The organism is Ruegeria marina (genome assembly GCF_900101475.1).
In the GTDB taxonomy this organism is placed as follows: domain Bacteria; phylum Pseudomonadota; class Alphaproteobacteria; order Rhodobacterales; family Rhodobacteraceae; genus Ruegeria_B; species Ruegeria_B marina.
The window spans coordinates 340,075-451,742 of sequence record NZ_FMZV01000001.1 but is presented as its reverse complement, the minus strand read 5'-3'; the positions used below and the strand labels follow the sequence as shown (position 1 = coordinate 451,742).

The window sequence follows — 111,668 nt, the reverse complement described above, 5'->3', positions numbered from 1 at the left end:
AAGAAGGGCTGGACCGGATAGACCCCGACGCCTTCCTTTTGCAATTCTTCAATGACGATCCGGAAAACATGACAGCCATGGCGGAAAAGGTGCTGGCCGAGGCCAATCGTCTGTCCGGTGAAACCTGGACCATGCGCAGCCTGATGAAGAAGGCGCGGCTGCCACGGCTCGGCAAGGCACTGGAACGGTAGGTTTCAGAAATCGCGAAGAATGCCCGCTGCAATCTCGAAGGAGCGCATCCGCGCCCGGTGGTCGTGGATCTGTCCGGTCAGGATGACTTCGTCTGGCTGATACCGCGCGATGATTTCGGCCAGGCGGGCGCGTACGGTGTCCGGCCCGCCAACGGCCGAGACATGCAGCGCCGCATTCACGTTTTCCAGCGTTACGGGGTCCAGATGTGCGGTGATATCGTCGACCGGTGCCGGCAGCTTGCCCGGCATGCCGCGCCGGAGACGGGCAAAGGCCAGTTGCATGGTGGTTCGCAGCCGCACGCCTTCGGTATCGCTATTGGCGGCAAAGACGTTGATTGCCATCATGGCATGGGGTTTGGAGAGAAAAACCGAGGGTTTGAAGCTCCGGCGATAGACGTCCAGCGCGTCGGCCAGCGCTGAGGGCGCGAAATGCGAGGCGAAGGCATAGGGCAAACCCAGATGCGCAGCCAGTTGCGCGCCGTAGAGGCTGGAACCCAGGATCCAGACCGGCACATTGGTGCCCTGTCCCGGAAAGGCGCGCACCCGTGCCTCGGGGTCTTCGGGTGACAGAAAACCGATCAGGTCGATCACGTCCTGTGGGAAACTGTCCTGCTGTGACAGACCCCTGCGCAAGGCGCGAGCGGTGGCCATGTCGGTCCCCGGAGCACGTCCCAGGCCAAGGTCGATGCGGTCGCCGTAAAGCGAAGCCAGCGTGCCGAACGCCTCGGCCACCATATAGGGGGCGTGGTTGGGCAGCATGATGCCGCCGGCGCCGACCCGTATCGTGCTGGTCTGACTGGCGATATGGCCGATCAGCACGGCGGTCGCCGCGCTGGCGATGCCGGGCATGTTGTGATGCTCGGCCAGCCAGTAACGGTGATACCCCAGTCTCTCGGCATGGCGGGCCAGTTCGGCGCTGTTTTTCAGAGCATGAGGGATATCGGTGCCTTCGGGAACCGGGGCAAGATCGAGGAGAGAGTATCGCATGGTCATGTTGCCCTGGTCATGGACCGGTCAACCCCGGTTCCAGCGGTTTTCCAGCGCTTCCAGCGCTGCGATTCGCTCGTTGGTTTTCGGATGGCTCAACAGCCAGGCAGGCGCCACGCCCGCACGGCTTTGGGTGAGCGCCTCCAGCTTGCGGAACAGCGATTTCTGCGGCTCTGTCCCGATGCCCGCCTTGGTCAGCAGCGCGGCGGCATATTCATCCGCCTCGTATTCGTCGGCCCGGCTCAGCCGCGCGGCCAGCAGGGTCGTCAGACCGTTGGCGATCCAGACGCCGACAAAGGGAATGAACCGGCCCAGCAGCATCGCCAGCGCTGTGCGCATGGCGTTCTGGCCGGAAAAGTCGATCATCCGCCGGCGCGCATGGCCCAGCGCCACATGGCCCAGCTCGTGCGCGATGACCGAGGCCATCTCTTCGCCCGTGACCTCGCCATTGCGGAATTTGCGGTAGAAGCCGCGGGTGATGAAGATACGCCCATCCGGAGCTGCCAGACCGTTCACCGGATCGATCTCGTAAATGTAGACCGGCACCCGCGCCAGATCGAGCGCCGCGGCCAGCCGATCGGTCAGCCGTTTCAGCTCGGGGTCGGCCAGCTCGGTCGAGCGCTGGTCCAACTCGCGATGCGTGCGCCATACCGAGAACCGGTAGAACACCAGGGCGTAAAGAACCGCCAGCAGGATCGGGGTAAGGCGTAACATACGCTAAACATGGTACGCGCGGCCGGACAGGGCAAGCCCTGCCCGGAGCAATGTTGCTACCCTTGCGGGGTGTACCAAATCGGCGAGGTATAGGCGCGCTCCTGACCGACCAACGTGGCCTCGGGCGGGATCTCGGCGCCCAGACGCAGCTTGTCATAGAGCACCCAGCGCGGGGTGGGGATTTCGAGAACGCGGGCATAGTAGAATGCCTTTTGCGCCGGGTCGAACGCAGGGTCGGTCCAGACCGTGGCCAGTTCCGACGCGCCGATGGTGTTGGTCCAGTTGGCCGCCTCGATATCAACCGTGTTGCCCACGGGCGGCAGCTTGCCGTCTGCTCCCTTCTCGCGATTGTCGGACCAGGCGACGTCATGCACCTGTTCGTGTAGGGTTCCGTCCCCATCCATCCAGCCCTTGACGATCTGGATCCGGTCAAGATTGGCGCCAATGGGATCGCGCAGCGCATAGACCATGAAGGTCGGCGCATCCGAAGTGGCCGCGCGCAGGTCGCCGCCCATCGGTACGCCTTTTTCATAGCCGCGGAAAGCGGGCTGGCGCGAGCGCAGGTCATTCTCGTCGAACTCCCACCCTCCAAAGAAGCGCACGGTGATGCGGGGCCCGGTGGTGGCATAGGTTTCCTTGCGTTTCATCGCATCCCAGATTGCCGCACGGGTGTTCTCGGTCGCCCAGACCCCGGCATAGCCCGAGGCGGACAGCGACCAGCCCGGATAGATGCCCTTGTCGGTTTCGGCAAAGGGATGGGTCGCCCGGTGAATGGACGGTTCGGCCGAGGTGGCCTTGCCGAAATAATTGTCCTCTTCTGCGGTGGACAGCGACGTATGGCTGTCGGTCGATCCGACCATGCCGAACTTGTAGGGGTTGGTGCCCAGTTTCTGTTCCAGCATCAGCCCGGTCTTGAGAGCCTCGCGTGCATATTCGCGGGCCAGCATGTCGTCGGTCTTGGCCTCGGACAGATCGAGGTTGCCGGCGTCCCAGGTCTCGTAATCGGCGAATTCGTCCTCGGGGCTGAGCTTGGGATGGGTCTCGCCGTCGCCCTTGATCTGGGTGACCTCGTAAAGCGGCTCCCACCTGTTGCGGGCCATCACATAGGTTTCGTCGATCTCGCGCCCGGTATATTGGGCATCGACCGGGAACATCAGCCCGTTCGACAGGTTGCCGTTATGCGCAATGGCAAGCGCATTGCCGCCGGTTTTAACCTCGTAATTTTCCAGCCAGGTGTAGAGGTCGAGCGGGTCGGTCGAGCCGATCGGCGGCTGGGTCACCATCGGCACCACCTGTTCGGCCCGCCGCGCCCCATCGCGCAGGATGACGTTGCGGTGCAGGTTGTTGCCCTTGTACAGCGAGGTCCATTCATAGGCGATGAAGGCCGTGAACCGGCCCGGCTCGTTATAGCGTTCGGCGGCGTCGATCACCTGTTGCCAGACCGCGTTATAGGCCGCGGAACCGGGCGAATAGGCTGCGACCAGTTTGGGATCCAGCGTGCCTTGGGCGAAATTGGTGATCAGGTCCAGCGCGGCATTGGCGGACACCTCGCCACCTTGTTGCATGGCCTCGTACCAGCCACGCCCCTGTTCGGTCTCGACGATTGCGGGGGCTCCGGCAAACAGGTCGGTTGCAAAACCCATCATGTCGGAATGATCGGTGAGCGCCATGAAGTCGAGCGGCCGGCTCAGCCTGACCGGCTGACCCGTGGTTGAGGTGATCTCTTCGCCGCGGGCGAAGCGCCAGGCCTCGTCCAGGCCGAGCTTGTTCCCGAAAAGGCCGGCATCGGGCGAAAGTGCGGTGTGCAGATGGGTTTCGCCCCAGTAGACATGACTGGGAAAGCTGCGCTGCGCATAGGGTGAATAGGCTTTGCCCGGATACAGCCCCTGAAGCGACTGCGCCGAAGGTTTGATCTGTGCCGTGGCGGGCAGGGCAGTCAGGGCCAAACAGGCGGATAGCAAGGTGAATTTATGCATGGCCAACACCTTTTTGCTGAAGCTCTTTAAGAATTGTTTCTCAATCCATTCTGGCATCCGAATGTAAAATGGCAAAGAATTTTAAGTCTCTTGTATGCGCGTCCTCGTGCGCGCAACTGCTGCACCATCGGCAAGATGACGGCGGCCGGGATAACCGCAAAAGGTGGACAGGCCAGAAAAATTACCGATTTTCGGTGAAACTGTTATCATCGTGGAACGGGGGAGGCCTGCCAAACGGTCAGCTACCTCTCCTCTACCCCAATTCGTGGGGATTGTGCGTCACCCTGGTGTCGGTGTTTTCGGGTGTCTGATCCGGCCGGACAAACCCACATTTTGGGGCTATGTCGATCAACTTCAGAAAGGGAATTTGGGAAATGAGGTTTACATCAATTGCCATGACCGCCGTCGTTCTGACGCTTGCCGCCTGTGCACAGCCCGAGCCTGAACCGGTCTACGTGCAGCCGACCTACGACAAGCTGGGCAACCCGAGTTGCTATTCCGGGTACCAGTTGGCGACGACGCCAGAAGGCCAGATGGTGTGCGCGCCGGTCAGCTGACGTCGATCTCTCGCCCGCCTGCCCGAGAACTGACACCGGTTTGCCGGAAAATGCTTGGATGACCCGCCTTCGGCTCAGGGTCATCTGGTGAGGCTTCGCATGCCTTTTTCCAGCCCGGCAAGCGTCATCGGCACCATGCGGTCGTCGAAAATCTCGCGGATCATGCCGATGGAATGGGTGTATCCCCAGTATTTCTCGGGCACGGGGTTGATCCAGAGGTTGCTGGGCCATTGTTCGCGCGCCCGCGCCAGCCAGACCTGGCCGGCCTCCTGGTTCCAATGCTCGTTGGCGCCGCCCGGATAGGCGATTTCATAAGGCGACATCGAGGCATCGCCAACGAAGATGCACTTGTAATCAGGTCCATAGGTGCGCAGCACCTCATGCGTCGGAATCTGCGCATCCCAGCGGCGGCGGTTGTCGCGCCAGACGCCTTCGTACAGGCAATTGTGAAAGTAGTAATATTCCAGGTGCTTGAACTCGGCCCGCGCGGCGGAAAACAGTTCTTCGACCACCTTCACATGCGGGTCCATCGAACCGCCCACATCGAGGAACAGCACCACCTTGACCGCGTTGTGACGTTCCGGGCGTTCCTTGACGTCTAGGTAACCATGTTCGGCGGTGGCGCGTATGGTGCCGTCAAGGTCCAGTTCCATCGCCGCGCCTTCGCGCGCCCAGCGGCGCAGGCGTTTCAGCGCCACCTTGATGTTGCGGGTGCCCAGTTCGATCGTATCGTCGAGATTCTTGAACTCGCGCTTGTCCCAGACCTTGACCGCGCGCTGGTGGCGGCTTTCCTTCTGACCGATGCGGACACCTTCGGGATTGTAGCCATAGGCGCCAAAGGGCGAGGTGCCGGCGGTGCCGATCCACTTGTTGCCGCCCTGGTGGCGGCCCTGCTGTTCCCTGAGCCGCTCGCGCAGCGTTTCCATCAGCTTGTCGAATCCGCCCAAGGCCTCGATCTCTGCCTTCTCGGCATCGGTCAGGTGCTTTTCAGCCATTTTCTCCAGCCAGTCGGCCGGAATGTCCACCGCTTCCATCACCTGCTCGAATGTGATCTCCTCCAGACCCTTGAAGCTGGCGGCAAAGGCGCGGTCGAACTTGTCGATGTTGCGCTCGTCCTTCACCATCGAGACACGGGCCAGATAATAGAAGGCCTCGACATCGTAGGTGGCCAGCCCCTTCTTCATGCCTTCGAGAAAGGTCAGGTATTCGCGCAGCGATACCGGAATCCCGGCTTTGCGCAGATTCTCGAAGAAGGGCAGGAACATCGGCTCAGACCATCAGTCGGTGGATCACCAATGTTGCTATCATCCCAAGAAGCGCAAAGGCAATCGCATAGCCTGCTGCGTATTGCGCGATATCGGCTGTCGTGCCGTTACGTCGCCTGGCGGTCAGCCCGCCAAGAAGGGCGCCCACCAGCGCCGCCGCGATGACAATCATGCGTGTTTACCCGCCCAGTCTGTTGCGGGGGTTCAGCGCCGCGATCTCCTGCATCTTGGCGCGAACCGCCCAATCCGAGCCGAACCCGTAGCGTGCCCAGCCGACGCTGTCCAGACGCACGTCGCGGGCCTTGTCGGATTGACCGATGAGGTCCAGTGCCTCGGCTTCGAGCAGCATCAACGTGGCCAGAAGCGCCGCATTCTCGGCCCGCTGGGCGATTGGCAGCATCGGTCGGATCTGGGACAACGCACCCGCCGCATCGCCAACGGTGATGGAATGAGCCGCAATCTGGGTCATCACATAGGCGCGGTGGAGTTCGGTTTCGGGCGATGAGTTCAGCATTTGCATGGAGGTCAGGAAGTGGCGCTGTGCCAGTTCGGAATCTCCGGACTGGAGCATCCGGCCCAGCATGTAATGGCCAAAGGCGCGGCGGTGATCCGTCCAGCCCCAGGACTGTGCCAGGCGCGCGCTGCGGTTGGCGGCCTCTACGCGTGACTGATAGGCGGTGCCGGGTCCAAGCGCGGTCTGAACGGCCTCGATCCATTCGCGGGGGGTCGCAACCACCGGCTGCGCGGGATAGGTGACGCCGCGTGGATTGAGGCGACCCAGAATATCGGGCAAAACCGCCGCCACCTCGGCGCGCGTCATGCCGCTGCGCAGTTCGGGGGCATAGGTGGCCCGCAGCACGAGCATGTCGAAGCCGGTAAGTACTGTGTGGATATTGTCGTCGTTGAATACCGAATCCGGCAGGCGATAAAGGTCGTTGAGCGGGCCTATCGCCTGCGCCAGTTCCTCGTGCAGGCAGTCGCGCAATTCCTGCGGGCTGCTGTCATAGGGGACGAACACACCCAGCCGCTCGCGATTGCGCAGACTGCCCCAGTTGGTCTTTTCCTTGCGGCGGTCGCGGCGGAACTCGCTCAGGCTCGATACGTTCGGGACTACGAAACAGGCCGCTTGCGGCAGCGCCTGGCCGATTTCCTCGCGGCTCACGGCCTCGATGGTGATGTTGGCGGCGCCCGCCGTGATCTGGCGTATGTCTATTCCGGCCTCGTTTCGCATCCGGCCCAGCAGGCGGGTCAGGTCAGGCTGCAGGCTGGGGGGCGGAGAGCCGGTCACCCGCACCGTAATCGGGGTTTCGAACCGGGTGAAGACCGGCAGTTCACGGCCGCTTTCCAATTGAAAATGCAATGACAGGAAATCCGCGGCGATGTTCCCGTTTGATCGCTGCACGGGCTGCGGGCGGGTGGCGCCAAAGCTTTTCATCGGCTGGACCGCGAAATCCGGAGTCCTGGCTCGTGTCGGGGTATCTTCGAGCGGGACGGAGGAACAGGCCGCGACGCCAAGCAGGGAAACAAGCGACAGAACCCGCATCCAGCTCCGGTCGGAGCGGATACGGGAGGAAGTCTTGGCGAGGATATCTGCGCTTGAAATCTGCATCGGGGTCACTGCTCGTTGCTACCAAAATACCTGTTGCCGTTTCTGTTCCGGAATTGGCCGGACCCTTGTCACGGTTTCATGGTCGCATCGGCCGCCGGTGCAAAGCAAGCGCAACAACCCCGTTTAGAGCCTTGTTTACCGTAATTTTGGAAACAAAAGGGGCGGCTCGCATCGAACCGCCCCGGTTTTGACGCCAATGGGCCTATTTAACGCTTGTGCCGTGCCATGAAGGCAAGACGCTCGAACAGGTGCACATCCTGCTCGTTCTTGAGAAGCGCGCCATGCAGTTTCGGCAAGGCGTTCGCGCCGTCACGGCGCAGATCCTCGGCCGTCAGATCCTCGGCAAGCAGCAGTTTCAGCCAGTCGAGTACTTCCGAGGTGGAGGGTTTTTTCTTCAACCCCGACGTCTCACGTATTTCGTAGAACTGCGTCAAGGCGGTGCTCAGCAGCGCTTCCTTGATGCCGGGGTGATGTACTTCCACGATCCGGCGCATCGTGGCCTCGTCGGGAAAGCGGATGTAGTGGAAGAAGCAACGACGCAGGAAAGCGTCCGGCAGTTCCTTTTCGTTGTTCGAGGTGATGATGACGATCGGGCGATGCCTTGCGCGGATCGTCTCGCCGGTCTCGTAGACATGGAACTCCATCTTGTCGAGTTCCTGCAAGAGGTCATTGGGAAACTCGATGTCCGCCTTGTCGATTTCGTCAATCAGCAGAACCACCTTTTCGCCGGCTTCGAACGCCTGCCAAAGCTTTCCCTTCTTGATGTAGTTCGATACGTCATGCACGCGTTCCTCGCCCAGCTGGCTGTCACGCAGCCGGCTTACCGCGTCATATTCGTAAAGACCCTGCTGCGCTCGGGTGGTCGACTTGATGTTCCATTCGATCATCCGCAGCCCGAGTGCACCGGCAACCTGGCGGGCCAGTTCGGTTTTCCCCGTACCGGGTTCCCCCTTGACCAGCAGCGGTCTTTCCAGCGTGACCGCAGCGTTCACCGCGATTGTCAGATCCTCGGTTGCCACATATTCGGCAGTTCCTTGAAAACGAGCTGTCATGGCGGTCCCCTTGTGCGTCGCGTCGCAAGTTGAGGTAACGGGACGCCCCCCGTTTGGCAAGGCGCGCCGCAGCGTCCGATGATCTTTGACGGGTCGCGGCGATCCCCCGACTTCGGGTCATTGAGCTTTGTTGCCGTCGCGTCACCAGTCTGACCGGGGCAGCCCGAATTGATGAATTTACCGGAAAACAAGGGTTTGCACCTAAGACTGCATAAATAAAACGCTTCTTCCGACCGGTGCCGAGTTTGATCGGTTCGACACGTCTTTGAGTAGTGACAATCCCCGGTGCGTCAGATAAAGGCAGCGGCAGAAGGGGGTGCCGAATGTCTGAACACAAGATCGAAGCGGACGTTGCTGGCCAGACCAAGGGAGCTAATATGAAGCCGGAATCCTTTCTGCCGGAAGATTACCGCCCGGCCGAAGACGAACCGTTCATGAACGACAGGCAGCTTGAGTATTTCCGCCGCAAGCTGCTCAACTGGAAAACGGAACTGCTGGCGGGCAGCCGGGACACGATCGAGGGTCTCCAGGACAGCACGCGCAATATTCCCGATGTGGCCGACCGGGCCAGTGAGGAAACGGACCGGGCACTGGAATTGCGGACCCGCGACAGGCAGCGCAAGCTGGTCGCCAAGATCGACGCCGCTCTGCGTCGCATCGATGAGGGCGAATTCGGTTACTGCCAGGTGACGGGTGACCCCATTTCGCTCAAGCGTCTGGATGCACGCCCGATCGCCACCATGACGCTGGAGGCGCAGGAACGGCATGAGCGTCGTGAAAAGGTTCATCGCGACGATTGAGTCGCGCGCAGTATGTACGTATGGGAACGCCGGGGCTAGCAGCCTCGGCGTTTTCCTTTGAGGAAATCACGGTGCAGTTGAACGAGATCAGGATCGTCATCGTCGGGGCCGGCATCGGCGGGCTGGCTGCGGCATTGGCGCTGCGCTTGCAGGGGGCCGATGTCACTGTTCTGGAACAGGCCGAAGCAATCGCCGAGGTGGGGGCCGGCATACAGGTCAGCCCGAATGGCGCATCGGTCCTCGGCGCGCTGGGGCTGGGCGACGCGTTCGAGGCGGCAACGATCCGATGCCGGGCGGTCGTTCTGTCCGATTATCGCCGCCCGGCCGAGGTTCTCCGGCTCGATCTGACAAAACACGCGGCCGACCAGCGTTTCGCATTCGTGCATCGCGCCGACCTCATCGAACTGTTGGCCAAGGCGGTTCGGCAGGCCGGAGTGAACATTCGTCTCTTGCAAAAGGTCGAGCGCGTGGAGCCCGGCTCCCCACCTGTCTTGCAGATGTGCAGTGGCGCCCGGATAACGGCAGATCTGATCGTGGGTGCGGATGGTCTGCACAGCCGCGCCCGGCAGGCGCTGAACGGGACCGCCAGGCCATTTTTCACCGGGCAGGTGGCATGGAGGGCAGTGGTGCCCAACGATCAGAGGCTTCCTGACGAAGCGCGGGTTTTCATGGGGCCGGGCCGCCATCTGGTCTGTTATCCGCTCCGCGACGGGGCCATGGTCAATCTGGTCGCCGTGCAGGAGCGACAGGAATGGGCAGCGGAAAGCTGGAGCCACACCGATGACGCGGGAAACCTCCGGTCTGCATTCGCCGGGTTCGAGGGGCTGCCCAAAGCCTTGTTGAATCAGGTCGACAGCCCGGCTCTGTGGGGGCTTTTCCGCCATCCCGTTGCCCGCTGCTGGCACAAGGGACGGGTCACGATTCTTGGCGATGCCGCGCATCCGACCCTGCCGTTCATGGCCCAGGGGGCCAATATGGCTTTGGAGGATGCCTGGGTGCTGGCCGAGGAATTGTCCCGCGCGCCGGGTATCGAAGTTGCGCTCGACACCTATCAGAACCGGCGTAGACCAAGAGTCGAACGGGTGATCGCCGCCGCCAATGGCAATGCATGGAAGTATCACCTGCGTTCGGGACCGGTCCGGAGTGCCGCGCATCTCGCATTGCATCTGGGCGGGCTTGTCGCACCGGCCCGCATGGTTCGGCAGTTCGACTGGATCTACCGTCACGACGTGACCCGGGGCGATTGATCCTTTACAGATCGAGATCGATCCAGACCGGAACATGGTCCGAAGGTTTGTCGCCGCCGCGGACAGCCTTGTCGATACCGCAATCGCGCATCAGGTCGGCGGCCTGCGGGCTGAGCAGCAGGTGATCGATCCGGATGCCGTCGTTGCGATTCCAGGCGCCTGCCTGATAGTCCCAGAATGAATAATGCCCGGGCTCCCGGACCCGGGCGCGGAACGCCTCGGTATACCCCAGGTTCAGGATCCGGCGAAAGGCGGCGCGGCTTTCGAGGCGGAACAGGGCATCCTCGCGCCAGGCTTCGGGACGTTTGGCATCCTCGGCCTGCGGGATGATGTTGTAGTCTCCGGCCATCACGACAGGCTCTTCCGAGGCAAGCAGCTCTGCGGCGCGTTGCTGCATGCGTTCCATCCAGCGCAGTTTGTAGTCGTATTTCCCGCCCTTGACCGGCTGTCCCGCGCTGTCCAGTTCCACCGGGTTGCCGTTGGGCAGGTACAATCCGCAGAGCCGGACCGCCTGCTTGCCGATGATCGTTGCCTCGATCCATCTGGCCTGTTCGTCCGAACCGTCGCCCGGCAGGCCGCGGTCCACGTCTTCGAGCGGCAGTTTCGACAGGATCGCCACCCCGTTGAAGCTTTTCTGTCCATGGGTTTCGACGCAATAGCCGCGATCTTCGAACAATTCGCGCGGAAAGGCTTCGTCCACCGACTTGATTTCCTGCAGCAGGACGACATCGGGCTGGGCCTGGTCCAGCCACTCGGGCAGCGCCGCCAGGCGGGCCTTGATCCCGTTGATGTTGAATGTGGCAATCTTCATGCGGCGTCTCCCGATCCTGTCTGCCAGAAGATCTATCCCCGAATGGACCACGGGAGCAAGGCAATGCCCATCCCAAGGCCGAGCATGGGCGGGCTCGAAGGGATGATTCGCGTAATGGTTGCGGGAAATTCAGGTGAAATTGTGTCTTTTTGGGCCTGTGGATAAAAAAATTTCAATATTTGCAAGGTGATGCAAACTTATTGATTGCCATATTTTTGCCTAATTTTGTTAATGCGGATAGGTTATTATTTTACAATTTATGATTGAAAAATATCTTTTCCAGACGAGTGAGTCCTGCAAACCTGAAGCTGTTATCAACACCAGCCCAGGGGGACTTGAGGCATGACTGCCAAGCTCAAAATCGACTACAGCGCAACCTTCGCTACCGACAGTTTCAGCATGATGGACGGCGATGTGACGGGGTTGTATTCTTCCGGTTCCGCCCCGAGGGCGCAAGCCGGTGTTCTTTCCGGCGAGGGTGTCGAGATGTTTTCGACCAGCTGCCAGCCGGTGATCCGTGAAACCGTTCATGCCGGCGAAGGAACGCATCTCTTCTCGACCAGTTGCCAGCCTGCGACCCGGGCGGATGCGATCCAGGGCGATGGCGTGCACCTGTTCTCGACCAGCTGCCAGATGTCGGGCACGAATTCGATGACAGGTGAGGGGACCCAGATGTTCTCGACCAGCTGCCAGAAGACCGACGCAGTGGCGGTCAAAATGGGCGAAGGCACCCAGATGTTCTCGTCGGGCAGCTGAGGCGCGGATCCGACTATCGGGCCGGGCGTTCACCGGGCATCAGGAAACAGGAGACCAATCTCATGTCGAACGTAATCCAGTTGAACGCCCGCCGTACCAGTGGCCGGGCCTTGCCGGGGCCTGCCGCTATGGTCGCGTCGTTTGCAGGTCAGCGCCGGTTTGGCGATGACGTGTTCTGGCTCAAGGAAAATGCCGAACTGCTGAACATCCTCGAATGCACCGGCGAATCTCTGGACACGGAGGCCCTGGCCCCGCATCTCGGGTTTTATGAACAGATCGAGCAGCGGCTTGAATTCTTTCCACAATACTACCGGTTCCTGCTGTCGCTCTGTCTCGATCTCGAAGATCTGGGAATGGAAGGCGCAAAGGGCGAGGCGCTTGCCCACTGGATAGCGCGACAAGGACTGCCCGAAGCCGAACTTTCGGATCTGCAAAGGGCCGAAGCCCGCCGGTTGCTGCGGCGGCGCGGTGCTGTGCCTATGTCCGGCGATGACGACCTGACAGAGCGCCTCCATCGCTTCGTGTCCCGTTCCGAAACCTTCGCCTTGCCCAACAAGAAGGCTGCCTATGAACTGACGCATATCGTGTTCTACCTGTCGGAATATGGGCGCAAGAACCCGGAGCTTCCGGAACAGGCGCTGATCAGCCTCGAATATTCGGGCATTCTTGCCTATCTCGAACAGAACGCGGATCTTCTGGCCGAAATCTGTGTTGCGCTTCGCTATGCTGGCGCGACGCCCTCCCCGATATGGGAAAACTGGATCTTGCGGATGGCGCGTTCGTTTTCCGCCGGGAATTTCCAGGGGGCCCATCTGCAGGACGACTATCACGAATACCTTGTCTGCGGATGGGCGGCGCGTGCCGCGGGCGCGCAGGCGTTCCACGATCCTGTCGGCGCGGGCGCGGTGTCGTTCCTTGCCCATCCCGCACCGGGCGGCCCGTTGCGCGAAATATCCGAGTGCATTTTTCTGATGGGGAACCGGCGCAGCAACGATTGGGGGGTCATGTCCGCGCATGTCCGATCCGCCCTTGGTCAATCGGGACATGACATCCTGAGCGCGGCGGAAGCCAGCAGTCCACATTTCGAAAGCTTCTTTGCGGGGTTCGCGCGCGCGGTCTGTATGCAGGTGGCGGTGTGAGGGCGGCATTCCTGGGCGGCGGGCTGGTGCTGGCCTATACGGCCCTGATTTCTTCTGCCGATGCGATCACCAAGTTCATCGCCCAGAGCTATGCCGCACCGCAGCTTTTTGCCCTTTCCGGAATGATCGTGGCCGCGCTGAGCCTGGCGGCGGCGCGCGGGCAGGCCGGTCGGGCGCTGCGCACGGGTTGCCCGCGCACCATGGCGACGCGCGCGGCCGCGACGGTTGCGGCGTCTCTGTGCTTTTTTCATGCCTTCCGGTTGCTGCCCTTCGCCGATGTCTTCGTGTTCGTGGGCCTGATGCCGATCGTTGCGGCCGTGATGTCGAGCGTGATGCTGCGTGAACACCCGCGCCCGGCGGCCTGGGCGGCGTTGCTGGCAGGGTTCGTCGGCTTGCTTTGTCTGATGCCCGGCGGCGTCGGGACCGCTTCGTCGGGCCATCTTTGGGCCGTGGGCGGCGTTCTGACCGGAACGTTTTCACTGGTGCTGTCCCGGTATATCGGCCGGTTCGAAACAAACGCGCTGGCGCAGGTATTCTATCCCAACCTGGCACTGGGGCTGAGCATGTCGGTGGCCCTGCCGTTCGTATGGGTGCCGATGCCGGTGGCCGATCTGGCGTGGGTTCTGGCCTATGCCGGGTTGCTGTTCGCCGCGCGATGGCTGCTGGTGGTGGCGCTGCGTCTTCTGGCGGCCTATGTGGTGACGCCGCTTCTGAACCTGCAATTCGTCTGGATGGTGGGGCTGGGGGCGTGGGCCTTTGGGGAATGGCCCGAGCCAATGACGTGGCTCGGAGTGGCCATCGTGATGGGATCGGGGCTGTTTCTGCTTTGGGATCAGGTCACGCCGCAACGCGCCGCCATCTGGCGCGCCCGCACTGATCCCTGAGTGCCGGTCAGATCGAGAAAGACGTGCCGCAGCCGCAGGACGAGGTTGCGTTGGGGTTGTCGATCACAAAGCGCGCGCCGATCAGTTCTTCGGTAAAGTCGATAGTGGCATTTTCCAGAAACGGCAGCGATACCGCATCGACCACCACCCGTTCGCCCTGTCCTTCGAGAACCAGATCGTCCTCCTTGGGCGCATCCAGCGCGATTTCGTACTGAAAGCCCGAGCAACCGCCGCCTTCGACGGCGACCCGCAGCGCCTGTCCCTGATCCGCCGCGCCGATCTCGGCCAGCCGGGCAAAGGCGCGGTCGGTAACTTTTGGGGGCAAGAGCATGGCCGTCTCCACGGTTTCAATCTGCGGTATCGTGCAATATAGAAAGCCGAGGGACAGGCGACAAGGACTTGAAGGTGTGACAAGAGCGGGGTTCGCGTCGGATCCGGCCCGGGCGCGGGGGCGTCTGGTGCCCGAGGAGGAAAGTGCGTTCCGGTCGTGTTTCCAGCGCGACCGCGACAGGATCATTCATGCCAGCGCCTTTCGGCGTCTGAAGCACAAGACGCAAGTATTCGTCGAACATGAGGGCGACAATTACCGCACCCGCCTGACCCATTCGATAGAGGTGGCGCAGGTCGCCCGCACCATTGCCGGCGCGTTGAACCTGAACGCGGAACTGACCGAGGCGGTGGCGCTGGCGCATGACCTGGGGCACACCCCCTTCGGCCACACGGGCGAGGACGCTTTGCACGCGCTGATGGCGCCATATGGCGGGTTCGACCACAATGCACAGGCCATCCGCATCGTGACCAGGCTGGAACGGCATTATGCCGCCTTTGACGGGTTGAACCTGACGTGGGAAACACTGGAGGCGATTGCCAAGCACAACGGTCCGGTTCTGGGCGAACTGCCCTGGGCACTGGCCGAGTGCAACGCGGCATTCGATCTGGAACTTCACACCCATGCCAGCGCCGAGGCGCAGGTCGCCGCGCTGTCGGACGATATCGCCTACAACAATCACGACCTGCATGACGGGCTGCGCGCCTGCCTGTTTACCGATGACGAGATCGCCAGCCTGCCGATCGTCTGCGATTGCTATGCCGAGGTCGACCGGCTCTACCCCGCGACCGATGCGCTGCGCCGGCGGCACGAGGCGCTGCGGCGTGTGTTCGGCGTAATGGTATCGGACGTCATCGACACCTCGCGCGCGGCGCTGGCCGCATCCGGGGCGCGATCGGTCGAAGAGCTGCGCGCGTTGGGGTATCCTGTGATCCGGTTCTCGGACGCCCTATGGCGCGATCTGAAGGAAATCCGTGCCTTCCTGTTTGCGCGCATGTACCGGGCGCCGTCGGTGATGGAAAAACGGATCCAGGTCGCCCGAGTGGTCGAGGACCTGTTCCCGATTTACCTGCACAATCCCCACCAGATGCCCGGGCGCTGGCATTCCGACATAGATGCTGCCGCGGATGAAACCGCGCTCGCCCGGATCGTGTCTGATTACATCGCCGGGATGACCGACCGGTTCGCCCTGTTGGATCATGCCCGCCTGACCGGGTCCGATCCGGCCCGTATTTGAGCGGAAACTCACGGTTCCATTGACCTTGCCGCTTTGCGTGGTAAACCGCCTGCCAAGCAAAAGGATGCAGAGATGAACCTCTTTACCGAGATCCGCGCCCTGGTCGTGGCGGCGCTGGAACAGATGCAGGCCGAGGGCGCGCTGCCCCAGGGGCTGGATTTCGCCAATGTTGCGGTCGAGCCGCCCCGCGATGCGCTGCATGGCGACATGGCCACCAATGCCGCGATGGTCCTGGCCAAGCCGGCCGGGCAGAAACCGCGCGACATCGCCGAGGGGCTTGCGGCCAAGCTGGCCGCCGATCCGCGCATCGTCAGCGCCGAAGTCGCCGGTCCGGGTTTTCTCAACCTGACCCTGACGCCTTCGGTCTGGCAGGGGGTCGTCGCCGCGGTGCTGGGGCAGGGCACTGATTTCGGCAAGTCCGACATGGGCGCGGGCAAGACCGCCAATGTCGAATACGTGTCCGCCAACCCCACCGGTCCGCTTCACGTGGGGCATTGCCGGGGCGCGGTGTTCGGGGACGCGCTGGCCGGGCTGCTGGAATACGCGGGCTATGACGTCACGCGAGAGTACTGGATCAACGACGGCGGTGCGCAGGTCGATGTTCTTGCGCGCTCGGCCTATGAACGCTACCGCGAAGCCAACGGGCTCGATTTCGAGGTCAAGGAGGGGCTCTATCCCGGCGATTACCTGGTGCCGGTCGGCGAGGCGCTGAAAGAGAAATTCGGCGACAGTTTGATCGACAAGCCCGAAAGCGAATGGCTTGATGCGATCCGCGAATTCACCATGGCCGCGATGATGCAGCAGATCCGCGAGGATCTGGCTGCGCTTGGCGTGAAAATGGATGTCTGGTCGTCGGAACGGTCCTATTACGAAAGCGGCAAGATCGAACGGACGCTGGAAGAGCTCAAGGAAAAGGGGCTGATCTATCGCGGCACTTTGGAGCCGCCGAAAGGCAAGGCTCCGCCCGAGGATTGGGAGCCGCGCGAACAGATGCTGTTCAAGGCGACCGAATATGGCGACGACGTCGACCGCCCGGTGCAGAAATCCGATGGCGGCTGGACCTATTTTGCCCCCGATCTCGCTTATCACTACGACAAGGTCAAACGCGGCTTCGACGTGATCATCGACGTGTTCGGCGCCGACCATGGCGGCTATGTCAAGCGAATGAAGGCCATCGTCGCCGCGCTGGATGCGGAAAAGCGTGTGTCCTTCGACATCAAGCTGTGCCAGTTGGTCAAGCTGTTCAAGAACGGCGAGCCGTTCAAGATGTCCAAGCGGGCAGGAACCTTCATCACCCTGCGTGACGTGATCGACCAGGTCGGCCCGGACGTGACCCGCTTCGTGATGCTGACCCGGCGCAACGACGCGCCGCTGGATTTCGATTTCGACAAGGTGCTGGAGCAGAGCCGCGAGAACCCGGTGTTCTACGTGCAATACGCTCATGCACGGGTGTCTTCGGTGTTGCGCCGGGCCGCCGAGGCAGGGATTGCAACTGATGATGCGATACTGGCAAGCGCCGATCTGTCGCTGCTGGATCACGAGGCCGAGATTGCCGTGACCCGCAAGCTGGCCGAATGGCCGCGTCTTGTCGAGATCGCCGCGCGCACCAACGAACCGCACAGGATCGCCTTCTATCTATATGAACTGGCAGGGGAATTCCATTCTCTCTGGAACCGCGGAAACGAACATCCCGAGTTGCGGTTCATTCAGGATGGCGATGCCGCCACAAGCCAGGCAAAAATCGCACTTGCCCGTTCCGTGGCGGTTGTGATTTCGGCAGGGCTTGCTATTCTCGGCGTCACTCCGGCGGAGGAGATGCGGTAACTCGAAACAACACCGCCCGAACCGCTGGCTGAGGCAGTTGCAAGAAGAACCTGCGCGCGAACAATGATTTGCGCGGATGGGCAGTGAGGCGGATCATGGCGAGTTTCGATTACACGGGTCACGTGAACCCGAACCAGGTGCATTATTCCTACAACATGCCCGAGTTCGAGGTGCCTGAGGATTCTTTGGCAGAGGATCAGCAAGGGGAATTCGAGAAGCAGGCGCCGCGACCCGGGCTCGGTCGGATCGTCAGCCTCATGGGTGCGGTCGGCTCTCTGGCCCTTGTGGTGGGTATCGGTATCTGGGGCTACAAGCTGGTGATGCGCGATGTCAGTGGCGTGCCGGTCGTGCGCGCGCTCGAGGGGCCGATGCGGATACAGCCGGACAATCCCGGCGGACTGCCAGCCGATCACCAGGGTCTTGCGGTGAACACGGTTGCCGCGCAGGGCACCGCCGCTCCGCCGGCTGATCGCTTGCTGCTCGCGCCTCAGCCCGTGTCGCTGAGCGACGAGGACGTGCCGATGAACGAGGTGACACCAACCACGGTTTCGCTCTCGGTTTCCGCCGAGGTGCCTTCGGAGGCGGTCGAAGCGTTCCGCAACGGTCAGATCGATCAACTGGTTGCCGAACTTACAGGGGGCGCCGGTCAACTTGCTGACAAGGAAAACGCGCTTCTGGAGGAGGAATCCACCGAGCTTGCCTCGATCGAACAGCCCACGCCCCTGACCGCGATCGATCCTGCCGACCTTGCACAGGCCAATGCGGGTAATGTCCTTGCCGGAGAACCGGGTGTGCGGCGCTCGTTGCGTCCGCTGGCGCGTCCCGGTCGCTCGGTGCCGAGCGATGGCGCGGCAGAGACCGCAACCAAGGCGGCAATCAACACCGCGCTGGGAACGGCGATGGCCGTCGATCTGGACCCGGATAGCTTGCCGGTCGGCACACGTCTGGCGCAACTTGGCGCCTATGACACGCCGGAAATCGCGCAGGCCGAATGGGATCGTCTTTATGGCCGTTTCAGCGAATACATGGACGGCAAGCAACGTGTCATCGAGGGGGCGTCCAGCGGTGGGCGCACGTTCTACCGTTTGCGGGTGGCAGGGTTCGACGACCTGAGTGAAGCGCGGCATTTCTGCTCTGTTCTCGTGGCGGAACGTGCCGATTGCATTCCGGTGACCACGAAGTGAGTTTTGGCGCAACCATCCTCGATGCCGAGGGGCTGCGCCTGACAGCTGAAGAAAAGGTGCTTTTCCGCGAGGTTGACCCGTTCGGGTTCATCCTGTTTGCCCGTAACATCGAAACGGCCGATCAGGTGCGCGCGCTGTGCTGCGATTTCCGCGAGGCCGTCGGGCGTGATTGCGTGATCACCATCGACCAGGAAGGGGGCCGTGTCCAGCGGTTGCGCCCGCCGCTCGCGCGTGCTTGGTTGCCGCCGCTCGACCACGCCGCACGCGCGGGAGAGAATGCGGAACGGGCCATGTACCTGCGCTATCGGCTGATCGCGTCCGAGTTGCATGAGCTGGGCATCGACAGCAATTGCGCCCCGATGCTTGACCTCGCGCGTGATGAAACCCATGACTTCTTGCGTAACCGCTGTTATGGAGACGACCCGCAGACAGTTACGCGGCTTGGCCGGGCGGTCGCAGACGGGCTGCTGGATGGCGGCGTTCTGCCGGTGGTCAAGCACATGCCCGGACATGGGCGCGCCACGCTCGACAGTCATCATGACCTGCCGCATGTTGCGCTGACGCCCGAGGCACTAGACAGCACCGATTTCGCGCCGTTCCGCGCGCTGCATGATCTTCCGATGGGGATGACCGCGCATCTGGTCTATGACCGGATCGACCCGCGCCCGGCAACGGTCTCGCCGGTCATGATGGAACTGATCCGTCAGCGGATCGGATTCCAGGGCCTGATCATGACGGATGATATTTCGATGAAGGCTCTGGCGGGCTCCATTGCCGAAAAGACTGCACAGGCCATTGCTGCAGGCTGCGACGTGGCGCTGGTCTGCAATCAGAGCCTGGCCGACCGTGCCGCCGCTGCCCAGGCAGCCGGCCGCATGGGCGAGGCCGCACAGGCCCGCGCGATGCGGGCGCTGGAACGGCGGCAAGCACCGGTAGAGCTTGACATAGCTGCCGCCGAGGCTGAACTATCTCGCCTCATGGGCGGGCAGGTCTATGACGGATAACCTTTTCTCCGAAGACGAAATGTCGGTCGCCGACCGGCTGGCGGCTGAGGCGTTGATCGTCGATGTCGATGGGTTCGAAGGCCCTCTCGATGTGCTGCTCACCCTGTCGCGTACACAAAAGGTCGATCTGCGGAAAATCTCGGTTCTGGAACTTGCCCGTCAATACCTGGCCTTTGTCGAACGCGCCAAGGCCCTGCGTATCGAGCTTGCAGCCGATTACCTGGTCATGGCGGCCTGGCTGGCGTTTCTGAAATCCCGTCTGCTGCTGCCGCCCGATCCCGAGGAAGACGGCCCCTCTGGCGAGGAACTGGCCGCGCATCTTGCGTTCCAGCTGGAGCGTTTGCAAGCGATGCGTGACGCCGCCGCGCGCCTGATGGGCCGGGATCAACTGGGGCGGGATTTCTTTCGCCGGGGGCAGGGCGAGGACATAGCGCGCATCCGCACGGTCACCTATTCCGCCTCGCTGCTTGATCTGATGCAGGCATATGCCCGCATCCGCACGCGCGACGAGTTCCGCCCCTTCGTGATGGACCGCGACAAGGTCTATACGATGGAGCAGGCGCTGGAGCGGATGCGCGGGCTGATCGGCTTTGCCGGCAGCTGGACCGACATGGCCAGCTACCTGCCCGACGGCTGGGGTCTTGATCCCGTGCGTCGCCGCTCGGCCACGGCCGCGACATTCGCCGCCTCGCTGCAACTGGTCAAGGAAGGCCATCTGGAAATCCGCCAGGCCGACAGTTTCGCGCCCATTCACCTGCGCAGAAAGGACCCGGAGACGTGAGCGAACCGTCTGACGACCGCACCGACAGCCTGTTCGAGGCACCGCCGCTGGCGGAACAGGAACGCATGGTCGAAGCCGTGCTGTTCGCCAGCCCCGAGCCGGTAAGCCTGACCGACCTGGCCGCGCGCATGCCGCACGGAAGCGACCCGGCGCAGGCGGTCCAGATGCTGCGCAAACGCTACGAAGGGCGTGGCGTGAGGGTGGTGCAGGTGGGCGAGGCCTGGGCGATCCGAACTGCCCCCGATCTTGGGTTCCTGATGCAGAAGGAAACGGTCGAAACCCGGAAACTGTCGCGCGCCGCGATCGAGACACTGGCGATCATTGCCTATCACCAGCCGGTAACCCGTGCCGAGATCGAGGAAATCCGGGGTGTGTCGGTGTCGCGCGGGACAATCGACCAGTTGCTGGAAATGGACTGGATCAGGCTGGGCCGACGCCGGATGACGCCGGGGAGACCGGTGACATTTGTCGTCACGCCGCATTTCCTGGATCATTTCGGGCTGGAGAGCGCGCGCGATCTTCCGGGGCTCAAGGAGTTGCGGGCAGCCGGACTGCTGGAGAACAGACCGCCGCCAGGCATGCTGCCGACTGCCGCAGCAAGTGACGAGGAAGATGCCGAAGCCGGACAACCCGAACTATTTGACGGCGATTGATGCGGCAGCCCTAAAAATTTCCCATTTGAATGCTAAATCGCAAGCGGGCAGCAAAAGGAACAAGACAATGAACATGAACCAGTTGATCGACATGATCGTGCGCACAGTCGTGCGGCGGGCGGTCAATTCGGGTGTGAACGCAGGCTTCGATGCGATGTCGAACCTGGGCCGGAAGACGAGCGACAAGCCGCAGGTCACGGAGCAGACGACGCGGGAAAGCGATCCGGAACGCGAGAAACTGCGCGCCATGCGGCAGGCGCGCCGCGCGGCGCGAAGCGCGCAAAATATCACAAATTCATAATATCTTACACGACTTGCTTGAAGTGCTTGGATAGCTTCAGGCCCTGACCCTGGTAGTTCGAAGCGATCCCGGCACCATAGAGCTGTGTCGGGCGTTCGGACATTTTTTCGTACACCAGTCGCCCAACGATCTGCCCGTGCTCCAGCACGAATGGCGCCTCGTGGCACCGGACTTCGAGAACGCCGCGCGATCCTGCGCCGCCGGCGTCGGCATGGCCGAAACCGGGGTCGAAAAATCCGGCGTAGTGCACCCGGAATTCACCGACCATGGCAAGATATGGCGCCATTTCAGCTGCATAGAGGGGGGGAATATGCACCGCCTCGCGGCTTACGAGAATATAAAAGGCGCCGGGGTCCAGAATGATGCGGCCATCGCGTGTGCGCACTTCTTCCCAGTATTCCGAGGCGTCATAAACGCCGATCCGGTCGAGGTCGATGACCCCGGTATGGGGTTTGGCCCGGTAGCCGACCAGATCCGTGCCTGCCAGTCGCAGGTCGACGGAGAAGCCAAGCCCGTCGTGGATCACCGCAGGGCCGTCGACCAATGGCGTCGCGGCATGCAAGGCGCGGAGATCATCATCGCTCAGGCTGGCCTGGCCGCGGCGGAACCTGATCTGGTTCAGCCGCATGCCTGGGCGCACCAGCACCGAAAAGGAGCGGGGACAGATCTCGGCGTAGAGCGGCCCGGTGTAACCTGCCGGAATTCGGTCGAATTCCGTTCCACCATCCGTGATCGTCCGGGTGAGGAGGTCAAGCCGGCCGGTGGAACTCTTGGCGTTTGCAACCGCGCTGACGTCAGAAGACAACGCGAGTGATTCCATCAACGGCACCAGATAGACGCAGCCTTTTTCCAGAACCGCGCCCTGGCTCAGGTCGATGCGGTGCATCTCGAACTCGTCCAGGCGGCTGGCGACGCTGTTGCCGGCCCCGGCCAGGAATGACGCGCGGACCCGGTAGGCAACCGTGCCCAGGCGCAGGTCAAGACTTGCCGGCTGGATTTGTGCCGCGATCACGGGGGGCAAAGCGCGGATTTCTCCCGCTTCGATCATCGCTTCGATCTGCTGGTTCGGACAAACGCCTGTCATCCCATTTCCCCCGTCTTCCAGAGGCCCTGGTTTGCCATTTTTTCTTTTCGTCGGTATGATTTGGTCGGGCTAGCAGGACTCGAACCTGCGACCTTCCGTCCCCCAGACGGACGCGCTACCAGGCTGCGCCATAGCCCGACGATGGAGTGTTCATACCGGTTTTCTCGGCAGGGGCAAGGGGAAATCATGACCTTTTTCAACTGGCCTGCCGCGACAGCCAATCTTTCAATTGCGTGGCAAGGGGCGCGATTTCCATGGCCATTTTCGCGGGCAAGGCGGTAGTCTGTGCAACCGCGCTCAGGATTCCGGGTGCCGTATCCATATCCTCGTCCGTATTCTCGCCCTTGGATTCTTCGCTGACCGCGGGAACCGTTGCTTCGGTTTCTGCCGAAAACTCTTTTCCTGCTGCGGAAGGGGGCGAGAGATTCACGATTTCTATGGCGTCATCGTCGTCGTCATCACCATCGTCGCCGGTCGAACCGGACAAATCATCCTCGCCGGTCGCGGCTCTGTCCGAAACCAGATCGGGAAACAGATCGTTCAGGACGTTGCGATCGCCGAGATCCATGGAAAACTGCGCCGGGCTCGAATCCGCGAGCTTGGCTGCGTTGAACCTCACGACATTGCCGCCGTCTTCAAGATTGGAAACGGCGGTGTCCTCCAGACCTTGCGAAAACTCGGAAACATGAAGCACGCCCTGTTCCCGCAGAAGTTTCTGAACGCCCTTGATCGTCATTCCGTCGTCATGCAGCAGCTTCTTGATGCCGCCCAGCAACAACATGTCGGCCGGCCGGTAATATCTCCGTCCACCCGCACGTTTGACCGGCTTTACCTGGCTGAACTTGCTTTCCCAGAAGCGCAGCACATGAGCCTGAACACCCAACCATTCCGCGACTTCGGAGATGGTGCGAAAGGCGTCCGGCGACTTGCTCATGAAATGTGCCCTTGATTTTACTTGCGATTTCCGGCGGCAACCCGTTCTTTCATCAGGTGCGATGGACGGAATGTCAGGACGCGGCGCGGCTGGATGGGCACTTCTTCCCCGGTCTTGGGGTTGCGGCCGACACGCGCCGTTTTCTCGCGCACGCTGAACGTGCCGAAGGACGAGATCTTGACCTGTTCGCCGTTGACCAGCGCGTCGGACATATGGTTCAGCATACTTTCGACCAACTGCGCGCTTTCATTGCGGGAAAGGCCGACTTCGCGGAATACGGCTTCGCTCAAATCCATTCGTGTCAGAGTTTTGTCGCTCATGCGGACCCCCATGCTGATGATGAAGCATAGGGGTAGGGGAAATTCCCTGTCAATATCAATGAATTGCAAAGCGTGGGTTAGGCCGTTACCAGCGCAGGACCACCGCGCCCCATGCCAGGCCGCCGCCGATCGCCTCAGTGACCACCAGATCGCCTTTCTTGATCTGGCCGCGCTGCTTGCCAACGGAAAGGGCCAGAGGGATCGATGCGGCCGATGTATTTCCGTGATCCTGAACCGTTATGACAACCTTCTCCATCGGCAGTCCCATCTTCTTGGCGGTGCCCTGAATGATGCGGATGTTGGCCTGATGCGGTACGATCCAGTCGACGTCCGAACTGCTGAGGCCGGCTTTTTCCAAAGCGTTTTCAGCAGTTTGCGCCAGTTTTTCGACAGCGTGTCGGAACACCTGATTTCCCTGCATCCGAAGATAGCCGGTCGTCTGAGTCGACACGCCACCATCAACATAAAGCAGGTCACGATAGCGGCCGTCCGAGTTCAGATCGACGGCCAGGATACCCCGATCCTCCGGGGTACCGGTGCCTTCCTCGGCTTCCAGAACCACTGCTCCGGCGCCATCACCGAACAGCACGCAGGTGGAACGGTCGGTCCAGTCCATGATTCGGCTGAAGGTTTCCGCGCCGATTACCAGCACCCGCCTGGCCTGACCCGATACGATCAGGGCATTGGCATTGCTCAGCGCATAGACAAACCCGGCGCAAACCGCCTGTACGTCGAAGGCAAAGCCGCCGGTCATTCCAAGACGCGCCTGGACCATCGTCGCCGCCGACGGAAATGTAAGATCCGCCGTCGACGTCGCCAGGATGATGGCGTCAATCTGGTCGGCGCTCATGCCGGCGTCGTCCAGCGCGGCCTTGGCGGCATTTGTGGCCAGGTCCGAAGTGGTCTCTCCCTCGGCCGAGAAATGGCGTCTTTCGATCCCCGATCGGCTGCGAATCCATTCGTCCGAAGTGTCCAAGGTCTTTTCGAATTCGGAGTTGGGAACGACTCGTGCGGGAAGATAGTGCCCGACACCTTTTACGACTGCTCGGCCTGTCATCGGATCAGTTGCTTTCTTTTTCTTTGTTCAAAGCCGCATCTGCGGATTGCGCGACATCCTGCGTCAGTTCGGCGACAGAGGCAACGCGCGCTGCCAGCCTTTCGGCAAAACCCGACCGCGCCAGCGTGAACGCCAGCTTGATGGCCGCCGAAACTCCGGTTGCATCGGCGCTGCCATGCGATTTGATTACCGTGCCATTCAGGCCGAGAAAGACGCCGCCGTTGACCTGGCGCGGGTCAATCCTCTTGCTGAGGCGCCGCAGCGATGTAACCGCCAGCACAGATGCGAGACGCGACAAAGGGGAATACTTGAATGCCTCACGCAGAAGCGAGGCGATCATCCGCGCGGTGCCTTCGCCCGTCTTGATCGCGACATTTCCGGTGAATCCGTCCGTGACAATCACATCGCAGCGCGTTCCGGGTATGTCGCTGCCTTCGACGAATCCCACGAATTCGAATTTGGCGGGCTCAGCGTATTGGGCAATGAGGGCTTGCGCCTCTTTCAACTCGGCACGGCCCTTGTGCTCTTCGGTGCCGACATTCAGAAGGCCGACGCGCGGTCGCGACAGGTGCATCCCGTTGCGGGCATAGGATGCGCCCATCAGCGCATATTGCAGCAAGTCGGGTGCGTCGGCGCGAATATCGGCGCCGGCGTCCAGAAGCACGTTGAAGCCTTGCGGATTTCGCGACGGGAACAGAATCGCGATCGCGGGTCGGGTCACACCGGGCAGGCGACGCAGGCGCAGCATGCTGAGCGCCATGAGCGCGCCGGTATTGCCACAACTCACCGCGCCCGTGGCTTCGCCAGTCCGGACCGATTCGAGTGTCGACCACATCGACGTGTTCTTGCCGTTGCGTACGACCTGGCTCGGCTTGTCCTCCATCGTGACGACATCCGGGCAATCACGAAAAACGACGCGTCCTTCGAGAACGCGCCGCTTGGAAACCAGCTTGCGCAGCGTTTCTTCGGGGCCGTGAAGAATGAACCCCAGTTCGGGGTTCTTCTTTGCCGATTTTGCAATCCCTGCCACCACGACCGAAGGACCCGCGTCCCCGCCCATAGCGTCAACCGAGATGATGATCTTTCCGGTCGCCATGCCGGTCTGATCGGGCTGAGCTGTCATGCCGTGGCCTGCTCGGGGACGGGCTTAGGCCGCGTCTTCGTCCAGCTCGATCTCGTCGGCCTTGGCGACGACTTCACGGTCGTCATAATGGCCGCAGGCACCGCAAACGTGGTGCGGGCGCTTCAGCTCGCCGCAGTTCGGGCACTCGTTCGGGTTGGCAGCAACCAGGGCGTCATGCGCACGGCGCATGTTGCGACGCGATTTGGATACTTTGTTCTGTTGGACAGCCATTGTCTCAACCTTTGTCTTAACTGTGGGCCCCGATCAGAACCGTGGGCCGGTTTCGTACTACGTTTCCCAGAAGGTGTGACGAGCGTTTAGGCTTCTGCCCGCGCGTTGTCCAACCCTAAATCCGATTGAGCGCGCGAAAATACTGCGATTCTCGCCACGTTCAAGGGGTTTTTCTGACCGCCCCGTATGGCAGGTTTCCACACCCTTGTCATTGATCTTTTTTCAGCTTGTCGCGCAACGCCGCCAGTCCGGCGAAAGGGCGGGTGTCTTCGTCGGTCATTGCCGTTTTGCCGGGTTCGGCGAACACGGCTTCACCCAATTCGACGCCCTCCTTGCGCGGATAGGCGGGCAGCGCCAGCGCCAGCGCTTCGGTCATGACCGCGTTCAGGTCGATCACCGGGCCAAGCGGCTCCGCCTCGTCGTTTTCGGGCATTTCGGCTTCTTCCTCGTCCGGCTCGGCCCAGTCCTTGACGAAAAGCCTGCGCACTTCGGTGTCGATCCGCGTCGTCACCGGTTCCAGCGTCACGACACAAGGCTGCACGACAGTTGCCCCCAGTATGGCCGTCAGTCGCCAGTCGCTTTTTCCTTCGGCCCGTAACTCGCCCCCGAAAGAGAGCTTTCGCACCCCGTCGATTCCAAGTTCCCGCGCCAGTTCGCCGAGTCGGGCGGAATCCGGCCTCAACGTAAAGGTCGTGGCCCTGTTTTGCGGCAGATCAGCGACCCGCAGCACGGTTTCGTCAGTCATCGCGTGGCTTTCGTCTGTTGAACCGAAGCAAAGGTTTCTGTAATCGGGATAAAAGGCGCGCAAGGCCAAGGCAAGGGGGCAGGAATGTCAAAGACCGCAGGGCTGATGAAACCGGTATGTCGCGTGCTGGCGATCGGACTCACTGTTGGCGTTGTGACCGCTTGTACGGCCATCTACCGCAATCACGGCTATATTCCCACCGAAGAAGAGCTTGCCGCGATCACCGTGGGCGTGGACACGCGCGACAGCGTCCTCGAAGCAGTCGGTGCTCCCAGTTCATCGGGTTTGCTGAATGACAGCGGATATTACTATGTTTCCAGCCGCATGCGCCATTACGGGGCCCGCGCGCCCGAGGTCGTGTCCCGCCAACTGGTTGCCATCAGTTTCGACCAGCGCGGGGTCGTGCGGAATATCGAACGCTATGGTCTGGAAGATGGCCAGATCATTGCGCTCGAGCGCCGGGTGACGAGTTCGAGCATCGACGACAAGACCTTCCTGCGCCAGCTGATTGGCAACATCGGCTCGTTCAATCCAGCCAACGTCATCAACTGATCCGCATCGGTTTTTGCGGATACGTCACCCGCCCGTCACATCTTGTGTGCTAGGGTCCGGAGGAATACCATCGGGCGATCTCGTGGAGGACCGGGTCATGGGAGACGCTGTTCTGTTGAGCAAGGGCCGCTACCGCGCACGGCTGGCTTCGACGCCGGAGGACGTGTTGGCGGCGCAGGCCCTGCGGACAGTGGCGTTCCAGACCGCGGATCCCGACCGGGACCGGTTCGACCTCATCTGTGATCATGTTCTGATCGAGGACATATGCGCGGAAGGTGCGCTCGTTTGCTGTTTCCGCATGCTCACGACGCAGGGCGGGTGCGAAATCGGCAACAGCTACTCGGCACAGTTCTACGATCTTTCCGCGCTCGAAGTGTTCGACGGGCCCATGGTTGAAATGGGCCGGTTCTGCCTGCACCCCGACTGCCACGACCCGGATATCCTGCGTGTGGCCTGGGGGGCGATGACCGCATTTGTCGATCGCAACGGGATCGAGATGCTGTTTGGCTGTTCGTCCTTCGCAGGAACCGAGACCGAAGATTACCTGGACGCATTTGCGATGCTGAAACATCGCCATCTGGCGCCGAAACGCTGGTTGCCTCGGGTCAAGGCACCGCATGTCTTCCGGTTCGCGGCCCGGCTTCGGCGCAAGCCCGATGTGAAAAAGGCGATGCTCAGGATGCCACCCTTGCTGAAAACCTATCTGATGATGGGCGGTTGGGTCAGCGACCATGCGGTGGTGGACCGGCAGATGAACACGCTGCATGTCTTCACCGGGGTCGAGATCGGTGCGATTCCGCCGGCGCGCAAGCGTCTGCTGCGCGCGGTCGCCGGATAGCAGGCCCAGATGGGGCGTTGACGTCCCGCAAGCCGCGGTTTAGCTGGCGCTCATGGCACGTATTCCTCTTTTGCAGATGACCGGCATCTCGCTGACCTTCGGCGGCGATCCGGTGTTTTCCGGGCTCGACCTTGTGGTTCAGCCCAGTGACCGCGTCGCGCTTGTCGGGCGCAACGGTTCGGGCAAATCCACCCTGATGAAGGTGATGGCTGGCCTGGTCGAGCCGGACGCCGGAGAGATCGTGATACCTCCCGGAAAGTCAGTGGGTTACATGGAGCAGGATCCGGTGATGACCGGGTTTGCGACGCTCGGTGACTATGCCTCCAGCGGGCTGGAACCGGGCGAACTCTACAGGGTTGAACGCGCCGGAGAGGGTCTTAAATTCGATCCGGCCCGCGCGGTCGAGACCGCCTCGGGCGGCGAACGGCGGCGCGCGGCGCTGGCCAAGCTGATGGCCGAGGCGCCGGACCTGATGTTGCTGGACGAGCCGACCAACCACCTGGATATCGAGGCGATCGGCTGGTTGGAGCGCGAGCTGTCCTCGACCCGTGCGGCCTTTGTGCTGATCTCGCACGACCGTGCATTCTTGCGTGAGCTTACCCGCGCAACTCTCTGGATAGACAGGGGAATGGTCCGCAGGCAAGAGCGGGGTTTCGAGGATTTCGAAGCCTGGCGCGACAAGGTATGGGAGGAAGAGGACTCCGCCCGTCACAAACTGGACCGGCTGATCAAGTCCGAAGGCCGCTGGGCGGTCGAGGGCATCAGCGCGCGGCGCAAACGCAACCAGGGCCGTGTTCGCGCCTTGCAGGCGCTGCGCACCGAACGCGCGGCCCAGATAAAGCGCCAGGGTACGGCGGCCATGTCTTTGGATTCAGGTCCAAAATCCGGGCGCAAAGTGATCGAGGCCAAGGGGGTGACCAAGACCTATGACGGCAAGACCATCGTCAGGGGTTTCGATCTGACCGTCTTGCGTGGCGACCGGGTTGCCTTTGTGGGGCCGAACGGCGTCGGTAAGACCACGGTTCTCAAGATGTTGTTGCAACAGGTGGAACCGGATGCAGGTGTTGTGCAATTGGGCACCAATCTGGAGATCGCGGTCTTTGATCAGACCCGCGCGCAACTTGACCCCGAGATGTCCCTGTGGGACAGCCTGACCGGAGATCCTGAGATGCGCGTTTCGGGCAAGGCCGATCAGGTTATGGTGCGTGGCCAACCGCGCCATGTCGTCGCCTACCTGAAGGATTTCCTGTTCGACGAAAGGCAGGCAAGAGCGGCCGTCAAGTCCTTGTCAGGTGGGGAAAAAGCCCGGCTTCTGGTGGCGCGGTTGATGGCGAGACCGTCGAACCTGCTGGTGCTGGACGAACCGACCAACGATCTGGATGTCGAGACGCTGGACCTGCTTCAGGAGTTGCTGGACGACTATGATGGCACCGTCCTGCTGGTCAGCCACGACCGGGATTTTCTGGACCGTGTTGCCACCACCACGGTGGCGATGGAGGGGGATGGCAAGGCCACCGTCTATCCCGGCGGCTGGTCGGATTATCGTGCGCAGCGGGGTGAAAACCCAACGGAACCAGTAGAAAAAACAAAAGCTTCGACGCCGAAGGTGAAGTCCGAGGTAAAACCGAAAGCGGGACTGACCTTTTCCGAGAAACATCGGCTGGAGGCCCTGCCGGCCGAGATCGCGCGTCTGGAAGCAGAGATCGGCAAGCTGAACGAATTGATGGCGGACCCCGAGCTTTACACGCGCGAGCCGGTCAAGTTCCAGAAGGCGACCGAGGCGCTGGTGCAGCGGCAGGAGAAACTGTCCGCGGCCGAGGAGGAATGGCTGCTGCTGGCCGAAAAGGCCGAGGCCGAATAGGCGCGAATTGGCCGTTTTGTACCGGCCCAGAGGCCGGTACTGACCGTTTTGTAAAGCGTGGTATCGGGCGGATCAGCGCATCCGCAGCGCGCCGTCGAGGCGGATGACCTCGCCGTTCAGGTAACTCATCTGCACGATGAAGGCGGCCATGCGGCCGAACTCTTCGGGGCGGCCCAGGCGGGCGGGACAGGTGACCTCGGCGGCGAGCGAATCCTGTGCCTCTTGCGGCAGGCCCAGCAGCATGGGCGTCAGGAAGATGCCCGGCGCAATGGCCATGACCCGGATGTTGTCACGGGCAAGATCGCGGGCCATCGGCAGTGTCATGCCGACGATGCCGCCCTTGGAGGCCGAATAGGAGACCTGGCCTTTTTGCCCGTCAAAGGCGGCGATGGAGGCGGTGTTGATGATCACGCCGCGCTCGCCATCGGCGTCGGGTTCGTTCCGGGCCATCTCGGCGGCGGCCAGGCGGGCGACGTTGAAGCTGCCCAGCAGGTTGACGTCGATCGTCATCTCGAAAGTCCTGAGCGGCAGTGGGCCATCCTTGCCCAGCGTCTTGCCGACGGTGCCGATGCCGGCGCAGTTCACCGCGACGGTGATCTTGCCCATGCTGGCCTTGGCATGGGCGATGGCGGCGGCGACCGACTCTTCGCTGGTCACGTCGGTCTGGGCAAAGTGGCCGCCGATCTCGGCGGCGACAGCCTCGCCGCGCGCCACGTCGCGATCGAAGATGGTGACTTGCGCGCCGTGGGCTGCGAAATAGCGGGCGGTCGCCTCGCCCAGGCCGGAAGCGCCGCCGGTGATCACGGCTGCGGTGGTGTCGAGTTGCATGGGCCTCTCCCTGATATGAACATATGTTCAATAATCCGGCGCGGGACTGTCTGTCCAGCCCGGATGCATCGCGGACCGGTCGAGCCGCGCCAGCGGACGCAACGTCTGGCCCAGGGGCGGCCACCAGGCCCAGGTGCCGCCCAGCGGACGCAGACGGGCGCCAGTGCCGAGCTTGAAACGGGCGAGCCCCGGATTGCCTTCGGTCTCTACCGGGCCGAGATCGAGCCGTGTGACGCCCTGTAAGGCGAGCCAGGCCATCGCCTGCCACATCAGCAGGGTCTGGGCGCTGGTGGCGCGACCCGCCGGGGTGCTGTGGCCGATGTGATAGCTTGCCGCTGTGCCATGGCGCAGGATCAGGAGGCTCGCGATGGGTGTGTTGCCCTGGTGGGCGGTGAAGAGTTGGGTCGCGCCGGGGTTGGCGCCGGCATAGGCTAGCGTCAGGGCCGTGGGCCAGTTGCGATAGCCGCGCGCGCGCTGTTGCGCGGCCTCGGCGGTCAGCAGCCAATGGGCGGGGTCATGCGGCAGGTCGCCGTGCGATACGTGCAGGCCCTGCCGGCGGGCATGGCGCAGGCGGTTGCGCCACTTGGGATGCAGACCGGCCATCAGGTCGCCGGTCAGGTCCAGTTCGGCCACATGGGCGGGGGTGATCAACGGAACCGCGCCCAGCCTTTCGAGGCTCGGGCAGGGTGCGTCCGGGTTCATAAGGATCACGCTGCGGCGCAGCCCGGCGCGGGCGAGCAGGTCAGGCAGCGCACCCGGATCCGTCCGTGCGCGGCTGAGCAAGGCCACCGGCACAGCGGCGAGGCGGCGCGTGAGCACCAGCGCGCCATCGTCGAGCCGCGCCGGGGGCTGGCCGCAGAGCGCCAGGGCGGCGGCGAATTCGGCGCTTTGTTGCAGGGGAGGCGCATCGGGGGCGGTGGGTTCGAACATGGCGCCATTAACCGGTTTGAAACCTAAAACCGTGTTAATGCGCCTATGAAACGGGTTCTTGGCCAGGGGATCACCGCCCCGAGACCGACACGGGGGGCCGCCGCCCTGCTGGCGGCGATCCTGTCTGCCGTGCTGCTGCTGGGGTTAGGGGTTACGTCGCTGTGGTAAGCCCCGTGGGGGCAACAGGGGGCGCTGCCCCCTCGGCCCTTGCGGGCCTCACCCCCGGAGTATTTGCGGCGAAATGAAGGGGCAGGCGGGCCTAGGCAAGCTGCACCAGCGCGTGGCGTTTCTTGCCTGCGCTGAGCTTGATCGGCTGCGCCAGATCGCCCGCTTCGATCATCAGCCCGGCATCGGTCAGCGGGGCGTCGTTCAGGCGCGCGCCATCTTCGGCGATCAGGCGCTTGGCCTCCTTGCCGGATTTGGCGAGGCCGGATTTGACGATCAACTGAACGATCGAGGCGGGCAGGTCCGCGGTGCCGAGGGTAAGCGTGGGCAGGTCGTCGCCGATGCCGCCCTTTTCGAACACCTCGCGGGCGGTGGCCTCGGCCGCCTTCGCCGCCTCGGCCCCGTGGCAGAGCGCGGTCACCTCGTTGGCAAGGATGATCTTGGCGGTGTTGATCTCGGATCCCGCAAGCGCGCCCAGGCGCGCGCATTCGTCGATGGGCAGTTCGGTATAGAGCTTCAGGAAGCGGCCGACATCGGCATCGGTGGTGTTGCGCCAGAACTGCCAGAATTCGTAGGGCGAACGCATGTCGGCATTGAGCCACACGGCGCCGTCCTGGCTTTTGCCCATCTTCTTGCCGTCCGAGGTGGTCAGGAGCGGCGAGGTCAGGCCATAGACCTCGTGGTCGATCACCCGGCGGGTCAGGTCGATGCCGTTGACGATATTGCCCCACTGGTCCGAGCCGCCCATTTGCAGGATGCAGCCATAGCGGCGGTTCAGCTCCATGAAGTCATAGGCCTGAAGGATCATGTAGTTGAATTCGAGGAAGCTGAGCGACTGTTCGCGATCGAGGCGGGATTTCACGCTCTCGAAGCTGAGCATCCGGTTGACCGAGAAATGCCGCCCGATGTCGCGCAGGAAATCGAGGTAGTTCAGATCGGCCAGCCATTCGTCATTGTTGAGCATCAGCGCGGCATTCTGGGCGCCGCTGTCATAGTCGATATAGGCGGCAAAGACTTTTTTGATCCCGGCGATATTCTCGTCGATCTGCGCGGGTGTGAGCAGCGGGCGCTCTTCGGCACGGAAGGACGGGTCGCCCACCTTGGTGGTGCCGCCGCCCATCAGGGTGATCGGCTTGTGCCCGGTCTTTTGCAGCCAGCGTAGCATCATGATCTGGATAAGGCTGCCCACGTGCAGCGACTTGGCGGTGGCGTCGAAGCCGATATAGCCGGGCTGGCATCCCTTGAGCAGCGCCTCGTCGAGGCCCTGGTAATCGGTGCAGTCGGCGAGAAAGCCGCGCTCCATCATCACCGCGATGAAATCCGATTTGGGATGGTAGGTCATGTCTTGCCTCGGGGTTGGATTGCGGGGCACTTATAGGCGGCAGTTGAACAAAGGAAAAGGCCATGAAGAGGGCCATCGGGCGAGAGGGGCCGGTGACGGCACTTGGGGCGATGTCGGGCACGTCGCTGGACGGGGTCGATGCGGCTGTGGTGGAGACCGACGGGCATAGGATTTTCGGATTCGGGCCGGTGGGGTATCGCGGCTACTCCCCCGAGGAGCGCAGCGTGCTGCGGGCGGGTCTGGGGCGCTGGAGCGGGCCCGAGGTCGAGGCGGCGGGCGATCTGGTGACGCGCGCGCATGCCGAGGCGCTGGCCGGGTTCGAGGGCGCCGATCTGGTGGGGTTCCACGGTCAGACCCTGGCGCATGAGCCGCGCGGGCGCGGCACGCTCCAGGTGGGCGATGGCGCGGCTTTGGCCGCCGCCCTGGGGCGGCCGGTGGTCTGGGATTTCCGCAGCGACGATGTTCAGTTGGGGGGCGAGGGGGCGCCTTTGGCGCCGTTCTTTCACTTTGCCTGCGCCAAGTGGATTGGCGCGCGTGAGCCCTTGTGTTTCCTCAACCTCGGCGGGGTGGGAAACCTGACCTATGTGGACCCGGGTTTTGACCGGCCCGAGGTGCCCGGGGCGCTTCTGGCCTTTGACACCGGTCCGGCCAATGCGCCGGTCAACGACCTTATGCAGGCGCGGCTGGGTCTGCCGATGGACGAGGGCGGCGCGGTGGCGCGGGGCGGCACGGTGGAAACCGGCGCGCTAGAGCTTTTCCTGGCCGAGCCCTATTTTGCAAGAATGCCGCCCAAGTCACTGGACCGGAACGATTTTGCCGAGATGATCGGATTGGTGTCGGAGCTCAGCGACAGCGATGCGGTGGCGACACTGACAGGCATGTGCGCGGCGGCCGTCGCGCAGGGGATGGAGCATTGCCCGCGTCCGCCCGCACGTGTGCTGGTCACCGGCGGCGGGCGGTTGAACCCGGTGCTGATGGAGATGTTGCTCGTGTCACTCGACTGTCCGGTCGAACCGGTGGAGCGGGTCGGTCTGGATGGTGACATGCTGGAGGCGCAGGCTTTCGCCTATCTGGCGGTGCGGGTGGCAAGGGGGCTGCCGACCTCGTGCCCCGGCACCACCGGGGTCGGGGCGCTGGTGGGGGGCGGCATCGTCAGCCTGCCGGACGGAACCTGAAGGGGGCTCCGCCCCCTCGGCCCTCGCGGGCCTCACCCCCGGAGTATTTCCGACCAGAAAGAAGCAGTAACGCCACTCTGCAAGGCAGGGCGGCTTTTTGTGCTCGGTACAGCGGCAAGCGGTGTTGATGCGGGAAGGGGCTCGGAGGGCGGGATTCTCTGATTTGCAAGCGGATCGAGGGCCGGTCAGTCCTTCAGTTGGGCAAGGTATTGCGCGGCGAAGGCGGCATAGCCGTCCGAGGTGTTTTTCAGATGCGTCCGGGTCCAGCAGTGCAAGGCCGGGAGGCGGTAAAAAGGCACTGCCGGGTAGGCATGGTGCTCGGCGTGATAGGGCATGTTCCAGGCGAGGAAGCGCACGAGGCGGGTGGTGAAAGTCGTGCGCGAGTTTTCCAACATGTCGGCCACCGGCGGGCAGAGCCCGTGTTCGGCCAGGAGGTAGAGCCGCAGGAACGGCTGGCCGATGACAAGCGGCACGATCCAGAGCCAGAGGACAAGCGGCGAGATGGCGAGGCTGGCCAGCGCCAGCGCATAGAGGGCGAGCAGAACCCGCGCCTCGTGCCGCATCGCAGGGTGCTGGCGTTCGGGCAGGTAGGGCGCGTCGAACCGGCCCCGGGCATTGGCGGACAGCACCTTTGCCATGCCGCTCCAATAGGGCCATCCACTCAGGTAAAGTGCCAGGTCGCGCCGGTTGCCCGGGCGCGGCTTGCCGGCGAGTTCGGGGTCGCGCTGCGGGTCGTTGGTCCATTTGTGATGGGCCAGGTGGAAGTAGCGGAACCAGATGAAGGGTAGGGCGATCAGCCCGCCCGAGACATGGCCCGCGACCTCGTTCAGCCAGGCCGAGCGGAACGGCGTCTTGTGGGTGCATTCGTGGCAGAGAGTGAAGAGAAAAACGAGCAGAACCCCCTGTGGCACCACCAGAAGAGGCCAGAGCGGGACGCGCAACAGGATGCCGAGACTGGTCAGGCCAAGAAGTGTCCCATAGAGCGCCAGGTGTTTCAGCCCGGCGGCGTCGGAGCAGGCGAGAAGCTCGGCGCGGGTCTCGGGCGGCAGGCTGGCGACAAGGGTACGGTGATCCATGCGCCCGAGCCTAACGCGGCGGCGGTACGCGTCAAGCGCGGGGAATGTCGAAGCCGGGCAGCGCCAGCTCGAACCCCTCGAACCGGAAGCCGGGTGAGACGGTGCAGCTGACCAGCGTGTATTCGCCGGTGCTGCGCGCGGCCTGCCACCAGTCCGGCGGCACGATCAGTTGCGGCGCGCCGGCAGCCAGATCCGGGGTCAGCAGGTGGTCGGTGGCGGGGCCCGCGTCGGTCCCGCTCAGCGACAGGATCAGCGGCGCGCCGGCGTGCCAGAGCCAGATCTCGGTGGCGTCGACCCGGTGCCAATGGCTGCGCTCGCCGGATTTGAGAAGGAAGTAGATACAGGTGCCGGTTGCGCGCCCCTCGTTCTCGGCCATCCATGTCTGCCGGTACCAGCCGCCTTCGGGATGGGGTTCCAGTTCGAGGCGGCGGATGATCTCTTCGGCGGTCATGGGGCTTGCTTGGGTTTCTGTCGGGGCTGGTTTTTCGTTCGCCGGATCATATCTATGCTGCATGACTTTATCGATCCCCTTCGACAACAGTTATGCCCGTCTGCCGGGCGGTTTCTTTTCCGTCCAGGCGCCGGATCCGGTGCGCGCGCCGCGGCTGGTCGCGTTCAACGCCGACCTGGCGCGGGTGCTGGGCATCCAGCCGGGCGAGGCGCAGGAGATGGCGCAGGTCTTTGCCGGCAACGCGGTGCCCGAAGGGGCCCAGCCGCTGGCGCAACTTTATTCCGGGCACCAGTTCGGCCAATACAATCCGCAGCTTGGTGATGGGCGCGCGATCCTGCTGGGCGAGGTGGTGGGGGCGGACGGCATCCGCCGCGACATCCAGCTCAAGGGGGCCGGCCGCACGCCCTATTCGCGCTCGGGCGATGGGCGGGCCTGGCTGGGGCCGGTGCTGCGCGAATACGTGGTGAGCGAGGCGATGGCCGCACTCGGTATCCCCACCACCCGCGCCCTGGCCGTGGTCGAGACGGGAGAAACCGTGCTGCGTGAGCGCGCCCTGCCGGGTGCGGTGCTGACGCGAGTGGCGCAAAGTCACCTGCGGGTCGGCACCTTCCAGGTCTTTGCGGCGCGGGGCGAGATTGCACATCTTCGGAGCCTGACGGATTATGCCATTGCGCGCCACTACCCGGATGCGCAGGGGCCAATGGGCCTTCTGGCAGCGGTGCGCGACGCCCAGGCGCGCCTGATCGCGCTCTGGATGGGGGTGGGTTTCATCCACGGGGTGATGAACACCGACAACAGTTCGATCTCGGGCGAGACCATCGACTATGGCCCCTGCGCCTTCATGGACAGCTACCACCCCGACACCGTTTATTCCTCGATCGACCGGTTCGGGCGCTATGCCTATTCGAACCAGCCTGACATCGCGGTCTGGAACCTGGCGCAGCTTGCTACCGCGCTGATCCAGCAGATGGAGGACAAGGAAGCCGCCGTCGAGGAGGCGACCGGGATCGTGCACGCGATGCCCGGACTGCTGGAGCGCGAATGGCTCAGGGTTTTCGCCGCCAAGATCGGCATTGACCGGCCCACCGATGCCGACAAGGCGCTGGTCACCGACCTGCTCAACCGGATGGCCCGCGAACAGGCGGATTTCACCAACACGTTCCGCGCTCTCGGCAGTGCCAGGGCGCGCGACCAGTTCACCGACCCCACCGCCTATGATGGCTGGGCCGAAGGCTGGCAGCAGCGCCTCGGGCAAGAAGCTGGTCCCGATGCGCTGATGCGCGCCGCGAACCCTGCCTTCATCCCGCGCAACCACCGGATCGAGCAGATGATCGCGGCGGCGGTGAATGACGATTACACGCTCTTTCACCGGCTCAACGCCGTGCTCGCCCGTCCCTACGAGGATCAGCCGGATCAGATCGACCTTACCCGCCCGCCCGCGGAAAACGAGGTCGTCCAGGCCACGTTCTGCGGCACCTGATCTTCATCTTTTCGAAAATACTCAGGGGGAGTCGCCCATGGGGCGGCGGGGGCAGAGCCCCCGCACCTCCACCGTCTCAGCGCCGGTTGATCAGGAAGATGCCCGCCGCCACCAGACCGAGCGCCAGCCAGACCTGACCCGCCACATGCTCGCCCAGCGCCAGCCAGCCGAAGATCACCGCCAGCACCGGCGACAGGAAGCTGAACGAAGCGACCCCGTTTGCCCGGTAGGTGGCCAGCAACCGGAACCAGATCATGAAACCCAGGCCAACGACCCCGATCGACTGGAACAGCAGCCCGGCCCAGTGCAAGGGTTGTGGATCCCTCATGAGATCGCCGAAGAACGGCGCCAGCATCAGCAGGATCGGAGCCGAGACCACCAGCTGGCACATCAGCTGCAATTCGGCCGACACCCGCGCCAGCGGCGTGATCCGCACCACCAGCGCCAGCCCGGCCCAGCACATGGCGGCAAACACGGCCAGCGCATCGCCGGTCAGGCTCACATGGGCGGCATCGCGGTCGAGCAGCGCCAGCACCACGCCAACCATCGCCAGCATGAGCCCCATGACCCGAGGGCCGGACAGCCGCTCTCCCGGCAGCAGGACATGGGCCCCGAGCGCCAGCCAGACCGGCATCGAATAGAACAGGATCGAGGATCGCGATACCGCGGTCAGGTCGAGCGCGGTAAAGATGGCCATGAACTCGACGGTGAAGAGAAGCCCGGTGATCAGCCCGCCCGCGATCGCAGCGCGGGGAAAGGCCATCGGCTTGCCCAGTACCCATATCCAGCCCAGCAGGAAGACAAGCGCGATACCCGAGCGCAGACCGGCCTGGAACACCGGGCCGAATCCTCCACCCGTGATCTTGATGACGACCTGGTTGAAGGCCAGCAGCGCGGCGATACCGATCAGGGCGGCGGCTCCGGCCGCATCGACGGGGCGTTTTTCTTCCATGCGCCAAAAGGATGTGCAGTTCCTGCACATGTCAAGCAGATCCGGCCCGGACGCTCTTGCTTTGCGGCGCGACCTCCCGCATGACAGGGGAAAGAGACGTCCTGTAGAACCGATGCCCCGTCCCGATACCCTGCGGCTTGCCAGCTACAACATCCAGAAATGCGTGGGTCTCGACCTGCGCCGTCAGCCGCGCCGCATTCTGCAGGTGCTCGACGCGCTCGGCGCGCAGGTCGTGGTTCTGCAAGAGGCCGACAAGCGCCTGCCGCCGCGCCCCGCAGCACTGCCGCATTTCGTGCTGAACGAGGCGGGGTGGCAGATTGCCGATCTTGGCGGTGCGGGCTCGCTGGGCTGGCATGGCAATGCGGTGATCTGGCAGGGGGCGGATATCACCCTGCGCGCCACCGCCCATCACGATCTGCCAGGGCTGGAGCCGCGCGGCGCGGTGCGGGTCGAGTTCGACACGCCGATCGGCCCCCTGCGCGTGGTGGGCATGCACCTGGGGCTGCTGAGCGCGTCACGGCGCGACCAGGTGGTGCATCTGGCGCGGGACATGGTCCGGTTGGAGGCGATGCCGACGGTCTGGGCCGGGGATTTCAACGAATGGTCGCGCCAGCCGGTGCTCGATCACCTGGCGCCGATGATGCGGTTTTTGCCGCCGCGCCCCAGCTTTCCGTCGCCGCAGCCCCTGGGCGCGCTCGACCGTATCGCGCACAGCGGCGGTCTGGCGGTGACGGCGCATGGCGTTCATGCCGACCGCCCGGCGCATATCGCCTCGGACCACCTGCCGGTCTGGGCCGACCTGGTGGCGGTGGGCTAGCTTCCATCCTCTTGCCTGAAATATCCCGGGGGTCCGGGGGCAGAGCCCCCGGTTGGTCGCCGCTGTCAGGCGGCGAAACAAATCCCTGTCAGGCCGCCTTGCGCGGTCCGCCGCGGCCGCGGCCGCCCCTGCGGCTGCGGTGGGCGTCGCCGGGCTTGCCGCCGCCGCCCCGTTGCGGGCCTTTCTTGGCGGCCGGTTTTGCCGGGTCTTCCATCGGCTGCCAGGGTCGGCCCGAGGCGACCGGAATCGCGGCCTTCATCACCTTCTGGATGGCGGCCAGTTCCTCCATCTCGTCAGGTGCGCAAAAGGCGATGGCGGCGCCGTCCTTGCCCGCCCGCGCGGTGCGGCCGATGCGGTGGACATAGGCATCCGGCACGTTCGGCAGTTCGTAGTTGTAGACATGCTTCACGTCCGGAATGTCGAGACCGCGCGCGGCCACGTCGGTGGCCACGAGAACGCGGACCTCGGCCTCCTTGAAGGCGGCTATGGCGCGGTCGCGCTGGCCCTGGCTCTTGTTGCCATGCACGGCGGCGGTGGCGAAGCCCGCCTTTTCCAGCGTTTTCGCCAGTTTCTCGCAGCCCCATTTGGTGCGTCCGAAGACGATGGCGCGTTCGTCGCGATGGGTGTCCAGAAGCTCGATCAGCAGATCGGTCTTGGCCGCCTTGGCGATGAAATGCACCACCTGAGTCACCTTGTCGGCGGCCTTGCCCGGGGGCGAGACCTCGATCCGGCGCGGGCTCTTCAGATAGCTCTGGGCGATCTCGTTCATCAGCTTGGGCATGGTGGCCGAGAACAGCATGGTCTGCCGTTCCTTCGGCAGCACCGCCGCGATCTTGCGCAGGGCATGGATAAAGCCCAGATCGAGCATCTGGTCGGCCTCGTCCAGCACCAGGAAGGAGCAGCTGCCCAGATCGACGGCGCGGCGTTCCATCAGGTCCATCAGACGGCCCGGGGTGGCAACGAGAATGTCGATGCCGCGTTCCAGTCGCTTGATCTGCGGGTTGATGGACACGCCGCCCACCACGATTGCCACCTTGAGCGGGGTATCCTCGGTCAGCGCCTTCAGCGTTTCGGCGATCTGCTGCGCCAGTTCGCGGGTGGGGGCCAGTACCAGCCCGCGCACGGTGCCACGCGCCGGTTTGCGGCCGACCTGGCTCAGCAAGGTGATCAGCGGCACGCCGAAGGCCGCGGTCTTGCCGGTGCCGGTCTGGGCCAGACCCATCACGTCGTGGCCATTCAGCGCCTCGGGGATGGCCCGGGCCTGGATCGGGGTCGGTTCGGTGATGCCCATCTTTGCCAGGCGGTTCACCAGGGCCTTGTCCAGGCCCATCATGTCGAAATCGCTCATATCTATTCCTTCGCGCCGGACCCTCTGGGGCACGGCGTCACGAGCGGGTCCGCGAACCTCTGCCCGGCAGCCTCGTGCCCCGGACCGGTCCGTCGGTTTGCCCCATGCGTGACTGTGGGAACAGATGTGCCGTGTCCGGTGGAAGGCCCGGCAAAGGGCCGCGCGGGTGCATCCCGCTTTTTGTTTCCGTCTGCTCACGCGGCAGGGGACATCGGCGTCGACTGCATGTGACCCCGGCAGCGGGGAATGTCAACCGTGGTCGGTGATAAAAAGGCGGGTAGCCCTGTGCTGAAACAGCATGTAAACCCGTAACCCGAATGCCGAGACAGGAAGCGCCCATGTCCAAACCGATCATCGCCCGTTGCGAGGCCAAGGGCCTGCGCATGACCGGCCAGCGCCGCATCATCGCCCAGGTGCTTGAGGAAAGCGACGACCATCCGGACGTCGAGGAACTCTATGCCCGCGCGTCGAAGATGGATGCCGGCATTTCGATCGCGACGGTCTACAGAACGGTAAAGCTGTTCGAGGAGGCGGGCATTCTCGACCGGCTGGAATTCGGCGACGGGCGGGCGCGCTACGAGGATGCCGAGCGCGACCATCACGACCACCTGATCGACCTGAATACCGGCGAGGTGATCGAATTCGTCGACCCCGAGATCGAAGCCTTGCAGGAGCGCATCGCAGCCAAGCTGGGCTACCGTCTCAAGGGGCACAAGCTGGAACTTTACGGGGTGCCGCTGCGCAAGGGTTAGGCTTTCCGCGCGCGACGACGGCGGCAGGGGGCGCTGTTCCCGTCGCCCGCTGGGCGACTCTCCCGGAGTCTTTGTGGAAAAGATGAAAAAGCGGGGGCTTCGCTCGGCGCCATTTCGGGCGCGGTTTTTCCGGGCGGCCGTCGTGATTTATCGTCAGTTCTCGCGTTTCGCCTTGACCTGCCGCATGGCGCCGCCGGTGCTGGTCAAGCGCAGGTGTTCGCCGTTTTCCAGAAGCTCTACGTCGGCCTTGCTCAGTGCGCCCTTCCAGCCGTCCCGGCTGCGTTCCAGCGGGGTGGTTTCGGGGGCGTTGCTGAGGCGGTCCCAGACCAGTTCGGTGCAATCCGCGTTAACCGCGAAATCTCCGTAAATTCCATGCTCGCTGAAGGCGTATTGGCCGTCGGCCCAGGGACAGGCGTCGGCGGCAAGGGCCGGGGCCGCGAGGCAGAGGCAGATGGCGGGGAGGGCAAGGAGAGGTTTCATCGGGTTCTGATTCGGCTGAAGGTGACACTATCCGGGCGCCATTCTAGCCGATCGGCCCGCCACCTAATAGTATTGGCCCCAAGCGCCGGATCGGGATGCCACCGGGCCGCGAGGCGGACCGAGGGGCGGCGAGGGAGATTGCGAAATGAGCGGCGAGACCGACCTGGAGATCCTGTTGCAAAGCCTTTCGGCGCGACTGGTCGACGGCATTCACGTGTTCGTCAGCCTCGAGGATGGCGCCGTTCCGGGGGGTCTTCGGCCCCGGATGATGTTCCGCGAGGCCGAGGGCACCACGCTGATCCTTCTGCAATCCGAGGCCGAGGTGCAGGGGCTGGATTACGAGTTTCCCTGCCGGATGATCACGCTGGAGGTGCATTCCTCGCTTGCGGCGGTAGGGTTCATCGCCCGCATCGCCACCGAACTTGCTCGGCGGGGAATGGGTGTGAACCCGGTATCTGGATTCTACCATGACCATCTTTTCGTGCCTGACGGGCGCGAGGAGGAAGCGATGCGGGTATTGGCGGAGATCGCGCGGGGCGCGGCGCAAGGGTGACATCCGGGTCATCACATGGCGCGATGGACCGGCCCACGTCTTTTCATCGGCGGCAAGGGATTCGCCCTTGCGACGGCGGCGCGCTTGCGCTTTGGCTGCCGGCAAATCCCGGTCCGCCGGGCCTTGTCGAGGCGCACACCCATGAACAATGTCAACGGTATCCTGCTTGTCGTCGCCGCCATGGCGGCCTTTACCCTTGAGGACATTTTCATCAAGATCCTTTCCGCCGAGGTGCCGACCGGGCAGATCATGCTGGTGCTGGGCCTTTTCTGTGCGGCCGTTTTCCTGGTGATGGCGGTGGTGACGCGCAAGCCGGTGTTCACCCGCGTCGCCTGGTCGCCACTGCCACTGATGCGGGCCGGGACCGAGGCGGTCAGTGCGCTGACCTTCATCACCGCGCTGTCGCTGGTCGACCTGTCGACCGTTGCCGCCGTGTTCCAGGCGATGCCGCTGGCAGTGACCATGGGGGCGGCGCTGTTCCTGGGTGAAACAGTGGGCTGGCGGCGCTGGAGCGCGATCGGCGTCGGGTTTGCCGGTGTGCTGATGATCATCCGGCCGGGGATGGAGGGGTTCCGACCGGAATCGCTTTTCGTTGTTGCGAGCGTGATCGCGGTGGCCGCGCGCGACCTGATCACCCGGCGGATCGACGCGCGGGTCGCCTCGGCGGTGGTGTCGTTCCAGGCCTACCTGGCGCTTGTGCTGGTGGGCGGGGTGATGATGGCGCTCTCGCCGGGTGGATTTGCACCCGTCACTTCCGTTCAGGTCGGGCCCTATGCCGGTGCCGTGATTTTCGGTGTGCTGGGCTATCATGGCATCGTGACCGCGATGCGGGTGGGCGAGGCCTCGGCCGTGACGCCGTTCCGCTATACCCGGCTGGTGTTCTCTATTCTTGCAGGCATGCTGGTGTTTGGCGAGCAGCCCGACCTGCTGACCCTTGCGGGGGCCACGCTGATCATCGGATCGGGGCTCTACACCTTCCTGCGCGAGCGGCGACTGGCGCGCGAGATGGCGCGCAGCCGGAACGCCTCGGGACAAATTGCCAAAGCGACGTGATCCGTCCCGGCTGTTGGCGCAAACAAGGAAATGTTAGCCCTAACCAGTGGATTTTCTGCGTGTTAGCGTTAACTATCGTGGTTTACTTTCGCGCTGCGGCTGCTAAGAGGGCGGCAATCCAATTGCAGAGTCGGGGACCGATTTCATGAGCACCATCATCGACATTCACGCGCGCGAGATCCTGGACAGCCGGGGCAACCCGACCGTCGAGGTGGACGTGATCCTGGAAGACGGCACAATGGGCCGTGCGGCCGTGCCCTCGGGCGCCTCGACCGGGGCCTACGAGGCCGTCGAGCGCCGCGATGGCGACAAGAGCCGCTACATGGGCAAGGGCGTGCTGGAGGCGGTGGCCGCCGTCAATGGCGAAATCGCCGAGGAACTCGTGGGCTTCGACGCCACTGAACAGGTTGCCATCGACAGCGCGATGATCGAGCTGGACGGGACCGAGAACAAGGGTCGGCTGGGCGCCAACGCCATCCTGGGCGTGTCGCTGGCCGTGGCCAAGGCCGCTGCCGATTTCACCACCCAGCCGCTGTTCCGCTACGTGGGCGGCACCTCGGCCCGGGTACTGCCGGTGCCGATGATGAACATCATCAACGGCGGCGAGCATGCCGACAACCCGATCGACATCCAGGAATTCATGATCATGCCGGTGTCGGCGGAAAACATCCGCGACGCGGTGCGCATGGGTGCCGAAGTGTTCCATACGCTGAAGAAGGAACTGTCGGCGGCGGGTCTCGCCACCGGTGTGGGCGACGAGGGCGGGTTTGCCCCGAACCTGTCGAGCACCCGCGACGCGCTGGATTTCATCCTGAAGGCGATCGAGAAGGCCGGATACAAGCCCGGCGACGACATCCACCTGGCGCTGGATTGCGCGGCGACGGAATACTTCAAGAACGGCAATTATGTGCTGTCCGGTGAAGGAAAAACCCTGTCGAGCGAGGAGAATGTCGATTACCTGGCGGCGCTGGTGGCCGATTACCCGATCATCTCGATCGAGGATGGCATGGCCGAGGATGACTGGGACGGGTGGAAGGCGCTGACCGACCGGTTGGGCGGCAAGGTGCAGCTGGTGGGCGACGACCTGTTCGTGACCAACCCGGCGCGTCTGGCCGAGGGGATCGCCAAGGGCTGCGCCAACTCGATGCTGGTCAAGGTGAACCAGATCGGCTCGCTGACCGAGACGCTGAAGGCGGTCGATATGGCGCATCGGGCCCGTTACACCAACGTGATGAGCCACCGTTCGGGCGAAACCGAGGACGCCACCATCGCCGATCTGGCGGTAGCCACGAACTGCGGCCAGATCAAGACCGGCTCGCTGGCGCGGTCGGACCGGCTGGCCAAGTACAACCAGCTGATCCGCATCGAGGAAGCCCTGGGCGAGGTGGCCGAATACGCCGGGCGCTCGATCCTTCGCGGCTGAGGATTTCGATGCTATGGTCCTCTTCGAGCCGTCGGAGGGGACCATGATCGAGATCGTGACACCGCAAACGCCGGACCAGTTCGACGCGGTCCGGCGCCTGTGCTGGCAGTACCGCGATTTCCTGCTTGCTATCTCGCCGCAGAGCCGGGTGATCGCCGAGACCTTTTATCCCGAAGCGAAATATGCCGCGGTGATGGACCGGCTGGAGCAGGAGCACACGGCCCCGCAGGGCGGCGTGCGGCTGGTTCTGGCGCAAGCTGTGCCGGTTGGCTGCGGCATGTTCCATACGCTGGAGCCGGGAATCGCCGAGATCAAACGGGTTTATCTGACCGAGGCGGTGCGCGGCCGGGGCGCGGGGCTGGCGCTGATGATCGAGCTGGTCCGGGCCTGCCGGGCGCAGGGCTTCGCCGCGATCCGCATGGATACCGGCGCGCCGCTGGAGGCGGCGCAGAAGCTTTATGATGCGATGGGATTCGCGCGGCGCGATCCCTATTACGACCCGCCAGAGATAGCCCGCGATTTCCTGCGATTCTTCGAGATGCGCCTGTGAGAGCCCGCGCAGGGGGCGCTGCCCCCGCCGCCCGTTCCGGGCGGCTCCCCCGGAGTATTTGCGACCAGAAAGAAGCCCGATAGGCTCAGTCTGCAACGAAATCGTAGTGCCGGATGGTTCGGGATTCGACCAGTTCGGCCTCAGCCGGGTCGATATGGGGGCTGTTGTAATCCTCGCCGACAAAGGCCTTGAGCGCCTCCAGATCCTCCCAGATCATCACGAAACTGAAGTCGCGCGGGGTTTCGGGGCGGGCCGCGCCGGGCAGCACCTGGACGATCCCTTTCGTGCCCTTCATCAGGGGGATGGCTGTTTCGTGGAAGAATTCTGCAAAGGCTGCCTCCTTGCCGGGGCGGGTGGTGACCTGAAAGATGCGCATGATCATTTGGGTGTCCTCCTGTTGCGGGGCGGGTGGGACCTGCATCGGGCATTGAAATCCGCCCGCCGCTGTGTGCCCATTGTAGCACGGCGGCGGCGAGGGAGGCCCGGACATGATCAAGGCACTGATTTTCGACGTGTTCGGAACCTGTGTGGACTGGCGGTCGTCGGTGGCGCGCGAGGTGGCGGCGGTGCTGCCGGGTGTGGACGCCCTGGCTTTCGCCACCGCCTGGCGGGCCGAATACGATCCGGCGATGGCGCGCATCCGCGACGGCGCGCGCGGCTATGTGCCGCTGGATGACCTGCATCTGGAGAACCTCGATACCGTGGCGCGGGCGTTTGGTGTCCGGGTGCCGGACCGGTGGGCGCTGAACGCGGCCTGGGAGCGGCTCGACCCCTGGCCGGACGTGTTGGAGGGGCTGGTGGCGTTGCAGGCGCAGGCGATCATCGCGCCCTGTTCCAACGGGTCGATAGCGCTGATGACGCGGCTGGCGCGATATGCGGGCCTGCCGTGGGATTGTATCCTGGGGGCGGACCTCGCCCGGGACTACAAGCCGCGGCCGGAGGTCTACCTGGCCAGTTGCGCGGCGCTGAGGCTGGCGCCCGCAGAGGTGATGATGGTGGCCGCCCATAATGACGATCTGGCGGCGGCGCGGGCGGCGGGTCTGGCGACGGGTTTTGTGCCCAGGCCGGAGGAACATGGCCCCGGCCAGGAACGCGATCTGCGCGCTGAGAGCGATTGGGATATCGTGGCCGCGGATTTCCGCGACCTGGCCCGGCGGTTCGCGGCGCTTTGCGGCGGATAGAGGGTGGTCAGAGGCGGCGGGTCATCAGCGTGCGGGGGTCGCGACCCTGGAACCGGGCGCGGACACAGAGACGTTGCGCGGTCTCGTTGTCGCGGTCGAGCTTGAGATGCAGCGCCTTGAGGCCGGCGCCGGCCAGCGCCTTGGGAAGCTCGGTGAGCACCTCGGAGGCAATGCCGCGGCGCCGCACGGCGGGGCGGATCCAGATCTCGTCGACGAACCCGTCCATGCCGCCGCATGCGATTGACCAGCCGAAGCTGACGATGACATAGCCGAGCGGCGCGCGGGCGGGGCCGATCAGGTAGGCGCAGCCGTGCGGGATGCCCTCGAGCAGCGGCAGCAGCGCCTCGCGGCACAGGGTTTCGGTCATCTCGATCCCGGTTTCGGCATGGAAGCTGGCGACCATGGCCGTGATGCGGTCGAGGTCTTCAGGGCGGGCGAGGTGCAATGCGGTTGTCATGTGCGGTTCTTCGCTGTGCCGGGTGCGGCGCGCCATGTCCGGCGGGGCGAGGCGGGGGCGCTCACAGCCGGGCCAGCCGTTCGGTCAGCAGATCGAAGAAGCCCTGGGCGTCGAGTTGGCCGATGAAGAGCGCGTTTGGCGCGCGGTCCGTCACCCGCCACCAGTCGGCTACGGTCATGCCTAAGGTCAGGTCCGAGGTGGTTTCGATCTCGACGTTGATGTGGCGTCCGGAAAAGAGGTCGGGGCGCAGCAGATAGGCTGTCACGCAGGGGTCGTGCAAGGGGGCGCCTTCGGAGCCGTATTTCTCCTTGTCGAATCGTTCGAAGAAATCGGTCATCTGGGCGACGGCGATGCCGACGGGGGTGCCAAGGGCGCGGAAGGCGTCGTTGCGCGCCTTGGTGACCAGCGCCTTGTGGGTGACATCGAGCGGCATCACGACCAGGGGCGCGCCGGATCCGAAAACGATATCAGCGGCTTCGGGGTCGACATAGATGTTGAATTCCGCCGCGGGCGTGATGTTGCCGACCTCGAAATAGGCGCCGCCCATCAGCACGATTTCCTGCACGCGGGAGACGATGTCGGGGGCGCGGGTGAAGGCGGTGGCGATGTTGGTGAGCGGGCCCAGCGGACAGAGGGTCACCGTGCCGGGGGGCTGGGCGCGCAGGGTGTCGATGATGAAGTCGACGGCGTGGGTGTCCTGGAGCGACATGGTCGGATCGGGCAGGTCGGGTCCGTCGAGCCCGGTCCGGCCATGCACATGCTCGGCGGTGACCAGCTTGCGCGCGATGGGTGCCTCGCAACCCGCAAAGACCGGCACATCCGTCCGCCCGGCCAGTTCGCAGACGATGCGGGCGTTTTTCGCGGTCAGCGGCAGGGGCACGTTGCCGGCGACGGCGGTGATGCCCAGCACCTCGATCTCGTCGGGGCTGGCCAGCGCCAGCAGGATGGCGACGGCGTCGTCCTGGCCGGGATCGGTGTCGATGATGATGTTGCGGGGCATGGGGATCTCCGGTCGTGTGCATCAGTGGTGACAGGCGCGGGGGGCGCTGTCCAGAGGTCGCAGGGGGCGCTGCCCCCGCGCCTTGCGGCGCTCCCCCGGAGTATTTGCGGCGAAATGAAGGGTCAGGGGCGGGCTTTTTCCTCGGCCTTCACCTCGTTCCAGAGCGCGTCCATTTCCTCAAGCGTGCTCTGGGCCGGGGTCTTGCCCTTTGCGGCCAGCCGCGCCTCGATCTGGGTAAAGCGGCGGGTGAACTTGGCGTTGGTGCGGCGCAGCGCGGACTCGGGCTCGACGCCGAGATGGCGGCCGAGGTTGACGATGACGAAGAGGAGGTCGCCGAACTCGTCCTCGAGCGCGTCCGCGTCGAGACTGTCGCGTGCCTCGACCAGTTCGCGGGTCTCTTCGGCGATCTTGTCGAGCACCGGGCCGACATCGCCCCAGTCGAAGCCCACGCGGGCGGCGCGTTTTTGCAGCTTGCAGGCGCGCAGGAGAGCGGGCAGGCCAAGTGCGACCCCGTCGAGCGCGCCCTGCTGCGCCTTCTCTGCCCGTTCGGCGGCCTTGATCGTCTCCCAGTCGCGGGTCTGCTGTTCGGCGGACTTGTCGCGGCTCTCGGCGCCGAAGACATGCGGATGGCGGTCGACCATCTTGTCGGACATGGTGCGCACCACGTCCTGGAAGGTGAAATGACCCGCCTCGGCGGCCATCTGGGCATGAAAGACCGATTGAAAGAGCAGGTCGCCCAGCTCACCCTTCAACTCGTCCCAGGCGCCGCGTTCGATCGCGTCGGCGACCTCGTAGGCTTCCTCGATCGTGTAGGGGGCGATGGTGGCGAAATCCTGCTCGATGTCCCAGGGGCAGCCGGTTTCGGGGTCGCGCAGGCGGCGCATGATCTCCAGCAGGCGCTCGATTCCGGCCGATGGGTCGTGGATCAGCGTGTCATCGGGCATTGCAGCGGTCCTCGTTCCTGTGTCAGATGCATGCATCCCGCAGCAAGGCCCTGGAGTCCACCCCTCATGCCCGTCATCAACCGTATTGCCGATTTCGCCGCCGACATGGCCGCCTGGCGCCAGCACCTGCACACAATCCCCGAGCTGGAGTTCGAGTGCTACAAGACGGCCGCCTTTGTCGCGGAACGGTTGCGTGAATTCGGAGTGGACGAGTTGCACGAGGGCATCGCCACGACAGGTATGGTGGCGATCATCAACGGTCGGGGCGAGGGGCCGACCATCGGGTTGCGCGCGGACATAGATGCGCTGCCGATCCCGGAGGAAACCGGGGTGGATTATGCCTCGACCCATCCGGGCAAGATGCATGCCTGCGGACATGACGGGCACACCACGATGCTGCTGGGGGCCGCGCGCTACCTGGCCGAGACGCGGAACTTCAGCGGGCGGGTGGCGCTGATCTTTCAGCCGGCCGAGGAAGAGGGCGGCGGTGCCGACGTGATGGTGCGCGAGGGCATTCTCGACCGGTTCGACATCGCAGAGGTCTATGCGTTGCACAACGCGCCGGGCCATGTCGATGGGTCGTTCTATACCACTCCGGGACCGCTGATGGCCGCGGTGGACACGTTTGAGATCCATATTCAGGGACGCGGTGGCCACGGCGCCATGCCGCACGAGACGCTGGATCCGGTGATGGCGGCCTGTGGCATCGCGCAGGCGATCCAGACCATCGTCAGCCGCAACCACTACGCGCTGGACGACCTGGTGGTTTCGGTCACCCAGATCCACGCCGGCACGGTCAACAATGTCATTCCCGACACAGCTTATCTGAATGGCACCGTGCGCACCTTTGACCCGGCAGTGCAACGGATGGTGATGCGCCGCATGGAGGAGATCGTGGCCGGGCAGGCGGCCTCGTACGGGGTCGAGGCGACGCTGGACTATGTGGTGGGCTATCCGGCGACCATCAACGATCCCGCCAAGACCGAGTTCGCCGCCGAAGTGGCGCGCGAGGTGTCGGGCGCGGGCAAGGTGGTTGCAGACGGCGGGCGCGAGATGGGGGCCGAGGATTTCTCTTACATGCTGGAAAAGCGTCCCGGCGCCTATCTGTTCATCGGCCAGGGCAACAGCGCCGGGCTGCATCATCCGAAATACAACTTCAACGACGAGATCGCGCCGGTGGGGGCGTCCTTCTTTGCGAGGATCGTGGAGAAGGCACAGCCGGTGGCTTGACGTTGACGCGCGTCGCCAACCCGCCGGGAACCCAAGGAGGAGCAAGGAAAAGTGGCTCTTGAAGATGCGAAATCAGCGGTGGACGAGGCGTTCACCGTACCGGAACTCAAGGGATTGTCCTTTGAGAACACGTTCGGGGGGGCGGTGTCCTTCCTGCGGCGGCTCTATACGAAGGACCTGCGCGGCGTCGATGTCGCGGTAACCGGCGTGCCCTTTGACCAGGCGGTGACCAACCGGCCCGGCACCCGGCTTGGGCCGCGTGCCATCCGCGAGGCGAGCACGCTGCAATCCATGGACGAGCCCTATGGCTGGCCGTTCAGGGCGCTGAGCGATCTGGCCATTGTGGATTATGGCGACCTGGCCTTCGACTATGCGGATGTGCCGAGCTTTCCCGGCCGGTTGACCGAGCATATCCGCACCATCCTGGCGGCAGACGTGTCCACCGTGGTGCTGGGGGGAGATCATTATATCAGCTTCCCGATCCTCAAGGCCTATGCCGAGAAATACGGGCCGATGTCACTGGTGCAGTTCGATGCCCACACGGACACCTGGCCCGACGACAACATGGAGCGCGTCGATCACGGCACCATGTTCTACAAGGCGGTGAAGATGGGTCTGGTGGATCCGGCGCGCTCGGTCCAGATCGGCATCCGCACCACCAACGAGGACACGCTGGGCGTCAACATCATCGACCCGCGCGAGGTCGAGGAGAGCGGCCCCGCGGCGGTGGCGAAAAAGGTCAAGCAGATCGTCGGCGACCACCCGGTCTATCTGACCTTCGACATCGACGCGCTGGACCCGGCCTTTGCGCCCGGCACCGGCACGCCGGTCTGGGGCGGCCTGACCTCGCTCCAGGCGTCGATCATCCTGCGTGACCTGGGTGGGATCAACATCAAGGGCGGCGACGTGGTCGAGGTTTCTCCACCTTTTGACACCACCGGCGCCACCGCGATCGCGGGCGCACATGTGGCGACACAGATCATCTGTCTGCTGGGCTGGAACAAGCTGGTATGACCGAGTTCAACCGGCCGATCAGCGGCAATGACCTGGCCCGGTTTTCCGGGCCGAACACCTTCATGCGGCTGCCGCAGGCGCAGGAGCTGAACGGGCTCGACGTGGCCATTCTGGGGGTGCCGATGGATATCGGCACCTCTTGGCGCTCGGGCACAAGGTTCGGGCCGAAACAGATCCGCGCCGAAAGCGCGATGATCCGGCCCTATAACATGTCGACCGGGGCGGCGCCGTTCGACAGTTTGCAGATCGCTGACATCGGCGATCTGGCGATCAACACCTTCTCGCTGGCCGACAGCCTGCGCATCATCAAGGAGAGCTATGACGCGATCCTGACCCATGACGTGATCCCGGTGGCGATGGGGGGCGATCATTCGATCACCCTGCCGATCCTGCGGGCCGTCGCGGCCAAGCATGGGCCGGTGGCGCTGGTGCATGTGGATGCCCATGCGGATGTGAACGACGAGATGTTTGGCGAGCGTGAAACGCATGGCACCGTGTTCCGCCGCGCCTATGAGGAAGGGTTGATCCAGCCCGACAAGACCTATCAGATCGGCATTCGCGGATCGGGCTATGCGGCCACCGATTTCACCGAGGTGCAGGGTTGGGGGTTTCAGCATTTCCCCGCCTGGGATCTGTGGCACCGCAGCCTGAAGCCGCTCGGCGAAGAAATCCGGCGCGATATCGGCAACCGGCCCGTCTATGTCAGCTATGACATCGACAGCCTCGACCCGGCCTATGCGTCCGGCACCGGCACACCCGAGATCGGCGGGCTGACCACGCCACAGGCGCTGGAGCTGATCCACGCGCTGAAGGGGCTGAACATCGTCGGCTGCGATCTGGTCGAGGTGTCGCCGCCCTATGACACCTCGGGCAACACCGCGCTGACGGCGGCCAATCTGCTCTATGAACTGCTCTGCGTGCTGCCCGGCGTGCAGGCGCGCTGAGCGGTGCGGATGCTGGTCTGGTTCCTGATTGCGCTGGTCGTGCTGGGGCTGGCCTGGATCCGGCTGGCCCCGTCGGTCCCGGCCCGCTGGCACCAGCGCCCGGCGGTTGCGGCCGACCGGGACATGCAGGGCGGCGTGCTGCGGGCCGTCGCGACCGGGCCGGAGGGGCTGGCGCGGCTGGACAGGGTTGCGCGAGCCACACCGCGCACCCGTGTGCTGGCCGGGTCCGTGACCGAAGGGATGGTCACCTATGTCACCCGCAGCCGGGTGTTCGGCTTTCCCGACTACACCACCGCCTGGCAGGATGGCGACACCCTGCGAATCTGGGCGCGGCTGAGGTTCGGGGGTTCAGATTTTGGGGTAAACCGCGACCGTGTCGATCAGTGGCTGGCGGCGATTGGGCACTAGGCCGGAGGACAGGCAGCCCTCGGACACTTCGCGCCACATCGGCACGTTCAGCGACATCTGGCATTGCGCCATGAACATGCGCCCGTCGACCTGCAGGCAGATGGTTTCGCCCAGCTCGACCCGGCTGCCGGATTTGTCTGTGCAATAGCAGTCGATGGTCTTGCCGCCGGGGCCAACGACATCGGCCAGCGCCGGGGACGCAATGAGCAGGATCAGGGCGAGAATACGTGCCATGCGCATAAGCTAGCACAGCCGAGCCCCTTGACCAAAGCCCCCGGATATCGGACACCGCCGCAATGATCCCAGAAGAACGCCTAGACCAGATTACCCAGCGCTTCCAATACCTGGAGGCGGCCATGGCCGATAGCGCCTCGGGCGGCGATATCGCGCGGCTGGCAAAGGAATATTCCGACCTGCGCCCGGTGGTCGAGCAGATCGCCGCCTGGCGGCAGCTCTGCGCCGATATGGCCGAGGCGAAGGAGATGCTGTCGGATCCCGACATGAAGGCGCTGGCCGAGGAGGAGTTGCCGCTCCTGAAGGCGCGGCTGCCCGAGGCCGAGCGGGCGCTGCAACTGGCGCTGTTGCCCAAGGACGAGGCCGACGCACGGCCCGCGATCCTGGAAATCCGGCCCGGCACCGGCGGCGACGAGGCGGCCTTGTTCGCGGGTGACCTGCTGCGCATGTACCAGCGTTACGCCGAGGCGCGCGGCTGGAAGCTGGAGCTGATCGAGCTGCAGGAGACCGAGTTGGGTGGCATCAAGGAAGTGGTGGCGCGGATCAGCGGCGAGAATGTCTTTGCCCGGCTGAAATACGAATCCGGCGTGCACCGGGTGCAGCGGGTGCCCGAGACCGAGAGCGGCGGGCGCATCCATACCTCGGCCGCGACGGTGGCGGTGCTGCCCGAGGCGCAGGATGTGGATATCCAGATCGACCCGGCCGATATCCGCATCGACACGATGCGGTCGTCGGGCGCGGGCGGTCAACATGTGAACACCACCGATTCGGCGGTGCGGATCACCCACATGCCCAGCGGCATCGTGGTGACCAGTTCCGAGAAATCGCAGCATCGCAACCGCGAGATCGCGATGCAGGTGCTGAAAACCCGGCTTTACGATCTGGAACGCCAGCGGCTCGACAGCGAGCGCTCGGCCAGTCGGTCGGCGCAGGTGGGGTCGGGCGACCGGTCGGAACGCATCCGCACCTATAACTTCCCGCAGGGGCGGATGACCGATCACCGGATCAACCTGACGCTCTACAAGCTCGACCAGGTGATGCAGGGCGATCTGGACGAGGTGATCGACGCGCTGATCGCCGATGGGCAAGCACGGATGCTGGCCGAGATGGGACAATGAGCGGTCAGACCGCGGCACAGGCGATGGCGGCCGCCGCGGCGCGGCTGCGCGCCGCCGGTGTGCCCGATCCGGCGCGGGACGCCCGGCTGCTCCTGGCCCACGCCGCCCGGATCGAAGCCAGCCGCGTGACCCTGATCGCGCCCGAGGACCTGGCCCCGGAAATCGCCGAACGGTATGAGCAGCTGATTGCGCTGCGCGCCGTCCGCGTGCCGGTGTCGCATCTGCTGGGCGAACGCGAATTCTATGGCCGCCGGTTCAAGGTCTCGGCCGAGGTGCTGGACCCGCGCCCCGAGACCGAGACTTTGGTCGAGGTAGCGCTGAGCGCGCCTTTTGACCGGGTTCTGGATCTGGGCACCGGGTCGGGTTGCATTCTGGTCACGCTGCTGGCCGAGCGGCCCACGGCGACCGGCATGGGCGTCGACCTGAGCGAGGCCGCCTGCCTTCAGGCCAGCGCCAACGCCGTGCTGCATCGCGTTGCGGAGCGCGTGAACATTGTCGCGTCGGACTGGTTCGAACGGGTCGGCGGGCGTTTCGACCTGATCGTTTCCAACCCGCCCTATATCGCCTTGGCGGAAATGCAGGGGCTGGCGCCCGAGGTCCTGCGCCACGAACCCGAGATGGCGCTGACCGATGGCGGTGACGGGCTGGGCGCCTATCGGCGGATCGCCGCCGGTGCGCCCGACCACCTGGTGCCAGGCGGACGGTTGATGGTCGAAATCGGCCCGACACAGGCGCTGACGGTGTCGCAACTTTTCGAAGCGGCAGGCCTGTCCGGCATTCGGGTGATTCCGGATCTGGACGGGCGCGACCGTGTCGTTGCGGCAATCCTGCCGGAATAACCCCTGCGCGTGAGGCGCAAATGTGCCAATCCTGATCAAAAACCCGAGATTTTTTAGCCAAGCCTCTTGTCTGCGGCGGCTGGACGTGCTTACTCGGTTTTGTCGCGGCCCTTGATGCACGGTATCGGCGCATCCCCGACAGCAAGCCCAAAAAGTCGATGTCCCGGCAACACGTACCGCAAGCGGCGTCGAATGGGTTCATCGGCAGAGACCAATAAGGCTGACGTTAACACAATGAGATCGTCCAAATCCCGTTCGCGGTCGAAGAGCAACCGCAACCGGCCCACTGGCGGCAATGTCGTCAACCGCGTGTTCGACAGTTCCGGCCCCGAGGGCAAGGTACGCGGCACGCCGCAGCAGATCATCGAGAAGTACAACCAGTTGGCGCGCGATGCGCAGCTGGCCAACGACCGGGTGGCTGCCGAGAATTTTCAACAGCATGCCGAGCATTACACCCGGCTGTTGAGCGAGGCGCAGCGCGAGATCGACGCGCGCCGCGAAGAACAGGAACGCCACAACCGCGAACGGCAGGCCGAGCGCGACCGTGAGCGGGCCGAACGGCAGGAGCGTGAGAGCAACTCGCCATCGGATCTGGCGGATGCGCCGCAGCCGGACGTGCTGGACGTCGATGCGCCCGATCAGACCGAAGGCGACAGCGGGCTGGTCGAAACGCCCGAAAGCCGGAGCGCGAGCACCGCAAAACGAGAAAGCGCCGCGCCGCAGGATGCCGAGCCCGCACCCGAGGCGACGCCCGAACCCAAGCCCAAGAAAGCACCGCGCCGTCCCCGCGCACGAAAGCCCGCGGCGTCAACGGCCGATGAGACGGCCGGTGAGCCGGGCGACCCGCAGTCGGGCGGTCCGGCTGAGGCGGCCGAGTAACCGGGTCCGCGTCCGAAAACAAAAAACGCCGCCCTTTGGGCGGCGTTTTTTTGTCGTGACCGGGGAATTGACCGAATCTTTCTCTTGCGTCACCGTTCGCCTGCTCAAGTCGGCAGGCAGTGAGTCTAATCGGTGTGTGCCATAACAACCCTTGAACCCGGGATATCGTTATGGAAACCAATACCGCAACTACCCCCCGTCGGACCCGTCGGCGCAGCGCGCCTGTTGTCGAACCTTCAGCGCCGAGTGCGTTTCATCCGTCACCTGTGTCGCTGGCGGCTAGCCGGTTCGGATTTCTGACCGAAGGGCAGATCGCCGATCTGAGGCGCCGCAGCCTCGACCTTCTGGCCGACTACGGCGTTGTCATCATCCATCCCCGCGCCCGTGCCGCGCTGCTGGCGGCGGGCGCCACACCCGGGCGCGATGCCGACCGGCTGCGGTTTCCGCGAGAGCTGGTCGAAGACGCGATTGCCGAGGCGCCGCGCGATTTTGCTCTGGCCGGCAAACGGCGCGATCTGGATCTGCCGATCCCGCGCGCGGATGGCGGCTTCGTCATGCGAACAGGGACCGGCGCGCATGGCTATGTCGACCCGCGCGATACGAAGTACCGCAATCTTGACCTGAAGGCGGTGCGCGAGATGGCCGCCGTGGCAAGCGGGCTCGATCAGGTCGGGTTCATCGCGCATCCTTTCGTACATGGCGTTCCCGAAGTGACCGCCGATGTGCATTCCTTTGCCGAGATGGTATCGCATACCGACAAGCATTGCTGGATGCAGCCCTATGGCAAGGAGAACATCGAGTTCCTGCTGAAGATCGCCGCGGTGGCTGCCGGGGGTGAGACGGCACTCAAGGCGCATCCGATCACCTCGGTCATCACCTGTTCGTTCTCGCCTCTGGAATTCAAGTACATGGACACCGAGGTGATTCTGCAGGCCGGGGCGCTGGGTCTGCCGCTGCATGCCTGCTCTCTGCCCTCGGCGGGCGGCACCGCGCCGCTCAGCACCGCGGGGCTGGTGCTGATGGCGGCGGCCGAGATCCTGTCCATGCTGACCGTTACCCATGTGCTGGCGCCCGGCACGCCGGTGATCGCGGTGCCGCTGATGTTCACGCTCGACATGCGGACCGGTTCGGCGCTGCAATCCTGCCCGGAATCGATTCAGGCCGCGTCGATGGCGGTGCAACTGATGAAACAGGGCTTTGGCCTGCCGACGCATACCTATGGTTCGGGTTCGGATACTCCGGACGCCGATCACCAGTCCATGGCCGAACGGGCGCTGATCGCGCAGGCTGTCGCCCTGTCGGGTGCAGATATCCTGGGCGGGGTCGGGCAGCTGGAATGCGCCACCGTGTTCAGCCCGGTGCAGGCGGTTCTGGATGACGAGGTTGGCGCGATGATCCGCCGGTTCATGCAACCGGCCGAGATCAGCGCCGAGGCGCTGAACTGGGAAGAGATGCTGAAGGTGCGCGCAGGCGGGCATTTCCTCGACAGCACGCATACGCTGGCGCTGTGCCGCGATCAGCACCGGCCCGGCGTCTTCCTGCGGCAGGGGCGCGACGATTACGAGAAATCGGGGCGGCGTACCGCCTTCGACATGGCGCGCGAAAAGGCGCTGTCGTTGATCGCCGCCGCGCCGGAACAGGGTGTGCTGAGCGAGGACCAGAGGCGCGAGATCGCCGATATCGTCGCGGCGGCCGACAGGTTCATCGTCGATGCCGTGCATCACGGGGCTGGTACGCAGGTGATCTGAGCGCACCGCTGTCCGGATCAGCGTTCCAGTTGCCTGGCCAGGGCGCAGAAGGCTTCGAGCGAGACCTGTTCGGCCCGCTCGGTCGGCGCGATACCCGCGGCTGTCAGGTGGTCCTCGATATCGGGGGCCAGCCCCTTGAGCGCGGCGCGCAGCATCTTGCGGCGCTGGTTGAAGGCCGCGGCGACGACGCGGCTGAGGATCGCGGCATTGGCCGGAAACCTTGGCTCCGGCAGGGCGGTCAGGTGGACCACGGCGCTCGATACTTTCGGCGGCGGCGTGAACGCCTCGGGCGGCAGCGACAGGACAATCCGTGCCTCGGCGCGCCATTGCGCGAGGATGGCAAGCCTTCCGTAAGCCTTTGACCCCGGCCGCGCGACGATGCGCTCGGCCACCTCGCGCTGGAACATCAGCGTCAGGCTCTGCCAGAAGGGTGGCCAGTCGGGCGGAGTCAGCCAGCGCACCAGAAGCTCGGTTCCGACGTTGTAGGGCAGGTTGGCGGCGATCCGGATCGGCGGGGTCAGATAGGCAAGCGGGTCGATCTCGAGCGCGTCGCCGTTGATCACCTTGAGCCGCCCCGGATAGGCCGCGGCAATCTCGGCCAGCGCCGGCAGGCAGCGCGGATCCTTTTCGATGGCCAGAACCCGGCGCGCGCCCTCGGCCAGCAACCCGCGGGTGAGCCCGCCCGGGCCGGGGCCGATTTCCAGCACGTCGCAATCGCTCAGATCGCCCGCCTGCCGCGCGATCTTGGCGGTCAGGTTGAGGTCGAGCAGGAAATTCTGGCCCAGCGACTTGCGGGCGGAAAGCTGGTGGGTCGCGATGACCTCGCGCAGCGGGGGCAGGGTGTCGATGGCGCTCATGAAATTGGGTGTATTCGCAGCGGCGGGGGCTATGCCAGAGAATTCCGTCTCCGGTGGCAGTATTTGCCGCAGAATGAAAGGGTCTAGGCCGAATGTGCCATATCCTGCGCCATCCGGAGAGCGGCGATCAGGCTCGAGGGGTTTGCGATGCCCTGACCGGCGATGTCGAATGCGGTGCCGTGGTCGGGCGAGGTGCGGATGAACGGCAACCCGAGGGTGACATTCACGCCGCGGTCGAAGTCGAGCGTCTTGATCGGGATGAGCGCCTGGTCGTGATACATGCAGATCGCGGCGTCATAGCGGGCGCGGGCGGCAGCATGGAACATGGTATCGGCGGGATGCGGGCCAGTGAGAGTGAATTCGCCTTTGATCTCTTGCAGAAGCGGGGCGATCCAGTCGGTTTCCTCGCGGCCCATGGCGCCTCCTTCGCCGGCATGCGGGTTCAGCCCGGCCACGGCTAGGCGGGGACGCGCGATACCGAACTGGTCGCGCAGGCCCGCGGCGGTGATCTCGATGGTTTCACGCAGAAGCGTGGGGGTAAGGGCGCGCGGTACCTCGGCCAGCGCGATATGGATGGTGGCGGGCACCACGCGCAATTGCGCGCTGGCCAACATCATCACCACCCGGTCGCGGCCTGCCAATGCGGCCAGGAACTCGGTATGGCCGGGATAGGCGAAGCCGGCGCCGTCGATCAGCGCTTTCTTGTGGATGGGCGCGGTGCATATTGCGCTGGCCGCGCCCGACTGCACCAGCGCCACACCGCGTTCGATTGCGGCAATCACGCCTGCCGCGTTGCGCGGGTCGGGCTGGCCGGGGCTTGCCGGGGCGGCAAAGCGCAGCGGCAGAACGGGCAGCGCGGACTTGCTGGCCTGTATCGCCGCTGCCGGATCATCGAGTATCGCCACCGGTGTACCGGGCGGCAGATGTCCGGGATCTCCGATCCAGAAGAAGGGGCAAGTCTCGCGCAGGTGATCCCAGGCGGCGATGGCGATCTCGGGGCCGATGCCTGCCGGTTCGCCGCAGCTCAGCGCGATCGGACGCATGGCCTATTCCTCGATGATGACAGCGTCCGCGCGCAGCTGTTCCAGCAGGCTGTTGGCCAGCGTTTCCAGCCTCTGCTGGGTCAGCGCATTGGCCACATCCTCGCGCGAGGCATCGCCGCCCAGGTCGCGCGTTCGGTTGCAGAGCATCAGGAACAACAAGGTCTGGCCATTGTTGCGGGTGACAGCGATCGAGGTTTCGCCCGGATCGAGCTTGGCCAGCTCAAGGGCGATGTCCTGAGGGATTTCGCCAGGCTTTGCGCTGACCCGGTCGAGCACTTCGACCGGCTGACCCTTGGCTACGCCGTAAAGATCGTCGCAGGTATCGACGCTTTGCTGCAACTCGGCCGCGGCCTTGAGCGTTTCCGGGCTGCGGCCTCCGGCTATTGCATAGGCGGCATATTCTATCGAGGCATAGCTTGGTGTGCCGACAGGTGCTTCGCGCAGGCCGCGCATCTGGAACAGCGCCACCGCATTCGGCAGCGTGATGGGCGAAGACACCTCGCCCGGTTCGAGCGCCAGGATCACGGGCTGGAAGGCGGGCGGCAATTGGGCCAACGGCATCCACGGCATCTGGCCGCCCTGGCTGCGCGTGTCGGCGGCGGAAAACTGTACCGCGGCCGAGGCGAAGGCATCGTAAGAGGTCAGCTCCGAAATTTGCGCGGCCAGATCGTCGACCTGATCCACGGTCTGGGGGGTGATCGGAATGATGATCTCGGACAGCAGCACTTGCAGCCCGCCACCTCCGGCCAGCCCCAGCGCCCGGTTGATCTCGTCCTCGGTCGGGCGCGCCTGCGCCAGGTAACGCGCGCTGATATAATCGCGCCATGCCAACTGGTTGCGGACGAAATCGCGCACGGTTTCGGCGGATACGCCCTCGTCCTGCAAGGCGGCCAGGAATTCTTCGGTCGACAGGCGGGTCCGGGAGGCAAAATCGTCAATCCCGAGTTGAACGTCCTCCGGAGGGACTTCGATACCGGCCTCTTCGACCGCCTGCATCTTCAGTTTTTCTTCGATCAGGGCACGGCGTGCATCCTGTTCCGGATCGCCGGGAATGCGCAGCACTTCCATCAGGCGGATACGCTGTTCCAGTTCGAAATGCGTGATTATGCCCTGGTTGACGCGCATGGCGGGGCTGAACAGGCTCTGGGCCGGGAGCGTGGTGGCCGAAAGGCCAAGCGCCAGGACGGCCCCCCCCAGAAGCTGCGCCAGGGATCGGGACAGGTGGGTCAGGTTTTGTTGCATGATCGCCTGTATTCTTTGTTTCCGCTCTCCACGGCAAAGCCGCTGAGGGCGATGGTAAATCCGAAATCTGTCGAAGGCTCAACACTCGTCGACGATGTGTAGCGGCGATTGACCGAAATGTTAACCGACACGCATTCGTTCTGGTAGATAAAGCCGACACCGGCCTGGGTGGCGCGCGCGTCTTCGATATCGTAGCGGATATTGGCGGATGCGGTCCAGTTCGGGTTGACCTTGTAGGCGCCGTCGAACCAGAACTCGGACACAGCCAGCGTGCGGTTTTCGGCCGGGTCGCGGCCGAGCCAGAGATAGGTGCCGCTGATATTGGTCCGTTCGTCGGTCCAGTTGCCGCGGACTTCGAGCTTGGACAGGTTCAGCGAGCCGTCGAGCAAGCCACGTGCGGTCAGGCCCAGCCCCTGTGGCAGCAGCAGCTGACCTGCAAGCAGCAGATCCGAGGCCGTGCCGCCCAGCCCCGAGGTCTTGGAAAAACGCGGGTCGGCGGTGCTGCGGAATACCTGGCCCACAGTTGCATTGGCTTGCCAGCCCGCGGTCGAGTAATGGGCCCAGTTCAGGCCGAATACCGCGCGGGTGCCTTCCTCGCGCTGATCGGGAGCTGGAAAGCGCGACAGTGACAGCAGGTTGCCCTGGTCGTATTCGACGAAATTGCTTTCGTCGTTGGGCAGCGCGGCGCCTGACACATTGGACCATCCGATCTGGGCGATGGGTTCGAGGTAATGAGTTCCACCGGCGCCGCGGTAGACGGTCGGGTAACGCAGGGTCAGTGCGGCGCGCGGCGCCGATCTGAGCGTATCGCTGCTGTAATTGCTGTCGTCCCAGACCCGGTAGTCGTCGACCGCGACACCCATTTTCCAATCTGCGCGCAAGCCGCTGGCAAAGGTCCAGCTGCGCAACCATTCGGCGTCAATCGTGGCGCGGGCGATATCGCGGCCTGTCACGTCCACATCCGATGTCCGCTGGTGGCCATGCCCGTCGAAGGCCAGCCTCAGTTCGCCCCCGATGGCGGCTGGGAAATAGCGTTTTTCGAGATCGACGTCGAACACGTTCGAGGGGATTTCGTCCTCGTTTTCGCTGTCACGCAGGGTTTCGTAATGGATCAACCCGATGCGGAAGGCGGTGTCGCGCTTGACGCGGGTCAGCGCGATTTCGCTTTGCAGCCGGTCGTATTCGGGCAGGCCGTAATCGGCGAGATAGCCGTTGTCGGAAACGGTCTGGACCTCGAAGCTCAACTTGTAGTCGTTTCGCAGGTCGAACTGGCCCGAGGCGAAGACATAGCCGCGGTCCTCGCCGGGGATCAGATCGTCGCGCGTATAGGCCCCCTCGATTTCGATCCGCCCACGGCGGAATGCCTGACGGTAGCGCAGATCAAGCGTCTTGGTCTTGGACGAAACATAAGGCGAGATCGTCAGATCCCTGCTGTCGCCCAGGCGAAAGAAGTATGGAACCTTGATCCCGGTGCCCAGCTCGGAGGTGGTCCGGATGGACGGGATCAGGAACCCGGTCGCGCGTTTCAGGTTCGGGTCGGGCAAGCGGATCGCCGGGAAGTAGAACACCGGCACGTCGAGCACACGCAATTGCGCGCCTTCGAAATAGAGCTGCTGTTCCAACTGGTCATGGGTGACCTTCAGCGCCCGGATCTGCCAGAGCGGCGGCCTGCCATCCTCGCAGACGTGGCAGGAGGTGACCGAGGTCTTGTAGAGCTGGGTATAGCGTCCGCCGACACGTGTCATCTGGAGCGCGGCCAGTTGCAACTGCTGGTCGAAGACCAAGCGCGCGCCCCGCAGCAACCCGTTCTGAAGCCCCTCGTCCAGTTCGGCCGCATCCGCCAGAACCGTCGCCCGACCGCCCTGGTCGATGCGAATGGGACCTTCGATGGTCAGCTGACCGGTTTGCCTGTCAAAGACAATTTTCTGCGCCTGAAGGCGGATGTCGCCCTGAAACGCCTCGACATTGCCTTCGGCGATCAATTGCCGGTCCGGCGTGATGAAGACACTGTCGGCCACCAGCATGGCGGGCTGCGCAGTCTCTTGCGCGGCAGGGTCGGACGCCGTTTGCGCCTGTGCGATCCCCGAGAGGCACAAGGTGGCGGCGGTTGCCGCAAAAAGAAGAGCGAAGGGGCGCAATTATCCGTCCTCCGCGTGCAGCAAGAGCCCAAAGGTCAGCATGATTGCCGCCACAGGCGGCGCCCAGGCGGCCAGTGCAACGGGGATCTGTCCGTTCTCACCCAGGATTTGCGCGAAATTTCTCATGAAGTAGAGCAGAAACCCGAGAAGGACTGCGGTAAGAACGGCTATCCCGGTGCCCCCGAAACGGGCGTGGCGCATGGTGAAGGCCGCTCCGACCAGAACCATCGAGATCAGGAACAGGGGCCGGGCGAGTTCGACCTGCAGCCAGACCTCGTGCCGCTTGGTCGAAAATCCCGCCTGCCGGAGCTCGGCAATGGTTTTTGGCAGGTCGTAGATCGAAATGGTCTCCCTGCGTCCAAGGCTGTCCTGAATGCGGTCCTGCGTCAGGGAGGTGGGGAGTTCATACCTGTCGTGCCGGACGGCGTTGACTTCGGGGTTCTGTCCGGTTTCAAGCGGCCAGACCTTGGCATTGGTCAGTACCCATTTGCCGACATCCAGTTGCGCGCTGTCCGCGAGAATCCGCCGCACAGGCCCGCCGCCAGGCGCATAGCTCAGGATCGTGACTTGCAGAAGGGTCAGGCCGTCAGGGCCAAAGGCCTGGGCGTGAATCACCGATTGTCCCTCGGCATCGCCTTGCCGCAACCACAGGCCTTCGCTGCTGAGCGACAGGGCCGAGGGACCGCCGTTGCGATAGGTGTCGGCAAGCGTCTGGTAGCGCACGGCGGTAGCGGCCACGATCGGATTGAGCGTTGTGACGGTCAGTCCGCCGATGATCAGCGCAACCAGTACCGGCCCCACCAGCGCCCGGATGCCCGAGCGCCCGATCGCGCGGGTCACGACAAGCTCGGAACTGCGGGCGAGGCCGACGAACAGGACGATGGTCGCAAGGATCATCAGCAAGGGCAGGATTTCGCTGATCCCCGCAGGCGCGTTCAGCAGCGTCAGCCCGATCTTCTGGCCGAAGCTGACGTCATGGCTTTCGAATCGGCGCAATTGCTCGATGAAGTCGATCAGCAGGATCAGGGCCATGAAAACGGTGCCGATCACCATGAAGCTTTGCAGGAAACGGCGGGCGAAATAGCGGTCCAGGATCATGCCGCGCCCTTTGTGCAAAGGCGGCACAGGGAAAAATGCACCGGCCCCGCGAAATCGCGGCACGCCGAAAAATACGACGGGACGATTATGCCGTGGCCTGACACTGCGATCCCCCCGGAGCCTGTCATTCGATTTTTTCGGGACCTTAAAGCAATTGCCCGACGGGGAAAACTGCTATCTGGTCAAGATGCGGTGGGCACGTTACCTCTTGTCGGACAGATGTTGAGGAGACCCTGATGACCAGCCTGATCCAGATCCGTTTCGAAGAGCCCCAGCTCGATGCCCTGGCGACCGCGACCGGGCGGGTCGCGGTCATCCTGCCGCCCGAGGGCACGCTGAGTCCCGCTGCGCGGCGGCTGAATCGGCTGACGCGGGGCGCGTTGGCGCGGCTGGTGGCAAGCGACCGGTTTTCAAAACTCAAGGCCGGGCAGACGCTGACGCTGGCCTGGCCCGTCGGGATGGCGGCCGAAGCGCTGGACATCCTGGTGCTGCCGCGCCGGGCCGACACGCTGACCGCGCGCAAGGCCGGGGCTGCACTGGCCAAGCTGGCCGGAGACAAACCGATGCTGGTGATGGCGGGCGGGCAGGCGCGGGCCGAGCAACTGGCTCTCGGGCTGGCGCTCCGCGCCTATGACTTTACCGTGCACAAGACGCCCGGCGCAGACGAGAAGGGCGAGAAGGGCGCGGTCACCATCGCGCATAACAAGGCCGCCGCCGTCTCCGAAGCATTCGCGCCGTTGCTGGCGGTGGCCGAGGGCGTGCACATGACCCGCGATCTGGTCAACGAGCCGGCGAACGTGTTGACCACCAGCGAATTCGCCGACCGCCTGAAGGAGATGCAGGCGCTGGGGCTGGAGGTCGAGGTGCTGGAGGAAGACAAGCTGGCCGAACTGGGCATGCGCACGCTGCTCAGTGTCGGGCAGGGGTCCGACAGCCCGTCCAAGGTCGTCGTGATGCAGTGGAAGGGCGGGGACAAGGATGCCGCCCCCCTGGCGCTGGTGGGCAAAGGTGTGGTGTTCGACACCGGCGGCATCTCGCTGAAACCGGCCGCTGGCATGGAGGACATGACCATGGATATGGGCGGTGCGGCCGTGGTCGCAGGCACCATGCGTTCGCTGGCCCTGCGCAACGCCAAGGCCAATGTGGTGGGCCTGGTCGGCCTGGTCGAGAACATGCCCTCGGGCCGGGCCACCCGTCCGGGCGACGTGGTGAAATCCATGAAGGGCGACACCGTCGAGATCATCAACACCGATGCCGAGGGGCGGCTCGTGCTGTGCGACGTGATGTGGTACGCGCAGGAACGGTTCAAGCCTACGGGGATGATCGACCTTGCCACCCTGACCGGCGCCATCATCATCGGGCTGGGGCATGAGAATGCCGGGGTGTTCTCGAACGACGACGGCTTGTGCGACGCCTTCCTCAAGGCCGCCGCCGCCGAGGGTGAGGGCGCCTGGCGGATGCCGCTGGGCAAGGCTTATGACGACATGCTGAAATCGCGCATCGCCGACATGAAGAACGTGGGCGGCCGGCCTGCCGGATCGATCACCGCGGCGCAGTTCCTGGCGCGGTTCGTGAAAGAGGGCACGCCCTGGATCCATCTGGATATTGCGGGTGTCGCCTCGGTCACCTCCGAGACCTCTTGGGCGCCGAAGGGCGCGACCGGATGGGGGGTGATGGCATTGAACCGGCTGGTGGACGACCTGGCGGGCTGAGTCCGATGGGCGCCGCCTATTTCTACCACCTGACCCGCAAACCGCTGGAGGAGACGCTGGGCGCGCTGCTGACCAGGGCGCTCGCGGCCGGCTGGCGGGTGGCGGTGCGGGGCACCGAGCCCGGTCGGCTCGATTGGCTGGACGAGAAACTCTGGCTGACCCCGGACGATGGGTTCCTGCCGCACGGGATGGCGGGCGGGCCGCATGATGCCGAACAGCCTGTCCTTTTGACCTCGGCGCCGGAACTTTCCAATGGCGCGACCTGCGTGATGTGTATCGACGGGGCCGGCGTCAGCCCCGAGGAAGTGAATACGCTCGACCGGGTCTGCATCCTGTTCGACGGCAACGACCCTGGCGCGGTCGAGGTGGCGCGCGGCCAGTGGCGCGCGTTGACCGGGGCAGGTTGCGCCGCACAATACTGGTCCGAGGATTCGGGACGCTGGGAAAAGAAGGCCGAAACGGGGGGGTGATTCACCCAGCCGGTCGCAATTTCATTTGGAATAACGTGCTTGGGGCGTAATCTCTCCTGAAAGGGAGGAATTCGGATGACCATTTACAAGAGCAGTTTTCCGGACGTGGCGCTGTCGGACCTGACCGTTTCCCAGCGGGTTTTCGCGGGGATCGACCCGGAGGCGACCGTCCTGATCGACGGTCCCTCGGGCCGCAGCCTGACCGGGGCGCAGTTCATCGGTGGTGTCAAGGCGCTGGCAGGGGGGCTGACCGCGCGCGGTTGGGGCGCAGGCAAGGTGGTTGCGCTGATGGCGCCCAACATCCCCGAATACTGCGTGGTCTTCCATGGAGCGGCCTGGGCGGGCGGCACGGTGACCACGATCAACCCGACCTATACCGCGCATGAGGTCAACCATCAGCTCAACGATGCCGGCGCCGATGTGCTGGTGACCATCGCGATGTTCGCCGAAACCGCGCACGAGGCGATCAAAGGCACTGGCGTCAGCGAGATCGTGATCATCGGCGATGCGCCCGAGGGGATGGTGCCGCTGGCCTCGCTGATGGGGCCGCCAATGGTGGAACAGGCGCCGGTCGATCTGGATGAGCATATCGCGGTGCTGCCCTATTCCTCGGGCACGACGGGGCTGCCAAAGGGGGTGATGCTGACCCATCGCAATCTTGTGGTGAACATCGACCAGACGCTTGCGGTTGCGGATCTGGCCGCTGGCGAAAAGACGGTCGGCTTCCTTCCGTTCTTTCACATCTACGGGTTGCAGGTGCTGATGAACATCTACATGGCGGCGGGTGGTGGCCTGGTGACCATGCCGCGCTTCGATCTGGAGATGTTCCTGAACCTGATCACCCAATACCAGACGCCGCGTCTGTGGATCGTGCCGCCCGTCGCGCTGGCGCTGGCGAAACACCCGATGGTCGAAGGCCATGACCTGTCCTGCGTGAAGCATGTGAATTGCGCCGCGGCACCGCTGAGCGCCGACCTCAGCGACGCCATGGGGCGGCGTTTGGGTACGAATGCGGCCCAAGGTTATGGTATGACCGAATTGTCGCCGGTCAGCCATGTCTCTCCCTATGGAAAGGGCAAGCCTGGCGCCTCGGGCATCGCGATCCCGAATACCGAATCCCGGATCGTGAACCCCGAGACGCTGGCCGACATGCCGCCGGGCGAGGACGGTGAGCTTTGGGTGCGCGGGCCGCAGGTGATGAAGGGCTATCTCAACAACCCGGCCGCCACGGCGGCGACCATCGTCGAGGGCGGCTGGCTGCGCACCGGCGACATCGCTCATTTCGACGCCGACGGCTATCTCTATATCACCGACCGTCTGAAGGAACTGATCAAGTACAAGGGCTTCCAGGTGGCCCCTGCCGAGGTGGAAGCTGAACTGCTGACCCATCCCGCGATTACCGATGCTGCCGTGATCGGCAAGCCGGACAGCGAGGCCGGGGAATTGCCGATGGCCTTTGTCGTCGCGGCGCCGGGGCAGGCGGCCCCAACGCTGGACGAGGTGCAGGCCTATCTCGAAACCCGGCTGGCGCATTACAAGCAGGTGCGGGTTCTGGAGGTGGTCGACACGATCCCGAAATCCGCATCGGGCAAGATCCTGCGCAGGGTGCTGCGCGACGGCATCGCAGCCTGAAGGGGGGTCAGGCGGCAGGCGTCTGCCACAGCCGCCCCGGACCCGACAGCGGCAGGCCGGCCTGCGCGGCCATGTGCCAGGCCAGCACCTGGTTCGAACTGAGGACAGGCAGGCCCAGTTCCGCCTCGATATCGTCGATCACGTCGAGCGAGCGCAGGTTGGTGCAACTGAGGAAAACCCCGTCTATCCCGCTGCGCCGCCCCAGATCCAGCGCCGCGGCGCGGATCGAGGCTGGGGCGATGCGCGCCACGCGGGCCTCGGTGGATTCGCCGAAACTGAGCGTCTCGGGCGCCTCTACGCCGGCCTCGGCCAGGGCCCGGCGCACCGGTTCGGCCACCGAGGCGACATAAGGTGACACGATGCCCAGCCGGGTGATGCCCAGCGCGCGCAGCGCGGCGCGGGCTGCGGTCAGCGGGTTGGTGGTGGCCTGGGTGTGGCAGGCGCCCTTGATCAACTCTCCGACCCGTTCGGGGCCGATCATGGTACTGCCCGAGGTGCAGGCGTATCCGACGCTGCCGAAACGGGCCGAGGGCGGCAACAGGCCGGCGGCGCTCGGCAGTTCCTGTTCCATTTCGGCCAGGGTTTCCGGGGTGACATCCGTGCCCGAGGGGATGCGGGTGAAATGCAGCGCCACGTCTGGGCTTGCGAAGAGGCGGCGGAAATCCTGTTCCACTGTCTCGTCCGATTGCAGCACGATCAGGCCAAGCGTGGCGGCGCTGCCGATGGGGCCGGTGAGGTCGTAGGGAAAAGGCTTCATGCGGGCAACTCCGGCAGGGTGGCAGGCGCGCGGCGGCTGAGAAGCTCGGGGCCACTGTCGCGCAGGACGATGTTTTCTTCATGGACAAGGATGCGTCCCGGCGCAATCTCGGCACCGGGTTCCAGCGTCAGCACCATGCCGGCGCGCAGTTCGGTCGTGTCCTTTGGCGTGAACGAGGGCCATTCGGTGAGCGTGAGGCCCAGCCCGTGACCCAGGCGTCCGCCACCGGGTTGCGCACCACGTCTGCGCAAGCCTTCGGTCAGGATGCGATGCGCGTCGCGGGCCAGCATGCCGGGGCGCAGCTGCTCCAGCGCGTCCTCGGTGGCGGCGAACAGGGCCGCGTGGGCGCGGCGGGCGGCATCCGGGGCCGGACCGATGGCATAATTGCGGTCGAAATCGCAGAAATACCCGTCTTTCACCGCGCCGGTGTCCAGCATCAGGATATCGCCCGATGTCAGCGGGCGCGCATCGGCGGGCGAGATCACGTCGCCATAGCCGCCCGGACCGGCACCGCCCGCGACATAGCTGACCCAATCCGCGCCCGTCTGCAGCAGCATGGACTGGAAGTCGCGGAATACCCGCTCCAATGGCACGCCGCCGCGCGCGAACTCCGCGACGCGGTCGAACGTGTCGGAGGCGATGGCGCAGATCGCGCGGATCCTGTCGATTTCGGCCTCTGACTTGATCTCGCGCACCCGTTGTACGACTGCGGTGGCGTCGGTGAACCGTCGCGGCGACAGCTGATCGGAAACCCGCAGGAAGTCGGCCAGAGGCATGCGAAGGTGGGTTTCCAGCCCCATCGGCAGGCCGATCCTGCCGGTTTCGGGTACAAGGGTGGCGAGCGTTTCGCACAGCAGGCTGACGCCGTCATCGACCGGATCGGGTGCGTCCCAGGTGCGGATATCGGTGATCCAGGTGCGGCTCATCAGGTCCGAACCGATGGCCGGGATCACCGCGACCGGATCGCCGGAGGCCGGGATCACCATGAACCACGGCCGGGCCGGGCTTTCCCAGAACCGGGTGAGAAAGCCGGTGACATAGAAGACATCCGCCGGAGAGGTCAGCAGCAGCGCGTCCAGCCCTGTTTCCGTCATTCCTGCCTGCAAGGCGGCGATGCGGCGGCGGTATTCCCGGGCCGGAAAGATCAATGAAGCGTCGGGCATGGGGCGGTCTCCGAACACGGGGCTGTGGGAAGAATGCACACAAACGCCGGGGATCGGGCGTGCCGGATGCGTCACGCGAAGGGACGCCTGCGACCGCTCAACGCGAAAGGATCAGGCGGCCGTCCGCGATCTCGATCCTGCTGAACCGTTGCAGGTACTCCATCCCGAGCAGCGATTCACTCATCTCGCCCTGGTTGACCCAGGCCGTGATGTTCTGATCGGCAAAACCGCCCAGTTGCACCTGATCGAGCTTCACCGGCGCCGTGCGCACCTCTCCATTGGCCGTGTAGGCGCGGCCGAAATAGTTCAGCGCGCCGGTGTCGATGCCCAGCCGGTCGGCGTCGGAATGGCTCAGCACCACCTGGCTGGCGCCGGTATCGACAAGGAAGCGCAGTGGTTGGCCATCGACGATGAGCGTCGCATAGTAATGTCCATCCGGGCTGCGCGGGATCTCGATCCGGTTTTCGCTGACCGAGATGCGTGGAGTGCCGTTGACGGTGCCGCGAATGTCCTCCCAAAGGCCGACCACCGCGATCACGCCGATGAAGATGAAGACCCAAGCCAGCGCCATCTGCACGGACTTGCCCAGGCTGGCCCGGTTATGGGTCACGAACCAGAACAACAAGGCTGCGCCAAGCAGCGACATATAGATCAGGCGGGCGGTGTCGTCTGTGTCCATGGGGTGTCTTTCCTGTGCGTCCGATCCCGATATGGGGTGTCAGGAAGCAAAGCCAAAGGCCCTCAGCCCGTCGAGGATGAACTGCACCGCGAGCGCGGCCAGCAGCATCCCCAGGAGCCGGGTCACGACATTGAGCCCCGTCTTGCCCAGCAGACGCGCCAGAAAACCCGAGATCATGTAGAGAAACAGCACCACGGCCAGGACAGCCAGCATCACGGCGATGACGGTGGCCAGTCCTTCGATGCCGGGGTGTTCGCCCGCCAGTAGGATCATGGTGGCGATCGAGCCCGGCCCGGCGATCAGCGGGATGCCCAGCGGAAACACCGACGGATCGGGGTGCGGTTCGGCCTCGGCCCGGTCCTCGCGCCGCTTGGTGCGGCGTTCGAACAGCATGTCGAGCGCGGTGAGGAACAGAAGTACGCCGCCCGCCACGCGGAACGCGGGCATCGAAATGCCCACGAAACCCAGCACCGCCTCGCCGAAGGCGGCGAACATGGCAAGGATGCCGGCCGCAGTCAGGCAGGCGCGCAGCGCGATGCCGCGCCGGGTTCGGCTGTCCATGCCCTGGGTCAGCGCCATGAAGATCGGCGTCTGGCCGGGCGGGTCGATCACCACGAAAAGCGTGGTGAAGGCGGTGATCAGAAAGGCGGTGTCCATCGTGGTCCGGTCGGTTTGGGTTGCCCGGTGTCTGACCACGAAACCGCCGGAAAGCCAAGTCTTGGTCCCAAGATAATCGCGAAGGCCGCGGCAAATGGCGGTTCCGGGATGTCGCGGGCCGCACAGGCGAGGAATAGCCTGCGATCAGTTTTCCATGAAGTCGGCCTTCCTTTATCCGCATGGACGATCAGCAGCCGGTCCGCCTGGTGGAGGTTCATGTCGGTGACCAAGCCCGGTGCGATACGGCCGGGTCAGCGCAGCGTCGGCGGCACATGCCAGCCGCCTTTGCGATCATGGCTTTCCAAAAGGGTTTTATGACTCCAGGCGGGCCGAATTTCTGGCCGAACATCGAATTTGCCGGGCTTTCCCGATTCCCTCGGGCGTTCGTTCCCGGCCAGGTGGTCGAGGCCGCAGCGCCCCTGCTGTCAACCTGCCTGCGCCTTGCAGGATCATCGCGCCTCGGCCGCGTCGAGTTGTTCCTGCGCTTCCAGCCACAGGGATTCCGCGCGCTCCATGGCGTCTTTCCACTCGGCATACTTGCGGTTCCAGATTTCCAGATCGGCGACCTTGTCATCGGCATATAGCGCGGGATCGGCCAGTTTGGCGGCCAGTTTCTCGTGCATGTCGTTGAGTTTCTCGACCCGGTCCTCGCATTTGCGGACCTCGGCGCGCAGGGCCAGCAGCGCATCCCGGCCGGGGCGCTTGGGCCTGGCCTCCTGCGGTTTCGCCGGTTCCGGCTTGTCGCGGGCGAGAAGGAAATCGCGATACGCCTCGAGATCGCCTTCGAAGGGTTTGACCGTTCCTTCCGATACCAGCCACAGCCGGTCGGCCACGAGGCTCAGCAGGTGCATGTCGTGGCTGACCAGGATCACCGCGCCGGTATAGTCGGTCAGCGCCTCGACCAGCGCCTCGCGGCTTTCGATATCCAGATGGTTTGTCGGCTCGTCGAGGATCAGCATGTGCGGCGCGTCGAGGGTGGCAATCAGCAGGCTCAACCGCGCCTTCTGCCCCCCCGAAAGCCGGCCCACCGCCGTTTCCGCCTGTTCGGCGCCCAGCCCGAACCCCGCCAGCCGCGCCCGCCATTTTGCTGGCGCCTCGTCGGGGCGCAGGCGGCGCAGGTGGTCGAGCGGGGTTTCGTCAACGTAAAGTTCGTCCACCTGGTGCTGCGCGAAATATCCGATCCGCAGCTTGGGCGAGCGGGTCATCCGCCCCGCCATCAGCGGCAGCCGGTCCGACAGCAGTTTCGACAGGGTCGATTTGCCCTGGCCGTTCCGGCCCAACAACGCGATCCGGTCGTCCTGGTCGATGCGCAGGTTCAGGCGCTTGAGCACTTCGGTGTCGCCATAGCCCGTCACCCCGCCTTCGAGATGGATGATCGGCGGCGACATCTCCTCGGGCCTGGGAAAGGTAAAGGCGCGCAGGGCGGCCTCTTGCGGGCTGCTGATCGGTTGCATCCGGGCCAGCGCCTTGAGGCGCGATTGCGCCTGTTTGGCCTTGTCCGCCTTGTAGCGGAAACGATCCACGTAAGATTGCAGATGCGCGCGACGCGCTTCCTGCTTCTTGGCCATCGCCTCGGCTTGGGCCAGTTTCTCGGCCCGCTGGCGGGCGAACTGGTCATAAGGCCCCTGGTAGAAGGTCAGCTTGCGGTCCTCCAGGTGCAGGATCGCGCCCACCGCGCGGTTCAAAAGCCCGCGGTCGTGGCTGATGATGATTACCGTGTGGGGGTATTTCGCCAAGTAGCTTTCCAGCCACAGCGCGCCTTCGAGGTCCAGATAGTTGGTCGGTTCGTCCAGGAGCAGCAGGTCGGGCTGGGAAAACAGGACCGCCGCCAGCGCCACGCGCATCCGCCAGCCGCCCGAAAAATCGGAACAGGGCCGCAACTGTTCCTCATCGTCGAATCCGAGCCCCTTGAGGATCGAGGCGGCGCGCGCCGGCGCGCTCCAGGCGTCGATATCGGCCAGCCGGGTCTGCACCTCGGCGATGCGGGCAGGGTCGGTGGCGGTTTCGGCCTCCGCCAACAGAGCGGTCCGCTCGGTATCGGCGGCCAGAACCGTGTCGATGAGTGACACGTCCGAGGCGGGCGCCTCTTGCGCGACGCCGCCGATGCGGGCGCGGCGGGGCAGGGCGATATCGCCCGATTCCAGTGCCAGCTCGCCCCGGATCAGGCGAAACAGCGTGGTCTTGCCGGTGCCGTTTCGTCCGACCAGCCCCACCTTGTGGCCATCGGGAATGACGGCGCTGGCGCCATCGAACAACGGCCGTCCCTCGACCGCGTAGGTGATGTTCTCGATCCTCAACATGGGCGCGCTCTTAACAGAGAGGCGCGGGGGCCGCCAGCGGCTTGGGATGGTCAAGCGCGTGGCCGCGTGATAGCGCGGAACGCAGCCGAAATTTGCCGGATCCGCCCATGCGCCCCGCCACCAACCCGCCGCATCTGATCACGCTTGTGCTGGCCACTGCACTGGCGGTGCTGACGCTGAACATGTTCCTGCCGTCGCTGGCGCATATCGCCCGGGATTTCGAGGTGGATTATGCGCTGGCCAACCTGTCCATCGCGGGGTACCTGATCGTCACCGGGGTCCTGCAACTGATCATGGGGCCCTTGTCCGACCGCTACGGGCGGCGGCCGGTGCTCCTGTGGTCGATGGCGGTGTTCGTTCTGGCCTCGGTCGGCTGTGCACTGGCCGACAACATCTGGGCGTTCCTGACCTTCCGGATGATCCAGGGCGCGGCGATCGCGGGGCAGGTGCTGCCGCGGGCGGCAATCCGCGATCTCTACCCGCCCTCGCAGGCCGCGGCGCGGCTGGGCCAGTTGTCCATGGCCATGGCGCTTGCCCCGATGCTGGGCCCGATGCTGGGCGGCGTGCTGCAAGGCCTGTTCGGCTGGCGCGCGGGTTTCGTACTCTACGCGGTCATGGGGTTCGGGATGCTGGCAGTGCTCTGGGTCGACATGGGCGAGACCAACCGGAACCGCTCGGCCACGTTCGGGGCGCAGATGCGGCAATATCCCCTGCTGTTCGGGTCGCGCCGCTTCTGGGGCTACAGCCTGTGCGCGGCGTTTTCGGTGGGCGGTTTCTACGCCTTCATCACCGGCGCGCCGATGGTGGCGGCGGCCTGGTTCGACCTCAGCCCCGCGATGCTGGGCCTTGGCATCGGCATCATCACGGCCGGCTTCATGGCCGGCAATTTCGTGACCGGCCGCATCGCAGCGCGGGTCGGGCTGATGCCGCTGGTTGTGGCCGGGCGCTGGGTGGCGAGCCTGGGGCCACTCCTGGGCCTGATGCTGTTTCTTGCCGGACAGGGCACGGTCTGGGTGTTCTTTGCCTCGGCCATATTCGTGGGCTTCGGCAACGGGCTGACGCTGGCCAATGCCAATGCGGGCCTGATGTCGGTGCGCCCGCATCTGGCCGGCAGCGCCTCGGGCCTGTCGGGAGCGTTGACGGTGGCACTCGGGGCCGCACTCACCTCGGCGACGGGCGTGGTCGTGAATGCCGGGAATGCGCCCTACGCGGTTCTGGGGCTGATGCTTGCGGCGAGCCTACTAAGCCTTTTGGCCGCGCTCTACACGCGCTGGGTCGATCTGCGCGAACCCCTGACCGGCACCTGACCCGAAGTTCCGGCGCCCCTGCACGGATATTGCGATCATGGCACTTTCCTTGCGTGCCCGGTCGTGCTAGGCGGCGCGCGATACATCCGGCGCGAACGGCGCGCCGCCAGATTCAAGGAGAGCCCCGATGGCACTGGAACGCACCTTTTCGATCATCAAGCCCGATGCAACCCGCCGCAACCTGACCGGCAAGATCAACGCCAAGTTCGAGGAAGCCGGCCTGCGCATCGTCGCGCAGAAGCGCATCCACATGACCAAGGAACAGGCCGGCAAGTTCTACGAAGTGCATGCCGCCCGCCCGTTCTATGACGAACTGTGCGAATTCATGTCCTCGGCCCCGGTCGTGGTGCAGGTGCTTGAAGGCGAGAACGCCATCGCCAAGAACCGCGAAGTGATGGGCGCCACCAACCCCGCCGACGCGGCCCCCGGCACCATCCGCGCCGAGTTTGCCGAGTCGGTCGGTGAGAACTCGGTCCACGGTTCGGACGCGCCGGAAACCGCGGCTGTCGAGATCGCCTATTTCTTCTCGGGCATCGAACTGGTCGGCTAAGACGACCCGGATCCGACGGATCCAAGGCCGTTGCCCTGTCCGGGTGGCGGCCTTGTTTCTTTCTGGTTAGAAAATACTCCGGGGGGCCGCCGCTTGCGGCGGCGGGGGCAGAGCCCCCGATCCCGAAGGCCGTATCAGGTCGGCTCGAGGTCGCCCGTGCCGACCCGCACACCCAGCGCATCCAGTTCCGCCACCAGCTTCGAGACCGGCTTTGGCGTTGCTGCCGCCTTGATCGCGTCGAACCTGGCGCGCAACGCCTGTTTTTCCTTGCCCTTGCAGTCGTTCCAGGGCCGGCCCTGCAAGCCCATGACCAGAACGTAATAGCCGATGAAATGCGGCCGCGTTCCCGCTTCGATCAACCGGGCATAGGCCGCATCCGGCCCGAGCGCGCGCAATTCCTGCGCCGACCGGATACCCGCACGGTCGCAGGCCGCCTCGAAGGCGGGACCAAGGTTGCGGATCGAGGATACGGGATCGGTCATGCCGTGATCTTAGGTATCGCTGGCTGATTTGTCACCCGAGCCGTCCCACGCTTGTCTGGCCTGCGGCACTGCGGTAGTCACGGTTTCGTGAGGGAGGTACCGCATGAACATTCTCGGACGTCTGTTGTACAAGTCGCGCAAGTTCTACGATGATGATTTCGATTGGGAAAGCTATACGGCAGACAGTTACGAGCGTCGTTTGAAGGGCGATATCGAAAGCCGGTTCAAGGCGATAACGAACGAAGGTGATCTTGCATTCGACGCCGGGACCGGCCGGGTCGAGGTCCGGGACGGCGCATTGCATCCGAATGTTCAGCTCATTCTTGAAACCATCGGCCATCTTCGGCCCGCTTCGGTGCACGAGGTTGGCTGCGGCGGCGGTGATCACATCGCGCATGCCGGATTGCTTTTCCCCGACATTCGAGTCACCGGCGGTGATCGGGGCGCCACTCAGCTGGATCTGGCCGTGGCGCGCCATCCGCAACTGGCGGGCCATGTCGGCATCCAGGACATCACCATGCCGTTCTCGGAACAATGGCCCAAGGCCGACCTGGTCTACAGCCAGGCCGTGATCATGCATATCCACACTGCGGTCAGCCATTTGGTGGCATTGGCCAACATGGTGCGACAGGCAGGAAAATACGTGCTGCTTGTCGAGAACGTGCAGTGCCACAATTTCGTGCAGGACCTGACCGCGCTGGCCGAGGGAGGTCACCTGTATTGGGACGAGACGCATCTGTACCAGGTGGAAGGATCCACCGGCGCGCGCGGCATCCTGCTGTCGAGGCAGGCGCTGGCCCTGCCTGAACTGGTCTCGGATTCCCAGATTCGGGCCGGTGAGGCGCCTTCCGTCCGGCGGCTGCGCCGGTCTGATCAGGACAGTGCCCGCGCGCTGGTGGGTTTCCAGCGGGCCTGGCGCAAATGAGATGACGGCGGGGGAGGCTGTGACATGAGTGATGCTGCGATGCGAGACCGGGCGATGCATCTGGACCTGACCGCCCCGCCGCCCAACTTCCTGGACGATCCGTTTCCCTACTATGACGCGCTGTTGGCGCATGCGCCGGTGCTCCCGCAACCCGATGGGTCTGTCCTGCTCAGCCGTCATGCGGATCTCGATCGCATCTATCGCGACACCACGCTCTATTCCTCGGACAAGAAGGCCGCATTCGGACCCAAGTTCGGGGTCGGTTCGCCGCTGTTCGAACATCACACGACCTCGCTTGTGTTCAATGATCCGCCGCTCCACACACGGGTGCGCAAGATCATGACCTCGGCGCTGACGCCGCGTGCGATCGCCCGGATGGAGCCGGGGCTGGTCGCGACAGTCGATCACCTGCTCGATGCGATGGAGGGGCGAAAGACGGTCGACCTGATCGAGGATTTCGCCTCGACCATCCCGATCCAGATCATTGGCAACCTGCTCGATGTGCCGATGGAGGAACGCGGGCCGCTGCGCGACTGGTCTCTTGTGATCCTGGGTGCGTTGGAGCCGAAACTGAACCCGGAACAACTGGCGCGCGGCCAGGCCGCGGTGACGGAGTTCAAGACCTATCTGCAGGATCTGGTGGCGCGGCGCCGGGCCCGGCCCGGCGATCCGGAAACCGACGTGCTGACGCGGCTGATCGAGGGCGAAGGCGCGGACCAGAAACTGTCGGAAATCGAGCTGCTGCAAAACTGCATCTTCATCCTGAATGCGGGGCACGAGACCACGACAAACCTGATCGGCAACGGTCTGGCCTTGCTGAACGATTACCCGGAAGAGCGCAGAAGACTGCTTGAAGACCCTGATCTATTGCCTTCTGCTGTCGAGGAAATTCTGCGATTCCGGTCGCCCAACCAGCTAGGCAACCGCGAAACCACCGCCGAGATCGAACTGGAGGGTCTGCGCCTGGCCAGGGGCACCAACCTGCATCTTTGCATCGGTGCGGCAAACCGCGATCCGGCGGTATTCGATGACCCAACCCGGTTCGACATCGCGCGCAAACCGAATCGGCACCTCGCCTTTGCCGGCGGGCCGCATGTCTGCGTCGGGTTGACCCTGGCGCGCCTCGAAGGGCGGATTGCCATCGGGCGATTGCTCGATCGCTTTCCGCGTTACCGCGTGCTGGACGGGCGGACGCCCGGTGGACGCATCCGGTTCCGTGGCTATGCGACGCTGCCGGCCGAGATGGATCCTTGATCGGCATCCGAAAGCCAGACCACGGACAAGACGAATCTTTCAAAGCGGGGCTTGCCGTGATTTGATGCCGGCATGACCAGCCCGAGCCCTGCATGCCTGAGCCCCGCATGATCGTCATTGCTGGAAAAGCCGCTCAAATGGTGCTGGCCGCTCCACCCGAGGGCCTGCGGTTCGTGATAACCGCGACAGATCGGTCCGACTTTGCGCTCCACGATTGTTTCGATCAGCCCTTGCGCCGGTCCGGGCGGGTGCTGCTGCGGATCGGCTATTGTCTTGACCTGCTTTCGGATGATCCGGGGTCCGTCAGGCAAAAGGTGAACCGGAAGCTGGGGTTGCCTGCCGAACTTCCCGCGGGGCCGGTGCGTGACGCGCTGACGGATCTCTCGTCGCTCAGGGCCTTGATGGCGCATTGCGCGGGCCAGTCGGAAACGCTTTTGGTCGCCGTGTTGGACGACATGGAAAAGACCTGCCTGCGCATGCAGATTGTCACCCTTGTGGCCGGAACCGGCACCGCGACATTGGTCCTGACGCAACCGATGCGCGGATACCGCAAGGTGCATGACCGGGTCATCGAGACTCTGCTGGGATTCGAGGGGGCGACGAAAGGGATCATGGGGCTCTGGCCGCTCCTGCTGCCGGAGGTCGAGCCCTACCAGTCGAAACCTGAAGTGCCGATCACGCCCGAGGAGCCGGCGTCGCTGGTCGCGACCGACCTGATCCGCTCGGCCCTGTCCGTCGCCCGGCAGAACGAGGCCGGGATCATCGACGACATCGACACCGAATTCCTGCATGACTACCGTGTCTGCCTGCGGCGTATCCGTTCGGTGCTGAGTCTGTTCCGGGATGTGTTTGCGCCCGAGACGACAGCCGAACTGAAGGACGCGTTCTCGGCCCTGATGGAACCCACCGGAAGGGTCCGTGATCTCGACGTGTACCTGCTTGGAAAACCTGTTTTCTTTGACCGCGTCCCCGTCTCTCTGCATCCGGGGCTGGAGCTGCTCTTTGCACGGATGCAGACGGAGCGCGATTTGGCGCAAAGAAAGCTGGTCAAGCATTTGCGCGGCGCGAACTATGCCGCCCGTATCGCCGCTCTGGAAACCCGGCTGAACGCCGCGGACGGGCTGCCACCGGGTTCGCAGGGCGATCAGCAGGCGCTGGACTATGCCTGCGTCCTGATCTGGGCGCGCTATCACAAGGTCTGCAAACTGGCCCGGCGCATTGACGACGCGACGCCGGACGAGGACGTGCACCGCCTGCGCATCCATTGCAAGAAGCTCAGATACCTCATGGAGTTCTTCGGGCCGCTGTTCCTGGCCAAGAAGTTTCGCAAAATCCTGAAACCTTTGAAGGTCTTGCAGGACAATCTTGGTCTTTTTAACGACTGTTCGGTGCAGCAGGAGGAACTGGGCGAATACCTTGAGCAGCGCAATGGGACGCCTGTCGACGTTGAACTTGCGGCGGCAGTGGGCGCGCTGCTGGCGACGCTGTCGCGTTTGCAGGCCGCCGAACGTGCGAGGATCGTCACCAGTTTCCAGGCCTTTGACAGCTCCAGGATCCGGTCGATTTTCGAAGATCTTTTTCACCAGCCAGCGGAGGGGCGGCAATAGGTCATGCAAGTCATCGCCTGTTACAGCAACAAGGGCGGTGTCGGCAAGACCGCCACATCGGTGAACCTGGCCCATGCCATCGCGCGCTCCGGGCGGCAGGTTCTGCTGTGCGATCTCGATCCGCAAGGGGCGTCCACCTATTATTTCCGGGTCAAACCGTCGAAAAAGCTGAGTGAAACGAAGTTCTTCGAAGATGTCGACCGGTTTGCCGACGCGATCCGCGCCAGCGATTTCGAAGGGCTCGATATTCTTCCGGCAAATCGCAGCTTCCGTGATTTCGACCGGTTCCTGAGCCGCATCCGCAACAAGCGGTCCCGCCTGACCAGGGCGCTGGCGGCGGGCGGGGCCGAATATGATGTAGTGGTGCTGGACTGCCCGCCGAACTTCTCGCTGCTTTCGGAAAACGTCTTTCGGGCGGCGGACCGGATCGTCGTGCCAGTCCCGCCCAGCACCCTGAGCGAACGGACATTCGAACAGCTTGTCGCGTTCTTCAAGGACCAGCGCTTGCCGCGCCAGAAGATTTCGGCCTTCTTCTCGATGGTCGAGCGGCGCAAGACGCTGCATCGGGAAACCATGGAGCGGATGCGCGCGACGCATCCCAAGCGCTTTCTGGAGGCGGCCATCCCTTACTCGGCGGATGTGGAACGCATGGGCCTGCGGCGCGCACCTGTTGCCGAGTTCGCGCCGCGCAGCGCGGCTGCCTCGGCCTATGCAGCCTTGTATCGGGAACTGGGCCTCTAGCTGCGCGGCAGGATCAGCCGCGCCTCCAGCCCCGGTTGCGCGTTGCGCGCCTCGAACCGGCCGCCCTGCATCCGGGCAATTGCCGCGGCCAGCGCAAGGCCAAGTCCGGAATTGCCGCCGGATCGCGCCGGGTCCAGTGTGACAAAAGGCTGTGCCAATCGCTCCAGATCAGTCTCGGGCACGCCCGGTCCGTGGTCGCGCACCGACAGCACCAGCGTGTCGTCCGACCGGGCGACGCGCACTTTCACCTCGGTCCCGCCCGGCGCATAACGCAACGCATTGTCGAGCAGGTTGGAGAGCGCCTGCGCCAGCAGAGCGGGGTGGCCCGGCAGGGTGGCCGCCTCGGTTTCGACAGAAAGACCAACGCCGTTTTCCTGTGCAAGGGGATCGTAGAACTCGGCCACGTCGCGGGCCAGTGCCGCAAGATCGACCGGTTCGAACTCTTCGCGGCCCAGCCCCGCCTCGGCCCGCGATATCTCGGTCAGCTGGGAAAACACCCGCAGCAGGTGGTCGACCTCGGCCAGCGCGCGGGCGGCGTCCACCTCCCGTTCGGCCATGCTGCGGTCGGGATCGGTCAGTGCCTCGACCCGCTGGCGCAGGCGCGACAAGGGCGAGCGCAGGTCATGCGCGATGGAATTGGAGGTGGTGCGCAGGTGGCCGACAAGTTCTTCGATCCTGTCCAGCATCTCGTTCAGGGTGCTGGCCATGCGATCGAATTCGTCCCCCGTGCCGCGCAGCGGAATGCGGCGGCTCAGATCGCCCGAGACGATTTCGCCGGCGGTGCGGCTGATGTCCTTGAGCCGCGAGAACACCAGACGAGTCAGGAACCAGCCGGTGAGCAGGCTGAGCGCCAGTGCCGCAAGCAGGGCCAGCGCGACCGAGCGCAGAAGAACACGGTCGAATTGCCGCCGTGCCGAGGCATCGCGCCCCACCAGCAGGCGTTCGCCGCCGGGCAGGCGGATCGAAGCGGCCGAAACCGGCACGTTTTCACGGGATTCCGTGCGGATCAGGTCCAGTTCAACCCAGCCGCTTCCCGGTTCGACATCGGGCGGCCAGCGCACCAGGTTCCCGGCCAGAACGGTGCCGAACGGGTCCGTCAACAGGTAGAGCGCGTCGCGTTCGGCGGCATCCTGAGTGCGGCGTTCGATGGCCTCGGTCAGGCCGAAAATGCCGCGCCGCTGATATTCGTCGGACAGGCCGGCCAGTTCGGCCGTCACCACCGACCGCGTCTCGCCCGCGATGGTCCGGTTCGCCGTGACATAGACCAGCGCCAGCACCGCCGCCGTCAGGAGCGTGCTCAGCACCATGCTGAGTAGCACCAGCCGTGTTCGGGCATTTCGCATGATGCCCAATGACTTACCCATCGGAGATCATGTAACCTGCGCCGCGCACGGTCTCGATCAGAGGGGTCTCTGCGCCTTCGTCGATCTGCCGGCGGAGTTTCGAGATATGGACATCCACGATATTGGTGTTGGGATCGAAATGATAGTCCCATACCCCTTCCAGAAGCATCGTGCGGGTCACCACCCGGTTCTTTCGCCGCAGAAAGAATTCGAGGATCTGGAATTCCCTCGGTGTCAGGGTGATATCGCGTCCTGCCCTGGTCACCCTGCGTCGCAACAAATCCATCTCCAGATCGCGGCAGGTCAGGGTTGCGGCCTCCTGCGTGTCCTTTGGGCGTCTCAGCAAGGCTTCGACGCGGGCCAGAAGCTCCTGAAAGGAAAAGGGTTTCACGAGGTAGTCGTCGGCGCCCGCGCGAAGTCCCTTGACGCGCTCGTCAACCGCGCTCATCGCCGTCAGCATGATGACCGGAGTTTTCAACCCGGCTGCCCGGATCGACTTGATCAGAGACAGGCCGTCAAGTCCGGGCAACATCCGGTCCAGAACCACCGCATCGAAGCCGCCATCCGTGGCATGAAACAGCCCTTCGCGCCCGTCGGCGGCGCTTTCAACGGAAAACCCTTCCTCGGCAAATCCCTTGGCCAGGAAGTCGCGGGTTTCGGTGTCGTCCTCGACGATCAGAACACGTCGGCTCATGCGAAATTTGGTCCTTTTTTCACAGGATATATCCAAGACTTTCATCAAATGCACGTGCCGGGCGCGGATGGGGTCGCGCCCGGCTTGCCCGGGTCCAGGCATGAATGACCCGGACTGTGCACCGCCCCGGCGCCAAGGATCGTCTTGAGTGGTGGCAACGCGGGGCGGAGGGGATCAGGCGAGGCGAACGGCGACGAACAGCTGGTTGCCGTCGCGGTCGATCAGAACCAGCGCCGGGTCGGTCTTTTGCTTGTCCAGCGCGTCCTTGAGCGCAGCAGGGCTGGCGGTATCCGTCCCACCGACACGCAGGATCACATCGCCGCGGCGCACGCCGGCCCTGGCCGCCGGGCCGCTCGGGTCGACATCGGTGACAAGCACACCGCTGATATCGTCTTTGATCCCGGCCTGTGCGCGGGTCTCGTCGGTGAGCGGGGCCACGGTCAGGCCCAGAGCCGGTGTTTCGGCGGGATCAGCCGGGGTGATCTTGTCCGCTGAAGCCGATTGCAGGTGCTGGCCGATGGTAACGGTCACATCCTGTGCCTTGCCGTTCCGGATGACACGGACATTGGCCTTGGTCCCGACTTCGGTCGCTCCGACCAGACGGGGCAGGTCTGCGCTCGACTTCACGTCCTTGCCTTCGAAGGCGATGATCACGTCGCCTGGGTTGAGACTGCCGTCTGCGGGGCTGTCCTCGACCACGTCGGACACCAGCGCGCCGTTCGGGCTGTCCAGCCCCATGGCGGCCGCGATATCGGCGCCGACGTTCTGAATCGACACGCCCAGCCAGCCGCGATCGACATGGCCGTCCTCGCGCAGATCCGCGATCACATGTTCGACGATGTTCGAGGTGACGGCAAAACCCAATCCGACCGAGCCGCCGGTGGGCGAATAGATGGCCGAGTTCACACCGACCACCTCACCTTCCATGTTGAACAACGGTCCGCCCGAGTTGCCCTTGTTGATGGCGGCATCGGTCTGGATGAACTCGGCATAAGGCCCGTCGGAGATGTTGCGCCCCTTGGCCGAGACGATGCCGGACGTGACGGTCGAACTGAGGCCGAACGGGTTGCCCACGGCCACCACGTCCTCACCCACGCGGATGGTGTCGCTGTCGCCCAGTGTCACGGCCGGCAGGTCCACGCCCGCGTCGATGCGCAACAGCGCAAGATCGGTCAGCGGGTCGGTGCCGATCACCTCGGCGGTGAACTCGCGGTCGTCGCTCAGCCGGATGGTAACGGTATCAGCGCCTTCGACCACATGGTTGTTGGTCACGATATAACCATCGGTGTCGAGGATGAAGCCCGAGCCGAGCCCCTGCCGCGGGCCCTGATGCGGCGGCTCGAACCCTTCCGGGCCGCCGAACTGGCGGAAGAATTCGCCAAACGGGGTGCCTTCGAACGGGTTGGGCTGGCTATTCATCTGACGCGGCTTGGCTTTTTCAGACGCAAGCACGGTCACAACCGAGGGCGAGACACGCTCGACCAGGTCAGCCAGAGCCTCATCGGCAAGGCCGGGAAGGGCGGTCGATCCCATCAGGACCGCACCCAGCAGCGGTGCAGCGGCCCAATTCGGAACGGAGGGGGTCAGTTTGCGGGACATGCGAATGCTCATCTTGTTCTCCTGTCAGTGTCCCGGTTGTTCCGGGTCTGACAAAAGGGATAGTCTCGCAGTCTGATCCTTTGCTGATCCCCGGATTAAACTTCGTTAATCCGGATGCCGGCTAGGCATGCCGTTCGCCGATATCCCAGAAAAGCCCCGCCATGACCTGTGCGGCCTGCCGCATCGTTGGCGCCAGGACATGTTCGTTGGGCGCGTGCTGGTTACAGCCCGCGTAGGAATGCGGCAGCCAGATCGTGGGCAGGCCCAGGACATCGGCAAAGCATTCGTTCGGCAGCGATCCGCCAAGGTTCGGCAGGACATGCGGCGGCGCACCGATGGTTTCGGTGACCGAAGCGATGGCAAATTGCGCCCAGGGGTGCCCGGGGTCCAGACGGGTCGCCGTAAAGGGCAATTCCTCGCTCTCGACGATCTCGACCATGCCGAACCCATGTCTGTCGAGATGGGCGCGCAGGACGGGCAGGATAGCTTCCGGCCGGGTGCCCACCACAAATCGCAACTGGCAGGTGGCCCGCGCTTCGCCCGCGATGGCGTTCACCGGGGCCTCGGGCACGCCGGCTGTCATCGCGAGGATGGCAAAGGAATTCCAGCCATAGACCCGCTCGGCCGCACTCAGACCCGGCTCGCCCCAATCGGGATCGGCGCCCGCCGGTTCGGGCAGGGCGGCCAGCACTGCACGGATCTCGTCGGTCAGGCTGTCGGGCCGCCATTCCGGCACCCGGATCGCACCGCGCGCATCGGTGATCGTCGCCAGCGCCTGCGCCAGGATCATAGCCGGGTCGGTCAGCAGCCCGCCCCAGTTGCCGGAATGATGCGCGCCGGGCCGCAACCGCACCCGCAGGTCGAAGTTCAGTGCCCCGCGCGCGCCCATGAAAATCGTCGGATGCGCGGGGTCCAGTCGCGGCCCGTCGGAGGCGATCAGCACATCCGCATTCAATGCCTCCGCCTCGGTCCGGCACAGATCAGCCAACCCGGGCGAACCGATCTCCTCGCCCATCTCGATCAGAAGTTTCAGGTTGAACCCCAACCGCCCCCGTTCCGCCAGCACCGCCCGCAGCGCGGTCAGGTTGACAAGGTGCTGTCCCTTGTTGTCGGCGCTGCCGCGGCCATAGAACCGCTCGCCTCGCTGTGTCAGCTGGAACGGATGCAGACCTTCGGCCCAGGCATCGGTTTGCGCGCGGGTGACATCGCCATGGCCATAGCTGAGGATCGTGGGCAAGTCCGGCGCTTCGATCCGTTCCGCCAGCAGAAAGGGCGCGCCATTCGGGTCGGGATTGGGCAGCAGGCGCGCTGTCATGCCAAGCGCCGCCAGATGCGGCGCCAGCGCTTCGGTCAGATAGGCCCGCAATGCGCTCGCGCGCCCCGCGGCCTGGCTTTCGGTTTCCTGCGCCACCAGCGTTGCCAGGTCCTGCCAGAAACGTCCCGAGTAAAACTCCGCCTCTGCCCGCGCGATCGCGTCCGGTCTGCCCATGTCATGCCCCTAACTGGCCCACCAGGCCTCAATCTCTGCCGGGCCTATCCTGTCGGCAAGCCCCAGCGCGACAAGCCCGGCGTTCCCGGTCTGCGCTGGTCGCAAATCGGCATGGGTGCCGACCACATGCACCTCGGTCATGCCATCAGAGCCGGGCACGAAACCCTTCAGGCGGTAGATACCTGCCGGGCGCATGTTCAGTTTGTCGCGCAGGGCGGTCCGGCTCATCGGTGCGGGGGCGGGGCAGGACCAGCCGACATAGGCCGGATGCGGGACGGCGGCATGGTTGCCAGGACGCGGCATCACGCCAAAGAGCAGCGGCGCAAGCGGTGCGGCGCGGGGCAGGGACAACGGGCCAGGAATGCCGTTCTGCCGTAGAGCCTCGGTCAGTTCGGCATCAGGGCTGTCCGCCTTGGTCAGGACCAGCAGGTCGGCCACCCGCATCTGCTGCGCCACCTGCGGCGCGATCAGCGGATCGGCCAGCAGAGCGGCACCGTTCAGCCCGTCAATCAGCGTGACAATGCCGGCATAGCTCAGATCCGGCTCGGCCCTGGCCGCATTGGCGATGGCGGCGGGGTCGGCGATGCCGCTGGCCTCGATCACCAGGTGATCGGGGCGCGGGTCGCGGTCCAGAACGTCGCCCAGCGCCATGAACAGATCTGCCCCCATTGTGCAGCAGACACAGCCGTTGGTCAGCGCGATCATGTCGTCATCCGCCGCCGCGATCAGGCGCGCGTCGATATTGATGGCGCCGAAATCGTTGACCATCACCAACAGGCGCAGCCCGTGCTCCTCGGCCAGAAGCCGGTTGATCAGCGTTGTCTTTCCGGCGCCCAGATAGCCTGAGATGACGGTCAGCGGCAGGCGCATCAGATCAGGTTCACCCGGCCGCCCGACACCGTGCCAAGCACCGGCACATCCTTCAGGGCCATCGGGTCCACCGTGGTCGGGTCATCGCCCAGCACGGCGAAATCGGCGATCTTGCCGGTTTCGACAGAGCCGATCTCGGCATCCAGTTTCAGCGTATAGGCCGCACCCAGAGTGATGGCATAGAGCGCTTCCTCCACCGTGATACGCTGCTCGGTGCCCAGGGTGCGACCCGACATGGTCTGGCGGTTGACCGCGCACCACGCGGTGAAAAGTGGACCCATCGAGGTCACCGGCGCGTCGGAATGGATCGCGATGTGCACGCCTTCGTCCAGAGCGGAGCGCACCGCATCCATGCGGGTGGCGCGATCCTCGCCGATGGTCAGCGCGGCATGCTGGTCCCCGAAGAACCAGATGTGGTTCGAGAAGATATTGGTGCATACGCCCATTTCCGCACAGCGACGGAACTGATCGGGCCCCATCATCTGGCAATGCTGCAAGACATGCCTTGCGCCCGGCCACGGGTGGGCGCGCGCGGCAGCTTCGAGCGCGTCGAGTGTGACCGCCGACGCCTCGTCGCCGTTGACATGAATATGCATCTGCACGCCGTTTTTCTGCATCGTGGCGCAAAGCTCATGGATCAGCGCTGGCGGTGTATTCCAGATCCCGTTGGGCTGACCGCCAACGTAGCCCGGCCATTTGACCCGCGCGGTCCAGCCCTGGATCGACCCGTCGGTCATCAGCTTGACCGCGCCGAGGCGCAGCTTGTCAGTGGATTTCGCCCGCAACGCCAGGGCGCGCTGCGCAATGTCCTGCGGCGCGGCCCCGACTGCCCCCAGCACGGGCACGAGGCGAAGGGCGAACCCCGGGTCCGAGGTGACGGCCAGCAACTGGGCCAGGTCCGAATCCTGCATTTCCGAGAACAGGTCGGTCACCGTGGTGACGCCGGCGTGTTTGCAGACATCCGCATAGGTGCGAATGGCGGACTCCTTCTGCGACAGTCCGCGGAAATCCATCCCGGTCCGGCGCATCACCGGGAACATGGCCGCCATTTCCTGCAACTCGCCGGTGGGTTCGCCGTCATCGCCCTTGACCACGCCTTCGACATTGGTGTCGCGGCTGTATCCCGACATTTCAAGCGCGACACTGTTGGCGCAAAGCAGGTGGAAGTTCGAGAACATCACCACCACCGGCCGGTCGGCGGCGATCTGGTCCAGGTGATGCCGGTTTAGCCGCTCGGTCGGCAGAAAGATCGGGTCGAACCCCCAGGCGATCAGAGGCTGGCCCGCGGGCAGGGTCGCCACATGCTCTCGCAGGCGCGCGACCACCGCGCCTATATCGGTCATGCCCTTGTGCAAACGGCCTTGCGGATCGATCCGGTCATGATAGCCGGCATAGGCGAAGTTCCACATCGCACCGGCCATCATATGCGCGTGCCCCTCGACAAATCCGGGCATCAGCACCGCATGCGCAAGGCTGTTGTCGTGGGTGACCGGCCCCCAGGCATCGGCGCAGTCTGCACCGCCGACGGCAAGAACCTTTCCCTCGCGCACCGCGACATGGCTGGCAACCGGGCGGCTCGGGTCCATCGTGATGATCTTTCTGGCCGCAAAAACAGTGATATCCGACATCTTGACCTCCACATTCGGTAAAAGGGGTAGCCTGCGCGTGTTCCGCTGTAAAATGGAAATGCGGGTTTTCACTCTTCGAAACCTCGAGTGGATTGACGAACAGTCGCCTCCGGCGTTCGGGGGCCGCGCGCAATCAGGGCGGTTCGCCTCTGTTGCTGCGGAATTCTGGCTGGACGAGCGTTCAATATGTACGACGAGGGACCGGTTCGGAAACCATCGCCCGCCAAAGTCGTCCCAGGATGGCCGATCAATCGCCATCATGTTTTTTCCGTTCCCGGTGTGAAATGGCTTGGATAGAAGCCGTCACGGCTTGTCCGTTCGTTGAGCCGGGCCTCGATTCGAGTGACGCGCGGGGCGTATTGTTCGTGAATCCGGCAAAAATCACTCCCAAAGCCCGTATTGATACCCGGTCATTGGACAAAATATGGCAGAAATATGTCTGGATCACCGGCGCGGCGGCCCGATGTCCTTGGTTTCAAACTGTTTTCAACCGGGAAACAAAGCAAGGGGATATCGGGCGAGTTCACGTCGGAGATTTTGCCATATTGCCGATTTGTCCGGGTTTTCGATGAATTTCTCGAAAATTTGCAGAAACAATTATCAACCACTGGATGTGCAATGCACTCGGGCCTGCCTGCAATGCAGGGTGGCGATGCCCAAATGTGGCATTTTTTGGTTTGTTTTTTTCTTTGTCGGCCAGACGGCGTCCGGTATTGATGAAGCCAGCCCATCTGGGGGGCGATGTTTGTTGGTCACGGGGGCGACCGCACCAAAATTGCGTCATTCGGACGCGAGTGAGATGCGTGATCGCGCGGCAGCAGTACAGGTTGCCGGTGATGCTGGAGACGTGCGCTTTGTGCTCCGTCATTCCGCATTGTGTCGCTGTCAGGCTGCCTTTCTCGGGTGACGATTGACCGGTTGAGTGCAGTCGCATCCGGACCGCTATCGCCGCGGTGATTTTGTTTCCGCTTTAACGCGGGACGGCGCGTGGGTGCCGGGAAGGAGAATGGTATGGCGACGAATTTTGACAATCCGTACTCGGCCAATCTGATTGGCCTTTGGGATTTCCGTCCTGGGGCGGAGGCCAATGACACAGGTCTGGATGACGGCATCGCGCAGGACGGAACTCCGGTAAATGACCCGGCTTTTTCTGCGGGCTGGATCTACACGGGCTACCCCGATCAGCGGATGGACATCGACGACGGCGACGACGATCAGTTCGATCTCGAAGAGGGGACGATTGTCACGTCATTCCGGTATTTTGGCGGCAACAGCGCTTTGTCCGAGGGCCCTTATACCGTGCTTAGCCGCGGTGTCGAGGATTCCGGCAATGTCGATGACGGCCAGGGAACGACCCCCGGCGCCGACAGCGGCTTCTTCGAAGTGCGCGTCACCGACGACGGCGCGGTGGAGGTTCTGCACCGCTCCAACGGGATCGAGGAAGTTCTCAGCACCTCATCGGGCTTCTTCGTCGCCGGCGACGTGGTCACCGTTACCTATTCCTGGTCCGAATACGGGCTGGACATGAAGGTCCTGAACGAAACCCAGGGCACCCAGACGATGGTGTCCAGTGACCAGACCGGCATGACGCTGGATGTCACCACCGGAGACGAGCAAAGCTTCACTATCGGTGCGCGCGAAGCCACCGAAGGCGTTTTCGACCAGAATTTCGATGGTGGTATCGACTATGTCGCGGTTCTGGACGCTCCGGTTCTGGGGCAGTTGAACGGTATCGTCGAAGGCACACCGGGTGACGACACGATCGACCTCGGCTATACCGGGGATCCCGAAGGCGACATGATAGACAATGGCGATGCCGTCGATCCGACCCATGGCCCGGACGATGACGTCGTGGATGCCGGCCCCGGTGACGACAGCATCGACGCGGGCGAAGGCGACGACACCGTCTATGCCGGCAGCGGCAACGACACAGTCAATGGCGAAGCGGGCGACGATCTGCTGATCGGCGACAGCAATGCGCCTGGCGGCGGGGCCGGCGGCAGCACGCGCGAAGTCTTCGAATGGTTCCGCGCACCCGATCCGGACGATGGCGGCGCGATCGACGACGAAGACGACCTGAGCGGCGGTTTCACCCAGAACACGGGCGGCGTGGATGTCACCTTCTCGGTTCTCAATGCCGATGCCGGCGTCACCACCGAGTTTTCGACCCAAGAACAGTTTGTCGGCAATATTGACACCAACGGCCCGTCCGCGACCGATGACAGTTCCATGGAGTCCGAGCTGAACGGTCAGTCGAATACCGGCACTTATCAGCTGGAATTCTCGGAAGCCGTCACCAACGTCTCGTTCCGCATCAACGACATCGACGGCGACGGCCAGGCGCGGGTCCAGGCCTTCGACGTGAACGGCGACCCGATCACGGTGAACATTGCCGGCGGTTTGAATGTCACCGAAAGCGACGATAACGGGGTTGCCGGAAATGAAACCGCCACCGGCGACGGTGGTTATGCCGACCCCAACAACTCGAACTACTCGATCCTGGTCACCATTCCGGGACCGGTTGCCCGCCTGACCATCGAACATGGCCAGGCCGGACCGAACCCGAGCGAGATCAGCGTATCGGACGTGTATTTCGATGTTCCGAATACCGATACCGGCGTCGACGGCAACGACAGCATGACGGGCGGCGACGGGAACGACACTCTGATCGGCGAAGGCGGTGACGACACCCTGATCGGTGGCGATGGCAATGACAGCGTGGACGGTGGCGATGGCAATGATGTGATCGACACAACCGGCAGTCTGTCCGGCAACCTGCCCGATCGCGGTTTCCCGGCCTATGGCGGTTTCCCCGCCGTGCCAGCCGACCCGTTTGTGGACGACGACCGCGATACCGTTGACGGCGGCGATGGCAATGACATCATTGTGACCGGCGACGATACCGACCTGATCACTGGCGGGGCGGGTAACGACTCGATAGATGGCGGACTTGACGACGACACCATCGACGGCGGCGACGGCAACGACTTCATCGTCGGCAGCGAAGGCGCGGACTCGATCAGCGCAGGTGACGGCGACGATATCGTCTATGGCGGCCTCGACCCGATTTTCCCGGACCGGCTGAACATCCGCGATGATGGCAGCGACGGCGCGCCGGATCCGGAAACCACCAATGGGCTCGACTTCATCGATGGCGGCGCCGGCAACGACACGCTTTACGGTCAGGACGACAACGACACCATTCTGGGTGGCAGCGGAAACGACTGGATCGATGGCGGTATCGATCAGGACAGCCTTGATGGTGGTGACGGCAATGACACCCTGCTGGGCGGGCATGGCGAGGACGAGATCCACGGCGGCACCGGCAACGATTTGATCCTGGGCGGCACCGAGGCCGACATTCTCCATGGCGATGACGACCGCGATACCATCGGCGCCGGCATCGGCGATACGCTCTACGGCGGCGAGGGGGGCAATGACTATGACATCGCCATCGCGACCGGTCTGGCCGTGGTCAACTACGATCTGGGAGACCCGACCGGCGAGTCCGGCACGATCACCTATTTCAATGACGACCTGTCGGTTGCCGGTACGGCCGAGTTCTCGGAAATCGAAAATGTTCTGGTAATTGGCAATCCGACCCCGCCTCCTGGTAGCGGTCCGACCCCGCCGCCGGGCAGTGGACCGACCCCGCCGGACAGCTTCGACGGAATTGTTGAGGGCACATCCGGCAACGACACCATCGACTTGGGCTACACTGGCGATCCTGACGGCGACATGGTCGATGGCGATGACGCGGTCGCGCCGCTGGTCGATGAACAGGATGTAATCATTGCCGGCGGTGGCGATGACCTGGTCTATGGCGGGCTCGACACTGACGTGATCTTTGCAGGAGACGGCGACGATACCGTCTACGGTGAAGAAGGTGGCGACGCCATCGACGGCGGCGCCGGCAACGATTACCTCGACGGTGGCGCCGGACGCGACATTGTTGCTGGTGGCGACGGCGACGACACGATTTCCGGCAGCAACGACAACCCCGACGATGGCGGTGACATCCTTGCCGGCCAGTTCGGCGACGACCGTTTCGTCAATATCGGTATCGGCGAGGTCATCATTGGCGGCGAGGATGCCGACGGGCTGGACGAGGACGTTCTGGACCTGACCGGCGCAGGCGTGCCGGGTGGTTCGGTCACGGTGGAATACGATCCGACCGATGGCGAAGCCGGCACCGTCCGCTTCTTTGATGGCAGCGGAACCGAAGTCGGTACATCGACTTTCAGCGAAATCGAAACGGTCATCCTGCCCTGTTTTACCCCCGGCACCCGGATCGCGACACCAAAGGGCGAGCGGCTGGTCGAGGAGTTGCAGATCGGGGACCGCGTGATTACCCGCGACAATGGCATTCAGGCGATCCGCTGGATCGGCGCACGCAGGCTGAGCGGTGCGGAACTGGCCCGTGCCGGTCACCTGAACCCGGTGTTGATCCGTCAGGGTGCGCTGGGGGGCGGTCTGCCGGAACGCGACATGATGGTCAGCCCGAACCACCGGATCCTGGTGGCCAACGACAAGACGGCGCTCTACTTCGAAGAGCGTGAGGTTCTGGTCGCGGCGAAGCACCTGGTTGGTCTGGACGGCGTGGACATCGTGGAAATGTCCGAAGTGACCTATATTCACTTCATGTTCGACCAGCACGAAGTGGTTCTGTCCGATGGCGCCTGGACCGAGAGCTTCCAGCCTGGCGACCAGACGCTGGCCGGTCTTGGCAAGGCACAGCGCAACGAGATCTTCGAACTCTTCCCGGAACTGAAGACCGTAGAAGGGATCGAGGCTTATGCCGCCGCGCGCCGGTCGCTGAAGAAACACGAAGCCCGCCTGCTGATCTGACAGCGGGCTTCGGTCTTCCCCGAATATGCAGCATGAACCGCGTGGTATCGGGGCGCGCGGGCAGGGCGGGTCGCGGTCTTCCGCGCCCCGCCTATTGCTTTTGGGCGCGCCACTCGGCCCAGGCCTCGGGTGTGTCCAGATCGGTCCGGGCGTTCTGGCCGGGCAGGGGCACCAGCTCCAACCTGTCCCGATACGCCTGAACCACAGATTGCGCGCCGGCATCTCCCGCCAGTTTCAGAAGCTCGGGGAACAGTGCCTTGTGAAACACCACCGGATGTCCGGGGCGGCCGTCTTCTGTCGCCCCGCGCCAGACCAGATTTTTCGTCGAAAAATCTACGGCGCCCAGCACGCATGACAGGTCCGTCGCCGTCAGGTCGGGCAAATCGGCGAGCAGCACCATCGCGGCGGCCGCGTCGCGGGGCAAGGCGGCAACCGCGCGGCGAAGGCTGGCGTTCATGCCTTCGGCTGCATCGGGCACCTCGACGATCTCCAGATCCAGTCCGGTCAGAGCAGCATGGCGCGGGTGTGGCGCGGGAGGCAGGGCGGCTATGACGGGTCCGGCCGCCTGGGCAATCCGGGCGGTCCGCCGGAGCAGCGGTTCGCCGTCGATGTCCTGCATCAGCTTGTCGGCGCCACCCATGCGGCGCGATTGGCCGGCGGCCAGAAGGAGGATGGGGATCTTGTCCATACCGCCACTCTGGCCGCTGGCGCGCGGCTTGTCACCCGCGCATGCGCGCGCCGTCGCCATCAAACAGCGGTTCCGTGATCACCCGCGCCCTGCGCATCTGGCCCAGGATCTCGATTTCGACCTCCAGGCCCTCGACGATCCGGTCGCTGGGCAGGAAACCCTGCGCGATGGACTTGCCCGCATGGTGCGAATAGCCGCCCGAGGTGCAGAAACCGACAACCGCGCCATCCAGCCAGATCGGTTCATAGGCGTTCACATCGGCATCGTCGGCTTCGACCTCAAAGGCGCAGAGCCGCCGCGCCGGGCCCGTGGCCCGTTCTGCCTCGGCCGCCGCACGCCCGATGAAATCGGTGTTCTTCCTGAACGCGATGAAGCGGTTCAGGCCGGTTTCGGCGGCGGTGTAATCGGGTGAGAACTCGCGCATCCACGACCCGAAGAACTTGTCGAGCCGCAGGCTCATCATGGCCCGCATGCCGAACGGGACCATGTCGTGCTCCTGGCCCGCCTTCCACAAGGTCCACCACAGCTGCCGCTGTGCCATCGGATCGCAGTAGATCTCGTACCCCAGATCGGCGGTATAGCTGACGCGCTGCACAATACAGTCAGTCATGCCGACCACCATCCGCCGCACGTCCATGAAGCGTAGACTGTCCACATCGTCGCGGGTGCAGGCGGCAAGAACCGCGCGTGCCTTGGGGCCGGCGATCTGGAAACCGTTGCGTTTGTCGCTGATGTTCTCGATGGTTACGCCATCTTCCTCATGTTTCTGGAACCAGCGCATGTGATAGGCTTGCGACCCGTAGGAGGCGGTCAGCTGGAACTCGGTCTCGCTCAGGCAGGAGACGGTGAAATCGCCGATCAGCTTGCCCTTTTCGCTCAGCATCGGGGTCAGCGACAACCGGCCCGGCACCGGGATTCGGCCCGCCATGATCCGGTCCAGCCAGGCGCGCGCCCGCGGCCCTTTCACAAGGTACTTGCCGAAGTTGTGCAACTCGTTGATGCCGACGCCACCACGCACCCCGCGCACCTCGCGGCCGGTGGCCTCGAACGCGTCCGAGCGGCGGAAGGACGGGGTTTCATAGGTCGGCTCGCCGTCCTGCGCGAAATAGTTCACCACCTCCAGCCCGTATTGCTGGCCCCAGACCGCGCCCATGTCGGAAAAGATGTCGTACATCGGCGTGGTGCGGTTCGGCCGCGCGGCGGGCAGTTCCTCGTTCGGATAGGAGACGCTGAAGCGTTTCTGATAGTTCTCGATCACCTTTGGGCGGGTGTAGCCGGGGCTGATCCAGTTGCCGAACCGCGCCACGTCGAGCGCCATGACGTCACGCTCGGGCTCGCCCTCGATCATCCATTGCGCCAGGGTCAGACCGACGCCGCCGCCCTGGCTGAAGCCAGCCATCACACCGCAGGCCGACCAGTAGTTGCGCATGCCCGGCACCGGCCCCACCAGCGGGTTGCCGTCGGGGGCAAAGGTGAAGGGGCCGTGAATGACCGATTTGACGCCGGCGCGTTCCAGCACCGGGAAACGCTTGTAGGCAAAGGCGATCGATTCCTCGATCTTGTCGAAATTGTCGGGCAGCAGTTCATGGCCGAAACTCCAGGGCGTACCGTCCACCGCCCAGGGCTTGCAGGGCTGCTCATAGAACCCGATGCACAGCCCGCGCCCCTCTTGCCGCAGATAGCTTTCGCCGGCGGGGTCCATCACATGCGGATGTTCGCCGCCAGCGTCGATGATCGCTTCGATCTCGGGGATGTTGTCGGTGACAAGGTACTGGTGCTCCATCGGGTGCAGCGGGAAATAGACGCCTGCCATGGCGCCCACCTCGCGCGCCCAGAGGCCGCCCGCGTTCACCACGTGTTCGGCGTGGATCGTGCCCTTGTCGGTGACCACGTCCCAGGTGCCGTCCGGGCGCTGGTTGGTCTCGCGCACCATGCAATGGGTTTCGATGGTTGCCCCGCCCATGCGCGCGGCCTTGGCATAGGCGTGCGTCGTGCCGGAGGGATCGAGGTGCCCGTCGAGCGGATCATAGAGCGCGCCGATTATGCCGTCGAGATTGGTGATCGGGGCGATCTTGGCAATCTCCTCGGGACCGACGATCTCGGTCTCCAGCCCCATGAACCGGTGTTTCGCGCGCTCGGCCAGCAGCATGTCGAACCGGTCGCGGTTGTCGGCCAGGGTGATGCCGCCCACATGGTGCAGCCCGCAGGACATGCCGGTGATCTCTTCCAGTTCGCGATAGAGCCGGATGGTGTAGCCCTGAAGCGCCGCCATGTTGGTGTCGCCGTTCAACGTGTGGAACCCGCCTGCCGCGTGCCAGGTCGAGCCACTGGTCAACTCGGAGCGTTCCAGCAGCATCACATCTGACCAGCCCAGCTTGGTCAGGTGGTAAAGGACGGAACAGCCGACGACGCCGCCGCCGATGACGGCCACACGGGTGGTGGTTTTCATATGAGTCTCCGCTAAGCTTGTGGGACATGTCTACGCTACCAGTCACGGCAGTTAGCAAGCATGATCTTGTCACCTTGCGACACCAGATGTCGTAAATGATTATCCACCTGATCCGAGAGGTCGATTTGATTACCAAGTTTCTGACGATTGCCCACGGGATGCTGCGGCTGCTTTATGTCCGGGTCATGCTGATCGGGGCGCTCAGCATTCTCTCGGTGCCGCTGGCGATGATGCTTGGCGATCTGATCCCGGTCGGGCTGGCCGACCAGATCGGGGCTGCGGCGGTCGATCCGATCCTGCAAACACTTGCCACCAGCATGCTGGCGGTCACGACATTCTCGCTGACGGTGATGACCGGCGCCTATCGAACCGCCTGGAGCCAATGGGGCCCGCGCACCCATGTGATCCTCAAGGACGACACCGCCACGCATTCGGTTCTGTCCGTATTCGTGGGGGCCTTCATCTTTTCGATGTTCGGCATGGTTCTTCGGCGCACCCCGTTCTTTGCCGAGCAGGAAAGCGTGGCTCTTTTCGCGTTGACCTTGCTGGTCATCGTGCTGATCGTGGTGTCGATCATCCGCTGGATCGCGCATCTTGAGAACCTGGGCAGCTTCGACGAAACCCTGGCTCAGGTGGAACGGCGGGTCGCGGAGACCCTGCGCGGGCTTGCAAGAGAACCCTGCAAAGGCGCGAACGCGCTGACCGGCACGGACATGCCGTCAGACAACCTGCAACCGATCCGGACCTCGGAGCCGGGTTATGTCCAGCAGATCTATGTCGAGGCGCTTCAGGATCTGGCAGAGCAGGCGGACGCGCGGGTCTTTGTCACGGTTTCTGTCGGGGACTATGTTCAGGACGGGCAGCAACTCGCGGTTTTCGGCAGCAAGAACCTGCCGGGGGATATTGCGGAGCAGGCCGAAAGTGCCTTTGCGATCAAGCCCGCGCGCAATTTCGTTCAGGATCCGTTGTTCGGCCTGTCTGTCCTTGGGGACATGGCCTGCCGGGCGCTGTCACCCGGCATCAACGATCCCTCCAGCGCCGTTACGGTGATCGACCGGCTGTCGTCTTTGCTCTTGCTTGCCAGTCCGGATGACAAGGCCGAACCGGCAAAGCCGAGGCTCGACCGTGTCTGGCTGTATCCCTTGGCGCCAAGGGCGTTGTTTGCCGAGACTTTCGACCGGATCGCGCGCGACGGCGAGACCATCATCGAGGTGCAAAGGGCCATTCAACGCGCCCTGGCAGCCATCGAAGCGAATGCCGACGAGGCATTCGGCATTGCGGCGCGTGACTGTGCAGACCGCAGCATGGAGCGGGGCCTGAACGGTTTGAAATCCGAAACCGAAAGAAATCAACTTCGGGCCGCGCGGACCTGATCTCAATCGCTGCTGCGGAACCTCGAGCGCTGCACGATCCAGACGGCAAGAAGTGGCACCACGACGGTGATCACCGCAACGGTGATCAGCAGATGGCCCAGTTCCGAATAATCCGCCGGAATGGTGATGGTGCCATCCTCGGCGCGGACTTCACGCGTCACGGTGAAAACCTGGTTGAGATACTTGGTACCGAGGCTGGAGGCCGAGAGCGCCAGGTTGGTGAACGACGCCATGACAGCGAAGAAGGTCGCCTTGAGGTTGGAGGGCGCGTTGCGGGCGATCCAGGCCAGCATCGGGATCATCGCGATCTGGCCCAGAGGCGATTCCACTGCCGCGTCCACCAGCGCGATGAACCGCGCATCGACGATGCCGCCGGTCCGCGGCGCGGTCCATTCGTGGATGCCGTAATAGAGCCCGATATTCGGCAGCGCCAGCACCCCCGCCGCCAGCGTCAGCAGCACCACGATGTAGACGATGGTGCGATGCGCCATCAGCGGGCGCAGCACGATCATTCCGGCCAGCGTCAGCAGCGAGGTGATCAGCGACAGCACCGCGAGGAACTGCTGGTCGAAGTCGAGATCGTCGATGGTGAACCAGGTCGCGCCGGCACCGGGCAGGGGGGTAGCGCGGAACGCGAAGACGATCACCGCCGTGCCGATCAGCGCGCGCGCCTTGTCGGGCGGCAGCGCCGCGATCAGCTGCCGCATCAGGTAGAGCACGATCGCCATCGACCCGGCAAAGATGATCTCCTGCGAGAACTGCACCTGCGACAGCCCTACGGCCAGTGACACTGCGACAAAGGCGCCGCCGCCGATGAAATAGGCCCAGTTCGGCGTGACAGCGCCGCCCTCGGGGGCGAACTGCGCCTCGGCCGCGTCCCGGGTCATGCCATGCGCCATCAGGCGGGCGATGTGGCGCCGCTGCTGGATCATGGACAGCAGCACGCCCGAGATCGATATCACAGGGATCGCCAGCCCCATCAGGTAGACCCGGCCATAGATCGCGCCCTGTTCCGTCGTGGGCAGGTCCTCGATTCCGGAAAACAGCGTGATGTTCAGCGCCGCCACCGCGGTCAGGGCCGAGATCAGCGCGACACGGCCCAGCGTCTGCATGGTGGTGTGCTGGGCACGCAGCGTGTCCTCGTCCAGAGCGTTGCCCCGGGCATCGACCCGCGGCACCGCCTCGACCGAGAGCGCATCGGCTACGGCATCCTGGATCACATAGCCCGAGGGCGACAGCAGCGTTGCCAGCACGAACCAGGCGGTGACCGGCATCACCTGCTCCATCCACGGCACCCGTGTGGCCAGCCCGAACATGATGGTGAAACTGGCCGCGATCAGCCCGGCCCCGAGGAACACCAGCACCCATTTCCAGCGCCACAGCAGGTCCACCAGATGCCCCATCGGCATCTTGAGCGCCCAGGGCAGCCCCGCCCAGAAGGCCAGCGAGGCCACGAAGGCGGCCGAGACATCGAGGTAGTCCTTGATGAAAAACGTGCCGACCACGCTGGTGATGCCCGAGGCGCCATAGGCGAAATAGACCATCAGCGGTGGCAGGAACGACCAGCGCATCTGCTTGCCGAGGTCCAGCACTACGGCATCGAACCACGACCACAGACGCTGAGCGGCCGTCATAGCGGGCGAATCTTCAGCTCGGTGATCCGGTTGCCCTCGCGGCCGGTCACTTCGAACCGGAAGCCGTGGAAGGCAAAGACCTGCCCGGCGGTCGGAATCATCTGCGCCTCGTGGATCACGAGGCCCGCGACCGTATTGGCCTCGTCATCGGGCAATGACCAGTCCAAGGCGCGGTTGAGGTCGCGTATGGTGGTGGCGCCTTCGACTATGAACTGGCCGTCTTCGCTGCGGGAGACGGGGGTTTCGTTGTCCAGGTCGAACTCGTCGGTGATCTCGCCGACGATTTCTTCGAGAATGTCTTCGAGCGTGATCAGCCCGCGCAGCGAACCATATTCGTCCACCACCAGGGCAAAATGGCTGCGCATCCGCAAGAAGGCGCGCATCTGGTCGTCAAGCGTCGTGGTTTCCGGCACGAAGTAAGGGGCTGTCGCAACCTTGGAGATGTCGAAATCCTTGAGCCGTCTTGTATTCCCGTCGGTTCCGCCGACCTGGGCGTACATGGCGCGGAACAGATCCTTGGCATGCACGACGCCGATGATGTTCTCTTGCTCGCCCCGGTAGACTGGCAAGCGGGTATGCGGGCTTTCAAGACATTGGGCCAGAATCACTTCGGGTTCGGCATCGGCATCCAGCATCATGATGCCCGACCGGTGCAGCATGATCTCCTCGACCGTGCGTTCTGCCAGGTCCAGCGCGCCCAGGATGCGGTCGCGGTCCTCCTTTTCGACCACCCCTTCGGAATGGCCGAGGTAAAGCGCGCCGGCGATCTCTTCGCGGACCGCCATGATATGACTGTCTGGGTCGATCTGCACCCCGAAGAGACGCAGCACCCCCCGCACCAGGAACCGGACCAGCGCGACGACGGGCGCGAACAGCATGACAACCACCCCGATGAGCGGGGCCACCGCGGCTGCCGCCTTCTCGGCATTCGTAATCGCGTATGTCTTGGGCAGCACCTCGGCGAAGACCAGCACCAGCACGGTCATCACAAGCGTAGCAATCGCCACGCCGCTTTCGCCGAAGGCGCGCGTGAACAGCGAAGTCGCCAGGGCAGCCGACAGGATGTTGACCAGATTGTTGCCCAGAAGAACCGAGCCGATCAGGCGCTCGTTGTCCTCGGTGATCTGCAAGGCCTTGGCGGCGCCGCTGGAGCCCTTGTCGGCCTGGCTTCTCAGCTTTCCGCGCGACGCGGCGGTCAGCGCGGTTTCCGAGCCCGAGAAGAAACCGGACAGGATGAGAAGAAGCAGGATCGCGCCGGTCGTGATCCAGAAGGCGCTGTCGAGCGCAGAAGAAGAGGGGTCCATTGGTCCAGATGACTGATTTCGGTGAGTACCGTTATGGGGCCGCGCATGGGCGTGATCAAGGGGTCAGTCCCCGTTGCCATTGTCGCGGGCCAGCGGATGATGCGTCAGTACCAGCTCGGCCAGGCGTTCGTCGAGCACATGGGTGTAGATTTCCGTCGTTGCCACGTCTGCATGGCCCAGAAGGGTCTGTATGGTGCGCAGGTCTGCGCCATTGGCCAGAAGGTGGGTCGCAAAGGCATGACGCAGGGTGTGCGGGGTCACCTTCTCGGGGTCGATGCCGCCGGATGCGGCCAGTTCCTTGATCAGCAGATAGAAGGCATGGCGCGTGAGATGCCCGCTTTTACCGCGCGAGGGAAACAGGTGCAGACTTCGGGGTTTACCCTTTGCGGCGGTATCGTCCTCGGCTGCGTCACGTGCGGCAAGCCACGCGGCCAGCGCCTTGCGGGCAGGGGGGGACAACGGCACCATGCGCTCCTTGCCGCCCTTGCCGCGCACCAGCAACATCCGGGGATCGCCGCGCGCGGCGGACACGGGCAGCGAAACCAACTCGCTCACCCGCATCCCGGTCGCGTAGAGCAGCTCCATCAGGCAGGTGTTGCGCATCCGGTCCTGTTCGGTACGTCCCGACTGGCGGGCGGCCTCGAGCAGTCGGTCGACTTCGACCACTTCCAGCGTCTTGGGCAGTGATTTCAGACGTCCGGGCCCGCGGATCTGGATCGCGGGGTTGTCGCCGCGCCAGCCTTCCTCGAAGGCAAACCGGTAGAGCTGCTTGATCGCCGAGAGGCGCCGGGCGCGAGTGGACCGGGCCAGACCCTGGCCATCGCAATGGACCAGATAGGCTTCGACCATGTCGCGATCGACGGCGGCGAAACTGCTGCCGCGCCGTTCCAGAAAAGCGGCGAAATCCATCAGGTCCCGGCCATAGGCCAGTTGCGTGTTGGTCGCTGCGCCCAGTTCGGCGGCCTGAGCCTCCAGAAAGGTCGATATCCAGCGATCCTGGCTTGCCGGCGCCGACATCGTTCAACTCCGGTCCAGCAGCATCAGTTGCAGGGCAGCGCGGCGCGCGGTGTCCTCGAGCCCGACACGGCGAAACAGGGCCAACGCCATGGCCAGATCGCCATGATTGCCCTGGGCTCCGCGTGCAAACCGGTCCATCGCTTCGAGGATGGCTTCGCCCAGATGCCCATCGTCCAGCAGCAACTCCAGTTCCGGCGCCAATCGGGCGACGCGCGAGAACCCTTCGGCGATGGCCGCAGCCCGTGGCGATGGCGGCAGCACGTTTCCAGGTGTTCCCTGGGCCAGGGCTGCAAGAAAGCCCGCTTCGCTATCGGTTCCGACCGGTTCACGCGCGGCAAGCTCGTAGGCGGGCGACAGAAGCCGGATACGCCATGCCAGGGCGGCGGCCTTCGGATCGGTGAGTGTCAGTTGAGCCAGCGCATCGGCAAACAGATGCGCGAACGGCACCTCCAGCCGCGCCTGTTGCATCGCCTGCCAGACGATCGGCAGGGTCTTGGCGACCGCCTCGGGGCTGCCGGCCTGAAGTGCGGTTTCAAACCGCTGCAACGCCGTGACCCGGTCCCAGATGCCGCCCGATGCCGCCGGTTCGCGCTGGGTGTAGAGGCCCAGCAACTGGTTTGGCGTCAGCGCGCCGATCCGCGTCAACCGTTCGGCTGCTTCCAGTTGCGCCTTCCAGCCGGCGAGGTCGCGGAGATCGGCATTGGCATAGGCACGCGGCAAGGGCGCGGTCGCCATCGGTTCGCCGATCGCTTCGAAAAGACGGAAAGTCAACGGGTCGGGGCGCGTGGGGCGCACGGGCGGCGGCAAGTCCTCGAAGATTTCGGGGCTGAGGAACCGGTCAAGCAGGTTCAGCGTGTCCTGTGGTATCAGGTCGAGCACATGCGCCGCCTCAAGCGTGAGCGCAGCCGAGGTCCAGTCACCGCGCCGGGCCGTGCAGAATATCCGTGCCGCATAATCCGGGGACAGGTATGGTTTCGCGACCAGCGCCGCGCAGCTTCTGTCTTCGTCGCCGGTGAGCAGGGTCGCATTGAACCAGCGCGCGAACCGTTCCGACGTGTCGGTGGGCCCGGCCAGTTGCACCAGCGCCTGCGCAGGATCGACCGCGCCCAATTGCATGAGACGGTCGATGCGCGCCAATAACATCCTTTCGGAAGCTTCGGCGGCTCCCTGCGGGGGCCTCGTTTCCGACAGCAGCAGCGTGTAGAGCAGCGTCTGCATCGCCGGGTGATCCCTGACGGGTACATTCATCAGGCTTTCGGCAAGCTGCTCGGCGTCGCTGCGTTGCCACAGGTCCACGGGCAGGCCCGTCACACCGGAGGAAACCAGCCCCAGCGGCGGGGACAGCGCTTCAAGCGGTGTAACTTCGATCTGCGGTTGCTGCCCGGTTCTTGTCACCGGCGGTTCAAGCAGGACCGTGCCCGGAAGGTTCGCAGGCGGTGGCGCATTCAGCCAGTCGATGACCGACAGCGGGGGTTGGCTCTGTGCCAGCGCGAGGCCGGGGAGAACCAGCAGAAAGACGGCGAGCCTAGTCGGCATTCAGAACCACCGGTTGCCGTATCTCCTTTTGCGGGGCGGAAAAATCCACGCCGAAGAAGGGGCCGACATAGCTGTATCCGACCAGGCCGATAAAGCCCAGGCAAAGGATGTAAACCACGAGTTTGACCAGACGACCCATCATTTGAAACTGCCTCATTTCTCGATTTTGACCAAGTTATAACTGGCCTTTTTCACAAGATCACGTCATTCACGGTGGAATGAAGCAAATTGAGCATAACTCGGCCCAAACCATGGGCATGACGCGGGCGGCATTGCGCAAGACCGTGGTCATGGTCGGCATGATGGGGGCAGGAAAGACAGCGGTCGGCAAGGCACTGTCGGCAAAGCTGGGGGTTCCCTTTCTGGACAGCGATGCCGAAATCGAGGCCGCGGCCAACATGTCGATCCCCGAGATTTTCTCGCGCGACGGAGAGGCGTTCTTTCGGGAAAAGGAAAGCATGGTTATCGCCCGCCTGCTGGAAGGGGAGCCCTGCGTTCTGTCGACCGGAGGCGGTGCATTCCTGGCCTCTGCGAATCGCCGGATGATCTCCGAGCGCGGCGTTTCGGTCTGGCTCAAGGCGGATATTGGGGTGCTCTGGAACCGGGTCAGACACAAGGATTCGCGCCCGTTGCTGCGGACACCGGACCCGCGTGCGACCTTGCGCACGCTTTATGAGGCGCGCGTACCGATCTATGCCGAGGCCGATCTGACCGTGATATCGGATGCTGAAACTTCGATCGAGCAGATGGCAGACCGGGTGATCGACGCCCTGCGGTCGCGACCGGACGTATTGGAACTGACCTGACATGATGAATACCGTGCATGTGGAGCTGGGCGCGCGCAGCTACGATGTGGAAATCGGCCCCGGCCTGATTGCCGAGGCGGGCGCGCGGATCGCGCCCCTGCTGGCGCGGCCGCGCGTTGCGGTGCTGACGGACGAGACGGTCTCCGGCCTGCATCTCGACGCATTGCGAGCCGGTTTGGGCGCCGCCGGGATTGACATGACGGCGCTGGCCCTGCCGGCGGGAGAGTCGACCAAGGGCTGGCCGCAGTTCGAACGCGCCGTCGACTGGCTGCTCGCGCAAAAGGTCGAACGGCGCGATGTGGTGGTGGCTTTCGGCGGCGGCGTGATCGGTGATCTTGCGGGATTCGCCGCGTCCGTGCTGAGGCGGGGCGTGCGCTTTGTCCAGATCCCGACCACGCTGTTGGCGCAGGTGGACAGCTCTGTGGGCGGCAAGACGGGGATCAACTCGATCCATGGCAAGAACCTGATCGGTGCCTTTCATCAGCCGTCGCTGGTTCTGGCCGATACGGCCGTGCTGGGGACGCTGACAGCGCGCGATTTCCTGGCCGGCTATGGCGAGGTGGTAAAATACGGGCTGTTGGGAGACGCTGCCTTCTTTGACTGGCTCGAAAAGATGGGACCGGCGCTGGCCTCGGGCGAGATGGCCGCGCGGGTCGAGGCGGTGACGCGCTCGGTGCAGATGAAGGCCGATATCGTCGCCCGCGACGAGACCGAGCAGGGCGACCGGGCGCTGTTGAACCTGGGCCATACCTTCTGTCACGCGCTCGAGGCGGCCACCGGCTATTCCGACCGGCTGTTGCATGGCGAGGGGGTGGCGATCGGCTGCGCATTGGCCTTCGAACTGTCGGCGCGGCTGGGTCTGTGTTCACAGGAGGACCCCAGCCGGGTCCGCGCCCATCTCAAGGCGATGGGGATGAAGACCGATCTGGCTGACATACCCGGCGATCTGCCGGATGCGTCGGCATTGGTCGACCTGATGGCGCAGGACAAGAAAGTGGTCGACGGTCAGCTGCGCTTCATCCTTGCGCGCGGGATCGGGCAGGCTTTCGTCACCTCGGACGTTCCGCGCGAAGCGGTCGCGAAACTTCTTGAGGATGCGCTGGCAAGCGTCTGACAAGGAATGATTTATCGTCCCTTCAGGACCATGAGCTCGCCGATGTTTTCGCGGGTGATGTATCCGACGAAACGCCCCTCTGCCGTATCGACCGCAACCGCTGGCGCGCCCTGGTAGAGCGCGTCCAGAACGCTGTCGAGCCGCGACGTCAGCGCCACCTTGGGTATGTTGCGCTCCATCACTTCAGCGGCGGCCTCTGACCGGGGATGGTCCGCGGCCAGGGCCGAGAACAACTGTTCGCGTGTCAGAAAACCCAGCAGCCGGCCTTCATCGTCGAGGACCGGAAACTCGTGCTGGGTGCTGTGGATCACCGCCTCGGCGGCGGTGGCCAGCGTATCTGTCGGGCCTAACGCCTGATACCGGGTAATCATCGCATCGCGTGCCTGCAAACGCCGTGTCAGGTCCCGCATCGCCACATCCTGGCTTTCCGCATTGGCCGCGACAAAGACGAAAACGGCGATCAGGACAAGCACGGGATTGCCCGAACTCAGCCCGGCAAAACCCAGTAGCAGCGCAACGATCTGACCGGCCGTTGCCGCGACGCGGGTCGCGTGCACCCGGTCGAAGAACAGGCACAGGAACGCGCGCAGAACCCGCCCGCCATCCATCGGAAAGGCCGGGATCATGTTGAACACCGCGAGGAACAGGTTCACCATCGCCAACCGCGCCAGGAAATCCGGCCCGTTGCTGTCGATGGCCACCAGCGTGTCGATACGGGTTTCCGCGCCCAATGCCACCAGAACCATCCAGATCACGACATTCACCGCCGGACCGGCAAGCGCGACTGTGATCTCCTGTCCGGGTTTTTCCGGCATCCGATCCAGCCTTGCAAGTCCGCCGATGGGCAAGAGGGTGATGTCGGGTGTCCGGATACCATACCGGCGCGCGGTCAGGGCGTGACCAAATTCATGCGCCACCACGCAGGCGAACAGGGCCAGAACAAAGGCCACGTTCTCCAGCGCGAGATCCGGTCCGCCCACCTGGTAGGCCGAAATGCCGATCCAGGCGATCAGCAGGAAGAAGGTGACATGGACCCTCAGTTCGGACCCGAACAGGCGACCGATGGTAAAGGACCATGTCATGTGCGGACCCTCGCGTCAGAACGGGATTTCGTCGTCGTCGATCCCGCCCGATGCGGGACCGCGGCCACCGCCGCCGCCCTGCGGCCCGCCATAGGGATCGCCCATCGGACCACTGTCATAACCGCCTCCGTAGCCGCCACCCTGGCTGCCACCGTAGCTACCGCCACCGCTGCCGCCTTCGCCGCGGCCGTCCAGCAGGGTCAGCTCACCGCGATAGGGGCGCAGTACCACTTCGGTGGTGTATCTGTCCTGGCCCGACTGGTCCTGCCACTTGCGGGTTTCCAGCTGCCCCTCGATATAGACCTTTGACCCTTTGCGAAGGTATTGCTCGGCGATGCGCGCCAGCGGTTCCGAAAAGATGGCAACCGAATGCCACTCGGTGCGCTCCTTGCGCTCGCCGGTGTTGCGATCCTTCCATGTTTCCGAGGTCGCGATACGCAGGTTGCACACCTTGCCGCCATTCTGGAACGACCGAACTTCGGGGTCGCGGCCCAGATTCCCCACCAGAATGACTTTGTTGACCGACCCAGCCATGTGTTTTCCCGTCTCTCTATAACAATTCTTTTCCGATGCGAATCTCATCCGATCCGCTTCCGAGACCCTACACGCGGCAGGCACCCGAGGGAAACCGGAAGCAGCCGATTGCCAATCCGGAAGTGCCGGAACCGAAAGGGTTCCATTTTGCGGCAAAGACCTTATAGTCCAGCACGAGGGGTCAACAACAGGTTAGCAAGGATGCATAGGCTTGTGTGCGGTTTTCTTGTCGCGGCCATCACGGTTGCGGCCATGCCTGTGCAGGCAGACATGTTCTCGACCAAGAACCGGCGCGATATCTTCCAGAAACAGGCGAAACTGTTGGATACGCGCGGCGCCAGCCAATACGAGGCGTCCAGCCGTCTGAAGCCGCCATCGGCGTACGGCAGTTTCGACAAGCGCTATGTCGGAAAGTACAAGGGCGAGTACTTGCAGATGGCCCGCGAGGCCGCGCGCCGCCACAATGTGCCCGAGGATCTGTTCCTGCGCCTCGTTCAGCAGGAAAGTGGCTGGAATCCGCACGCAAAGTCTCACAAGGGGGCGCTGGGACTGGCACAGCTGATGCCGGAAACGGCGCGCGGGCTGGGCGTGGACCCGCATAATCCGTACCAGAACCTGGACGGCGGCGCGCGCTATCTCTCGCGCCAGTACAGCAAGTTCAAGTCGTGGCGGCTGGCGCTGGCGGCTTATAACGCTGGCCCCGAGGCGGTTACCAGACATGGCGGCGTTCCTCCCTACGAGGAAACCCGCAACTACGTTAAAGCCATCTGGGGCAGTTGAGCACATCGTTTCGGGACAATCCCGAAACGGCGGCCGCAATGATTTCCCGTTCCTTTCGTGGATAAAGACGAAAGGCCAACCCCATATCTGGCACCGCAGACCAGAGCTGTTCTGGCCTGTCCTGATTCATCGTCGTAGCCATGATACGGTCCCCAACCCCGAGACGCGTGGCCCGGAGTAGGGTTTGCGATGCGTGTTACCGTTCACTCGGCGGCGATCTTGATCACCGGCTCCATGCTGTTGAGAATTTCGTCGGACAGGTGGCATTTGATCTGATGCCCCTCGGCCATTGTCTTGACTGGCGGCACCTCGCGTTCGCACAGGTTTCCGGGAACCTGGGATTTCCAACGGCACCGGGTCTGGAACGGACAACCGGAGGGCGGGTTCATCGCCGACGGTATGTCTCCTTCGAGCACGATGTGCTTCTTCTGCACGCTGGTATCGGCGATCGGCACCGCGCTCAACAGAGCCTCTGTATAGGGGTGGTAGGGCGGCGAGAATACTTGATCCGTGGTGCCCAGTTCGACCACATGGCCCAGGTACATCACCATGACCCGGTCGGACAGATACCGCACGATCGAGAGATCATGGCTGATGAAGAGAAGCGTGGTCTTTTCCTTGCGCTGGATCTCCATCAACAGATCGGTCACGGCCGCCTGCACCGACACGTCCAGCGCCGAGACCGGTTCGTCCGCCACCACGATCCGGGCGCCGCCGGCAAAGGCGCGAGCGATGCCCACCCGCTGTTTCTGCCCGCCCGAGAGTTGACGCGGCATCCGTTCGGCAAAGGCCCGCGGCAGTTTCACCAGATCGAGCAATTCAAGCATCCGCTGGCGACGTTCGGCGTCGTTGCTGCCTATTCCGAAAACCTCCAGCGCGCGAATGATCTGGCGGCCCACCGACATCGACGGGTTCAGCGTGTCAAACGGGTTCTGAAACACCATCTGGACTTCACCCACGGTCTTGGCATCGCGCGCTTCGATGGGAACCTGTTCGATGTTGCGGTTGTCGAGCAGGATCTGGCCGTCGGTGGCGGTTTCCAGTCCCATCAGAACTTTCGCGAATGTGGATTTTCCGCAGCCGCTTTCACCGACAATGGCGAGTGTCTCGGATTCGCGGGCCTCGAAACTGAGTGTCTCGTTGGCCTTGACCACCTTCTTTTCTCCACCGCCGAAAAGCGCGTTGGCAGCAACCTCATAATATTTCTTGAGGTTTTCTATCTTCAGAACAACGTCGCCGACCTGGGCCTTTTCCTTTTGCTTGGCCGCCACAATCGGAGCGTTCCAGTCTATTTCCTGGAACCTGAGGCAACGGGTATGGTGCCGGTCGTTGCCGGGTACCTGCTCCATCATGATATCCTGTGCATCGCAGCGGCCGGCCTCGAAATAGTCGCAGCGCGGGCCGAAATTGCACCCCGGCGGGCGTTCATGGGGCAGGGGGAAGTTGCCGGGTATCGCCACCAGAGGCCGGCTGTTCTTGTCGGCGCCGGGCAAGGGGATCGAGCGGAACAGCGCCTGTGTATACGGGTGCTGCATCTCGTCGAACACATCCTTAATCGAGCCGCGTTCGACCGCCTCGCCGGAATACATCACGCACAGCCGGTCGCAGGTTTCCAGCACCAGTCCGAGGTTGTGCGAGATGAACAGCATCGAGGTGCCGTATTTCTTTCCCAGATCCTTGACCAGTTCCACGACAGCCGCTTCGACGGTCACGTCCAGCGCGGTCGTGGGCTCGTCCAGGATCAGCAGGGACGGCTTCGACATCAGCGCCATGGCGATGACGATACGTTGCTGTTGCCCGCCGGACAGCTGGTGCGGAAACGAGTTCAGCATCCTTTCGGGATCGGGCAATCGGACGTCCTTCACCACTTCCAGCGCGCGCTTGCGCGCCTCGTCGGCGCTGATCCCCTCGTGGATCATCGGCACTTCCATCAACTGCTTGCCGATCTTCATGGCGGGATTCAGGCTCGCCATCGGCTCCTGGTAGATCATTGCGATTTCATTGCCGCGAATATCGCGCAGTTCCGCATCGCTCATCTTGCCCAGGTCGCGCCCCTTGAACTTGATGCTGCCGCCGACGATTCGCCCGTTCTTTCCCAAGTCCTGCATCACCCCCAGCGCGACGGTGGACTTGCCGCAGCCGCTCTCGCCGACAAGGCCAACCGCCTCGCCGGGCATGACCGACACCGAGAAATCCATGACCGCCGGGATTTCCCGCAGCCGGGTGAAAAAGGAAATCGACAGCTTGTCGATCTCCAGGATCGGCCCGTCATATTCCGCAAGTTTGCTCATCTTCTTCGTTCTCCCAGAAGAAGCCGGTTCCCCGTCTTCATCTTTTCGAAAATACTCCGGGGGTCCGGGGGCAGAGCCCCCGGTCTCGATCGCGTCAATCCCTTAGGCTTTCCTCACGCAACCCGTCCGCCAGCAGGTTCAGGCCCAGCACGAGGCTCAGCAAAGCCAGTGCAGGCGGCAGGGCCGGGTGCAGGTAGATCGAGAGGAGCTTGCGCCCTTCGTTGATCGTCGAGCCCCAGTCCGGGCTTTCCGGAGGCAGTCCGAGGCCGAAAAAGCCAAGGGTGCCGAGCAGGATGGTGGTATAGCCGATCCGCAGGCAGAAATCGACGATCAGCGGACCGCGCGCGTTTGGCAGGATCTCCCACAGCATGATGTACCAGGGGCCTTCGCCACGGGTCTGCGCGGCGGCGACGTAGTCGCGTGTCTTGATATCCAGCGCCAGCCCCCGCACGATCCGGAAGACCGTGGGTGAGTTGACGAAGACCACCGATACGAACACCACGAGAATGCCGCCCGGGATATCGAACGGATCAAGCACCGTCGGCAATCCCGGCACGCTGCGCACCAGATATCCCCCCTCGGAGATCAGCGCGAGATAGAGCCAGAGCGACACGCCCAGAATGCCGACCAGCAAGGGCGTGCGAAACGCCGGCTGGGTCCTGTAGCGCGAATTCAGCAACACTCCCAGGAAGATGATGGGGAACATGAAGAGCACGATCGCCATCATCGTCGGCAGGCCGGTCGCGACGATCTCGGGCGTCACCAGCAGGTAGAACAGCAGGATGACCGGGAACGCCAGGATGAGGTTGGCCAGAAACGACAGGAAGGTATCGAGCCGTCCGCCGAAATAGCCTGCGGGCAGGCCCAGGGTGATCCCGACCATGAATGCAAAGAGCGTGGCGAGCGGCGCGATCTGAACGACGATCCAGGCACCCTTGACCATACGGCTGAACACGTCGCGCGCAAGGTTGTCGCCGCCCAGCAGATACCAGCCGTATTGACCTTCATCCGCGTCGGCCAGCGGTGTGCCCGGCAGCTTGTTCTTCATGCCTGACACCTGGGTCAGCGGGTCATGCGTGACGATCAGGTCAAGCGCCCCGAAGATGCCCACGAAAACCCAGAACATGACCAGACCGAAACCGATCATGCCGATGGGGCTGTCGAACAGCTTGCCGTAGAGCCCCAGCCTCCGCTTGAATGCGATCGAAAGGGCAAACAGCAGGATCAACGCGATCCATACGGACGACAACTGGTAGAGGATGCGTGCGATTATTTCGAATGTACCGAGAGGTTCCATCACTCAGCTCCTCCCTTACGAAATGCGGATGCGTGGGTTGAGATAGACATAGCCGATGTCCGATATCAGCTGGGTGATCAGCACCACGAACACGGACACGACCGACACGGCCAGCAGAAGCTGGATGTCGTTATTGCCCGCCGCTTCGACCAGAACCCAGCCGAAGCCCTTGTAGTTGAACAGGCTTTCCACGATCACCACGCCGTTCAAGAGCCAGGGAAACTGCAACATGATCACCGTGAACGGGGCGATCAGCGCGTTTCTCAGGGCGTGTTTGACCACGATGTTCGGAAAACTCACCCCCTTGAGCCGGGCGGTGCGGATATACTGGGCGGTCATCACTTCGGTCATAGATGCGCGGGTCATCCGGGCGATATAGCCCATCCCATAGAGCGCGATGGTCAGGACCGGCAGGAAGAAATTCTCGAATGTCGGATCATCCATCGCCTGCGTTGCCGTGCCCTTGAACCATTTCAGTCCGACAGTCGAGGACGTGAACACGGCAATGAAGATCACGCCGGACACGTATTCAGGCGTCGCTGTGGTCAGGATGGAAAAGGTCGAGAGGCTCCGGTCGGTCCTGGATCCTTCCCGCATTCCCGCCAGAACACCGACCAGCAGCGCCGAAGGCACCATGAGGATCATCACCCACATCATCAGATAGAGCGTGTTGCCAAGCCGCTTCCAGATGATCTCGTCCACGTTTTCCTTGAACCGTGTCGAATAGCCCCAGTCGCCTTGCAGGATACCGCAGAAGCGGGGGGTTTCTTCCTGCGTCTGTCCGGGCCTGACGCAGGTTCCGACAAACTGTCCGTCGTTCAACGTTTTGGTGAAGCCGGGAACGACCCCGATCCATTGTCCGTATTTGGTGAGCAGCGGCTGACTGTAGCCGCGATTGTCGAGCCAGGCCTGTACCTGTTCGTCGCTCATCCGCTGGTTGCCCTGGGTTTTCGCCAGTTTTTCCAGGTTGGGGAAGAGGTTGGTCAGGAAGAAGACAATGAAGGTCAGGCATAATGCTGTCAGCAGCATCACCCCGAACCGTCGGAGAATGAATAGACCCATCGGATATCCCTGTCGGTCAGGCTAATCCACAGATAGCGAGCCATTGGCAGGCTTCTTGTACCCGGTCTAGGCCGGGTGTCCGTGGCTGGAGGAGCGCGCCACAGGGCGCGCTCCGGTTCTCACAAGGCGAGCCTCAGGCCGCCCAGCCCCACTTGTAGTGGTGATGTTCGAAGGCGATGTGCATGTCCGTGCCGACCAGA

The 111,668-nt window shown here is 64.0% G+C and carries 109 protein-coding genes and 1 tRNA gene (2 of these 110 only partly in view); 49 read left to right on the top strand and 61 right to left on the bottom strand.

Going from position 1 to position 111,668, the window contains the following annotated elements:
- Positions 1–191: the end of an RSP_2648 family PIN domain-containing protein gene (locus tag BLT75_RS02190; protein ID WP_093027210.1), read on the top strand. The gene continues 352 nt to the left of window position 1, outside the view; the window shows 191 of its 543 coding nt (coding positions 353–543); its start codon lies beyond the left edge, outside the window; the stop codon is at positions 189–191.
- 3 nt (positions 192–194) lie between these two features.
- Here the strand turns inward: BLT75_RS02190 and BLT75_RS02185 are convergent, their stop codons facing one another.
- Genes BLT75_RS02185 through BLT75_RS02175 form a run of 3 tightly spaced genes read right to left on the bottom strand, consistent with a single transcriptional unit; the run spans position 195 to position 3,868 of the window.
- Positions 195–1,178 (bottom strand): LLM class flavin-dependent oxidoreductase, encoded by a 984-nt coding sequence (locus BLT75_RS02185; protein ID WP_093027365.1) that lies wholly within the window; start codon positions 1,176–1,178, stop codon positions 195–197.
- A 27-nt stretch (positions 1,179–1,205) separates the two neighbouring features.
- Positions 1,206–1,892 (bottom strand): M48 family metallopeptidase, encoded by a 687-nt coding sequence (locus BLT75_RS02180; protein WP_093027208.1) that lies wholly within the window; start codon positions 1,890–1,892, stop codon positions 1,206–1,208.
- 56 nt (positions 1,893–1,948) lie between these two features.
- Complete coding sequence (locus tag BLT75_RS02175; RefSeq protein ID WP_093027363.1) at positions 1,949–3,868, bottom strand: DUF3604 domain-containing protein; 1,920 nt, start codon at positions 3,866–3,868, stop codon at positions 1,949–1,951.
- 374 nt (positions 3,869–4,242) lie between these two features.
- Between BLT75_RS02175 and BLT75_RS02170 the strand changes: the two genes are divergently transcribed.
- On the top strand, positions 4,243–4,425 hold the full coding sequence (locus tag BLT75_RS02170; RefSeq protein ID WP_093027361.1) for a hypothetical protein: 183 nt from the start codon (positions 4,243–4,245) through the stop codon (positions 4,423–4,425).
- Positions 4,426–4,505: 80 nt separating this feature from the next.
- On the opposite strand, the gene BLT75_RS02165 is transcribed toward BLT75_RS02170, so the two are convergent.
- The 4 genes from BLT75_RS02165 to BLT75_RS02150 form a co-directional block, all read right to left on the bottom strand.
- Positions 4,506–5,690, bottom strand: a complete 1,185-nt coding sequence (locus BLT75_RS02165; RefSeq protein ID WP_093027206.1) for a vWA domain-containing protein — start codon at positions 5,688–5,690, stop codon at positions 4,506–4,508.
- Between the two features lie 4 nt (positions 5,691–5,694).
- Positions 5,695–5,862 carry an apolipoprotein acyltransferase gene (locus tag BLT75_RS02160; protein WP_093027204.1) on the bottom strand — a complete coding sequence of 56 codons (168 nt, stop codon included), beginning with the start codon at positions 5,860–5,862 and terminating at the stop codon, positions 5,695–5,697.
- Positions 5,863–5,868: 6 nt separating this feature from the next.
- Positions 5,869–7,299, bottom strand: coding sequence for a DUF2927 domain-containing protein (locus BLT75_RS02155; protein WP_245706306.1), 1,431 nt, complete (start codon positions 7,297–7,299; stop codon positions 5,869–5,871).
- A 206-nt stretch (positions 7,300–7,505) separates the two neighbouring features.
- Entirely contained in the window at positions 7,506–8,351 is an 846-nt protein-coding gene (locus tag BLT75_RS02150; protein WP_093027202.1) for an AAA family ATPase, read from the bottom strand.
- A gap of 377 nt (positions 8,352–8,728) precedes the next feature.
- Here BLT75_RS02150 and dksA point away from each other — a divergent pair, with 377 nt between their 5' ends.
- A complete protein-coding gene (gene dksA / locus BLT75_RS02145) occupies positions 8,729–9,151 on the top strand; it encodes an RNA polymerase-binding protein DksA (RefSeq protein WP_093027200.1) in 423 nt (140 codons plus the stop codon).
- 71 nt (positions 9,152–9,222) lie between these two features.
- A complete protein-coding gene (locus BLT75_RS02140) occupies positions 9,223–10,398 on the top strand; it encodes an FAD-dependent monooxygenase (protein WP_093027357.1) in 1,176 nt (391 codons plus the stop codon).
- A 4-nt stretch (positions 10,399–10,402) separates the two neighbouring features.
- Here the strand turns inward: BLT75_RS02140 and xth are convergent, their stop codons facing one another.
- Positions 10,403–11,209: an exodeoxyribonuclease III gene (gene xth / locus BLT75_RS02135; protein ID WP_093027198.1), complete on the bottom strand. Its 807-nt coding sequence runs from the start codon at positions 11,207–11,209 to the stop codon at positions 10,403–10,405.
- A 342-nt stretch (positions 11,210–11,551) separates the two neighbouring features.
- On the opposite strand from xth, the gene BLT75_RS02130 reads away from it, so the two are divergent.
- From BLT75_RS02130 to BLT75_RS02120, 3 genes are all read left to right on the top strand, one after another.
- On the top strand, positions 11,552–11,965 hold the full coding sequence (locus tag BLT75_RS02130) for a DUF6749 family protein (protein ID WP_093027196.1): 414 nt from the start codon (positions 11,552–11,554) through the stop codon (positions 11,963–11,965).
- Between the two features lie 62 nt (positions 11,966–12,027).
- Positions 12,028–13,104: a DUF6902 family protein gene (locus tag BLT75_RS02125; protein ID WP_093027194.1), complete on the top strand. Its 1,077-nt coding sequence runs from the start codon at positions 12,028–12,030 to the stop codon at positions 13,102–13,104.
- Entirely contained in the window at positions 13,101–13,988 is an 888-nt protein-coding gene (locus BLT75_RS02120; protein ID WP_093027192.1) for a DMT family transporter, read from the top strand. Before BLT75_RS02125 ends, BLT75_RS02120 begins: the two co-directional genes overlap by 4 nt.
- A gap of 7 nt (positions 13,989–13,995) precedes the next feature.
- Here BLT75_RS02120 and BLT75_RS02115 read toward each other — a convergent pair whose 3' ends face one another.
- On the bottom strand, positions 13,996–14,319 hold the full coding sequence (locus tag BLT75_RS02115) for a HesB/IscA family protein (RefSeq protein WP_093027355.1): 324 nt from the start codon (positions 14,317–14,319) through the stop codon (positions 13,996–13,998).
- A gap of 76 nt (positions 14,320–14,395) precedes the next feature.
- On the opposite strand from BLT75_RS02115, the gene BLT75_RS02110 reads away from it, so the two are divergent.
- From BLT75_RS02110 to BLT75_RS02080, 7 genes are all read left to right on the top strand, one after another.
- The gene (locus tag BLT75_RS02110) at positions 14,396–15,553 is read left to right on the top strand and encodes a deoxyguanosinetriphosphate triphosphohydrolase (protein ID WP_176827802.1); all 1,158 of its coding nucleotides are present in this window, start codon (positions 14,396–14,398) and stop codon (positions 15,551–15,553) included.
- A 72-nt stretch (positions 15,554–15,625) separates the two neighbouring features.
- On the top strand, positions 15,626–17,377 hold the full coding sequence (gene argS, locus BLT75_RS02105) for an arginine--tRNA ligase (RefSeq protein WP_093027188.1): 1,752 nt from the start codon (positions 15,626–15,628) through the stop codon (positions 17,375–17,377).
- A 95-nt stretch (positions 17,378–17,472) separates the two neighbouring features.
- Complete coding sequence (locus tag BLT75_RS02100) at positions 17,473–18,561, top strand: SPOR domain-containing protein (protein WP_093027186.1); 1,089 nt, start codon at positions 17,473–17,475, stop codon at positions 18,559–18,561.
- Positions 18,558–19,565 carry a beta-N-acetylhexosaminidase gene (gene nagZ, locus BLT75_RS02095; protein WP_093027184.1) on the top strand — a complete coding sequence of 336 codons (1,008 nt, stop codon included), beginning with the start codon at positions 18,558–18,560 and terminating at the stop codon, positions 19,563–19,565. The genes BLT75_RS02100 and nagZ overlap by 4 nt, the downstream gene beginning before the upstream one ends.
- On the top strand, positions 19,555–20,346 hold the full coding sequence (locus tag BLT75_RS02090) for a segregation and condensation protein A (RefSeq protein ID WP_093027182.1): 792 nt from the start codon (positions 19,555–19,557) through the stop codon (positions 20,344–20,346). Before nagZ ends, BLT75_RS02090 begins: the two co-directional genes overlap by 11 nt.
- The gene (gene scpB, locus BLT75_RS02085; protein WP_245706305.1) at positions 20,343–20,999 is read left to right on the top strand and encodes an SMC-Scp complex subunit ScpB; all 657 of its coding nucleotides are present in this window, start codon (positions 20,343–20,345) and stop codon (positions 20,997–20,999) included. Before BLT75_RS02090 ends, scpB begins: the two co-directional genes overlap by 4 nt.
- Positions 20,959–21,300 carry a hypothetical protein gene (locus tag BLT75_RS02080; protein WP_245706304.1) on the top strand — a complete coding sequence of 114 codons (342 nt, stop codon included), beginning with the start codon at positions 20,959–20,961 and terminating at the stop codon, positions 21,298–21,300. The genes scpB and BLT75_RS02080 overlap by 41 nt, the downstream gene beginning before the upstream one ends.
- Before the next feature lie 4 nt (positions 21,301–21,304).
- Here BLT75_RS02080 and BLT75_RS02075 read toward each other — a convergent pair whose 3' ends face one another.
- From BLT75_RS02075 to BLT75_RS02040, 8 genes are all read right to left on the bottom strand, one after another.
- The gene (locus tag BLT75_RS02075) at positions 21,305–22,384 is read right to left on the bottom strand and encodes a 2'-deoxycytidine 5'-triphosphate deaminase (protein ID WP_093027178.1); all 1,080 of its coding nucleotides are present in this window, start codon (positions 22,382–22,384) and stop codon (positions 21,305–21,307) included.
- A 61-nt stretch (positions 22,385–22,445) separates the two neighbouring features.
- A tRNA-Pro gene (locus BLT75_RS02070) sits at positions 22,446–22,522 on the bottom strand.
- Between the two features lie 58 nt (positions 22,523–22,580).
- Positions 22,581–23,249 (bottom strand): MerR family transcriptional regulator, encoded by a 669-nt coding sequence (locus tag BLT75_RS24695; protein WP_245706303.1) that lies wholly within the window; start codon positions 23,247–23,249, stop codon positions 22,581–22,583.
- An 86-nt stretch (positions 23,250–23,335) separates the two neighbouring features.
- Positions 23,336–23,638 carry an integration host factor subunit alpha gene (gene ihfA, locus BLT75_RS02060; protein ID WP_093027351.1) on the bottom strand — a complete coding sequence of 101 codons (303 nt, stop codon included), beginning with the start codon at positions 23,636–23,638 and terminating at the stop codon, positions 23,336–23,338.
- 85 nt (positions 23,639–23,723) lie between these two features.
- Positions 23,724–24,695 carry a beta-ketoacyl-ACP synthase III gene (locus tag BLT75_RS02055; protein WP_093027176.1) on the bottom strand — a complete coding sequence of 324 codons (972 nt, stop codon included), beginning with the start codon at positions 24,693–24,695 and terminating at the stop codon, positions 23,724–23,726.
- Between the two features lie 4 nt (positions 24,696–24,699).
- Positions 24,700–25,818 carry a phosphate acyltransferase PlsX gene (gene plsX / locus BLT75_RS02050; RefSeq protein WP_093027174.1) on the bottom strand — a complete coding sequence of 373 codons (1,119 nt, stop codon included), beginning with the start codon at positions 25,816–25,818 and terminating at the stop codon, positions 24,700–24,702.
- Between the two features lie 24 nt (positions 25,819–25,842).
- Entirely contained in the window at positions 25,843–26,049 is a 207-nt protein-coding gene (gene rpmF / locus BLT75_RS02045) for a 50S ribosomal protein L32 (RefSeq protein ID WP_093027172.1), read from the bottom strand.
- Positions 26,050–26,257: 208 nt separating this feature from the next.
- Positions 26,258–26,794: a YceD family protein gene (locus BLT75_RS02040; RefSeq protein ID WP_093027349.1), complete on the bottom strand. Its 537-nt coding sequence runs from the start codon at positions 26,792–26,794 to the stop codon at positions 26,258–26,260.
- 84 nt (positions 26,795–26,878) lie between these two features.
- Here BLT75_RS02040 and BLT75_RS02035 point away from each other — a divergent pair, with 84 nt between their 5' ends.
- From BLT75_RS02035 to BLT75_RS02025, 3 genes are all read left to right on the top strand, one after another.
- The gene (locus BLT75_RS02035) at positions 26,879–27,346 is read left to right on the top strand and encodes an outer membrane protein assembly factor BamE (RefSeq protein ID WP_093027170.1); all 468 of its coding nucleotides are present in this window, start codon (positions 26,879–26,881) and stop codon (positions 27,344–27,346) included.
- 97 nt (positions 27,347–27,443) lie between these two features.
- Positions 27,444–28,184, top strand: coding sequence for a GNAT family N-acetyltransferase (locus tag BLT75_RS02030; protein ID WP_093027168.1), 741 nt, complete (start codon positions 27,444–27,446; stop codon positions 28,182–28,184).
- A 52-nt stretch (positions 28,185–28,236) separates the two neighbouring features.
- Entirely contained in the window at positions 28,237–30,045 is a 1,809-nt protein-coding gene (locus BLT75_RS02025; protein ID WP_093027166.1) for an ABC-F family ATP-binding cassette domain-containing protein, read from the top strand.
- Between the two features lie 72 nt (positions 30,046–30,117).
- Here BLT75_RS02025 and BLT75_RS02020 read toward each other — a convergent pair whose 3' ends face one another.
- Together BLT75_RS02020 and BLT75_RS02015 are read right to left on the bottom strand one after the other, a co-directional pair.
- Positions 30,118–30,873 (bottom strand): SDR family NAD(P)-dependent oxidoreductase, encoded by a 756-nt coding sequence (locus BLT75_RS02020; RefSeq protein ID WP_093027164.1) that lies wholly within the window; start codon positions 30,871–30,873, stop codon positions 30,118–30,120.
- A gap of 27 nt (positions 30,874–30,900) precedes the next feature.
- Complete coding sequence (locus BLT75_RS02015) at positions 30,901–31,803, bottom strand: GNAT family N-acetyltransferase (protein WP_093027162.1); 903 nt, start codon at positions 31,801–31,803, stop codon at positions 30,901–30,903.
- Between the two features lie 45 nt (positions 31,804–31,848).
- On the opposite strand from BLT75_RS02015, the gene BLT75_RS25040 reads away from it, so the two are divergent.
- Positions 31,849–31,971 carry a hypothetical protein gene (locus BLT75_RS25040; protein ID WP_281243116.1) on the top strand — a complete coding sequence of 41 codons (123 nt, stop codon included), beginning with the start codon at positions 31,849–31,851 and terminating at the stop codon, positions 31,969–31,971.
- 91 nt (positions 31,972–32,062) lie between these two features.
- On the opposite strand, the gene tyrS is transcribed toward BLT75_RS25040, so the two are convergent.
- Positions 32,063–33,310: a tyrosine--tRNA ligase gene (gene tyrS, locus BLT75_RS02010; protein ID WP_093027160.1), complete on the bottom strand. Its 1,248-nt coding sequence runs from the start codon at positions 33,308–33,310 to the stop codon at positions 32,063–32,065.
- A 62-nt stretch (positions 33,311–33,372) separates the two neighbouring features.
- Between tyrS and BLT75_RS02005 the strand changes: the two genes are divergently transcribed.
- Positions 33,373–34,485: an anhydro-N-acetylmuramic acid kinase gene (locus tag BLT75_RS02005; protein WP_093027158.1), complete on the top strand. Its 1,113-nt coding sequence runs from the start codon at positions 33,373–33,375 to the stop codon at positions 34,483–34,485.
- Positions 34,486–34,670: 185 nt separating this feature from the next.
- Here BLT75_RS02005 and BLT75_RS02000 read toward each other — a convergent pair whose 3' ends face one another.
- Together BLT75_RS02000 and BLT75_RS01995 are read right to left on the bottom strand one after the other, a co-directional pair.
- The gene (locus BLT75_RS02000; protein WP_093027156.1) at positions 34,671–35,561 is read right to left on the bottom strand and encodes a fatty acid desaturase; all 891 of its coding nucleotides are present in this window, start codon (positions 35,559–35,561) and stop codon (positions 34,671–34,673) included.
- A 31-nt stretch (positions 35,562–35,592) separates the two neighbouring features.
- Positions 35,593–36,012 carry a cupin domain-containing protein gene (locus BLT75_RS01995; RefSeq protein ID WP_093027154.1) on the bottom strand — a complete coding sequence of 140 codons (420 nt, stop codon included), beginning with the start codon at positions 36,010–36,012 and terminating at the stop codon, positions 35,593–35,595.
- A gap of 61 nt (positions 36,013–36,073) precedes the next feature.
- Here BLT75_RS01995 and BLT75_RS01990 point away from each other — a divergent pair, with 61 nt between their 5' ends.
- Positions 36,074–37,492 (top strand): protein adenylyltransferase SelO, encoded by a 1,419-nt coding sequence (locus tag BLT75_RS01990; RefSeq protein WP_093027152.1) that lies wholly within the window; start codon positions 36,074–36,076, stop codon positions 37,490–37,492.
- Between the two features lie 76 nt (positions 37,493–37,568).
- Here BLT75_RS01990 and BLT75_RS01985 read toward each other — a convergent pair whose 3' ends face one another.
- The gene (locus tag BLT75_RS01985; RefSeq protein ID WP_093027150.1) at positions 37,569–38,444 is read right to left on the bottom strand and encodes a DMT family transporter; all 876 of its coding nucleotides are present in this window, start codon (positions 38,442–38,444) and stop codon (positions 37,569–37,571) included.
- 112 nt (positions 38,445–38,556) lie between these two features.
- Here BLT75_RS01985 and BLT75_RS01980 point away from each other — a divergent pair, with 112 nt between their 5' ends.
- Positions 38,557–39,261, top strand: a complete 705-nt coding sequence (locus tag BLT75_RS01980) for an endonuclease/exonuclease/phosphatase family protein (RefSeq protein WP_093027347.1) — start codon at positions 38,557–38,559, stop codon at positions 39,259–39,261.
- An 88-nt stretch (positions 39,262–39,349) separates the two neighbouring features.
- On the opposite strand, the gene BLT75_RS01975 is transcribed toward BLT75_RS01980, so the two are convergent.
- A complete protein-coding gene (locus BLT75_RS01975) occupies positions 39,350–40,609 on the bottom strand; it encodes a DEAD/DEAH box helicase (RefSeq protein WP_093027148.1) in 1,260 nt (419 codons plus the stop codon).
- A 338-nt stretch (positions 40,610–40,947) separates the two neighbouring features.
- On the opposite strand from BLT75_RS01975, the gene BLT75_RS01970 reads away from it, so the two are divergent.
- Entirely contained in the window at positions 40,948–41,361 is a 414-nt protein-coding gene (locus BLT75_RS01970) for a Fur family transcriptional regulator (RefSeq protein ID WP_093027146.1), read from the top strand.
- A 153-nt stretch (positions 41,362–41,514) separates the two neighbouring features.
- Here BLT75_RS01970 and BLT75_RS01965 read toward each other — a convergent pair whose 3' ends face one another.
- The gene (locus tag BLT75_RS01965) at positions 41,515–41,841 is read right to left on the bottom strand and encodes a hypothetical protein (protein ID WP_093027144.1); all 327 of its coding nucleotides are present in this window, start codon (positions 41,839–41,841) and stop codon (positions 41,515–41,517) included.
- A gap of 145 nt (positions 41,842–41,986) precedes the next feature.
- On the opposite strand from BLT75_RS01965, the gene BLT75_RS01960 reads away from it, so the two are divergent.
- From BLT75_RS01960 to BLT75_RS01945, 4 genes are all read left to right on the top strand, one after another.
- Entirely contained in the window at positions 41,987–42,394 is a 408-nt protein-coding gene (locus tag BLT75_RS01960) for an ACT domain-containing protein (protein WP_093027141.1), read from the top strand.
- A 141-nt stretch (positions 42,395–42,535) separates the two neighbouring features.
- Positions 42,536–43,447 (top strand): DMT family transporter, encoded by a 912-nt coding sequence (locus BLT75_RS01955; RefSeq protein WP_093027345.1) that lies wholly within the window; start codon positions 42,536–42,538, stop codon positions 43,445–43,447.
- A gap of 145 nt (positions 43,448–43,592) precedes the next feature.
- The gene (gene eno, locus BLT75_RS01950) at positions 43,593–44,870 is read left to right on the top strand and encodes a phosphopyruvate hydratase (RefSeq protein ID WP_093027139.1); all 1,278 of its coding nucleotides are present in this window, start codon (positions 43,593–43,595) and stop codon (positions 44,868–44,870) included.
- A 43-nt stretch (positions 44,871–44,913) separates the two neighbouring features.
- Positions 44,914–45,420: a GNAT family N-acetyltransferase gene (locus BLT75_RS01945; RefSeq protein WP_093027343.1), complete on the top strand. Its 507-nt coding sequence runs from the start codon at positions 44,914–44,916 to the stop codon at positions 45,418–45,420.
- Positions 45,421–45,505: 85 nt separating this feature from the next.
- Here the strand turns inward: BLT75_RS01945 and BLT75_RS01940 are convergent, their stop codons facing one another.
- Positions 45,506–45,802 (bottom strand): antibiotic biosynthesis monooxygenase family protein, encoded by a 297-nt coding sequence (locus tag BLT75_RS01940; RefSeq protein WP_093027341.1) that lies wholly within the window; start codon positions 45,800–45,802, stop codon positions 45,506–45,508.
- A 106-nt stretch (positions 45,803–45,908) separates the two neighbouring features.
- On the opposite strand from BLT75_RS01940, the gene BLT75_RS01935 reads away from it, so the two are divergent.
- Entirely contained in the window at positions 45,909–46,601 is a 693-nt protein-coding gene (locus tag BLT75_RS01935) for a haloacid dehalogenase type II (protein WP_093027137.1), read from the top strand.
- Positions 46,602–46,608: 7 nt separating this feature from the next.
- On the opposite strand, the gene BLT75_RS01930 is transcribed toward BLT75_RS01935, so the two are convergent.
- The 3 genes from BLT75_RS01930 to mazG all read right to left on the bottom strand — a co-directional run bounded on the left by BLT75_RS01930 (position 46,609) and on the right by mazG (position 49,002).
- On the bottom strand, positions 46,609–47,058 hold the full coding sequence (locus BLT75_RS01930; protein ID WP_093027339.1) for a GNAT family N-acetyltransferase: 450 nt from the start codon (positions 47,056–47,058) through the stop codon (positions 46,609–46,611).
- A gap of 61 nt (positions 47,059–47,119) precedes the next feature.
- Complete coding sequence (locus tag BLT75_RS01925; protein WP_093027135.1) at positions 47,120–48,058, bottom strand: nucleoside hydrolase; 939 nt, start codon at positions 48,056–48,058, stop codon at positions 47,120–47,122.
- Between the two features lie 122 nt (positions 48,059–48,180).
- Complete coding sequence (gene mazG / locus BLT75_RS01920) at positions 48,181–49,002, bottom strand: nucleoside triphosphate pyrophosphohydrolase (protein WP_093027133.1); 822 nt, start codon at positions 49,000–49,002, stop codon at positions 48,181–48,183.
- A gap of 66 nt (positions 49,003–49,068) precedes the next feature.
- Here mazG and BLT75_RS01915 point away from each other — a divergent pair, with 66 nt between their 5' ends.
- Genes BLT75_RS01915 through BLT75_RS01900 form a run of 4 tightly spaced genes read left to right on the top strand, consistent with a single transcriptional unit; the run spans position 49,069 to position 52,598 of the window.
- Positions 49,069–50,232: a M20 aminoacylase family protein gene (locus tag BLT75_RS01915; protein ID WP_093027131.1), complete on the top strand. Its 1,164-nt coding sequence runs from the start codon at positions 49,069–49,071 to the stop codon at positions 50,230–50,232.
- Between the two features lie 51 nt (positions 50,233–50,283).
- Complete coding sequence (speB, locus tag BLT75_RS01910) at positions 50,284–51,246, top strand: agmatinase (RefSeq protein WP_093027129.1); 963 nt, start codon at positions 50,284–50,286, stop codon at positions 51,244–51,246.
- Positions 51,243–52,190, top strand: a complete 948-nt coding sequence (speB, locus tag BLT75_RS01905) for an agmatinase (protein ID WP_093027127.1) — start codon at positions 51,243–51,245, stop codon at positions 52,188–52,190. Before speB (BLT75_RS01910) ends, speB (BLT75_RS01905) begins: the two co-directional genes overlap by 4 nt.
- 9 nt (positions 52,191–52,199) lie before the next feature.
- Positions 52,200–52,598: a DUF1499 domain-containing protein gene (locus tag BLT75_RS01900; RefSeq protein WP_093027125.1), complete on the top strand. Its 399-nt coding sequence runs from the start codon at positions 52,200–52,202 to the stop codon at positions 52,596–52,598.
- Here the strand turns inward: BLT75_RS01900 and BLT75_RS01895 are convergent.
- The gene (locus BLT75_RS01895) at positions 52,539–52,838 is read right to left on the bottom strand and encodes a hypothetical protein (RefSeq protein WP_093027123.1); all 300 of its coding nucleotides are present in this window, start codon (positions 52,836–52,838) and stop codon (positions 52,539–52,541) included. The two genes, BLT75_RS01900 and BLT75_RS01895, sit on opposite strands and share 60 nt — an antisense overlap.
- Before the next feature lie 56 nt (positions 52,839–52,894).
- On the opposite strand from BLT75_RS01895, the gene prfA reads away from it, so the two are divergent.
- The 4 genes from prfA (at position 52,895) to BLT75_RS01875 (ending at position 57,416) form a co-directional block, all read left to right on the top strand.
- Positions 52,895–53,950 carry a peptide chain release factor 1 gene (gene prfA, locus BLT75_RS01890; protein ID WP_093027121.1) on the top strand — a complete coding sequence of 352 codons (1,056 nt, stop codon included), beginning with the start codon at positions 52,895–52,897 and terminating at the stop codon, positions 53,948–53,950.
- On the top strand, positions 53,947–54,789 hold the full coding sequence (gene prmC, locus BLT75_RS01885) for a peptide chain release factor N(5)-glutamine methyltransferase (RefSeq protein ID WP_093027119.1): 843 nt from the start codon (positions 53,947–53,949) through the stop codon (positions 54,787–54,789). Before prfA ends, prmC begins: the two co-directional genes overlap by 4 nt.
- Before the next feature lie 234 nt (positions 54,790–55,023).
- Positions 55,024–55,668 carry a DUF4167 domain-containing protein gene (locus BLT75_RS01880; RefSeq protein WP_093027117.1) on the top strand — a complete coding sequence of 215 codons (645 nt, stop codon included), beginning with the start codon at positions 55,024–55,026 and terminating at the stop codon, positions 55,666–55,668.
- Positions 55,669–55,838: 170 nt separating this feature from the next.
- On the top strand, positions 55,839–57,416 hold the full coding sequence (locus BLT75_RS01875; protein WP_093027115.1) for a trimethylamine methyltransferase family protein: 1,578 nt from the start codon (positions 55,839–55,841) through the stop codon (positions 57,414–57,416).
- A 17-nt stretch (positions 57,417–57,433) separates the two neighbouring features.
- Here the strand turns inward: BLT75_RS01875 and rsmA are convergent, their stop codons facing one another.
- From rsmA to lptG, 5 genes are all read right to left on the bottom strand, one after another.
- The gene (rsmA, locus tag BLT75_RS01870) at positions 57,434–58,273 is read right to left on the bottom strand and encodes a 16S rRNA (adenine(1518)-N(6)/adenine(1519)-N(6))-dimethyltransferase RsmA (RefSeq protein WP_093027113.1); all 840 of its coding nucleotides are present in this window, start codon (positions 58,271–58,273) and stop codon (positions 57,434–57,436) included.
- Between the two features lie 83 nt (positions 58,274–58,356).
- Positions 58,357–59,316, bottom strand: a complete 960-nt coding sequence (pdxA, locus tag BLT75_RS01865) for a 4-hydroxythreonine-4-phosphate dehydrogenase PdxA (RefSeq protein WP_093027111.1) — start codon at positions 59,314–59,316, stop codon at positions 58,357–58,359.
- Between the two features lie 3 nt (positions 59,317–59,319).
- The gene (locus BLT75_RS01860) at positions 59,320–60,558 is read right to left on the bottom strand and encodes a peptidylprolyl isomerase (protein ID WP_093027109.1); all 1,239 of its coding nucleotides are present in this window, start codon (positions 60,556–60,558) and stop codon (positions 59,320–59,322) included.
- The gene (locus BLT75_RS01855) at positions 60,543–62,696 is read right to left on the bottom strand and encodes an LPS-assembly protein LptD (RefSeq protein ID WP_425441107.1); all 2,154 of its coding nucleotides are present in this window, start codon (positions 62,694–62,696) and stop codon (positions 60,543–60,545) included. Before BLT75_RS01855 ends, BLT75_RS01860 begins: the two co-directional genes overlap by 16 nt.
- Positions 62,697–63,794: an LPS export ABC transporter permease LptG gene (lptG, locus tag BLT75_RS01850; protein ID WP_093027107.1), complete on the bottom strand. Its 1,098-nt coding sequence runs from the start codon at positions 63,792–63,794 to the stop codon at positions 62,697–62,699. It lies immediately after the preceding gene.
- 236 nt (positions 63,795–64,030) lie between these two features.
- Between lptG and BLT75_RS01845 the strand changes: the two genes are divergently transcribed.
- The 3 genes from BLT75_RS01845 to BLT75_RS01835 all read left to right on the top strand — a co-directional run bounded on the left by BLT75_RS01845 (position 64,031) and on the right by BLT75_RS01835 (position 67,608).
- Entirely contained in the window at positions 64,031–65,506 is a 1,476-nt protein-coding gene (locus BLT75_RS01845; protein ID WP_093027105.1) for a leucyl aminopeptidase, read from the top strand.
- 5 nt (positions 65,507–65,511) lie between these two features.
- Positions 65,512–65,976: a DNA polymerase III subunit chi gene (locus BLT75_RS01840; RefSeq protein WP_093027103.1), complete on the top strand. Its 465-nt coding sequence runs from the start codon at positions 65,512–65,514 to the stop codon at positions 65,974–65,976.
- A 75-nt stretch (positions 65,977–66,051) separates the two neighbouring features.
- Positions 66,052–67,608, top strand: a complete 1,557-nt coding sequence (locus tag BLT75_RS01835; protein WP_093027101.1) for an AMP-binding protein — start codon at positions 66,052–66,054, stop codon at positions 67,606–67,608.
- Between the two features lie 7 nt (positions 67,609–67,615).
- On the opposite strand, the gene BLT75_RS01830 is transcribed toward BLT75_RS01835, so the two are convergent.
- The 5 genes from BLT75_RS01830 to BLT75_RS01810 all read right to left on the bottom strand — a co-directional run bounded on the left by BLT75_RS01830 (position 67,616) and on the right by BLT75_RS01810 (position 73,164).
- Positions 67,616–68,365: a maleate cis-trans isomerase family protein gene (locus BLT75_RS01830; RefSeq protein WP_093027099.1), complete on the bottom strand. Its 750-nt coding sequence runs from the start codon at positions 68,363–68,365 to the stop codon at positions 67,616–67,618.
- Positions 68,362–69,528: a M24 family metallopeptidase gene (locus BLT75_RS01825; protein WP_093027097.1), complete on the bottom strand. Its 1,167-nt coding sequence runs from the start codon at positions 69,526–69,528 to the stop codon at positions 68,362–68,364. Before BLT75_RS01825 ends, BLT75_RS01830 begins: the two co-directional genes overlap by 4 nt.
- Before the next feature lie 97 nt (positions 69,529–69,625).
- Entirely contained in the window at positions 69,626–70,207 is a 582-nt protein-coding gene (locus BLT75_RS01820; RefSeq protein WP_093027095.1) for a retropepsin-like aspartic protease family protein, read from the bottom strand.
- 39 nt (positions 70,208–70,246) lie between these two features.
- Positions 70,247–70,864: a MarC family protein gene (locus BLT75_RS01815; RefSeq protein WP_093027335.1), complete on the bottom strand. Its 618-nt coding sequence runs from the start codon at positions 70,862–70,864 to the stop codon at positions 70,247–70,249.
- Positions 70,865–71,313: 449 nt separating this feature from the next.
- A complete protein-coding gene (locus BLT75_RS01810) occupies positions 71,314–73,164 on the bottom strand; it encodes an ABC-F family ATP-binding cassette domain-containing protein (protein ID WP_093027093.1) in 1,851 nt (616 codons plus the stop codon).
- A gap of 107 nt (positions 73,165–73,271) precedes the next feature.
- On the opposite strand from BLT75_RS01810, the gene BLT75_RS01805 reads away from it, so the two are divergent.
- Both BLT75_RS01805 and ndk read left to right on the top strand, forming a co-directional pair.
- Positions 73,272–74,471, top strand: coding sequence for a multidrug effflux MFS transporter (locus BLT75_RS01805; RefSeq protein ID WP_093027091.1), 1,200 nt, complete (start codon positions 73,272–73,274; stop codon positions 74,469–74,471).
- Positions 74,472–74,598: 127 nt separating this feature from the next.
- Entirely contained in the window at positions 74,599–75,021 is a 423-nt protein-coding gene (ndk, locus tag BLT75_RS01800; protein ID WP_093027089.1) for a nucleoside-diphosphate kinase, read from the top strand.
- Between the two features lie 134 nt (positions 75,022–75,155).
- Here ndk and BLT75_RS01795 read toward each other — a convergent pair whose 3' ends face one another.
- On the bottom strand, positions 75,156–75,503 hold the full coding sequence (locus BLT75_RS01795) for a TfoX/Sxy family DNA transformation protein (RefSeq protein WP_093027087.1): 348 nt from the start codon (positions 75,501–75,503) through the stop codon (positions 75,156–75,158).
- 103 nt (positions 75,504–75,606) lie between these two features.
- Between BLT75_RS01795 and BLT75_RS01790 the strand changes: the two genes are divergently transcribed.
- From BLT75_RS01790 to BLT75_RS01775, 4 genes are all read left to right on the top strand, one after another.
- Positions 75,607–76,428, top strand: coding sequence for a methyltransferase domain-containing protein (locus BLT75_RS01790; RefSeq protein ID WP_093027085.1), 822 nt, complete (start codon positions 75,607–75,609; stop codon positions 76,426–76,428).
- 24 nt (positions 76,429–76,452) lie between these two features.
- Complete coding sequence (locus tag BLT75_RS01785; RefSeq protein ID WP_093027083.1) at positions 76,453–77,682, top strand: cytochrome P450; 1,230 nt, start codon at positions 76,453–76,455, stop codon at positions 77,680–77,682.
- Between the two features lie 92 nt (positions 77,683–77,774).
- The gene (locus BLT75_RS01780) at positions 77,775–79,289 is read left to right on the top strand and encodes a CHAD domain-containing protein (RefSeq protein ID WP_093027081.1); all 1,515 of its coding nucleotides are present in this window, start codon (positions 77,775–77,777) and stop codon (positions 79,287–79,289) included.
- Positions 79,290–79,292: 3 nt separating this feature from the next.
- Positions 79,293–80,030: a ParA family protein gene (locus BLT75_RS01775; RefSeq protein WP_093027079.1), complete on the top strand. Its 738-nt coding sequence runs from the start codon at positions 79,293–79,295 to the stop codon at positions 80,028–80,030.
- Here BLT75_RS01775 and BLT75_RS01770 read toward each other — a convergent pair.
- From BLT75_RS01770 to BLT75_RS23995, 7 genes are all read right to left on the bottom strand, one after another.
- Positions 80,027–81,394 (bottom strand): sensor histidine kinase, encoded by a 1,368-nt coding sequence (locus BLT75_RS01770; protein WP_093027077.1) that lies wholly within the window; start codon positions 81,392–81,394, stop codon positions 80,027–80,029. The genes BLT75_RS01775 and BLT75_RS01770 overlap by 4 nt on opposite strands.
- A complete protein-coding gene (locus BLT75_RS01765; protein ID WP_093027075.1) occupies positions 81,387–82,067 on the bottom strand; it encodes a response regulator transcription factor in 681 nt (226 codons plus the stop codon). Before BLT75_RS01765 ends, BLT75_RS01770 begins: the two co-directional genes overlap by 8 nt.
- 174 nt (positions 82,068–82,241) lie before the next feature.
- Positions 82,242–83,678: a DegQ family serine endoprotease gene (locus BLT75_RS01760; protein WP_093027073.1), complete on the bottom strand. Its 1,437-nt coding sequence runs from the start codon at positions 83,676–83,678 to the stop codon at positions 82,242–82,244.
- A 109-nt stretch (positions 83,679–83,787) separates the two neighbouring features.
- The gene (locus tag BLT75_RS01755) at positions 83,788–85,155 is read right to left on the bottom strand and encodes a M20 family metallopeptidase (protein ID WP_093027071.1); all 1,368 of its coding nucleotides are present in this window, start codon (positions 85,153–85,155) and stop codon (positions 83,788–83,790) included.
- A 9-nt stretch (positions 85,156–85,164) separates the two neighbouring features.
- Entirely contained in the window at positions 85,165–86,025 is an 861-nt protein-coding gene (locus tag BLT75_RS01750; protein WP_176827800.1) for a CobW family GTP-binding protein, read from the bottom strand.
- Positions 86,025–87,653, bottom strand: coding sequence for an amidohydrolase (locus BLT75_RS01745; protein ID WP_093027333.1), 1,629 nt, complete (start codon positions 87,651–87,653; stop codon positions 86,025–86,027). Before BLT75_RS01745 ends, BLT75_RS01750 begins: the two co-directional genes overlap by 1 nt.
- A 523-nt stretch (positions 87,654–88,176) precedes the next feature.
- On the bottom strand, positions 88,177–88,521 hold the full coding sequence (locus BLT75_RS23995) for a hypothetical protein (protein ID WP_143028496.1): 345 nt from the start codon (positions 88,519–88,521) through the stop codon (positions 88,177–88,179).
- Between the two features lie 143 nt (positions 88,522–88,664).
- On the opposite strand from BLT75_RS23995, the gene BLT75_RS01740 reads away from it, so the two are divergent.
- Positions 88,665–92,501: a Hint domain-containing protein gene (locus BLT75_RS01740; protein WP_245706302.1), complete on the top strand. Its 3,837-nt coding sequence runs from the start codon at positions 88,665–88,667 to the stop codon at positions 92,499–92,501.
- 91 nt (positions 92,502–92,592) lie between these two features.
- On the opposite strand, the gene BLT75_RS01735 is transcribed toward BLT75_RS01740, so the two are convergent.
- The gene (locus tag BLT75_RS01735) at positions 92,593–93,189 is read right to left on the bottom strand and encodes a nucleotidyltransferase family protein (protein ID WP_093027329.1); all 597 of its coding nucleotides are present in this window, start codon (positions 93,187–93,189) and stop codon (positions 92,593–92,595) included.
- A gap of 31 nt (positions 93,190–93,220) precedes the next feature.
- Entirely contained in the window at positions 93,221–95,638 is a 2,418-nt protein-coding gene (locus BLT75_RS01730; protein WP_093027067.1) for a GcvT family protein, read from the bottom strand.
- Positions 95,639–95,733: 95 nt separating this feature from the next.
- Here BLT75_RS01730 and BLT75_RS01725 point away from each other — a divergent pair, with 95 nt between their 5' ends.
- A complete protein-coding gene (locus tag BLT75_RS01725) occupies positions 95,734–97,011 on the top strand; it encodes a DUF2254 domain-containing protein (protein WP_093027065.1) in 1,278 nt (425 codons plus the stop codon).
- Between the two features lie 2 nt (positions 97,012–97,013).
- Here the strand turns inward: BLT75_RS01725 and BLT75_RS01720 are convergent, their stop codons facing one another.
- From BLT75_RS01720 to BLT75_RS24280, 5 genes are all read right to left on the bottom strand, one after another.
- A complete protein-coding gene (locus BLT75_RS01720) occupies positions 97,014–98,645 on the bottom strand; it encodes an MFS transporter (RefSeq protein WP_093027063.1) in 1,632 nt (543 codons plus the stop codon).
- Positions 98,642–99,949, bottom strand: a complete 1,308-nt coding sequence (locus BLT75_RS01715) for an HlyC/CorC family transporter (RefSeq protein ID WP_093027061.1) — start codon at positions 99,947–99,949, stop codon at positions 98,642–98,644. Before BLT75_RS01715 ends, BLT75_RS01720 begins: the two co-directional genes overlap by 4 nt.
- A 63-nt stretch (positions 99,950–100,012) precedes the next feature.
- On the bottom strand, positions 100,013–100,966 hold the full coding sequence (locus tag BLT75_RS01710) for a tyrosine recombinase (RefSeq protein ID WP_093027059.1): 954 nt from the start codon (positions 100,964–100,966) through the stop codon (positions 100,013–100,015).
- 3 nt (positions 100,967–100,969) lie between these two features.
- Entirely contained in the window at positions 100,970–102,502 is a 1,533-nt protein-coding gene (locus BLT75_RS01705) for a hypothetical protein (protein WP_093027057.1), read from the bottom strand.
- A complete protein-coding gene (locus BLT75_RS24280; RefSeq protein WP_176827769.1) occupies positions 102,492–102,644 on the bottom strand; it encodes a hypothetical protein in 153 nt (50 codons plus the stop codon). Before BLT75_RS24280 ends, BLT75_RS01705 begins: the two co-directional genes overlap by 11 nt.
- Positions 102,645–102,720: 76 nt before the next feature.
- On the opposite strand from BLT75_RS24280, the gene BLT75_RS01700 reads away from it, so the two are divergent.
- Together BLT75_RS01700 and aroB are read left to right on the top strand one after the other, a co-directional pair.
- The gene (locus BLT75_RS01700) at positions 102,721–103,308 is read left to right on the top strand and encodes a shikimate kinase (protein WP_093027055.1); all 588 of its coding nucleotides are present in this window, start codon (positions 102,721–102,723) and stop codon (positions 103,306–103,308) included.
- Between the two features lies 1 nt (position 103,309).
- Positions 103,310–104,422, top strand: a complete 1,113-nt coding sequence (gene aroB / locus BLT75_RS01695) for a 3-dehydroquinate synthase (RefSeq protein WP_093027053.1) — start codon at positions 103,310–103,312, stop codon at positions 104,420–104,422.
- A gap of 11 nt (positions 104,423–104,433) precedes the next feature.
- Here aroB and BLT75_RS01690 read toward each other — a convergent pair whose 3' ends face one another.
- Both BLT75_RS01690 and ssb read right to left on the bottom strand, forming a co-directional pair.
- Complete coding sequence (locus tag BLT75_RS01690) at positions 104,434–105,504, bottom strand: site-2 protease family protein (protein WP_093027051.1); 1,071 nt, start codon at positions 105,502–105,504, stop codon at positions 104,434–104,436.
- Between the two features lie 15 nt (positions 105,505–105,519).
- Positions 105,520–106,038, bottom strand: a complete 519-nt coding sequence (gene ssb, locus BLT75_RS01685; protein WP_093027049.1) for a single-stranded DNA-binding protein — start codon at positions 106,036–106,038, stop codon at positions 105,520–105,522.
- A gap of 201 nt (positions 106,039–106,239) precedes the next feature.
- Here ssb and BLT75_RS01680 point away from each other — a divergent pair, with 201 nt between their 5' ends.
- Entirely contained in the window at positions 106,240–106,818 is a 579-nt protein-coding gene (locus tag BLT75_RS01680; RefSeq protein WP_093027047.1) for a lytic transglycosylase domain-containing protein, read from the top strand.
- A 203-nt stretch (positions 106,819–107,021) separates the two neighbouring features.
- On the opposite strand, the gene BLT75_RS01675 is transcribed toward BLT75_RS01680, so the two are convergent.
- The 4 genes from BLT75_RS01675 to BLT75_RS01660 form a co-directional block, all read right to left on the bottom strand.
- Positions 107,022–109,109: a dipeptide ABC transporter ATP-binding protein gene (locus BLT75_RS01675; protein WP_093027045.1), complete on the bottom strand. Its 2,088-nt coding sequence runs from the start codon at positions 109,107–109,109 to the stop codon at positions 107,022–107,024.
- A gap of 94 nt (positions 109,110–109,203) precedes the next feature.
- Positions 109,204–110,406 carry an ABC transporter permease gene (locus BLT75_RS01670; protein ID WP_093027043.1) on the bottom strand — a complete coding sequence of 401 codons (1,203 nt, stop codon included), beginning with the start codon at positions 110,404–110,406 and terminating at the stop codon, positions 109,204–109,206.
- Positions 110,407–110,421: 15 nt separating this feature from the next.
- A complete protein-coding gene (locus BLT75_RS01665; RefSeq protein ID WP_093027041.1) occupies positions 110,422–111,468 on the bottom strand; it encodes an ABC transporter permease in 1,047 nt (348 codons plus the stop codon).
- Between the two features lie 133 nt (positions 111,469–111,601).
- On the bottom strand, positions 111,602–111,668 hold the end of the coding sequence (locus tag BLT75_RS01660; RefSeq protein ID WP_093027039.1) for an ABC transporter substrate-binding protein. 1,598 nt of this gene lie beyond the right edge of the window; the window shows 67 of its 1,665 coding nt (coding positions 1,599–1,665); its start codon lies beyond the right edge, outside the window — the gene reads right to left on this strand; it ends in the stop codon at positions 111,602–111,604.

Coding starts and splice junctions, on each gene's coding strand:
- BLT75_RS01675 (WP_093027045.1), bottom strand. CDS start 109,109: ATGAGCAAACTTGCGGAATATGACGGGCCGATCCTGGAGATCGACAAG.
- BLT75_RS02000 (WP_093027156.1), bottom strand. CDS start 35,561: ATGGATCACCGTACCCTTGTCGCCAGCCTGCCGCCCGAGACCCGCGCC.
- speB (WP_093027127.1), top strand. CDS start 51,243: ATGACCGAGTTCAACCGGCCGATCAGCGGCAATGACCTGGCCCGGTTT.
- BLT75_RS01880 (WP_093027117.1), top strand. CDS start 55,024: ATGAGATCGTCCAAATCCCGTTCGCGGTCGAAGAGCAACCGCAACCGG.
- pdxA (WP_093027111.1), bottom strand. CDS start 59,316: ATGCGTCCGATCGCGCTGAGCTGCGGCGAACCGGCAGGCATCGGCCCC.
- BLT75_RS01975 (WP_093027148.1), bottom strand. CDS start 40,609: ATGAGCGATTTCGACATGATGGGCCTGGACAAGGCCCTGGTGAACCGC.
- BLT75_RS02040 (WP_093027349.1), bottom strand. CDS start 26,794: ATGACTGACGAAACCGTGCTGCGGGTCGCTGATCTGCCGCAAAACAGG.
- BLT75_RS01825 (WP_093027097.1), bottom strand. CDS start 69,528: ATGCCCGACGCTTCATTGATCTTTCCGGCCCGGGAATACCGCCGCCGC.
- BLT75_RS01835 (WP_093027101.1), top strand. CDS start 66,052: ATGACCATTTACAAGAGCAGTTTTCCGGACGTGGCGCTGTCGGACCTG.
- rpmF (WP_093027172.1), bottom strand. CDS start 26,049: ATGGCTGTCCAACAGAACAAAGTATCCAAATCGCGTCGCAACATGCGC.
- prmC (WP_093027119.1), top strand. CDS start 53,947: ATGAGCGGTCAGACCGCGGCACAGGCGATGGCGGCCGCCGCGGCGCGG.
- BLT75_RS02160 (WP_093027204.1), bottom strand. CDS start 5,862: ATGATTGTCATCGCGGCGGCGCTGGTGGGCGCCCTTCTTGGCGGGCTG.
- BLT75_RS01845 (WP_093027105.1), top strand. CDS start 64,031: ATGACCAGCCTGATCCAGATCCGTTTCGAAGAGCCCCAGCTCGATGCC.
- BLT75_RS01925 (WP_093027135.1), bottom strand. CDS start 48,058: ATGCCCCGCAACATCATCATCGACACCGATCCCGGCCAGGACGACGCC.
- BLT75_RS01900 (WP_093027125.1), top strand. CDS start 52,200: ATGCTGGTCTGGTTCCTGATTGCGCTGGTCGTGCTGGGGCTGGCCTGG.
- BLT75_RS01705 (WP_093027057.1), bottom strand. CDS start 102,502: ATGCCGACTAGGCTCGCCGTCTTTCTGCTGGTTCTCCCCGGCCTCGCG.
- BLT75_RS01840 (WP_093027103.1), top strand. CDS start 65,512: ATGGGCGCCGCCTATTTCTACCACCTGACCCGCAAACCGCTGGAGGAG.
- BLT75_RS01820 (WP_093027095.1), bottom strand. CDS start 70,207: ATGGACACAGACGACACCGCCCGCCTGATCTATATGTCGCTGCTTGGC.
- BLT75_RS01970 (WP_093027146.1), top strand. CDS start 40,948: ATGTCCAAACCGATCATCGCCCGTTGCGAGGCCAAGGGCCTGCGCATG.
- lptG (WP_093027107.1), bottom strand. CDS start 63,794: ATGATCCTGGACCGCTATTTCGCCCGCCGTTTCCTGCAAAGCTTCATG.
- aroB (WP_093027053.1), top strand. CDS start 103,310: ATGATGAATACCGTGCATGTGGAGCTGGGCGCGCGCAGCTACGATGTG.
- BLT75_RS01780 (WP_093027081.1), top strand. CDS start 77,775: ATGCCTGAGCCCCGCATGATCGTCATTGCTGGAAAAGCCGCTCAAATG.
- BLT75_RS01740 (WP_245706302.1), top strand. CDS start 88,665: ATGGCGACGAATTTTGACAATCCGTACTCGGCCAATCTGATTGGCCTT.
- BLT75_RS25040 (WP_281243116.1), top strand. CDS start 31,849: ATGAAACGGGTTCTTGGCCAGGGGATCACCGCCCCGAGACCGACACGG.
- BLT75_RS01715 (WP_093027061.1), bottom strand. CDS start 99,949: ATGGACCCCTCTTCTTCTGCGCTCGACAGCGCCTTCTGGATCACGACC.
- BLT75_RS02015 (WP_093027162.1), bottom strand. CDS start 31,803: ATGTTCGAACCCACCGCCCCCGATGCGCCTCCCCTGCAACAAAGCGCC.
- BLT75_RS02080 (WP_245706304.1), top strand. CDS start 20,959: ATGCCGAAGCCGGACAACCCGAACTATTTGACGGCGATTGATGCGGCA.
- BLT75_RS01985 (WP_093027150.1), bottom strand. CDS start 38,444: ATGGAAGAAAAACGCCCCGTCGATGCGGCCGGAGCCGCCGCCCTGATC.
- BLT75_RS02125 (WP_093027194.1), top strand. CDS start 12,028: ATGTCGAACGTAATCCAGTTGAACGCCCGCCGTACCAGTGGCCGGGCC.
- rsmA (WP_093027113.1), bottom strand. CDS start 58,273: ATGAGCGCCATCGACACCCTGCCCCCGCTGCGCGAGGTCATCGCGACC.
- BLT75_RS01720 (WP_093027063.1), bottom strand. CDS start 98,645: ATGACGGCCGCTCAGCGTCTGTGGTCGTGGTTCGATGCCGTAGTGCTG.
- dksA (WP_093027200.1), top strand. CDS start 8,729: ATGAAGCCGGAATCCTTTCTGCCGGAAGATTACCGCCCGGCCGAAGAC.
- tyrS (WP_093027160.1), bottom strand. CDS start 33,310: ATGACCTACCATCCCAAATCGGATTTCATCGCGGTGATGATGGAGCGC.
- BLT75_RS01940 (WP_093027341.1), bottom strand. CDS start 45,802: ATGATCATGCGCATCTTTCAGGTCACCACCCGCCCCGGCAAGGAGGCA.
- BLT75_RS01730 (WP_093027067.1), bottom strand. CDS start 95,638: ATGAAAACCACCACCCGTGTGGCCGTCATCGGCGGCGGCGTCGTCGGC.
- BLT75_RS02090 (WP_093027182.1), top strand. CDS start 19,555: ATGACGGATAACCTTTTCTCCGAAGACGAAATGTCGGTCGCCGACCGG.
- BLT75_RS01995 (WP_093027154.1), bottom strand. CDS start 36,012: ATGACCGCCGAAGAGATCATCCGCCGCCTCGAACTGGAACCCCATCCC.
- plsX (WP_093027174.1), bottom strand. CDS start 25,818: ATGACAGCTCAGCCCGATCAGACCGGCATGGCGACCGGAAAGATCATC.
- BLT75_RS02100 (WP_093027186.1), top strand. CDS start 17,473: ATGGCGAGTTTCGATTACACGGGTCACGTGAACCCGAACCAGGTGCAT.
- BLT75_RS01875 (WP_093027115.1), top strand. CDS start 55,839: ATGGAAACCAATACCGCAACTACCCCCCGTCGGACCCGTCGGCGCAGC.
- BLT75_RS02025 (WP_093027166.1), top strand. CDS start 28,237: ATGGCACGTATTCCTCTTTTGCAGATGACCGGCATCTCGCTGACCTTC.
- BLT75_RS01760 (WP_093027073.1), bottom strand. CDS start 83,678: ATGAGCATTCGCATGTCCCGCAAACTGACCCCCTCCGTTCCGAATTGG.
- BLT75_RS01935 (WP_093027137.1), top strand. CDS start 45,909: ATGATCAAGGCACTGATTTTCGACGTGTTCGGAACCTGTGTGGACTGG.
- BLT75_RS02055 (WP_093027176.1), bottom strand. CDS start 24,695: ATGACAGGCCGAGCAGTCGTAAAAGGTGTCGGGCACTATCTTCCCGCA.
- BLT75_RS01680 (WP_093027047.1), top strand. CDS start 106,240: ATGCATAGGCTTGTGTGCGGTTTTCTTGTCGCGGCCATCACGGTTGCG.
- BLT75_RS01895 (WP_093027123.1), bottom strand. CDS start 52,838: ATGCGCATGGCACGTATTCTCGCCCTGATCCTGCTCATTGCGTCCCCG.
- BLT75_RS01860 (WP_093027109.1), bottom strand. CDS start 60,558: ATGCAACAAAACCTGACCCACCTGTCCCGATCCCTGGCGCAGCTTCTG.
- BLT75_RS02020 (WP_093027164.1), bottom strand. CDS start 30,873: ATGCAACTCGACACCACCGCAGCCGTGATCACCGGCGGCGCTTCCGGC.
- BLT75_RS23995 (WP_143028496.1), bottom strand. CDS start 88,521: ATGACGGAGCACAAAGCGCACGTCTCCAGCATCACCGGCAACCTGTAC.
- eno (WP_093027139.1), top strand. CDS start 43,593: ATGAGCACCATCATCGACATTCACGCGCGCGAGATCCTGGACAGCCGG.
- BLT75_RS02035 (WP_093027170.1), top strand. CDS start 26,879: ATGTCAAAGACCGCAGGGCTGATGAAACCGGTATGTCGCGTGCTGGCG.
- BLT75_RS01765 (WP_093027075.1), bottom strand. CDS start 82,067: ATGAGCCGACGTGTTCTGATCGTCGAGGACGACACCGAAACCCGCGAC.
- BLT75_RS01960 (WP_093027141.1), top strand. CDS start 41,987: ATGAGCGGCGAGACCGACCTGGAGATCCTGTTGCAAAGCCTTTCGGCG.
- BLT75_RS01915 (WP_093027131.1), top strand. CDS start 49,069: ATGCCCGTCATCAACCGTATTGCCGATTTCGCCGCCGACATGGCCGCC.
- ihfA (WP_093027351.1), bottom strand. CDS start 23,638: ATGAGCGACAAAACTCTGACACGAATGGATTTGAGCGAAGCCGTATTC.
- BLT75_RS01775 (WP_093027079.1), top strand. CDS start 79,293: ATGCAAGTCATCGCCTGTTACAGCAACAAGGGCGGTGTCGGCAAGACC.
- BLT75_RS02075 (WP_093027178.1), bottom strand. CDS start 22,384: ATGACAGGCGTTTGTCCGAACCAGCAGATCGAAGCGATGATCGAAGCG.
- BLT75_RS01665 (WP_093027041.1), bottom strand. CDS start 111,468: ATGGGTCTATTCATTCTCCGACGGTTCGGGGTGATGCTGCTGACAGCA.
- BLT75_RS01700 (WP_093027055.1), top strand. CDS start 102,721: ATGAAGCAAATTGAGCATAACTCGGCCCAAACCATGGGCATGACGCGG.
- BLT75_RS01725 (WP_093027065.1), top strand. CDS start 95,734: ATGATTATCCACCTGATCCGAGAGGTCGATTTGATTACCAAGTTTCTG.
- BLT75_RS02030 (WP_093027168.1), top strand. CDS start 27,444: ATGGGAGACGCTGTTCTGTTGAGCAAGGGCCGCTACCGCGCACGGCTG.
- BLT75_RS02155 (WP_245706306.1), bottom strand. CDS start 7,299: ATGCAGATTTCAAGCGCAGATATCCTCGCCAAGACTTCCTCCCGTATC.
- BLT75_RS02005 (WP_093027158.1), top strand. CDS start 33,373: ATGAAGAGGGCCATCGGGCGAGAGGGGCCGGTGACGGCACTTGGGGCG.
- BLT75_RS02185 (WP_093027365.1), bottom strand. CDS start 1,178: ATGCGATACTCTCTCCTCGATCTTGCCCCGGTTCCCGAAGGCACCGAT.
- BLT75_RS02130 (WP_093027196.1), top strand. CDS start 11,552: ATGACTGCCAAGCTCAAAATCGACTACAGCGCAACCTTCGCTACCGAC.
- ssb (WP_093027049.1), bottom strand. CDS start 106,038: ATGGCTGGGTCGGTCAACAAAGTCATTCTGGTGGGGAATCTGGGCCGC.
- BLT75_RS02150 (WP_093027202.1), bottom strand. CDS start 8,351: ATGACAGCTCGTTTTCAAGGAACTGCCGAATATGTGGCAACCGAGGAT.
- BLT75_RS01710 (WP_093027059.1), bottom strand. CDS start 100,966: ATGTCGGCGCCGGCAAGCCAGGATCGCTGGATATCGACCTTTCTGGAG.
- BLT75_RS01790 (WP_093027085.1), top strand. CDS start 75,607: ATGAACATTCTCGGACGTCTGTTGTACAAGTCGCGCAAGTTCTACGAT.
- BLT75_RS01830 (WP_093027099.1), bottom strand. CDS start 68,365: ATGAAGCCTTTTCCCTACGACCTCACCGGCCCCATCGGCAGCGCCGCC.
- prfA (WP_093027121.1), top strand. CDS start 52,895: ATGATCCCAGAAGAACGCCTAGACCAGATTACCCAGCGCTTCCAATAC.
- BLT75_RS02180 (WP_093027208.1), bottom strand. CDS start 1,892: ATGTTACGCCTTACCCCGATCCTGCTGGCGGTTCTTTACGCCCTGGTG.
- BLT75_RS01670 (WP_093027043.1), bottom strand. CDS start 110,406: ATGGAACCTCTCGGTACATTCGAAATAATCGCACGCATCCTCTACCAG.
- BLT75_RS01810 (WP_093027093.1), bottom strand. CDS start 73,164: ATGTTGAGGATCGAGAACATCACCTACGCGGTCGAGGGACGGCCGTTG.
- BLT75_RS02165 (WP_093027206.1), bottom strand. CDS start 5,690: ATGTTCCTGCCCTTCTTCGAGAATCTGCGCAAAGCCGGGATTCCGGTA.
- BLT75_RS01785 (WP_093027083.1), top strand. CDS start 76,453: ATGAGTGATGCTGCGATGCGAGACCGGGCGATGCATCTGGACCTGACC.
- xth (WP_093027198.1), bottom strand. CDS start 11,209: ATGAAGATTGCCACATTCAACATCAACGGGATCAAGGCCCGCCTGGCG.
- BLT75_RS01805 (WP_093027091.1), top strand. CDS start 73,272: ATGCGCCCCGCCACCAACCCGCCGCATCTGATCACGCTTGTGCTGGCC.
- BLT75_RS01965 (WP_093027144.1), bottom strand. CDS start 41,841: ATGAAACCTCTCCTTGCCCTCCCCGCCATCTGCCTCTGCCTCGCGGCC.
- BLT75_RS01745 (WP_093027333.1), bottom strand. CDS start 87,653: ATGTCGGATATCACTGTTTTTGCGGCCAGAAAGATCATCACGATGGAC.
- BLT75_RS01955 (WP_093027345.1), top strand. CDS start 42,536: ATGAACAATGTCAACGGTATCCTGCTTGTCGTCGCCGCCATGGCGGCC.
- BLT75_RS01750 (WP_176827800.1), bottom strand. CDS start 86,025: ATGCGCCTGCCGCTGACCGTCATCTCAGGCTATCTGGGCGCCGGAAAG.
- BLT75_RS01815 (WP_093027335.1), bottom strand. CDS start 70,864: ATGGACACCGCCTTTCTGATCACCGCCTTCACCACGCTTTTCGTGGTG.
- BLT75_RS01930 (WP_093027339.1), bottom strand. CDS start 47,058: ATGACAACCGCATTGCACCTCGCCCGCCCTGAAGACCTCGACCGCATC.
- BLT75_RS01770 (WP_093027077.1), bottom strand. CDS start 81,394: ATGGGTAAGTCATTGGGCATCATGCGAAATGCCCGAACACGGCTGGTG.
- BLT75_RS01795 (WP_093027087.1), bottom strand. CDS start 75,503: ATGACCGATCCCGTATCCTCGATCCGCAACCTTGGTCCCGCCTTCGAG.
- BLT75_RS01755 (WP_093027071.1), bottom strand. CDS start 85,155: ATGGGCAGACCGGACGCGATCGCGCGGGCAGAGGCGGAGTTTTACTCG.
- BLT75_RS02170 (WP_093027361.1), top strand. CDS start 4,243: ATGAGGTTTACATCAATTGCCATGACCGCCGTCGTTCTGACGCTTGCC.
- BLT75_RS01945 (WP_093027343.1), top strand. CDS start 44,914: ATGATCGAGATCGTGACACCGCAAACGCCGGACCAGTTCGACGCGGTC.
- BLT75_RS01735 (WP_093027329.1), bottom strand. CDS start 93,189: ATGGACAAGATCCCCATCCTCCTTCTGGCCGCCGGCCAATCGCGCCGC.
- BLT75_RS24280 (WP_176827769.1), bottom strand. CDS start 102,644: ATGATGGGTCGTCTGGTCAAACTCGTGGTTTACATCCTTTGCCTGGGC.
- mazG (WP_093027133.1), bottom strand. CDS start 49,002: ATGCCCGATGACACGCTGATCCACGACCCATCGGCCGGAATCGAGCGC.
- BLT75_RS02175 (WP_093027363.1), bottom strand. CDS start 3,868: ATGCATAAATTCACCTTGCTATCCGCCTGTTTGGCCCTGACTGCCCTG.
- ndk (WP_093027089.1), top strand. CDS start 74,599: ATGGCACTGGAACGCACCTTTTCGATCATCAAGCCCGATGCAACCCGC.
- BLT75_RS01690 (WP_093027051.1), bottom strand. CDS start 105,504: ATGACATGGTCCTTTACCATCGGTCGCCTGTTCGGGTCCGAACTGAGG.
- argS (WP_093027188.1), top strand. CDS start 15,626: ATGAACCTCTTTACCGAGATCCGCGCCCTGGTCGTGGCGGCGCTGGAA.
- BLT75_RS02115 (WP_093027355.1), bottom strand. CDS start 14,319: ATGCTCTTGCCCCCAAAAGTTACCGACCGCGCCTTTGCCCGGCTGGCC.
- BLT75_RS01990 (WP_093027152.1), top strand. CDS start 36,074: ATGACTTTATCGATCCCCTTCGACAACAGTTATGCCCGTCTGCCGGGC.
- BLT75_RS01980 (WP_093027347.1), top strand. CDS start 38,557: ATGCCCCGTCCCGATACCCTGCGGCTTGCCAGCTACAACATCCAGAAA.